Consider the following 113,266-nt stretch of genomic DNA (forward strand, 5'->3'; position numbering starts at 1 on the left):
CCATCGCCCAGTTCTACGACGACGGGCAAGCCATCGACGAGATCAATGGTGTTTGACGCGGTATCCGCGTCAAGATGACATGACCGGTCGCTTACGCAGCAATGGCTAGCCGGGCAACGACAGAGGGTGCCGGGTGGATCCGGCGCGGCCGGGGTGATCTACTACTGCCTAACGCGCTGGCGGGAGCTCACACATTACGTCGATGGCGGCGATCTGCCATCGGACAACAACTGGGTGAGAAACCACATTCGGCCAATCACCATCGGAAGATCCAACTGACTGTTCGCAGGTTTGCTACGGGCGTGCCAGCGCACAACGCCGGCCGCCGGCCGAAGGCCCGTATTTACTTCCTCTGGACTGCTCGCAAGGGCACTCGGCGATTGCGCGCTGACTGGCTCCAGCCTGCGCATCGGGGCCCAATGGAGGGGTATGCCCACTACGGCGATTACCTGCGGCGCAGGACATCTTTAAAGGCGATAGTGCCGTCCCTTGCCACAAGCTTAATATCACGCTTGCCCACGCTTACCAGGGGTGGTGACTCTCCCCGATACAAGTAAGGCGGTGGTCCCAACCGCGCCCGCAGTTCGTCTGAAGCAGACTGAATCATCGTGAGATCCAGGCCGCGCTCGAAATAGGCCTCGGTGCACGCAAACCACCACCCCCACTGCCTTTCAAGCACACGTGCGAGCCGAATCTTGCTGCATCGGTAGAGGCACTCGTCGAGCTCGGACGCGGTGATCTGCAGTTCGATCTCGAATGCTTCCGGATGCATGCGATCCTCGATTGAAGACTGGTCGGGGTTCATATCGACAAAGCCGATCGGTTGCCAGCCTTCCGCCAACTTCTGTACGACCTGCTCGTAGGAGTCGAACTCCTCTTCCCATCGAGGGCTATGGAAGTTACTGGGCGAAAGCCTACCAGCTAGGCGCAAGGCGCTCGTTGTAAGCATCACTCCCTTGTCAAGGGCTACGTCAAGCTGCCAATTAAGGTTGCTAACGAGACTACTAGTCCCCCTCACCTTCAAACGCAGGACTTCGCCCTCATCGGCGGTGTGATCATGTCGGCCGTATCCATTTCCAACCACCCGGATGGGCGATTCACACACAACCCCGGTCTGCGGATGGCGTGCCGTGATCAGTACATTCACATAATGAATGTGCCACTCGGTCCCGCTCCAATGGTGACTCTGAATGCGCTCGGCCCACGCGTCCACGATCTCTGCTGCCCTACGCCGTGTCACAGTGTGGTCGTCACCGACTGAACGGCTATGGGGATACGGGTGGGCCACAGTTCTGTTCAGGAAGGCGGGCGGGTCATCCCCGTCACTTTCGATGATTGTTTTAATCGCGCTGACCAGTGGCCTGAGTGACAGATGGCCCGGGACTGACAGGTCTCGGCTCGAGCGTTCGCACAAACGTTGCATCTCCCTCGCTGCAATTTCCTGCAAGGCTGGGCGAATCTTGTCGACCTCAAGGCTCGGTAGATTCTTCCAGAACACCTCATCGAATTCGATAGGAGAAAGATAGCAAGAAATGCCCCTTATCTGCGGGTCGCTGACCGCCATCTTCTCAGCGGCTTCGCGTACTCTTTTCATTTCGACCAGTTGGGCTGGCGAATAGTCACATTCCAGTTTGTCGACAATTTCGCCGCAACCGCCGCACGTCCAGATTCCATTCGAATGATGTGTGATCTCGTGGGGCGTCATTCCTGGTGGCGCCGGCCGTGGCCCGTTGGGCGAAGCAGCATAGATGTGCGACGCTCTTCCGAAATTGGCGGTTCCTACTGTACCGTCCCTCTTTGTTGCGACGCAGGTCGACGGTTTCAGGCACCCGCGGATGGCGCATTTATAGCCTGCTGCAGCCGCGAGGTGCCTGCGTGTGGCGGGTCTAAATTCAAGCCGATTGTTCGACTTGCCTTTGTGCTGATGTTTATTTACATCTCGTGAGGCCGGCATATTTCAAATTTAAAGTTGCATGCCCGCCACGGCACTTTTACATCTGATGTAGTTCCTAGCGCATTCAAGGACACCAGTCCGTTTTCGACGATGTCCGCTATCGGCTGGGAAGCGCGCCGCGATCATCATGAGCCTGATTCATTCAGAAAATCTCAACGGCCGTGACCCGTATTCGTATCGGAAGAACGTCCTGCAGCAATTGCCGACGCGGCCGTCTAATGACATCTACGAGCTGTTGCCACATCAGTGGGTACAACGCTAGCGACCGAACATGGGCAAGAGTGTGCATCCGCGCTCGCGAGCCGGGCATTCGCATCAGGCTTCGGCAGACCGTTCTACAGGGCATCTTCTGTGAAGAATTCGGCGTACCCACGATAGCGCGAGAGTGGCTCGCGCGAACGAAGCGCTGATCTTCACCGTACCTACATAGGCGCCAGGAGGCGGCCAAAGTCGCTCAGCCGCCGCAAACGGCTTACTGGCCCAAAGCAAGCCGTCAGCCGTCTGGGTGGCCGCTGCAGGCGACATCAAGTCACTGGACATTCCAAGGATAGGCCCTGTCGACCGCTTCCGCCACGGCGTAGCCGTGACGGGTCATGGCGTCAAACTGCGCGGGCGTGAGCTTGCACAGATCTGTGGGGAACGAACAGGTCAGCAGCGCGTCGGCGCTCTTGCCCTTTGGGATGAGCGCGTTGTCCATCTGCAGGTACGCGCCGACTTTAGTCCTTTTCAAGTGCTCCACCAACGGCCTGACTCTGAGGCTGCGAATCTGGTCGGACATGATGTCCGAGATCCGCTTGAACCGGAACGGATTTAGTGCCCACAACGAGAACCCTCGCTCCAGCGGCGCGCCAGCGTCCGAAACAATGATGACATCGTTGCCGTTCTTGGACATTCCCTTACCGGCATCGAAAAGTGACTCAAGGCCTAGATTGTCGTAAACCCCGCCATCATAGAGGTGCAGCCTCTTGAACGCAGGAGTCCAAGGCCTGTCGGCGCTCGGTAGCGCGCCGTAGGGTCGTTTCATCCATGTGTAGAGGCGCGTCTTGATGGTCAAGGGTCCGATGCCCCCCGGAAAAGCAGCCGAGACTGCCAAAGCGGTGCTAAGACGCATGCGCACTCTAGCGTAGCCGAATTCGTAGTCGCCCATCCCATCACTCTTGAATCGAAACCTCTTGCCGTCCTCAGCCACAGTGCCATTTATGGACCACGCAGGTAGCTCCGGCAACTCGTCCAAGTACTTCTGAACATTCCAGGCACTTTGGATAGCCCGTTCTACCAAGTTCGCCCTAGAAAGCAGGAAGCGCCAATTCGGTGGCCAGTAGAGGTACTTGGCGGCGGCCCACCGAAGGTCCGTGGAGCACATGATGCTCCGCACCTTGGCTAGCACTTGGTCAAACTCGGGTTGACTGGTCGGCCACTTCTCGCCATTTGCCGAGAAGATGAGCCCGGTGATGAGACTGCCGCCAGATACGCTGCTGATCCGAACGACGCGGTCTAACCAGCCCTTATCCGAGAGATAGCAGAGCACCCCCATGTGAAAGGCCATCGCGCGCACGCCCCCGCCAGAGAGTGCCAGCGAGACCTCTGATTTGCCAGCGGAAGGTAGGCTCTGACCAGAGGGTGCGGGCATTTTCCCGTTCATGTACCAGTCGCAGCCGAGACGGGCTTAGGCTTCGGCGCGGAGACCGAAAGGTATGGTCCACCTTTGACTGCTGGCACCAGCGCGACGCCGGCCAACTTCGGGACCAATTTGTGCAAGGCCGTACTACAGGCTCCGCGTCCACACCCTCCAGCAACGATCCGCGGCTGCTCACCCCACCCTACGTAGACGTGGCTTGGCCGCTGACCGGAGAAGCCCGTCGAAAGTGGCAACTTCCACTTCTTTTCGAGGTGAAAGTCAATGGTGCCCAAGCGCGGATGGCCATGTGAGTTGGTTGCCCCGACCGACAGGATGGCTGCAGCTCCTCGCTTCGGTGTGGGGTAGGCCTTGTCATGCAAGACCCCGCCGTGATGAGTCATGCTTAGGCCATCGAGACGAGTTCCCGTCATGACCGACGGGATGTGGCCGTACGAAGCATCACCAGGGATGAGGAAGCGCTTTCTCGTGCCTTCGCGACGTACCGTTACGGCGAGCCCAGAGTCGTTCGAGGTCTTACCAGTGCACTTCTCAATAACGAGAGTCTTACCTCGAAAAGCAGTTGTGGTGGTCTCAGGCCACTCGTAAAGCTTGCCTTTCTTGGCGAGCTCCATGGCGAACGCGTGCTGAATTGGCAACGGCTTTTTGAGTTGCGGCGCAAGCCACGTCATCTCCAAAGCCTCTTTCTGCCGCAGAGCCGAGGACCAATGATCCCAGTCCCAGTGGGTCAGGATGATGAGAGGCTCGGCCGTGAAGCAAAACCCTTTAAATTCTTTCGGAAACGTGCGTGTGTTCCCGGTGACGCCACCGCCGAAATCGATGTAAACCGACGGACGATAACAAGCCCCCAGGGCCCCATGAGCGGCCCCTTGTCCGACGTCATACGCGACAACCCCACCGACGGTGTCGATTTCGTTGAGGCGCGTTTTCAGATCCGACTTCGCGCTTTTTTCGATCAAGTTCGGACTGCGCTCTCGCAGCACCACTTCACGGGGTGGTTGATTCAAGCTTGGCCCGCCGACATTTGCCGACTTCAGATGCACGGGCAGGCCTTCGCTGAAAAGCCCTGGGTACAACAATCCGACCTCCTCTCCGGCTGCGGCCTGGAAGTACCTGAACTGATACCACACCACGTCTCCGGGTGAAGCGTTAGCAGGCCAATCGCGCAGCTTGAGATTCGTCGCTTCCAGGATAGCCAAGCGCGGCCAGTCGAGGCTTCCCCAGCCGCTTGGCTGAAGCATACCGTCAGCCCCAGCGACCACGCACTCGAAGACCAGTGGCTCTGTGGGAGAACCTTCAGCGGTCGGGTTGCCTTCGCCCACCACTTCGTAGGCTGCATAGAGCATGCCCTCCGATTGCTCGAACGGCGGCGAATAGCTAGGCGGGCTGAAGAAAGGATTGCGCAGTTGGCTCATGCTCTGACCTCTCGAAACAGTCTCGCCTCTATCACCTGTTGGCGCCCGATTTCTCTGAATCTAGACATCCTTGTGTTTCTCCTCCCTTAAGCATCCTATGTCCGCCACATTACGGCCTTCACAGCCGACTTCACACTGGACGCGTGCACCATACGGTCCTTCCACTTGGGTCAGCATCTAGTGGTGCCCATCGTCCGCGTCTCTCAGGTGCTTGTTAGCCACTCCTTTTGGAACGCCGCATTTCAGTGCCATTCGGTCTTTCTCTCAACTTGCCATGACTCTGCACATATTCGGTACGCCCGCCCTACGGGTGCGCGAGAGCTACTCGTCCCCCAGTTTGACCAATACCGGGCTATCACCGTCACCGGCGAGGACGCGAAATTTGTACCCCTCCGCCTTCTTGGATTCGAAGTAGGCCTCTAGTGCCATCGTCGCCGCCTTCCATGGCGTGCCGGGATGATCCTTCTCGTGAACGCGCTTGCGTTCCGCATCGATAGTTTTCAGGGGATAGGTGAGAACGATGTCGTATCGGCCAGACTTCTTTCTGGAATCGACAATCCACCTGACGGTCGGCAGATCGGGGTTGCCGTACTTGCCATTTGCGGACATCACGTAGGTGTTGGCATGAATCCGCTCAAAGAAGTCAGCGTCAACGTTTCTGTTGCTGCCATGATGCGGCACTTTTAGGACATCCACAAACATGGGCTTGTCGCCAAGCACGCCCGCTTCCTCCAGGCTCTCGAGAACCTTGTCACCTCGAGCATCGCCAGTGAGCAGAATGGTCTTTCGGTTGCCACCTTCTTCGAGGCCGACAAGAGCAACGATGCTGGAGAGATTCGGAACACTCTTGTCGGCATAAGCTGCCAGCGCCGCTTCTGCAGTCAGATTTTTGTCCTTGATGTATTTGTCGAATGCCTTCTGTAGCGCCTCGATCTCATCTGCACGTGGACCAAAGATTGCCATGTTGAGTCCTTCAATGGCGATGGCCTCCCGAGGACTCACGATGAGCGTAGGGTGGTCATTCACCTTGAAGGGTGCATTGAGCGAATACTTGATAGCGCCCCTACCTTTGAGAAAGGTGTAGGAGTCTCGAACGCTTCGCGACTCGCCGTGGCCAGCGAGTACGGCGGCAATATCCTCCGCGGTGTGCTCCGCTTCGTCAGCCTTCTCACCTTTTTCCTTCAGCTTCTTAGCAATCTCCTTCTGCGCCTTTCCCCCAAGCTTTCCGAAGTCACCACCTACACTGGCCGTCACTTCGTTCTCGTAGTACGCGTCCAGCTGGTCGCCAAGAATGTCGTTGAAGGTGTTGTGCCAGAGTCGTCCGATCCGAAGCATCCTCTCGTTGGGCGCCTTGCCATCTTCGATTTCCTTACTCATGGCACCGAGCATTTTCATCACGCCGACGATATGGTCGTTGTCGACATGGCTAATCATCACCAGATCCAGCATCAGCTTGTCGCCACCCGCAAGCTCTTCAAGCCGCGGACGAAGGCTCTTTTCATAAACCTGACCCGGTCCGCCGTCGATGACCGCGGTGTGCACTTCTGAAGTCTTGTTTTTCCACTGCAAGATGAGGCAGTCGCCCTCCTGCGCCGGCAGAACTTCAAGATTAAAAAGCATGTGAACTTCTCCCTCAAATGGATTGCAGCGCACGCAGAACGTCGACAAGGCCATTGCCTTGGAAATACCTCTCTCGCCCAAGGTCGGTTGCCGAGTCACAGAGAATCTTCTTGACCCTTTGCGGGTAACCTAGGAGTTCCTGGTGCCTGGCCAGCAGGAGCGCTGCCGCCCCACTGGCGAAGGGAGCCGCCATGCTGGTGCCATCCTTCGTTCGCTCGTCGCTACCAGGAACCGCTCCACGAATCTTTTCTCCCGGAGCGACCACATCCGGCTTGATGCGGCCATCCGCAGTGGGGCCGCGACCCGAGAAGAAGCTCACGCCGTGCAGATGTGGCTTCAGCCGATGCGTGGCGCCAACTGTGATGACTTGGTGCGCATTCCCTGGGTCCGTGACCGTGGAGAACAGTGCTTGGCCAAAAACCATTCCGGCTAGCCCGGTCGTTTGTTGACTCCAGCCACGATTTCCCGCCGCGGCCACGACCACCACCCCTGAATCGCTTAATCGGTCGCTTGCAACACAGACTGGCGTCACCCCGCAGCCGTACGTACCGGGGCTGTAGGGAATGGATAGGCTGATGTTCGCCCCCGCCACGATCGGCTCCTGATTGCTCTTGGAATTCAGGTATCGGAGGAAGTCCAGCGCCGAAATGACGGACGACTCCAGGTTCTCGAGGCCACCCTGCCCTTTGAGTACCCTCAGATCGTAGAGGTTGATGTCTGGACACACTCCGAGGAGCTTGGGCTTCTCCTCCGCCACCCCGTACTCCCGTCGCCAGTCCCCGCCGAGAATGCTTGCCACGTGCGTACCATGGTCCGAAGACAGCGAATCCAGGTCCGGCCGGTCAAGTTCGATGAGCGGCTCAATCAGCTTCCAATCGGGAGTGAGCTCGTTATCGAGCTGAACTGCGATGAGCTCCAGGTTCTCCGTAGCAAATTCCCTGAACTCAGGCGTGTCATCTCGACCGGGCACCTGAACAAGTTCATCAACAATCGCTCGGATTTCGGCTTTTCGGCCAGTTGAGCCCTCGCGCTCGGTCGTCAAGTCATAGCTCCGTATGCGCTCAATCTTTGTGAAATCGAACGTGCGGCGCACCCGCGACGGGGGCCTGCCGTCATGCCATTTCTTGGCAGGCGCGTCATGGTCGGCGAATGCCGGGTGACTGCCGTCAATTCCTGCATCAATGATTGCCCATGTGATGGATCGGCATGTCATGTCGAACAGGCGCTTTGCCGCGTCCGCCTTGATTGTGCCTAGTGCGTCGAAGTCGGCCAGTTCGGCCGGTCGGTCGCAGAAAACGCGCTGAATAACCAGTTGCTCTTCTGAGTCCTCTCTCATCAGGGCTCGACGCTTCTTGAACGTCGCCGACGGTTTGTATGCAGGTGTGCGCACCAGAAGCTCTTGGAAAACTGCTTGAGAGATGGCGTTGATGCTCTCCAGCATCCACTTCTCAAAGGCGATGCCGAAGCTCGTCTGACCGGATAAGGGAAAGCCATCCAGGCTGATGTTTCCTCGATCCACGGCAATGAACAGCCCGATGAGACCCAAAACGGGAGCAGCGTCGTACAGTTGCTTGGCCAGTTCCGTGTTCTTCGGTTCGCACGTCTGAAGAAAATCAGTGAGAAGGACTCCAGAAAGCCGCGCGTAGACCGCCTCGTGGACCACATGCCGGTCGTGATCAATCAGTGCAGCAATTTCGGTGAGCTTGTGTTGCTGCCACCACGCAGTCATTGGCAGCACTATGTGAATCAACTCCTGGAAGTTGACGTTCGCTATAGCGTACGAATCTAGTGCCGCCACTCCCGTGCGCCTAGCCTCCGGATCGTGTTGATGCCGGCGCGCCGCCGAAATGACGCTATGCAAGCGAGCGGCAAGTTGGGTAGTGCTGCCGCCCTGAGGGCCTGCCACCAAGATTCTGGCCTTATCGGTGCGGCGGTCTGCGTACGCGAGCCACACGTCCAATGCAACACTACCGTCCTGGGTAAAGCGGTCGACCGACTCAGCTCCTGCATTCGCCAGCAGGAAGTACTCCACCACAAAAGCGGGAACTGCTGACATGAACTCCTCCCTCACTCACCAGTTTGGCGGCTTATACGACGGACAGCGGACATGAGAACAGGATTAACCCCCCACGCCACCAAGCGAGTCTGAACGCTGTGGTGAAAAAGCACATCCCTAAGATTGGGGATGTTTACTCGTTCTCCGTAGCGATCATCGCCTCGTGCTCTTCGAGATCGGGGCCAGGCCCCTCTGACCTTTGCGATGTCGCAAAAGTCCTCCCTCGCTGGAATGAGAGCAGCAGGTATGCAATGAGGCGCCACGCTGATAGGGCCGTCATAGGTCTTGTATTCGTAGACGATGGCGGCCTGGAAGCGCAAGGGCGGCTGCTGCGCTACTACGACAAGATCGTCGTCGGGATGACCGACCACGGCTACGTGCCGTGGCACCGTCCTGCCCGCGCTGGCACGTCAGGCGGAGAGGGCCTGAAAACGCATCATCAAACCGGCATCAACAAACAAATTTGGGCGCCCGTACTCAGCTAGGCACGCCTCGGCGCGTCGAAGGATGACTCCTTCCGACCGACCCGTCGTACTGGAGAAGTCCTACCGGATCCTTGCAACTCGGCTCTTGCGGCGGCAAGCGGGCGGATTTGCAAGTCGCGAGAATGTTTGCATCTATTCTGAGAACCTACAGGCTTACACGTCGATATTCGCCGCCCGCAGCGCGTTCTGCTCGATGAACTCGCGGCGCGGCTCCACCTCGTCGCCCATCAGCATCGTGAACACACGATCGGCCTCGATCGCGTCGTCGATCTGCACGCGTAGCAGGCGGCGCACGGTCGGGTCCATCGTGGTTTCCCACAGCTGCTCGGGGTTCATCTCGCCCAGGCCCTTGTAGCGTTGGCGCGAGGTGGCGCGCTCGGCTTCGCCGATGAGCCACTTCATGGCCTGGCGGAAGTCGTCGACCTTTTCTTCCTTGGCGCGTTCGCCTTCGCCGCGCTTCACCAGCGCGCCTTCGGGGCTTAGCAGGCCGCGGAAGGTGTTGGCTGCTTCGGCGAGCGCGGCGTAGTCGGCGCCGTGCACGAAGTCTTGCGTGAGCACGCTGCTCTTGATGTTGCCGTGGTGGCGGCGGCTGATGCGCAGCAGCGGCTTGTCGGTGCGCGCGTCGAACTCGCTGCTCACCTCGGCCGGAATGCCGGTGGTGTTGAGCTCACGCAGCTTGGCCTGCAGCGCAACGGCCGATGCCTCGGCGGCGGGCGTGGTGTCGAGGTCGAGCGCCACGCCGTCGGCGATGGCGCGCAGCGCCTCGGCGTCCATGAAGTTGCGCAGGCGCGCGATCACGGCCTCGGCCACCTGGTGCTTGCGTGCCAGCTCGCCCAGGGTGTCGCCGCTCAGCGTGGTGGAGTTGGCGCCGCCGGTCTGCAGGCTCGCGTCTTTCAGCGCCACCTTGAGCAGGAAGGCGTCGAGCGCGGGGCCGTCCTTCAGGTACTGCTCTTCCTTGCCGACCTTCACCTTGTACAGCGGAGGCTGCGCGATGTAGATGTGGCCGCGCTCGACCAGCTCGGGCATCTGCCGGTAGAAGAACGTGAGCAGCAGCGTGCGGATGTGGGCGCCGTCGACGTCGGCGTCGGTCATGATGATGATGCGGTGGTAGCGCAGCTTGGCGACGTTGAAGTCGTCCGCGCCGCCGCCCGCGGTGGTCGCGCCGGCACGGCCGATGCCAGTGCCCAGCGCGGTGATCATCGTGAGAATTTCGTTGCTGGTGAGCAGCTTCTCGTAGCGAGCCTTCTCGACGTTCAGGATCTTGCCGCGCAGCGGCAGGATGGCCTGGAACTTCCGGTCGCGGCCCTGCTTGGCGGAGCCGCCGGCGGAGTCACCCTCCACCAGGTAGACCTCGCACAGCGCCGGATCTTTCTCCTGGCAGTCGGCCAGCTTGCCGGGCAGGCCCATGCCGTCGAGCACGCCCTTGCGGCGCGTCATTTCGCGGGCCTTGCGGGCGGCTTCGCGGGCGCGGGCGGCCTCGACGATCTTGCCGCAGATGATCTTGGCGTCGTTCGGGCGTTCCTGCAGGTAGTCGGTGAGCAGCTTGCCGACGATGTCCTCCACTGGCGCGCGCACTTCGCTGGACACCAGCTTGTCCTTGGTCTGGCTCGAGAACTTGGGCTCGGGCACCTTCACGCTCAGCACGCAGCACAGGCCTTCGCGCATGTCGTCGCCGGTGACTTCGACCTTCGCCTTCTTCGCGAACTCGTTCTCTTCGATGTACTTGTTGATGACGCGGGTCATCGCGGCGCGCAGGCCGGTGAGGTGGGTGCCGCCGTCACGCTGCGGGATGTTGTTGGTGAAGCACAGCACCTGCTCGTTGTAGCCGCTGTTCCACTGCATCGCCACTTCGACGCCGATGTGCGTGCCGGGGATGCCGCCGTAAGTGTCGGCCGGGCGCTCGCCCTCGGCGTAGAACGAGTTCGGATGCAGGACGGTCTTGCCCTTGTTGATGAACTCGACGAAGCCGCGCACGCCGCCGGCGCCGGAGAAGTCGTCTTCCTTGCCGGTGCGCTCGTCCTTCAGGCGGATGCGCACGCCGTTGTTCAGGAAGCTCAGTTCGCGCAGGCGCTTGCTGAGAATCTCGTAGTGGAAGTCCGAGTTCTCCTTGAAGATCTGGGTGTCAGGAAGAAAGTGCACCTCGGTGCCGCGCTTGTCGGTGTCGCCGATGATCTTCATGGGCGAGACTTCGACGCCGTTCACCGTCTCGAGCAGGCGGTTCTGCACGAAGCCGCGGCTGAATTCGAGTTCGTGGATCTTGCCTTCGCGGCGCACCACGAGGCGCAGCATCACGCTCAGCGCGTTCACGCAGCTCACGCCCACGCCGTGCAGGCCGCCCGACACCTTGTAGCTGTTCTGGTTGAACTTGCCGCCGGCGTGCAGTTCGGTGAGCGCAATTTCCGCAGCCGAGCGCTTGGGCTCGTGCTTGTCGTCCATCTTCACGCCGGTCGGGATGCCGCGGCCGTTGTCGGTAACGGAGATCGAGTTGTCGCTGTGGATGGTCACGACGATGTCGTCGCAATGGCCAGCCAGCGCCTCGTCGATGGAGTTGTCGACGACTTCGAACACCAGGTGGTGCAGGCCGGTGCCGTCGGAGGTGTCGCCGATGTACATGCCGGGGCGCTTGCGCACGGCTTCAAGCCCTTCGAGGATCGTGATGGAGCCTTCGCCGTAGCTGGTGTCGGGGGCCACGGTGTCGATCTCGGGGATGTAGACGGGCTCGGTGTGGGGCACGTCGGGCTTGTTTTCTTCAGCACTCATTCGGATATTCCTCTAACTCTCACGGCAACCGGGCGGTACGCTGTTCCATTCTGGAAATACCGCGGAACCGGCTCTGCCGGGCCGCTGGTATTGCCCCCTGCAGGGGGTTGGCGGCCACACGAAGTGGGCAAGCCTGGGGGTGAATCAAGCTCTTTCTAGATACGCATCGGCATCACGACGTACTTGAAAGATGCGTTCTCGGGGATGGTTAACAAGGCCGAGCTGTTGGAGTCGGCAAGGTCCAGCTTGACCATGTCCTGGTCCATGTTCGACAGCGCGTCGATCAGGTAGGTCACGTTGAAGCCGATTTCGATGGCGTCGCCGCCGTAGTCGATGTCGAGTTCGTCTTGCGCCTCTTCCTGCTCGGCGTTGTTCGACGCGATTCGCAGCGTGCCCGGCTCGATGTTCAGGCGCACGCCCTTGAACTTCTCGCTGGTCAGGATGGCGGTGCGCTGCAGGCTGGCCAGCAGTGGTGCACGGCCCAGCGTGACAGTGTTCTTGTGGTTCTTCGGGATGACGCGGTTGTAGTCGGGGAACTTGCCCTCGACCAACTTGGTGACGAACTCCATGCCGCCGAAGCTGAACTTGGCCTGGTTGTTCGCGAACTGCATCTCGATGGCGCCTTCGGCGTCGGACAGCAGGCGCTGCATTTCGAGCACGGTCTTTCGCGGCAGGATGACTTCCTGGCGCGGCACTTCGACGTCGAGCGTGGCCGACGAGAACGCCAGGCGGTGGCCGTCGGTGGCCACCAGGCTCAGCTGCTTGCCTTCGGCAACGAACAGGATGCCGTTCAGGTAGTAGCGGATGTCGTGCACGGCCATGGCGAACGACACCTGCGAGAGCAGGTCTTTCAGCGTCTTTTGCGGCACGCTGAACACGGGGCCGAAATTGGCTGCTTCCTGAACCAGCGGAAAGTCTTCGGCGGGCAGCGACTGCAGCGTGAAGCGGCTCTTGCCGCCCTTGAGCACCAGCTTGCTCGCGCTCGATTCGAGGCTCACGGTCTGGTCGGCCGGCATGGTGCGCAGGATGTCGATCAGCTTGCGCGCGCCGATGGTGGTGGTGAAGTTGCCTTCGTCGCCGCCGAGTTCGGCGGTGGTGCGGATCTGGATTTCGAGGTCGCTCGTGGTCAGCTGCAGCTGGCCGCCGGTCTTGCGGATCAGCACGTTCGCCAGGATCGGCAAGGTGTGACGCCGCTCGACGATGCCCGCCACCGACTGCAGCGCGGCGAGGACTTTGTCTTGGTTTGCCTTCAAAACGATCATGTCTTCTTCCTCTTCTCTATCTCTTTGAATCAGCCTGTAAGACGCCATTCTCCGCTGTCGCGAGGGGCACCCTTGATGACATTCGGCGGTCAGCCCTTGAGCGTCTGTTCGAGCACGTGGAGCTGCTGGTTGAGCTCGGTGAGCTGCTGGCGCTCGCCCGAGATCTTGCGCACCGCGTGCAGCACCGTCGTGTGGTCGCGCCCACCGAACAGCTCGCCGATTTCCGGCAGGCTTTTCTGCGTGAGCTCCTTGGCCAGGTACATCGCGATCTGCCGTGGCCGCGCAATGCTGGCCGGGCGTTTCTTGCTGTACATGTCGGCGACCTTGATCTTGTAGTAGTCGGCCACCGTCTTCTGGATATTCTCGACGGAGATCTGCCGATTCTGGATCGACAGCAGGTCGCGCAGCGCCTCGCGCGCCAGGGCGATCGAGATCTCCTTCTGGTTGAAGCGCGAATACGCCAGGATCTTGCGCAGCGCCCCTTCGAGCTCGCGCACATTCGAGCGCACGTTCTTGGCGACGAAGAAGGCCACTTCTTCCGGCATTTCGGCCGATTCGGCGCGCGCCTTGTTGATCAGGATGGCCACGCGCATTTCAAGCTCGGGCGGCTCGATGGCCACCGTGAGGCCCGAATCGAAGCGCGAAACCAGGCGCTCGTGGATGTCCGCCAGCCCCTTCGGATAGGTGTCGCTGGTCATCACGATGTGCGACTTCTTGGCGAGCAGGGCCTCGAACGCGTTGAAGAACTCTTCCTGCGTCCGGTCCTTGTTGGCGAAGAACTGCACATCGTCGATCAGCAACAGATCGAGCGAGTGGTAGCGCTCCTTGAACTCATCGAAAGTCTTGCGCTGATAGGCTTTGACCACATCCGACACGAATTGCTCGGCGTGGATGTAGAGAACTTTGGAATCCGGCTTGTCGGCCAGCAGCCGGTTACCCACAGCGTGCATCAGGTGGGTCTTGCCCAGGCCGACGCCGCCGTAGATGAAAAGCGGGTTGTAAAGATGGCCAGGCATGCCAGCCACGTGCATGGCCGCGGCGCGCGCCATGCGGTTGGCCGTGCCCTCGACCAAGGTGTCGAAAGTGAGGCCGGAATTCAGGCGGTTCTTGAAGCCGGCCGCGGCCGGCTCCTCGCCCGGTCCGGCCACGTCGCGCGGCACGTCCGTTTCGGTCATGACGGCCACGGGTGCAGAGCGCACGGGCACTTCGCGCGGAGCGAGCGCTAACTCGATGGCAACCGGCTGGCCGTACATCTTCTCGGCCATGGCTGCGATCTTGCCGGCGTACTGGGCCCGGATCCAGTCGAGCTTGAAGCGGTTGGCAACGAACACCGTCATGCGCGACAGGTCGTCGGCGACCTGCGCTGTCAGGGGCTTGATCCAGGTGTTGAACTGCTGCTCGGACAGCTCCTGCGCGAGCTGGTCGACGCAGGCCTGCCACAGGCTTTCGCCGATGCCGTCAGTCGACATGGGCGCTTGAAAAAGTGATGAGACCCTCGGGCATTTTTGGTATAGGTATTGTGGATATTCTCTGCTGGAAGGCGCTCGGCATTCTAACTTGTCAAAACCTTATCCACACGCTGGCCGGCATGTCGAAAGGCCCGCAAATCTGCTCGAAGATTGTTCCGGCGGCCAATGTTTGCGATAATTGCGGGTTTCCCTGAAAACCTCATTGCGTCTTTCGGGGGCCATCCGAAACACGCTCCCCAGCGCCCGCAGGTTTTTTCATGCGGAAATCAGGGAATCTGGAACCATCATGAAACGCACATACCAAGCATCCAAAGTCCGCCGCGCCCGTACCCACGGCTTCCTGGTCCGCATGAAGACCCGCGGCGGCCGTGCCGTCATCAACGCACGCCGCGCCAAGGGCCGCAAGCGCCTAGCCGTCTGACGGCAGACCACCTGCCGTTGCCAGCAGCCGACACGTCAGCGCAGGCTCCCGCAGCCAGCGCTTCCGGTCCAACCGGCAATGACGTGCACAGCCCGGCTTCCATGCAGCGGCTCAAGACCCGCGCGCAATTCCAGGCCGTCCTCGCAGGTGCCACCGTGGCGCGCACTGCTCATTTCGCATTGCATCGCTGTGCGCTCGATCTCGCATCGAGCGCACAGCCGTTGTTCGCGTCCGACGACGTCTGGCTGGGTGCCATGGTGCCCAAGCGCTGGGCGCGTCGTGCTGTCACGCGCAATGCCATCAAGCGTCAGATCTACGCCGTGAGTGCCGCTCCCGGCGTCGCCTTGCCGCGTGCTGCGCACGTGGTGCGCCTGCGCGCCGGTTTCGACCGCAAGGAATTCGTGAGCGCCACCTCGGACAAGCTCAAGGCCGCCGTGCGCGCCGAGCTCCAGCAACTGCTGGCGCGGGCTGCGCGCACCCCCGCGGCGCCTGCGGCACCTTCTTCTTCGCCATGAAACGCCTGCTGATCGGCCTCGTGAAGGCCTACCGCCTGCTGCTGAGCCCCTGGCTCGGCCAGTCGTGCCGCTTCACGCCGACCTGCTCCGTGTATTCGATCGAGGCGCTCGAGGTGCACGGCGCGCTCAAGGGCAGCTACCTGACTCTGCACCGCATCGCGCGCTGCCAGCCCTGGTGCCAGGGCGGCCACGATCCGGTTCCACCGAAATCTCAGCGTCGCACTGACAAGTCAGGATCGCTGTTTTCGTCTCTTCTCTCCTCCGACAAGAAGTCTTCGTCATGAACGATATCCGCCGCACGATACTGTGGGTGATTTTTGGGTTCTCGCTGGTGCTGCTGTGGGACCAATGGCAGGTCTTCAACGGCAACAAGCCGACCTTCCTGCCGTCGACCAAGCCGGCCGCCACGGCCGCCGCCCCAGCCAACGCACCTGCAGCCAGCAACGGCGTGCCGACCGCATCCGGCACCAGCGGCAACGCCGGCGCCGTGCCCACGCAAGCCGCCGCGGCCGCGCCGCGCGAGCAGGTCAACGTGACCACCGACCTGTTCAAGGCAACGATCGACAGCGAAGGCGCCACGGTCAACCACCTCGAGCTGCTGAAGTACGACGAAGCCGACCGCACCAAGCATGTGGTGCTGTTCGAAAACGGCTCGTCCGCCACGCGCTACGTCGCGCAGACCGGCCTGCTGAACCAGGTCGACACTGGTGAGCGCTTCCCCAACCACCTGACGCCGATGACGCCGAAGGCCGGTCCGCGCGAAATGGCCGATGGCCAGAACACGCTGGAAGTGGGCTTCGAGAGCGCCCCCGTCGGCGGCCTGAAGTACATCAAGACCTACGTGTTCCACCGCGGTGACTACACCATCGGCGTGCGCCACGAAGTCGTCAACGTGAGCGACCAGCCGCGCGACGCGCAGCTCTACATGCAGCTGCTGCGCCACGGCACGGTGGCCGCCAGCACCATGTTCGGCACCAACACCTTCACCGGTCCGGCCGCGTACACCAACGAGAAGAAGTTCCACAAGCTCGACTTCAAGGACATCGCCAAGGGCAAGATCGAGCCGCCTCCGCCGGCCAACGACGGCTGGATCGCGATGGTGCAGCATTACTTCGTGTCGGCCTGGCTGCTCAAGGGCGACCCGGCCAGCGAGCAGCTGCGCCGCGAGTTCCGCGTGAAGGACCTGGGCGACAACCTCTTCACCGTTGCCATGGTGGCCACGCTGCCGAAGATCGCCCCGGGCGCCACGCAGGTCGTGAACAGCGCGCTGTTCGCCGGCCCCGAGGAAGAAAAGAAGCTCGAGGCCATCGCCCCCGGCCTGGACCTGGTGAAGGACTACGGCATCTTCGCGATCATCTCCAAGCCGCTGTACTGGCTGCTGAACCAGCTGCACGGCATCCTGGGCAACTGGGGCTGGTCGATCGTCGCGCTGGTGGTGCTGCTGAAGGCGGCCTTCTACTGGCTCAATGCCAAGGCCTACGCCAGCATGGCCAAGATGAAGGCCATCAATCCGAAGATCATGGAAATGCGCGAGCGGCTGAAGGACAAGCCGCAGGAAATGCAGCAGGAAATGATGCGGATCTACAAGACCGAAAAGGTCAATCCGATGGGCGGCTGCTTCCCCATCGTGATCCAGATCCCGGTGTTCATCGCGCTCTACTGGGTGCTGCTGTCGTCGGTCGAAATGCGCCATGCACCGTGGATCGGCTGGATCACCGACCTGTCGGCACCGGACCCCTGGTACATCCTGCCGGTCGTGATGACGGCCACCTCGCTGTTCCAGACCTGGCTCAACCCGACGCCGCCCGATCCGATGCAGGCCAAGCTGATGTGGATCATGCCGCTCGCGTTCAGCGTGATGTTCATCTTCTTCCCGGCCGGCCTGGTGCTGTACTGGATCACGAACAACGTGCTGTCGATCGCGCAGCAGTGGTTCATCAACAAGCGACTGGGCGTGCTCGGCACCAAGTAGCGGCACACCACCCCAGCCATCCCACGAAGGGCCGCGTCAGCGGCCCTTTTTGCTGAAAGAATCTGCCCATGCTCGCCCGCACCACCGATCCCATCGTCGCCGTCGCCACAGCCTCAGGGCGCGGGGCGGTCGGCATCGTGCGGGTGTCGGGCGCGAAGCTGGCGCCGTTGATCGAAGCCCTCTGTGGCCGCGTGCTCAAGCCGCGCGAGGCCACCTACCTGCCGTTCCGCGATGCGGACGGCGAGCCTGTCGACCACGGCCTGGCCATTCACTTCCCTTCGCCGAACTCTTTCACTGGCGAGGACGTGCTCGAGCTGCAGGCCCACGGAGGCGCGGTCGTGCTGCAGCTGCTGCTGGCGCGCTGCCTCGAAGCCGCGGCCGAGCCCGACCCCGTCACCGGCCGCCCCCGCCTGCCCGGCCTGCGGGTGGCCGAGCCCGGCGAGTTCAGCCAGCGGGCATTTCTCAACGGAAAGATCGACCTGGCGCAAGCCGAGGCCATTGCCGACCTGATCGACGCCAGCACCGAGGCCGCCGCGCGCAGTGCCGGGCGTTCGCTGTCGGGTGCGTTCTCGCGCGAGATCCACACGCTGCGCGACGCGCTGATCCACCTGCGCATGCTGGTCGAGGCCACGCTCGACTTTCCGGAAGAGGAAATCGACTTCCTGCAGAAGGCCGATGCCACCGGGCAGCTGGCAAGGCTGCAGTCGCAACTCGCCGCCGTGCAGCAGCGTGCGCGCCAGGGCGCGTTGCTGCGCGAGGGCATCAAGGTCGTGATTGCGGGGCAGCCCAACGCGGGCAAGAGTTCGCTGCTCAACGCACTGGCCGGTGCCGAGCTGGCCATCGTGAGCGCGGTGGCGGGCACCACGCGCGACGTGGTCTCGCAGACCATCCAGATCCACGGCGTGCCGCTGCACGTGGCCGACACCGCCGGCCTGCGCGAGAGCAGCGACGAGGTCGAGCAGATTGGCGTGGCGCGCGCCTGGGGCCAGATCGAAAGCGCCGATGCCGTGCTGTTCCTGCACGACCTCACCCGCGCGCACCTGGACGACTACGCCGCCGCCGATGCGGAGATCCTGGCCGGCCTGCGGCAGAAGCTGCCCGCGAGCGTGCCGGTGCTCGATGTCTGGAACAAGCAGGACGCAGCGCCCGCTACCCACCCCGAGCAAGGCATCGCCCTGTCCGCCAAGACCGGCCTGGGCATCGAGGCCCTGCGCGAACAGCTGCTGGCCATGGCCGGCTGGCAGGCCGTGCCCGAGGGCGTGTACCTTGCGCGGGCGCGCCACGTGCAGGCGCTGGCCCGGGTCGAAACGCACCTGGCGCTGGCCGCCAGCCACCTGGCGGCACAGGCCCAGCTGCTCGATCTGCTGGCCGAAGAGTTGCGGCTGGCCCAGAACGCCCTGAACGAGATCACCGGCGAATTCGGCGCGGATGACCTGCTGGGGGTCATCTTTTCGCGCTTCTGCATTGGTAAATAACTACAGGCGACCTGAAAAACGTAAACAGTTGTAGCCGAACCTCGCGGCCATCGCGGATACTTCGGCTCACATCGGGGGCCGAAGAAACATGTCAATCCAGAACCTGAGCCGCGCCATCGCGGAGAACATGAGCACCGACGCGTTTGCGTTGACGTTCAATGTCCAGCAGTGGGAAACGCTGGCGGGCTATCTGCAGCCCATCGATGCCGGCGTCGGTGACATATTGATCGAGCAGGGCACGCCCGACCGCTCGGTGTTCTTCATCGAGAGCGGCGCCATCAGCGTGCACCGTGTCAGCAGCAAGGAGCAGATGCGGCTGGCCGTGCTCACGCCCGGCTCGGTGGTCGGCGAAGGCTCGTTCTTCTCGCGGCAGCCGCATTCGGCCAACGTGGTGGTCACTGGCGCGGGCCGCGTGTGGCGGCTCACGGCGATCCGCTTTGCGGAAATGTCGAACCGCCAGCCCAACATGGCGCTGGAGATCGCGATGGCGCTCGGCGCCGTGATCGCCAAGCGCATGGCGCACCGCTCCAAGCGCGTCGCCGTGACCTGACGAAACCCCCATCGCCCGCCGCCGGATAGTCGACCAGCAAGCCAGTTTCCGTTCTGGACCCCGAGAGTAGAGAGTAGTCAGCAAGTAAGCCATGGCCCTGATCTGTCCGGTCTGCAGCACGGAAAACCGTGACGGCGCGAATTTCTGCAGGAGTTGCGGCGTCAAGCTGTCCGCCGCGGGAGACCGGATTCCGCCGCCGCCGAGCCCTGAACGCGAATGGGCCACCACCGCCCCCGCCCAGTTGCGCGCGCCGACCATTCCGGCGCCGCTGTTCGACCCGGAGGAGCCGCCGCCGCCCGCGCGCTCGTCGTTCTTCAGCCGGACGCCCGCCGCGCGGCAGAGCAACGAACACTCACAGACCGTGTTGATGGTGCACGACGACGGGTTGCCGCGCTCGCCCGCGCCGCCCGCTGCGTCGCCGGGGCTGGAGTCGACTTGGGCCTTGAAGCCCGAAATGAAGAAGAGACGCCGGACCAAGGTCCGGCAGTCCGTACCGGTCGAACGGCCGCCGCGCAAGCGCGTGATCCTGCTGTGGCTCGGCCTGCTGGTGGTTGCGGTGGCGATGATCGTCGCGGGCTGGTACGGCTACGGGACGCGCAAGGCGCCTGCCGCCGCCGAAGGGGCTGCGCCGGCCGTCGAGGCCCCCGCTCCCGCGGCCCCGCCGCTGCCGCCGCCGACCGAGTCGTCACCGCCTGCAGCGCCCGCGGCGCCGGCGGACCCCCAGCCCGTCGAGCCAGCCGAGACGCCGCCTGCCGCGGAAGCCGCACCTGCACCCAAGCCCGTTGCCAAGCCGCGCAAGCAGGCGACCGCCGCCGTGCAGCCGTCGAACGCGCCTGAACCCGCTGCTGCTCCGGTCGCCGCTCCCGCTCCGCCGCCGGCACCTGCCGCCCCTGCCGAGCCTCAGGCCATGTGCGGCGACCGCAACTTCATCGCCAAGGCACAGTGCATGGCGGCGCAGTGCCTGAAGCCCGAGTTCAAGGCCCATGCGCAGTGCGAAGCAGTGCGTCGTCAGCAGCGACTCGAAGAAGAAAAGCGCAACCCGAGCCTGATCAACTGATCGGCCGGGACCGAAGCGAAGGCTGCCGGATCGTCAGCCTTTTTGCAGCCGCTCCACGGCCATGGCCAGCGCGGCAGGCTTGCCGGACAGCACCAGCGTGTCGCCGTCCGACAGCACCGGGTTGTCGGCCAGCGCGCGCGGCTGGCCGTCTTGGCGGCGCAGGCTGGCGACGCGCACGCCCAGCGTGTGCAGCGCCACCTGTTCCAGCGTCTGGCCGACCGCGCGCGCGCCGGCATTGAGGGTGAAGCTGTTGAGGCGCTCGTGGTCGATCTCGTCGGCGTTGTCGTCGTCGGCGCCGTGGAAGTAGCCGCGCAGCAGGTTGTAGCGGGCATCGCGCTGGTCCTGCACCACGCGGATCACGCGCCGCATCGGCACGCCGACCAGCGCCAGCGCATGGCTCGCGAGCATCAGCGAACCTTCGATGGCCTCGGGCACCACCTCGGTGGCGCCTGCGGCCTGCAGCTTTTCGAGATCGTGGTCGTCCTGCGTGCGCACGATCACCGGCACGTGCGGAGCATGGGCGCGCGTGTTGGCCAGCACCTTCATCGCGCCCGGCACGTCGAGATAAGTGACGACCACCGCGCTGGCACGCGCCAGGCCCGCGGCCATCAGGGCCTGCAGCCGCGCCGCGTCGCCGAACACCACCGAGTCGCCGGCGGCGGCGGCCTGGCGCACGCGGTCAGGGTCGAGGTCGAGCGCCATGTACGGAATGCCTTCGCGTTCGAGGATGCGCGCCAGGTTCTGGCCGCAGCGCCCGTAGCCGCAGATGATCACGTGCTGCGCGGTGTTGATGGTCTTGCGCGCGATGCTCGTCATCTGCAGCGACTGCTGCAGCCAATCGCTGGCCACGAGCTTTCGCACGATGGCGTTGCTGTACATGATGATGAAAGGCGTGGCCAGCATCGACAGCACCATCGACGCCAGCACCGGATTGGCCAGCCACGGCGGCAGCAGGCTGCGTTCCTGCGCCAGCGTCAACAGCACGAAACCGAATTCGCCGGCCTGCGCGAGGTAGAGGCCGGTTCGCAGCGACACGCCCGAGGTAGCCCCGAGCACCTTTGCCAGCACCGTCACCAGCCCGAGCTTGAACCCCAGCGGCACCAGCAGCAGCACGCCCACCAGCAGCCAGCGCTCGACCACGATGTGCCAGTCGAGCGACATGCCCACGGTGATGAAGAACAGCCCCAGCAGCACGTCGTGGAAGGGGCGGATGTCGGTCTCGACCTGGTGCTTGTATTCGGTCTCCGACACCAGCATGCCCGCGATGAACGCGCCCAGCGCCAGGCTCAGGCCGGCCAGTTCGGTGAGCCAGGCCAGGCCCAGCGTGATCAGCAACACGTTCAGGATGAAGAGTTCTTCGCTGCGCCGCCGCGCCACCAGCGTGAGCCACCAGCGCATGATGCGCGGGCCGCCGTAGAGCAGCACGCCGATCAAAAAGCTTGCCTTCAGCAGCGCCAGGCCCAGCGCCTTGGCCAGCGCCTCGGGCGGCGCGCCCAATGCGGGAATCAGCACCAGCAGCGGCACCACGGCCAAGTCTTGAAACAGCAGCACGCCCATCACGCGCTTGCCGTGCTCGCTCTCGAGTTCGAGCCGCTCGGCCATCAGCTTGACCACGATGGCCGTGCTGCTCATGGTGAGCGCGCCCGACAGCGCCAGCGCGGTCTGCCAGCCCAGTTGCCATGTCGGCGGCAGCAGCAGCCGGGCGATCAGCAGCGCGCCGACCGTGGCGATGGACATCGTCAGCAGCACTTGCAGCAGGCCCAGCCCGAACACGTGCTTTCGCATCGCGCGCAGCTTCGGCAGGCTGAACTCCAGCCCGATCACGAACATGAGGAACACCACGCCGAATTCGCCCAGGTGCTGGATGCCTTCGGTGTTCTGCGCCAGCGCGAAGGCGTGCGGCCCGATCAGCACGCCAGCCGACAGATAGCCGAGCATCGGCGGCAGCTTGAGGGAGCGGCACGCCACCACGCCGATCACCGCGGCCAGGAGATACAACAGCGTGAGATCGAACGAAGACATAGGCGCCGATGCTAGAGCAATGTCCGTGCCCCGGGCTTCCCCGGGCCATGTGATCCCGGGCGCCGGCCGGCCCGTAAAATCCGCAGATGAGCTCCCGCCCCGTCCCGGCCCCAGTGGTCGACCCCGAAGCCATCCTCGCTCGGGCACGCCTCACCTTCGACATCGAAGCCGAAGCCGTCACCGGTCTGAAAGACCGCGTCGGCCCGAGCTTCGTCGATGCGGTGCGCAAGATCCTCGAAGTGCGCGGCCGCGTGGTCGTGATGGGCATGGGCAAGAGCGGCCACGTCGGCCGCAAGATCGCCGCCACCCTCGCCTCCACCGGCACGCCCGCGATGTTCGTGCACCCGGCCGAAGCCAGCCACGGCGACCTCGGCATGATCAAGGCGGTCGACCTGGTGCTGGCCATTTCCAACAGCGGCGAGGTCGACGAACTCACCGTCATCCTGCCGGTCGTCAAGCGCCAGGGCGTGCCCCTGATCGCCATGACCGGCCGCCCCGAATCCACCCTCGCCCGCCATGCCGACATCGTGATCGACGCGGGCGTGTCCAAGGAAGCCTGCCCGCTCAACCTCGCTCCCACCGCGAGCACCACCGCCCAGATGGCGATGGGCGACGCGCTGGCCGTGGCGCTGCTCGACGCGCGCGGCTTCGGCTCGGAAGACTTCGCGCGCTCGCATCCGGGCGGCGCGCTCGGGCGCAAGCTGCTCACCCACGTGAGCGACGTCATGCGCTCGGGCGACGAAGTGCCGCGCGTGCCGCCGTCGGCCAACATCAGCGAGCTGATGCGCGCGATGAGCATCAAGGGCTTCGGCGCCGCCGCGGTGATCGAGCCCGACGGCCGCGCCTCGGGCATCTTCACCGACGGCGACCTGCGCCGGCTGATCGAGGCGGGCGCCGATTTGCGCAGCCCCAAGGCGGTCGACGTCATGCACCGCGACCCGCGCACCATCCGCGTCGACGCACTGGCGGTGGAGGCCGCCGAGCTGATGGAGCAATGCGGCATCACCCGCCTGTTCGTGATCGACGGCGCGGGGGTGATCGTCGGCGCGATCAACACCAACGACCTGATGCGCGCGAAGGTCATCTGATGCCGCTCGAGTTCCAGGCCGAGACCTTGCTCGCCGCGCAGGACGTGCGCATTGTTTTCTTCGACATCGACGGCGTGCTGACCGATGGCGGCGTGTACTTCACCGAGCACGGCGAAACGCTCAAGCGCTTCAGCATCCTCGACGGCTACGGCCTGAAGCTGCTGCGCAAGGCCAGCATCGTGCCGGCCGTGATCACCGGGCGCGACTCCAAGCCGCTGCGCGTGCGGCTCGAAGCGCTGGGCATCGAGCATGTGCGCTACGGCACCGAAGACAAGCTGCCCGCAGCGCAGGCCATGCTCGACCAGCTCGGCTTTACGTGGGCGCAGGCCGCCGCCATCGGCGACGACTGGCCCGACCTGCCGGTGCTCATGCGCGTCGGCTTCGCGGCGGCACCGGCCAATGCCCATGCGGAAGTGCGCAACATCGCGCGCTACGTCACCCAGGCGCGCGGCGGCGAAGGCGCGGCGCGAGAGTTCTGCGACCTGCTGCTCACGGCCTGCGGCCAATACCGCGCGATGCTCGACGCTGCCCGGGGCCCGACCACATGAACAACGTGAAACGCGCATGGGGCATGGTGCGCGAAGTCCTCGACCGCGCCACGATCTACCTGCCGATCATCCTCACGGCCGCCGTCGCGCTCGGCACCTACTGGCTGGTGCGCAACGCGCCCAAGCTGCTGGAACCCACGGCCAAGGTCGCACCCACGCATGAGCCCGATTACTTCATGCGTGAGTTCGTCATCAAGAACTTCCTGCCCAATGGCGACCTGCGCAGCGAATTGCACGGGGTCGAGGGCCGGCACTATCCCGACACCGACACCATCGAGATCGACAAGGTGCGCATGCGCAGCGTGTCGCCCGAGGGGCTGGTGACGCGCGGGTCAGCCGACCGCGGCCTGTCGAACTCCGATGGCAGCGAGGTCCAGCTGTTCGGCAATGCGATCGTCATTCGCGATCCTTCGGTGGGGCCGAACGGCAAGCCTGCGCCGCGCCTCGAGTTCCGCGGCGAGTTCCTGCACGCTTATGTCGACACAGAACGCGTCACGTCGAACAAGCCGGTCACGCTCATTCGCGGCACCGACCAGTTCACCGGCGACACGCTCGACTACGACAACCTGAGCGGCGTGGCCAACCTGAACGGCCGGGTGCGCGGCGTGCTGATTCCGTCGGCGGCTCCGGCCGCTCCTGCTCCCGCCAAGAAGCGCTGAAGAAGACATCTCCTGCATGACCACGCCTCCGCTTGTCTTCATCACCGGTGCATCGAGTGGCATCGGCCAGGCGCTGGCCGCGAGCTTCTACGACGCGGGCTACCGCCTGGCGCTGGTCGCCCGGCGCACGGGGGAAATCGAAGCGTGGGCGAATGCCCGGCAACTGAGCGCAGACCGCTACCGGATCTACAGCGCCGACGTGGCGCAGACCGACAGCATCGTCGCCGCCGGCAGCGCCTGCATCGCGCAGCAGGGGCTGCCAGACGTGGTGATCGCCAATGCCGGCATCAGCGTCGGCATCGACACCGCCGAGCGCTCCGACCTCGACGTGTTGGCGCAGACTTTTGCCACCAACAACGTCGGCCTCGCCGCCACTTTTCATCCGTTCGTGCGGGCGATGGTGCAGCGCGGCAGCGGGCGGCTGGTGGGCATCGGCAGCGTGGCGTCCATCCGCGGATTGCCAGGGCATGGCGCGTACTGCGCCAGCAAGGCCGGCGTGGTGGCGTACTGCGAGAGCCTGCGCGGCGAACTGTTCAACAGCGGCGTCAAGGTCGTCACCCTCTGCCCGGGCTACATCGACACGCCGCTCACGCAGGGCAACCGGTACGGCATGCCTTTTCTCATGAAGGCGGAAGATTTTGCGGGCCAGGCACTGCGGGCCATCGAGGCAGGTACGAGCTACCGCGTGATTCCCTGGCAGATGGGCGTGATCGCCAAGATCATGCGCATGCTGCCCAACGCCGTGCTCGACCGGGCGGTGCAAGGGCGCGAGCGCAAGAAGCGAAGCGGCGAAGCCTGAGCAACAAGCGCCGGGCGATTGCCCATTGAAAAAGGCTCCCGAGGGAGCCTTTTGTCTGTGTGCCTTAGAGCGCAGGGCTTAGTAGCCGCTGTTGCCGCCACCACCGTAGCCGCCGCCACCACCACCGCCGGAGCGGCCACCGCCGCCACCGCCACGGGGACCGGCGCCGTAGGGGCTGCGGAAACCGCCGTCGCCACCACCACCGCCGCCACCGCTGCGGCCACCACCGCCACCGCCGTAGCCGCCGCCACCGCCGGAGCGGCCACCGCCGCCACCACCGTAGCCGCCACCACCGCCGCCGTAGCCTCCGCCACCACCGCCGCCATAACCACCACCGCCGCCGCCGTAGCCGCCACCACCGCTGCGCGGGGGACGAGCTTCCATCGGACGTGCTTCGTTGACGACGACGCTGCGGCCACCAAGGGGCTGGCCGTTCATGCCGTTGATTGCTGCTTGTGCTTCCGCGTCACTGCCCATCTCGACGAAGCCGAAGCCCTTCGAGCGGCCGGTGTCACGTTCCATCATGACCTTGGCGCTGGTCACTGCGCCGAACTGCCCGAAGGCCTGTTCGAGATCTCCGTCGCGCACCGAGTAAGGCAGGTTGCCGACGTACAGTTTGTTGCCCATCAAGGGACTCCTATAAACACATCAAGAAAAGCGATGGAGTCCCGAAAGCATCACTCAAACGAGAGCCGTCGAGTCGCGCGAAACTGACCGATCACCGAACTGCCCCCCGACCAAAATGAAGAGGGAGGCTCGTGCATTATGGGTGAAATATCCGAATTGCAAGCGGGAATTTGCGTCTTGAGGTAGCACCTGTCAAAACTATTGGAAAGCTAGTGCCTACTTGCATTTTTGGGCGAGGTCCTTGGCGCTACATGTAGAATTCGCCCCGTCATTGGGGAGTAGCCGCCTTCCGATTTGCGAGAAGGGCCCGCGTCAACAGACTTGTCCTGCCCCACACAGGACATGGCGCGTGCAGTTAACACACCTGGCGAGACCTTTGACCGTGCAACTTCGGGAATATGGCCGAAGGTGTTGCACGGTCAATTGCGTCCTTCGGCCCAAGGAACCCCACATCCATCATGGAAGCTTTTCTCGTTGCAACCGGCGTAGTTGCGCTCGCCGAAATGGGCGACAAGACCCAACTCCTGGCTCTCTTGCTCGCCGCCCGTTTCAGGAAACCGTGGCCCATCGTCCTGGGCATCTTCGCCGCCACCATCATCAACCACGCGCTGGCGGGTGCCGTCGGCAACTACATCACGCGCTGGCTCGGACCGGAGGTGCTCCGCTGGATCCTGGGCGGCTCGTTCATTGCGATGGCCGTCTGGATGCTGATTCCAGACAAGCTCGACGACGACGATGCCCCGGGCGCGTCGAAGTTCGGCGTCTTCGGCACCACGGTGATCGCGTTCTTCCTCGCCGAGATGGGCGACAAGACCCAGATCGCCACCGTCATGCTTGCCGCCCGCTTCACGCACGACTACTTCTGGGTGGTCGCAGGCACCACGCTGGGCATGATGCTGGCCAACGCGCCGGTGGTGTGGCTCGGCGAGAAGATCGTGCGGCGCGTGCCGATCAAGCTAGTGCACGGCATCTCGGCCGCGATCTTCCTGGTGCTGGGCATCATCATGATCGTCGGCTGGTAATCCGACGGGGCGATATACTGCCCCTTGCGCCGATTTGCTTCAGCTTGCGGGCGCTTTATAAATTCAGCTAAAGACAGGCGCGGCAGACCCGGCTCGTTTTTGGCGAGGCCGGGTTTTTTCATTCATGTCGTCGTCACCACCTTTGGTCGTCACCTCGCAGTCGATGCAGTTCGCAGGCCCGCTGGCCCTGCGCAGCGGCGCGTCGATCAGCGACTACACGCTCGCCTACGAAACCTACGGCACCCTGAACGCCGAGCGCAGCAACGCCGTGCTGGTGTGCCATGCGCTCAATGCCTCGCACCACGTGGCGGGCGTCTACCAGGGCCAGGCCCGCTCCGAGGGCTGGTGGGACAACATGGTGGGCCCCGGCAAGCCGGTCGACACCGACCGCTTCTTCGTGATCGGCGTCAACAACCTCGGCTCCTGCTTTGGCTCGACCGGCCCGATGCACGTCAACCCCGCCACCGGCCGCGTCTACGGCGCCGACTTCCCGGTGGTCACGGTCGAAGACTGGGTCGACGCGCAGGCCGCGCTGCTCGACGCGCTCGGCATCCAGACGCTCGCGGCCGTCATGGGCGGCAGCCTCGGCGGCATGCAGGCACTGTCGTGGACGCTGCAATACCCCAGTCGCGTGCGCCACGCCGTGGTCGTGGCCAGCGCGCCCAATCTCACGGCCGAGAACATCGCCTTCAACGAAGTCGCGCGCCGCGCCATCGTGACCGACCCTGACTTCCACGGCGGCCACTTCTACGAACACGGCGTGATCCCGAAGCGCGGCCTGCGCATCGCGCGAATGATCGGCCACATCACCTACCTCAGCGACGACGTGATGAACGAGAAGTTCGGCCGCATCCTGCGCAGCGCTGTCGAGGGCGAGGTGGCGGGGCTCGACTACCGCTACTCCACGCAGGACGTCGAGTTCCAGATCGAAAGCTACCTGCGCTACCAGGGCGACAAGTTCAGCGAATACTTCGACGCCAACACCTACCTGCTGATCACCCGCGCGCTCGACTACTTCGACCCCGCGCGCAGCCACGGCGGCAAGCTCAGCACCGCACTGGCCCAGGCCACGGCCAAGTTCCTGCTCGTGAGCTTCAAGACCGACTGGCGCTTCTCGCCCGCGCGCAGCCGCGAACTCGTGAAGGCGCTGCTCGACAACCGCCGCAACGTGAGCTACGCCGAGATCGACGCGCCGCACGGCCACGATGCCTTCCTGCTCGACGACGTGCGCTACATGGGCGTGGTTCGCTCGTACTTCGAGCGCGTCGCCAAGGAATTCCAATGAGCGACCTCGAACACCAAAGATTGATCGCAGAGCTCGTGCCCCAAGGCTCGCGCGTGCTCGACCTCGGCTGCGGCGACGGCGCCTTGCTCGACCTGCTGCAGCGCGAGCGCGGCTGCACCGGCTACGGCGTGGAAATTGCCGACGGCAACGTGCTGCAGTGCATCCGCCGCGGCGTCGACGTGATCCAGCTCAACCTCGACGAAGGCCTGGCGATGTTCGACGACGCCTCCTTCGACGTGGTGCTGCAGATCGACACGCTGCAGCACCTGCGCAATGCCGAAGTGATGTTGCGCGAGACCGCGCGCGTCGGCCGCATCGGTGTTGTCGCCTTTCCCAATTTCGCGCACTGGCCCAACCGCCTGAGCGTGGCGCGCGGCCGCATGCCGGTGACGCGCCGCCTGCCCTACCAGTGGTACGACACGCCCAACATCCGCGTCGGCACCTTCAAGGACTTCGAAGTGCTGGCCGGCAAGAACAACCTGCGCGTGCTCGACGCCTTCGGCCTGCAGGACGGGCGCGACGTGCGCTGGCTGCCCAACGCGCGCGCCAGCACGGCGGTCTTCAAGTTCGAGCGCGGCGGCGGCTGAACCCTTTGGAGCGCACCACCGGATGAGCTTCACGCTTGCACAGCCGGTCCACAGCGAGCTGCTCATCAAGAAGAGCCGCTTCATCGGCTGCGTGCAGCCGGTGGCTGACCGCGCGGCCGCGCTGGCCGTGGTCGCCTCGCTGCGCGCCGAACACCCCGCGGCCGCGCATGTCTGCTGGGCCTTGATGGCCGGCGGCCAGTCGGCCGCGAACGACGATGGCGAGCCCGGCGGCACGGCCGGCCGTCCGATGCTGGAGGTGCTGCGCCACCAGCAGGTCGAAGGCGCGCTCGCGACCGTGGTGCGCTACTTCGGTGGCGTGAAGCTGGGCGCGGGCGGCCTCGTGCGGGCCTACACCGACGCGGTTGCGCAGGCCCTGCTCGGCGCCGAGCTCGTGCCGCTGGTGCGCCAGCGCAGCCTCGGTTGCTCGGTGCCCTATGCGCTCGAAGGACTCGTGCGGCGCGAACTCGTCGCTGCCGGCGCGGTGCTCGACGATGTGCAGCACGGCGACGATGTGGCCTTCGCCTTCTCGCTCCCCGAGCCCGACGCCGATGCCTTCATCGCCCGTCTCGACGATGCTGCGCAAGGGCGCGTCGTCTGGCCGAAGGCGTAACGCGCTTCGCAGGTGCTGAGGGCGCAGGCGCAGTCAGCGCGAAAATGCCGCGCGGTGCCACCGGCACCACCTCGTCGTCGGGCCCGCGCCGCGCCATCTCCGCGGTCACGATGCCGGTCGGCACCGCGAGCACGCCCCAGCCCAGCAGCATCATCACCGAGGCGATCGCACGGCCCAGGTCGGTCTTGGGCACGAGGTCGCCGAAGCCCACCGTGGCCATCGTCGAGATGGCCCAGTAGATTGCCACCGGAATGCTCGTGAAGCCGTGCACCGGCCCCTCGACCACGTACATCAGCGTGCCCATCACCAGCACCACCAGCATCACGAAGCCGACGAACACCGTGATCTTGCGCCGGCTCGACGCCACGGCAGACACCAGCGCGCGGTACTCCACCGAGTAGCGCGATAGTTTGAAGATGCGGAACACGCGCAACAGGCGCAGCACCCGCACGTCGATCAGGTACGCCATCTCGGGCGCAAAGGCCACCAGAAAAGTCGGCAGCAGCGCAAGCAGGTCGATCACGCCGTAGAAGCTCAGCGCATAGCGCAGCGGCTTGTTCACGCAGCACAGCCGCGCGATGTACTCCAGCGTGAAGAGAATGGTGAACACCCATTCGAGCGCATTGAACAGCGGCCGCCACTGCTCGCGGATCGACTGCACGCTGTCGAGGATCACCACCAGCACGCTGGTCACGATCACCGCGATCAGCGCCAGGTCGAACATCAGGCCCGCGCGCGTATCCGCCTCGAAGATCACCGTGAACAGCGTACGCCGCCAGCCGTGCGCGGGCTTGTCGAAGCGCGAGTCGGTGGCCGACGAAATGGCGCGCGAGGGGTGCGCGGCCTGCGCGGTGGAAGGAGTTTCGGAGTTCGGGAGGCTCATGACGCCGCATTGTCATGTCCACAGTCGATTTATTCAGTTACGCTTCTTGCGCAATGAAGTGCCGCAGGCCATGAGTGCGTTCTTACGATAGTCCCTTTCTTGAGGAGCTCCCCTTTGGCTACACAGTCCCCCTTCTTCGGCAAGCGTGATCGTGACACCGACTCGTTGACATCCCGCCCCGCGCCGCTCGTCGGTTCGGGCACCAATCTCTCCGGAACCCCCGTCAATCCCTCGTCGCTGACCGCACAGCAAGGCGGACTGAACGCCGCTGCTGCTACAGCATCTGCCGCCGCCAAGGAAGGCGGCAGCAAGCTCACCGTCGGCCCGAACATCAAGCTCAAGGGCGTGGAGATCACCGACTGCGACACGCTCGTCGTCGAAGGCCTCGTCGAGGCCACCATGGACTCGCGCCTGATGCAGATCGCCGAACAGGGCGAGTTCAAGGGTTCGGCCGAAATCGACATCGCCGAAATCCGCGGCGTATTCGACGGCAGCCTCACGGTGCGCGAAAAGCTCGTGATCCACTCGACCGGCAAGGTCACCGGCAAGATCCGCTACGGCAAGATCGTGATCGAGGAAGGCGGCCAGCTTTCCGGCGAAATCAGCTTCGGCGCCAAGCCGTCGCTGCACTCCGCAGCCTGAAGCCCGTCAAGCTTTCGGCGGGGTCCACCCAAAGCGCTCCAGCAAGGCACCGGCCGCGGCCGGTGCCTTTTCTTTGGCGCCATTGATGAAGTAGACAAACACGTCGCGCTTCTTCGGCGACGCGGCCCAGCCCTGCGCGCGCTCGGCCCAGGTGTCCAGCGCCTTCGGCGCGTAGCCGGTCTTGAGCTTGGCGTCGGCCATCATGAGCCGCGCATAGGCGAAATCGCCTTCGGGCTCCTCGAAGGACGGAAACTTGTCGGCGTCGGTGAACACCGTCGACACCTTGTGCTTCTTCGCGAGTGCCTTGTAGGCGGGCACCATGAAGCTCTCATGCCGCACGTCCATCACGTGCCGCAGCGCGCGGCTGCCCTCCTTCTTCGGCAGCAGCGCGAGAAAAGCCTCGAAGTCTTCCGCATCGAACTGCTTGGTCGGCATGAACTGCCACACGATCGGCCCGAGCTTGTCGCCGAGCTCGGCCACGCCGCTGTCGATGAAGCGCTTGATCGAATCGCCCGCGCCCGACAGCAGCTTGCGGTTGGTCGCGAAGCGCGAGGCCTTGAGCGAGAACATGAAGTCGGCCGGCGTGTCGTCGTGCCACTTCCTGAAGGTCTCGGGCTTGAAGGTGCTGTAGTAGGTGCCGTTGATCTCGATGGCGCTGACCTTGCGGCTCGCGTAGTTCAACTCCTTCGCGTGCGCGAGCCCCTTGGGATAGAAGTTGTCGCGCCAGGGTTCGTAGGTCCAGCCGCCTATGCCCACCTTGATGTTTGCCTTGCTCACATGGCCCTCCGGGTTGAGATCGCCCGCACTCTACGCGCGGTCGCCTCAAGGCGCAAAATGCGCCTTTTCGTCACCCGCGGAGAACCCACCGATGAACGCCCCCCTGCACCGCGAAATGCCCGCCGGCACGCTCGACGCCGAGCGCGCCCTGTCCGACGTCACCGCCCAATGGGACGGCGACATCCTCAAGCAACTCACCAACTACATCGGCATCCCGGCCAAGTCGCCCGGCTTCGACAAGGACTGGTCGGCCAACGGCTACCTCGAGACCGTGCTGCGCAACGCCGCCGCCTGGGTCGAGGCACAGAAGGTCGAGGGCCTGAAGCTGGAGATCGTGCGCCTCGAAGGCCGCACGCCGGTGCTGTTCTTCGAAGTGCCGGCCACCGGCACCGACATGGGCGAGACAGTGCTGATGTACGGCCACCTCGACAAGCAGCCCGAGTTCACCGGCTGGCGCAACGACCTCGGCCCGTGGACGCCCAAGTACGAGAACGGCCTGCTCTACGGCCGCGGCGGTGCCGATGACGGCTACGCGGTGTACGCCAGCATCGCCGCGCTGCAGGCGCTCAAGAGCCAGGGCGCGGCGCACCCGCGCATCGTCGGCCTGATCGAGACCTGCGAGGAAAGCGGCTCCTACGACCTGCTGCCCTACGTCGACGCGCTGCGTCCGCGCCTGGGCAACGTCGAACTGGTGATCTGCCTCGACTCCGGCGCCGGCAACTACGACCAGCTGTGGCTCACCACCTCGCTGCGCGGCATGGCCAGCGGCACGCTCAAGGTGGAAGTGCTGACCGAAGGCATCCACTCCGGCGATGCATCGGGCCTCGTGCCCTCGAGCTTCCGCATCATGCGGCAGGTGCTCGACCGCCTCGAAGACAGCGCCACCGGCCGCCTGCTGCCCGCGAGCTTCCACTGCGAAGTGCCGGCCGACCGGCTGGCGCAGGCCAGGGCCACCGCCGCCATCCTCGGCGAAGAGGTCTACAAGCGCTTTCCGTGGGCGCACTACGACTGCGGCGGCTCGACCATGTTCGCGCTGCCGACCACCACCGATCCGGTCGAGGCCCTGCTCAACCGCACCTGGAAGCCCACGCTGTCGGTGACCGGCGCCGAAGGCTTTCCGGCGCTGAAGGATGCGGGCAACGTGCTGCGTCCGTACACCGCCTTCAAGCTGTCTCTGCGCCTGCCCCCGCTGGTCGATGCGGCCGAGGCGGTGCAGAACCTCAAGACGCTGCTCGAAGACAACGCGCCCTACCAGGCCCGCGTGACCTTCGAAAGCAACGGCGGCGCCACCGGCTGGAACGCACCCACCATCACGCCGTGGTTCGAAGACGCGCTCAACAAGGCCTCGCAGGCGCACTTCGGCGCATCGTGCGGCTACATCGGCCAGGGCGGCACGATCCCGCTGATGAACATGCTCAGCGCCGGCTTCCCGAAGGCGCAGATGATGGTCTGCGGCGTGCTCGGCCCGAAGAGCAACGCGCACGGCCCCAATGAGTTCCTGCACGTGCCCTACGCCAAGAAGCTCACCGCGGCCGTGGCCGAAGTGATCGCCGCATTACCGGCAGCGCATCGCGCGGCCACATCGGAGCCGGTGGCCGCTTGAGCGAGGCGCTGCCTTTGCCGCAGCGCGTTTCGCTGTCGACCCCGGACGGCGAGACGCTCGCCCTGCGCCGGCTGCCGGCGCCCGGCCCGGCGCGCGCCGTGATCGTGGTGGTCCATGGGCTCGGCGAGCATGCGGGCCGCTATCACGCGCTCGCCGAATGCCTGCACGAATGGAACTTCGCCGTGTGGGCGCATGACCACTTCGGGCACGGCGAATCGACCGGTGCGCGCGGCGGCCTGCCGAGCGGACTGCGGCTGGTCGACGACCTCGCGCTGGTCATCGACGATGCACGCCGCGAGAACCCCGGCCTGCCGCTGGTGCTGCTGGGGCACAGCCTCGGCGGACTGGTCGCCGCGAGCCTGGTGGCGCGTGGCGTGCGGCAGGTCGATGGGCTGGTGCTTTCCTCGCCAGGGCTCGATCCGGGCCTGAGCGGTTTCCAGAAGGCGCTGCTCGCGGTGCTGCCGCGCATTGCGCCGAACCTGCGCGTGGGCAACGGCCTCGACGACAACTACCTCTCGCATGACCCGGCGGTGGTGCAGGCCTACCGCGACGATCCGCTCACGCACGACCGCATCGGCAGCCGGCTCGCGCGCTTTCTCGCGTACGAAGGCGAGACGGTGCAGCAGCGGGCTGCGAACTGGCCCGTGCCTACCTTGCTTCTCTATGCGGGCGACGACCGCCTCGTGATGCCTGCCGCCAGCCGCGCCTTCGTTGCGGCCGCGGCATCAGGCGGCAAGGTCGAGGCGCACTGCTTCGACACGCTGTACCACGAGATCTTCAACGAACTCGAAGCCGACGCGGTCTTCGCGGCCCTGCAAAGCTGGCTCAACCGGCGCTTTCCGCCGCTGGCCTGACGGCGCGCACGCGCGCCAGCCAGATCAGCGCCGCGCCAGTCAGCACCACCGGCACCAGCGAACCGAAGTTCAGCAGCCGCCAGCCCTGCGTGGTCACCAGCACGCCCGAGGCGAACGAGGTCAGCGCCAGCGTCGCGAACACGCAGAAGTTGAGCGCGCCCTGCGCGCGGTCGCGCTCCTCGGCGGTGTAGGCCGTGAGCGAGAGCGTGGTGCTGCCGGTGAACAGGAAATTCCAGCCCACGCCCAGCAGGAACAACGCGACGATGAAGTGATGCAGCTCCACGCCCGAGAGCGCGATGGCGATGCAGCCGAGGTTGAGCACCAGCCCCACGCCCATCACTGGCAGCGCCCCGAAGCGGCGGATCAGGTGCCCGGTGAAGAAGCCCGGCGCGAACATGCCGATCACGTGCCATTCGAGCACTAGCGCGGCATCGGAAAACGGCAGGCTGCAGATCTGCATCGCGATGGGCGTCGCGGCCATCAGCAGGTTCATAACGCCGTAGCCAAGCGCGCCCGCGGCGGCGGCCACGATGAACACCGGCTGCCGCATGATCTCGGCCAGCGGGCGCCCGCCTGCGGCCTCCTTGCGCGTGGGCGCGGCCGGGAATTCGATGAAGTGCATCACTGCCATCGACAGCAGCGCCACCAGCGCCAGCGCAACGTAGGCGCCGGCGAACGGCACCGCAAAGGCTTCGCGCGTGGCGAGGTTCGGCCCGGCGACAGCGCCGATCAGCCCGCCCGCCATCACCATCGACACCGCCTTCTCGCGCCAGGCCGGCGCCGCCAGCTCGGCAGCGGCGAAGCGGTAGAGCCCCGCGTTGGCGTTGTAGTAGCCCGCGACCACCGTGGCGAAGCACAGCAGCCAGAAGTTCTTCGTGACCGCCGCGAAGCAGCACAGCAGCGACGATGCCACCGCCACCGCCAGCCCGATCTGGAACGAGCCGCGCCGGCCGAAGCGCTGCTGCGTGCGCGCCACCAGCCCGGTGCTGAGCGCGCCGCCCACCACGTAGCTCATCACCGGCAGCGTCGCCATCCAGCCGTGCGGCGCGATGGCCAGCCCAACCAGTCCGTTGATGGCGATGAAGGTCACGTTGTTCGTCAGTAGCAGGCCCTGGCAGATGGCGAGCAGCCACAAGTTGCGGTTCATGGCGCCGTCTCCCGGATCGCGCGCTGCAGGTCGCGCTCGATTTCGCTGAAGACGATCGGCGGCAGCTCGCCCAGCGTGCCTTCGGTGCCGTCGAGTGCCACCGCGCGCACGGTCTGCAGCTCCTTGCCGTCGGGGCTGTCCTGCACGAACCAGCCTTCCTCCAGCTGCAGGCAGATGCGGCGTCCGCCGGGCACGGCCTTGTTGAAGCTGTTGACCATGCCGCCGTCACCCACCTCGCGCTGCCAGCCGCGCGTCTCCAGGCCCATGAGGGCGGCGTTCGACACGGCGCGGCCGCTCCAGTGGGGGAGTTCGCGGCGGGTGCGCAGCGCCTCGTCGAGCACGAAGGCCGGGCGCATCAGCTGCTCGAAGGGCTGCACGATTTCGTAGTCGGCCAGCACGGCGGCCCATGCGGTCGCCAGCGATGGGTCGAGTGCCGTGATTTCCAGCGGATGCGGCAGGCCGATGCGCGCTGACTCGGGCAGCTTCACCGCGTCGTCCTGCAGGTCGGCCAGTTCGCCTTCGGCGCTGACGCGGAAGGTGCCTTCGAGCTTGTCCGATGCGTCGAACAAGCCCCAGACCAGCGGCCGGCTGAAGACCCGCAGCACGGGGTGGTTGGCGAAGAAGGGCATGAACTCGTCGGGGCCCCATCGGCGCTGTGCGCACATCGCGGCTTCCAGCCGCTTGATCTGCGTGGTGGCGACGGTCTTTGCCAGCTTGCGCAGCTCCTTCAGCTGGGTGGTTGCGGCGGCGGCCTTGCCGGCGTCGTCGTTCGCGCCCGGCTTGGGCAGCGTCTTGAGTGCCTTGCCCCTGGCGTCGTGCACCACGGGCTGGAAGTTGTCGTCCATGCGCACCTCGAAGCTGCGCGGGCCGAAGTCGAGCGTCAGGCGCGCGCGGGTGTCGAGGCCGAGGTCGGGCACGGTGCGGTCGGCCAGCTGGTCGAGGCTGAGGCCGCGCTGCTCGGCCACTTCGCCGAGCATGCGGTCGGCGCGGGTGCGCAGGTCGTCGTGGCGGGTCTGGCGCGCGAGTTCGGCCAGGTGCATCAGGGCGGCGTCGCTGCCGATTTCGCCGAGCATCACCATCGCGTCGTAGGCCCGCACGCGGTCGAGCGCGGCGCGCCACTGGCGCAGCAGGCCGTAGAGCTGGCGGGCGGTTTCGCCGTCGCCGAGACGGCCCTGCAAAGCGAACATCCAGCGCTCCTTGGCCGGGCGGCCATTGCCGATCCACCAGGCCAGCAGCGCGCGGCCGAAGCGCGCGAGGGAATCGGGAGTGAGCGTGTCCAGCAGCGGGGCGAGCCCCGGATAGGGTGCGTCGGGCTTGCCGAGCATCATCGCCATCAGCACGTCGGGCACCACGTCCTGCGGCAGCGCGAGCCCGCCTTGCTTGAGGATCAGGCGGGGCAGTGACGCCAGCGGCAGGGTCTTCGGCACCACGGGCAGGCTGTCGGGCAGCAACTCTTCGGGGGCGATGGCCAGCAGCTGCGCCACCGCGTCGGCGGCTTCGGCGCCATAGGCGAGCGCCTGCCGGCGTACCGCGTCAGCGTGGCCGGCATCGTGCAGCCAGCGCAGCGCGGCTTGCGCCGCCTCGTGCGCAGGGCCGGGTTCGCCCAGCGCGATGGGAACGAGGCCGCGCGCGGCCGCATCCGGGTAACGCGCAAGCCACTCGCCCGCTTCGCGCCGGACCCAGCGGTTGGTGTGGAAGCCCTTGGCGATCCAGCCGGCGAGCGGGTCCCATTCGATGACCGATGCCAGCTCGAACATCGCGCGCGAGCCCTGCTTGAGGAAGCGCGGCAGTCCCGGCAGCGCGGCCGCGCCGAATGCATGGAGGATGGGGCGCATGCGCGAGACATCGCCCATGTAGAGCTCGGGCGCGGGCCCGAGCGTGAACACTGCGATGGCCAGCGATTCGGGCAGGTGCCAGATGTATTCGGCAACGCTCCAGTGGGTGGCCGGAGGTTCGCCGAAGTCTTCCGGCCCGATCTCGCGGCCGTTTGCCGCGACAGCCTCGATGAGCTCGGGGCGCAGGCCCAGCATCCACAGGGCCTTGTGCACCTTGCCGCCCTCGCGGATCTCCGCGGGTGCGTTGGGCTGGTTGCGCGCGAATTCGTCCATCCACTGGTCGGCGCGTTCGCGCGAGACGCGGAGCTCGCGGGTCAGCCAGTCGGACGATTCGCCCGTGGCCTGCAGGTACTGCGGCGGCGGCAGATTGCTCCAGTGCAGCAGCGCCGTCGGCGGCAGTGGCTGCAGCGCCAGCGTCGGGATGACGGGCAGCGCCTGCCGGTTCTTCCAGGGCGGGCGCCGCAGCAGCGCGGGCCAGGCGTCGGGGGCGGCATCGGTCACGCCGGCGGAGCTGTCTTCCTGCAGGCGCGCGAGCGTCTTGCGCTGGCTGTCGTCGCAGGAGGCCTCCAGCGGTTGCTGCCACTCGGGGTTCGCGGCCAGCAACTCCAGGATCAACGCGGCGCCGGCCTGGTGTCGCGCCGGGTTCGCCGACAGCAGCTCGCGCAGCACGAACAGCGGCCAGCGGGCAGCCTGCTTGACGAGGGCGTTCTTGCAGTCGATCTGCTTGACCTGGGCCACGAAGAAGCGCACCACGGCCGCGTCGTGGATGGCCAGCAGGTCGGTGACGGCTTCCTTGTGCGGGGACGGCTCGAAGAACAGCTCGGCTGCCGCGGCGCCGTGCATGTCGAGCATGCGCAGCCGTGCGGCGCGCGGCGGATAGAAGCTGGAACGGTGGCGGCGAAAGAAGTCGAGGCTGTCGGCCAGGCTGCGTTCGTCCAGCAGCGAGCCGCCGCACTGGCCGCAGGGCCGGTCGTTGAACTGTGCGAGCGCTTCGCGCATGCCCTTGGACCACCGCACGGTGCCATCGGGCTGCGCGTCCAGACCCTCTTCTTTCGACTTGCGACTGCCCGCCATGCCATTGCTCTCCATTGATGCCAGCGGGATTGTCGGCCAACACGCACGGGCCAAAAAAAAGCGCCCTCGCGGGCGCCGGAATCCTGGAGAACGCAGTCCGTCAGTTCAGGACTGCTTGCCTTGCAGCAGACCGCTGAGCGAACCCAGCAGGTCGTCGTGGTTGCCCAGGCCCTGGTCGGGGACCTTGCCGTGCGGCGTGAGCTGGTCGATGAGCGCCGGCAGCATGGTGGCGAGCATCGGCAGCAGCGTTTGCGCATTGATGCCGAGCTTGGACGCGATGCTGGCGATGGTGTCGCTGCCCAGCGCGTTCTGCAGCTGGTCGCCCGAGACCGGCTGGTTTTCTCCCTTGCCGATCCACGAGCCGATGACGTCGCCCATGCCGGCCTGCTCGAACTTCGAGACCAGACCGCCCAGGCCGCCCTGCCCGCCGTTGTTGGCGAGCAGCCCGCCCAGCGCGCCGGCCAGGCCTCCCAGATCGCCCAATCCGCCGCCTTGCGGTTGCTGCTGTTGCGCAGCGCCTCCGAGCACTTGACCGAGTACCGAATCGAGCAATCCCATGGCTGTTTCCTTGGTGTGTGACAGAACCGTCTGCATTGTTAAATGCCGCGGACCGTAAGCAGAAAGTGGCACGTCCACTTTCGAACTGGCAACGTGACAAATTACTTGGTACGCGCTGTCCGTTTGGGGAGCAATGCGGGGCTGACCCCCTGCACGCCCACCAGGCCCAGCACGGTAACCAGCGAATTCTGCGCGCCTTTCCACGCATCTGTCACGTCAATGGACTCGCTCAACGAATGGAATCCGGAGGCCTTGCCGCCACCGCCGACGATGATCGCAGGAATGCCCAGCGCGATCGGCACGTTGGCGTCGGTGCTGCCGCCGCGCAGCAGCGTCTTGTTGCCGAAGGCGGCGTTCGAGCGGATCGCGGCCTCGACGATCACCGAATCGGGCGGCGTGCGGCCGCCGGGGCGGTCGCCGATGAGCTTGGTGCTCACGCTCAGCGTGCTCACGTTCCAGCGCTTGTTTTCCTCGACCACTGCTTCGTCGATGGCGGCCAGAATCTTCTTCTCCGTTTCGAGAAGCGAGGCCATGTCGTCGGAGCGGATGTCGATGGCCATGCGCGCATCTGGCGCGATGGTGTTGACCGAAGTGCCGCCGCCCACGGTGCCGACGGTGAAGGTGGTCTTCGGGAAACTCGGCGTGCGGATATCGGCGATCTTCGCGATGGCGCGGCCCATGCCGTGGATGGCGCTGGGCACTTGGCCGAACGCGCCGAAGCTGTGGCCGCCCGGGCCCTGGAACGTGACTTCGTAGCGGTGGCTCGCGGTGCCGAGCACCAGCACCGCGCCCGGCGACGACGGCTCCAGCCCCACCATGCCGTCGATGTCGAGGTTGTCGCGAAAGATGGCCTTCATGCCGCGCAGGTTGCCGAGTTCTTCCTCGCCGACGTTGGCGACGATCATCAGGTCGCCCACGGTCTGGATCTTGTTTTCGTTCAGCACCTTGAGCCACGACAGAAGCACCGACAGGCCGCGCGTGTCGTCCGCGATGCCGGGTGCGTGCAGCCGGCCGTCGTGCTCCTTCACCTTCACGTCGGTGCCGGCGGGGAACACGGTGTCGAGGTGGGCCGAGATCAGCAGCTTCGGGCCGCCGCCGATGCCCTTGCGCAGGCCGACCACGTTGCCTTCGGCGTCGATCTTCGCGTGCGTCAGTCCCAGCGCCTTCATGCGCGCGAGAAACGCCTCGGCGCGCTTGTGCTCCTTGAAGGGCGGCGCCTCGATCTCGGTCAGCATCTTCAGGTCTTCGACCGAGTGTTCATGGTCGGCCTTGACCGCGTCGAGCAGCTTCTGGATGGCGGGCGAGGCCATCAGCTGGGTGTAGGCCTTGTCGACCTCGGGGCTGACTTGCGCGGGCGTGGGGGCGACGGCCTGGCTCTGGGCGAGCGCGCCCTGTGTGGCGCACAGCAGCGCGGCAATAACGAGAGGTGCAAGGCGCAGAACGCTTGGCAGGCGGGACATCGGCAAAAGTCCTTCTTTTGTCTTAATGAAGTAACGATTGTTTCCCAAGCTTTCCGCGTGCGCGTCGCGGAAAACACCCACCTCGCGGCCCTGCCTAGAGTCCGGCCAGGGACACCAGCGCGGCCAGCGCCGCCGTTTCAGCGCGCAACACGCGCGCGCCGAGGGTGATGGGAGCGAAGCCGCGGGCGATGGCCTGCTGTTCTTCGGTGCTGCTCAGGCCGCCTTCGGGGCCGCTCAATACAGTCACGCCTTGGTCGTTCGGGGCTTGAAGTGTGTCGGCGAGGCTGCGTGTGCCCTCGGCAAGGCTCAGCACAAGGCGCACGGCCGAGGCTTCATTGGTTTCGAGCCAGCCCGTGAAGGACTGCACCGGATGGATCACCGGCACGCGGTTGCGCCCGCACTGCTCGCAGGCCGCGACCGCGATCGCCTCCCAGTGCGCCCGCTTCTTCTCGGCGCGCTCGCCCGACAGGCGCAGCACGCCGTGGGCAGTGGCCAGCGGTTGGATGCTCGCAACGCCGAGCTCGGTGGCTTTCTCGACCAGCCAGTCCATGCGCTCGTTGGCCGGCATGCCGACCGCAAGGTGCACGGCGCGAGGCGCTTCGCGCTCCACCGGCAGGTGGGCGCCGACGGCCACAGCGACGTCGCTGCGGCCCATGCGCTCGACCGTGGCTGCATATTCGCCGCCCGCGCCGTCGAACAGCGTGATCGCATCGCCGGGCTGCATCCGCAGCACCTGCACGTGGCGCGCAGCGCCGGGCGGCAACGCCAGGCTGACGCCGGCGCTCAGCGGCACGGAACAGTGAAAACGCGGCATGCTATGAAATCGATAGCTGCGAGCGACCGTTGTACGGCCGTCACAGGGTGGTGCTTTTTCAGTTTTCCTTCAGACACGGCCGTAGGCGAAGCCCGTGATGGCCGAAGTGCCCTCGATTTCGTCGATCACGCGCAGCAGCGGCGTCAGTTCCATGTAGCGGCTGGCGGTGGCGCGGATGTAGGCAATGAAGCGCGGCGTGTCAGCCAGGTACTTGGGCTTGCCGTCGCGCAGCGTGAGGCGCGCGAAGATGCCGGCCACCTTCAGGTGGCGCTGCAGGCCCATCCACTCGACCGCGCGGTAGAAGGCGCCGAAGTCTTCGTCGACAGGCAGGCCGGCCTTGCGCGCAGCCGTCCAGTAGCGGATGGTGATGTCGAGCACGAACTCCTCGTCCCAGCTCAGGAAGGCGTCGCGCATCAGGCTGGCGATGTCGTAGGTGACGGGGCCGTACACGGCGTCCTGGAAGTCGAGCACGCCGAGCGCTGCTCCGTTGCCGATCATCAGGTTGCGCGGCATGAAGTCGCGGTGCACGTAGACGGCGGGCGACGCCAGGTTGCTGTCGACGATCAGCTTGAAGCTGCGCTCGAGCCGCTCCTTCAGCTTGCCTTCGACGGCGATGCCGCGGTGGCGGCCGATGTACCACTCGGGGAATAGCGACAGTTCGCGTTCGAGTAGCGCCCGGTCGTAGGGGGGCAGCACGCCGGGCTTGGAGGCCAACTGCCAGCGGATCAGCGCGTCGATGGCCTGGTCGTAGAGCGGGCGGCTCGCGTCGGGCTTCGCCGGATCGATCACGTCCAGCATGGTCTGGCGGCCCAGGTCGTCGAGCAGGAGAAAGCCGTTCGGCTTGTCCCATTCGAGCACCGTGGGGGCGAGCACGCCGGCGCCGGCCATCAGCTGCGCCACCTGGACGAAGGGGGCGCTGTTTTCCTTGTCCGGCGGCGCGTCCATCACGATGCGCGTGGGGGCGGCGGGGTCGGCGGTGTCGAGGCGGAAGTAGCGGCGGAAGCTCGCGTCGACCGAGGCGAGCCGCACGGTGTCGGGCAACAACCGGTGGGCAGGCGCGATGGCGGCCAGCCAGCCCCGGAACACTTCGGCCCGCTGCGGATCAGTCCAGAGGATGGTCTCGGCGGGGCTTGGGGCTAATGAGGCCGGAGGCGGGGATGCTGTCATGGATAATCGATTCTACAAATCCGCCTGGCGCGGCAATCCCCCTTGGCCGGCTTCCGGCCGATGCGGGTTGCTGCCGGCCCCTGCAACCCGCCGGCCTGCCGCGCCGTCCCCCGACGATTTTTCGTTCCGAACCGATGCCTACGACCCAAAGCCCTCACGCTTGGCACCTTGTGCGCTCGCTGCCCTTCCCGGGCGAGTCGACCGCTTTCCTCGGAACGGCTGGGCGGGAGGCCTGATGAACCGACGTCGTGTCGCCCCGCGGCGCTCGCGCCCGCCGCTACCGCTGGCTGTTTTGTCGCTGGCCCTGATGCACGCACATGGCGCCTCCGCGCAGACGGCCGGCAACTTCGACGCCCCGCTCACGCTGAAGCGCACGCCGCTGCTGACCGAAACCCTGACGCCCGCGGACCGCGGCCAGATGCCCAGCATCGTCACCGGCGACCGCATCTCCGGCCGGCCCGACCTGGAAACCGTGGTCGAGGGCAACGCCACGCTGCGGCGCGGCGCCGTGTCCATCACCGCCGACCGGCTCGAGTACTACCAGCCCGACGACCGCGCCAAGGCCACGGGCAACGTGCGCGTCAACCAGGCCGGCAACGTGTACGAAGGCCCCGAGCTGCAGCTCAAGCTGGAGACCTTCGAGGGCTTCTTCAACAACGTGCGCTACCAGTTCCTAGTGAACGAAGCGCACGGCGAGGCCAAGCGCATCGACTTCGTCGACGCCAACGTGTCGATCGCCCGCGAAGCCACCTACACCACCTGCCGCCGCGAAGACTTCCCGGGCTGGATGCCGGCCTGGTTGCTGACCGCGACCACGATGACCACGGACACCGAGGAAAACGAGGGCGTGGCCAAGAATGCGCGGCTGAGCTTCATGGGCATCACCACGCCGCCCATTCCGAGCGTGAGCTTCCCGCTGTCGAACGAGCGCAAGAGCGGCCTGCTGCCGCCCACCATCGGCATCGACAACACCAACGGCATCGAGATCGCGCAGCCGTACTACTGGAACATCGCGCCCAACCGCGACGCCACGATCACGCCGACGATCATGAGCAAGCGCGGCATCAATTTCAGCAACGAGTTCCGCTACCTCGAGAAGGGGTACAACGGAACGATCCGCTTCGACCTGATGGGCAGCGACCGCCTGATGGGCCAGCGTTACCCCGATCTCGGCAGCACCAAGCGCTGGGGCGTGTGGGGCACGCATCACCAGGACTTCGATGCCAAGGCGCTGGGCCTCGACTCGCTGTCGGCCAACATCAGCATCAACCGGGTCAGCGACAACGACTACTGGCGCGACTTCACGCGCACGCCGTCGCTCGCGCAGCGCCAGCTGCCCAACGATGCATCGCTCAACTGGAGCAAGGGCGACTGGAGCGGCATCGTCCGCACGCTGAAGTACCAGAACCTGCAGTACGACTTGTCGCCGATCGTGCCGGCGTACGACAAGATGCCGCAGATCACGGCCAACTACAACAAGTACGACTGGCACGGCTTCGACGTTTCGCTGAACCTGGACTACACGCACTTCCGCGTGAACACGATCCTGCCGTCGCAGCTCGGCTACGACGCCACCCAGCAATCGCAGCCCGACGGCGACCGTGCCATGGCCGTCGCCTCGATCAGCCGCCCGTTCATCACGCCGAGCTCGTTCGTCATCCCCAAGCTGATGCTGAACGCGGCCTCGTACAACTACTACCTGCCGCAGTCGTCCATTCCGACGGTCACGGTCAACGGTACCCAGTACGTCAACGGCCAGGTCTACAACCCGAGCTCGCTGTATTTCTTCCCGACCTCCAGCAACCGGGCGGTGCCGACCTTCAGCCTCGACAGCGGCCTGACTTTCGAGCGCGACGCCAACTACTTCGGACGCGCCTTCCGCCAGACGCTGGAGCCGCGTGCCTACTACGTCTACACGCCGTATCGCAACCAGAGCATGCTGCCGAACTACGATTCGGCGGCCAACGACTTCAGCTTCGCGACCATCTACACCGAGAACGCGTTCTCGGGCGGCGACCGCGTCTCGGACACCAATGCCCTCACGCTCGGCGTGACCTCGCGCCTGATCGATCCGGCCACCGGCGTCGAGGCCGCGCGCTTCGGCATCGCGCAGCGGCTGCGCTTCAGCGACCAGAAGGTCACGCTGCCCGGCGGCACGCCGGTGACCGACCGCGCGAGCGACCTGCTCGTGGGCGCCCAGATCAACTGGACGCCCAAGTGGAGCCTGGACACCCTCGTGCAGTACAACCCCGACACGCGCAAGTCGGAGCGCTCGGCCATCAGCGCGCGCTACAACCCCGAGCCGTATCACAACCTGAGCGCGGCCTTCCGCTACCAGGCGCCCAGCACCCCGACCGCGACCGACGGCAGCAAGTCGATCGACGTGGGCTGGCAATGGCCCATCAACGACCTGTGGGGCGACAAGGGCAAGAACCTCGGCCCCGGCAAGGGCCAGGGCGGCGGACGCTGGTATGCGGTCGGCCGGCTCAACTACAGCCTGCAGGACAAGAAACTCACGGACGGCGTGCTCGGCTTCGAGTACGACGGCTGCTGCTGGATCGGGCGCGTGGTGCTGCAGCGCATCACCACGGGCCAGGTGACGGCGAACACCCGCATCATGTTCCAGCTCGAATTCGTCGGCTTCTCCAGCATCGGCTCCAGCCCCATGCAGGCCCTGCGGCAGAACATCCAGCGCTACGAACCCCTGCGCCAACCGGGCGAAGCGCCGAGCCGCTTCACCAATTACGACTGAGACGACTGACTGAGCGACGCCATGAAATACATCCGTTCCATCATCACCCTGGGCTGCCTCGCGGCAGTGGCTGCAACGTCGGGTGCGCAGGGCTTCCGCTCCGGCACCGGCATCACGGACATCATGCGCGCCGGACCGCGCCTGGGCCCGCCGGCCGCGCGGCCGTCGACGGCGCCTGCCGCGGCGCCCGTGCAGCGCTCGGCTGAATTCATCGTCGCGCTGGTCAACTCGGAGCCCATCACCAACACCGACGTGCAGACGCGTGTGTCGCGGCTGATCAAGGAGAACCCGGACGCAGAGCGCGTTCCCCGCGGCGAGCTCACCCGGCTCGTGCTGGAGCGGCTGATCACGGAGCGTGCCCAGCTTCAGCTCGCGAAGGAAAACGGCATCAAGGTCGACGACGTAGCCATCGACCAGGCCGAGCAGACCGTGGCGCGTCAGAACGAGATCAGCCTGGTCGAGCTGCGCCGCCGCGTGGCCGCCGAAGGCATCGCGCAGCAGGACTTCCGCAACGACCTGCGCGACCAGCTGCTGCTCACGCGCCTGCGTGACCGCGAGGTCGAGTCGAAGGTCAAGATCAGCGACGCCGAGGCCGACGAATACCTGCGCGACCAGCGCAATCAATCCGTCAAGAACGCGGCGCTGGAAAACCTCAACCTCGCGCAGGTGCTGGTGGCCGTTCCCGAGAACGCCACCGACGCCCAGGTGGCCGCGGCACAGAAGAAGGCACAGGACCTCGCCCAGCGCGCTCGTGCCGGCGAAGACTTCGCCAAGCTGGTGCGCGAGAACTCCGATTCGCCGGACCGCGCCAACGGCGGCGCCATCGGCATGCGCAGCGCCGACCGTTATCCGTCGCTGTTCGTCGAGGCCACGCAATCGACCGCGGTGAACGGCATCGCCGGGCCCGTGCGCTCCAGCGCCGGCTTCCACGTGCTCAAGGTCATCGCCAAGGCCCAGATCGGGTCGGGCGACGCCACGGTCACGCAGACCCAAGTGCGCCACATCCTGCTGCTCAACGACCCCAAGCGTACCACGGCGCAGGCGGTTGCGCAGCTGGCCGAATTCAAGCGCCGCGTGCAGGCCGGCACTGCCGACTTCGCCGGCCTTGCCCGCGACAACTCGCAGGACGGCAGCGCCAAGGACGGCGGCGACCTCGGCTGGTCGCGCCCGGGCCAGTTCGTGCCGGAGTTCGAGGAAGCCATGGACCGGCTTGCGCCGGGCCAGATCAGCGATCCCGTGGTGTCGCGCTTCGGCGTGCACCTGATCCAGGTGGTCGGCCGCCGCGATTCCAAGCTCAGCCAGTCGGAGCAGCGCGAAGCTGCGCGCACCGCGCTGCGCGAACAGCGCGTAGAGGAGGCCTTCACCACCTGGGTACAGGAAGTGCGCGCACGCGCCTACGTCGAATACCGCGACCCACCGCAATCCTGATTCGATGGCACACATCGCCAGGAAGCGGTTCGGGCAGCACTTTCTGTCCGACGGGGGGATCATCGATGCGATCGTGCGCGAGATCGCGCCGCAGCCTGGCGACGCCATGGTCGAGATCGGGCCGGGGCTCGCGGCGCTGACGCAGCCGCTGGTCGAGCGGCTGGGCCGCCTTACCGTGATCGAGCTCGACCGCGACCTCGCCAAGCGCCTGCGCGAGCATGCGCAGCTCGACGTGATCGAGTCCGATGTGCTGAAGGTCGACTTTGCGGAACTGGCCGCCAGGTTCCCGGCCAAGCCGCTGCGCGTGGTGGGCAACCTGCCCTACAACATCTCCACGCCTATCCTGTTTCACCTGCTGGGTAGTGCCCATCTGGTCGCCGACCAGCACTTCATGCTGCAGAAAGAAGTGATCGACCGCATGGTGGCCAGGCCCGCCACCTCGGACTACAGCCGCCTGAGCGTGATGCTGCAGTGGCGCTACGAGATGCAGAACGTGCTGTTCGTGCCGCCCGATAGCTTCGACCCGCCGCCGCGCGTGGACAGTGCCGTGGTGCGGATGGTGCCGCTGGCGACGCCGCCGGCGGTCGATGCGGCCCGTCTGGGGGAGATCGTGCAGGTCGCCTTCAGCCAGCGCCGCAAGCTGCTGCGCCACACGCTGGGCAAGTGGCTGCAGGAGCACGGCTTCGCTGGCGAATTCGATGTCCAGCGGCGGGCCGAAGAAGTGCCAGTCGACGAATACGTCGCTCTGGCCCAAGCCATCATCCCGTGAAACCCATGAAAAAAGCCCGTCTGCGACGGGCTTTTTAACGGAGGCTGCAAACGCCTAAGCCTGCTTGCTTATGCGGCGGCGAGCCAATAACCCGCATTGAAGGGGCTGCTCATGCGCAGCGCCAGGGGCGACACGTCGACCAGTTTGTCGGTCGGCATTTTTTCGCCGGCCGGTTCGGTGGAGGCTGCCGCTGCGGTTGCGGTGGTGTTCACTTCGATGCCATCGAGGGTTTCAGCGTTCGGCTGAGCCTCGTTCGCCCGTTCTGCTTGGCTGGTAGATGCAGAACGGGCTACAGAAAAGAATAGAAGCACCGGAACGGGACCTTGCGGTCGCCCCAGTAGTCCGAGGCGTCGCGGAAGATGTCGAGCAGCTGCTCGCGCGCTTCCTTGTCGAACTTGGCGTTGGCCGGGATCTGCTCCAGCACGATGACGAAACCTGGCTGCGGGCCCGATTTATGCAACGGGTCGGTCATGCAGTCGTACAGCGCGTCGAAGTTCTTCCCGAAGTGGGCCGGGAACGTGAACTGCTGCGCGATCAGGTCGAGCACGTCCTGCTTGGTCTGGGCGTTGCCCAGGTTGGCGTACAGGAAGTGCTGGCCGGCCGCGTTGGCCGCGTCCTGCAGGTCGTTCACGCGGAACGCGCGGATCGATTGCACGATGTTCGGGCGTACGGCACGAAGGGATAAGGTCATCTCCGCTGGTCTTTCCATAGTCATCATCATTTCTTCGGGGCGCTTCGGGGCGCCGCTCAGGTCGTTTTCATCGCTCATGGCGCAATCCGTCTGAAACTCGCATAGTGGTCTGCGGTGTACCAACAGGCCTCGGGCGTCGTGCGTTGTTCACCGCCGCAGACGATTCGTTGTGCACCACGGTTGCGCGAACCGGGCGTCGTAACCGTGTACTCGCGGTAGTGGCCGCGGCGTGCGGGTGGCAAAAGACGCTCGCGATTGCCGAACACCGTGCCGTCCTTGTCATACCGGAAGGGACCGCCACTCAGGATGGCCTGGTAGGTTCGTTGACCCTGTGCCGGCAATTCGGACAGAGCGATCGTTTCCTCGGTGGACGTTTTTCCGGCGCCGAACCATCCGCGGGCCTCGGCCCCCGTCGTCAACGCCACCAGCATCAGACTGGTGAGCGCAAACTTTGTGACAGAGGACGTGATCGAGGCGTAAGCCGCCATGGGGCACCACAAGAAAAGAGCGGGGGGTTCGAATCGGCGATCAACGTCGGGTTAACCCGCAAATTCAAGCCCGCGAGTGTGCACCACGCTGGCGAAAATAGCAAGCGACTGCTCAAAGTTTGAGCAGTCGCGAGGGGATCGAGTGGCGCTTTAAGTTGGCGGCCACTCTCGCCAAATGGCTTATCTCTCGGCGTTTGCGTCAGCCACTGTCAAGGCTGTCATGTTCACGATGCGCCGAACAGTCGCACTTGCCGTGAGAATGTGCACAGGTTTGGCCGCGCCAAGCAGAACCGGGCCGATCGCGATATTGCCGCCTGCCGCCGTCTTGAGCAGGTTGTAGGAAATATTGGCCGCGTCGATGTTCGGGAAAACCAACAGGTTGGCGTCACCCGCCAGCGCGCTGTGCGGCATGACCACCGCGCGCTGCTTGCTGTCCAGCGCCACGTCGCCGTGCATTTCGCCGTCCACTTCCAGCCAGGGCGCCTGCACGCGCAGCAGGTCGAGCGTCTTGCGCATCTTGATGGCGCTGGGCTCGTTGCTGGTGCCGAAGTTGGAATGCGACAGCAGCGCCGCCTTTGGCTTCAGGCCGAAGCGCATCATTTCCTCGGCCGCCATGGTCGTGATTTCGGCCAGTTCCTCGGGCGAGGGGTCGTAGTTGACGTGCGTGTCGACCAGGAACACCTGGCGGTCGGGCAGCAGCAGGCCGTTCATGCAGGCGTACACCGGCACGTCCTGCGGCGTGCTCTCGCAGCCGCCGGGGCGCTTGCCGATCACCTGGTCAATGTAGTGCAGGTGGATCAGCGTGGTGCCCCAGGTGCCGCAGATCATGCCGTCCACCTCGTCCTTGTGCAGCAGCATCGCGCCGATCAGCGTGAGGCGGCGGCGCATCTCGATCTTGGCGACCTGGGCGGTGATGCCCTTGCGCTCGGTCATGCGGTGGTAGGTTTGCCAGAAGTCGCGGTAGCGGCGGTCCTGCTCGACGTTGACGATGTCGTAGTCGAGCTCTTCCTTCAGCCGCAGGCCGAACTTCTCGATGCGCTGGGCGATGATGGCCGGTCGGCCGATCAGCGTCGGGCGGGCCAGGCCTTCGTCGACCACGATCTGGGCGGCGCGCAGCACGCGTTCTTCCTCGCCTTCGCAGTACGCCACGCGCTTCTTCGCCGCGCGACGGGCGGTTTCGAAGATCGGCTTCATCGTGGTGCCCGAGGCATAGACGAAGCTTTGCAGCTTGTCGCGGTAGGCGTCCATGTCCTTGATCGGACGGGTAGCCACGCCGCTTTCCTCTGCCGCCTTGGCCACGGCCGGCGCGATCTTCATCATCAGGCGCGGGTCGAAGGGCTTCGGAATCAGGTATTCGGGGCCGAATGACAGCTTTTCACCGACGTAGGCAGCAGCAACGCGCTCGCTCTGCTCGGCCTGCGCCAGATCGGCAATTGCGTGCACCGCGGCGATTTCCATCTCGTCGGTGATGGTGGTCGCGCCCGAATCCAGCGCGCCGCGGAAGATGTACGGGAAGCACAGGACGTTGTTGACCTGGTTCGGGTAGTCGGTGCGGCCGGTGGCCATGATCACGTCGTCGCGCACCGCATGGGCGTCTTCGGGCGAGATCTCGGGGTTCGGGTTGGCCAGCGCGAAGATCACCGGGCGCTTGGCCATCTTGGCCACCATTGCCGGCTTCAACACGCCGCCGGCCGACAGGCCCAGGAACACGTCGGCGCCCTCGATGACCTCGGCGAGCGTGCGCGCGTCGGTCTTCTGCATGTATTGGCGCTTGTCGTCGTCCATCAGCTCGGTGCGGCCTTCGTAGACCACGCCGGCCAGGTCCGTCACGAACACGTTCTCGCGCTTCAGGCCGACCTTGAGCAGCAGGTTCAGGCAGGCCAGCGCCGCGGCGCCGGCGCCCGAGGCCACCAGCTTGACTTCGGTGATGTCCTTGCCCGCCACCTTCAGGCCGTTGACCATGGCCGCCGCTACGGTGATGGCAGTGCCGTGCTGGTCGTCGTGGAACACCGGGATCTTCATGCGCTTGCGCAGCTCGCGCTCGACATAGAAGCAGTCGGGGGCCTTGATGTCTTCCAGATTGATGGCGCCGAAGGTCGGCTCCAGCGACGCGATGATGTCGACCAGCTTGGCCGGGTCTTTCTCGTCGATTTCGATGTCGAACACGTCGACGCCGGCAAATTTCTTGAAGAGAACGCCCTTGCCTTCCATCACCGGCTTGGACGCCAGCGGGCCGATGTCGCCCAGTCCCAGCACCGCGGTGCCGTTGCTGATGACGGCCACGAGGTTGCCGCGCGAGGTGTACTTGAAGGCGTTGGCCGGGTCCTTGACGATTTCCTCGCAGGGCGCGGCCACGCCGGGCGAGTAGGCCAGCGACAGGTCGCGCTGGTTGACCATCTGCTTGGTCGCCGCGATGGCGATCTTGCCGGGAACGGGAAACTCGTGGTACTCGAGGGCGGCACGTCGCAACTCGGCGCGTTTGTCTTCGGGCGTGGGAGTCGATGAGGTCGAGGGGGTCGAATCTGACATGTGCCGTAGCTCCTGGTGGCGCTTCTTCTGGGGGCGCCGATTGTAGACCTCGGTTCGTAAAGCCATACACCGCATGGCCGGTGCCAACCATGACCAAAAGCACGGGTGCGCTGTCAAGTCGCTGTGGCAATATGCACAGTTCGGATAAAACCTGAAAAAACCTGAAGAGGAGCAACCATGGCCCTGATGGATTTCATCAAGAAACAGTTCATCGACATCATCCAGTGGACCGAGACCGGCGATGGCACGCTGGCCTGGCGCTTCCCGATGGCGGAGATGGAAATCCAGAACGGCGCCTCGCTCACCGTTCGCGAGTCGCAGGTTGCCGTCTTCGTCAACGAAGGCAAGGTGGCCGACGTGTTCGGCCCCGGCATGTACAAGCTCACGACGCAGACGCTGCCCGTGCTCACGTACCTGAAGAACTGGGACAAGCTCTTCGAGTCCCCCTTCAAGAGCGACGTCTATTTCTTCAGCACCCGCCAGCAGGTCGACCAGAAGTGGGGCACGCCCCAGCCGATCACCATCCGCGACAAGGACTTCGGTGCCGTGCGCCTGCGCGCCTTCGGCAACTACTCCTTCCGCATCGGTGACGCCAAGGCCTTCCACACCGAAATCTCCGGCACGCGCGACATCTATTCCGTGGCCGACCTCGACGGCCAGCTGCGCGGCTTGGTGCTGCAGAACATCAGCAACGCCATCGCCTCCAGCGGCGTGCCCTTCCTCGACCTTGCGGCCAACCAGATCCAGTTCGCGCAGGCGCTTGCCGCGCAGCTCGTGCCCGAGTTCGAGAAGATCGGCATCAAGCTCGAGAACATCACGGTCCAGAACGTCTCGCTGCCCGAAGAGCTGCAGAAGATCCTCGACCAGAAGATCGGCATGGGCATGGTCGGCAACGACATGGGCAAGTTCATGCAGTACCAGACGGCGCAGGCCATCCCCAAATTCGCCGAGGGCGCTGCCAATGGCGGCGGCATTGCCGGCGACGCGATGGGCCTGGGCGCTGGCGTGGCGCTCGGCCAGGTGCTCGCGCAGAACCTCGCGCAGGGCCTGAGCCCCAATGCGGCCGCGCAGGCCGCGGCAACGCAGCAGCAACCCGCCGTGGCCGTGGTGAGCCCCACCGACGTGATGACCACGCTCGAGAAGCTCGGCGAACTCAAGACCAAGGGCATCCTCACCCAGGAAGAGTTCGACGCCAAGAAGGTCGAACTACTCAAGAAGCTCGTCTGACCCGGCGCTATGTTCCCGATAGCGCCTGACGCCCGTTCGACGGGCGTCGGAAGCCTCATTGGCTTGAAAAACTCGTGGCCGTCCACGCCATGGCTGATGCGCCATGGCTGAGGAAACCGGCAACCAACGCTACTACCGCGCGCCCTGCCCCGGCTGCGGCGCGCCGGTCGAATTCCGCTCGGCGCAATCGACGCACGCGGTCTGTCCCTATTGCCAGAGCACCGTCGTGCGCCAGGGCGACACGCTCGCGCGCACCGGCAAGATGGCCGAGCTGTTCGACGACTTCAGCCCGCTGCAGCTGTTTGCCGCCGGCCGCATCCAGGACAAGCCCTTCACGCTGATCGGCCGGCTGCAGTACACCTACCCGGGCGGCCGCTGGACCGAGTGGATCGCCGCGCTCGACGGCGACCGTACCGCGATCCTCAGCGAGGACAACGGGGCCTACGTCTTTGCGTTGCCCTTCGACCTGCAGCGCGCCGCGCCGCCATGGAACGAACTGCGCGTGGGCGCCACCACCGCCTTCGCCGGCCAGAGCTACACCGTTACCTCGAACGAGCAGGTGGCGCTGACCTCCGCACAGGGCGAACTGCCGCACCTGCCCGAGCTCGGCCGGCCGTTCGCGATGGTCGAGTTGCGCAACGACAAGGGGCTGGTGCTCAGCATCGACTACGGCACCGCGACGCCCGGCGCCTACCTCGGCCGCTCGGTGCAGCTCGAAGACCTGCAACTCACCGGCCTGCGCGAGGAATCCGCCAAGGACGAAAAGGGCCGCAGCTTCAACTGCCCCAACTGCGGCTCGCCCGTCACCGTCAACCTGGCCGACAGCAAGAGCATCACCTGCCGTTCGTGCAGCAGCATCATCGACCTGTCGCAGGGCATCGGCGGAGAGCTCAGGCACGCCACGCAGGACGAGCCCGTGCGCCCGCTCATTGCGCTCGGCAGCATGGGCCAGCTGCAGGGCGCGCAATGGCAGGTGGTCGGCTTCCAGCACCGCATGGGCAGCGAGCCCGGCGACGACGAGCAGTTCGGCTGGGACGAGTACCTGCTCTACAACAAGAAGCGCGGCTTCAGCTTCCTGGTCGATGCAGAAGACGGCTGGAGCATGGTCAAGCCGACCACCGGCGCGCCGGTGATGGCAGAGAACGGCAGCACGGCCACCTACCTCAGCAAGCGCTACCAGCAGCAGTACGCCTACAACGCCGAGACCACCTACGTGGCGGGCGAGTTCTACTGGCAGGTCGAGCGCGGGCAGAAAACCTTCAACCGAGACTTCGCCAACGGCGGCGCGCTGCTGTCGATGGAGCGCTCTGCCAACGAGCTGACGTGGTCGTCGGGCAGCAAGATCGACAGCGGCGCGGTGGCCACCGCCTTCAAGCTCGACACCAAGAAGGACATGTTCAAGCGCGCCGACGCGCTGCCCGTGAGCGCCGCCTCCGGGCTGGGCTGCGGCACCATCATCCTCATCATCGTCGTGATCATCATCATGCTGATCATCCTGAGCACCTGCTCGTCCCGCTGCGATCCCCGCGTCGAGAATTGTTCGTCGCGCAGCTCGGGCGGCTCGTATGGCGGCTATTCGAGTGGCGGCGGCCACAAATGACGGCGAAGATGCACGCGATGTCTGACTCTCACCTCACTACTACGACTGGAGGTCCCCATGGGATTTGAATGGCTGAAACCGGGCGTGGTCCTCGGATCGCTCGTGTACGCGCTGATCGGCGTCGTGATCTTCTGGCTCTGCTTTTTGATCATCGACAAGATCACGCCCTATGACCTGTGGGGCGAGATCGTCGAGAAGCAGAACGTGGCGCTGGGGCTGGTGGTTGCCGCGATGAGCCTGGGCATCTGCATCATCGTCGCCGCAGCAATCCATTGAACGACGCGGCCCTGCCCGCGCGCACCCCGGATGCGCGGGGGCCGCAACCCATAGAGATCGCGCTGCTCGCCAGCGTGTTCGTGGTCGCTGCCTGCGGCCTGGTCTACGAACTGAGCGCGGCCGCGCTCAGCTCCTACCTGCTCGGCGACTCGGTGCTGCAGTTCAGCACCATCATCGGCACCTATCTGTTTGCCATGGGCGTGGGCTCCTGGCTCTCGCGCTATTTCGACCGGCAACTGCCGGCGCATTTCCTTCGCATCGAGTTGATGGTGGCGCTGATCGGCGGCGCGCTGCCGGCGATCCTGTTTCTTGCCAACGCCTACGTGCCAAGCGCCTTCCGGCTGCTGCTGTACGGCCTGGTGATGGTTGTCGGCACGCTGGTGGGGCTCGAGATTCCGCTGGTGATGCGCATCCTGAAGCGCAACATCGTGCTCAAGAACCTGGTGTCGCAGGTGCTCACCTTCGACTACCTCGGCGCGCTGGCCGTGTCGGTGGCGTTTCCGCTCATCCTCGTGCCGCAGCTCGGAATGATCCGCACCGGCCTGCTGTTCGGCTTCATGAACGCGGCCGTGGCGGTGTGGGCGCTGTGGTTGTTCCGTCATGAGTTGCGCCGCGTCGGCGCGCATGCGCTGGCCTGCTTTCTCGCACTGGCCGCGCTGGTGGCGGCCTTCGTCTGGGCCGACCACATCACCACGCTGGCAGAAGACAAGTTCTACCAGGACCGTATCGTCTTCAGCGCCACCTCGCCCTACCAGCGCATCGTGGTCACGCGCGGGCTGCTCGGGCACCGCCTGTTCCTCAACGGCAACCTGCAGTTTGCAGAGCGCGACGAGTACCGCTATCACGAAGCGCTGGTGCACCCGGTCATGGCCGCGCAGGGCGCGCCGAAGAAGGTCGCCGTGCTAGGCGGCGGCGACGGCATGGCGGTGCGCGAGATCCTGAAGTACCCCTCGGTCGAGTCGGTCACGCTCGTGGAGCTCGATCCGAACATGACCAAACTCTTCACCGATCACGAGACGCTGGCTGCGCTCAACGGCCACTCGCTTTCGTCGCCCAAGGTGAAGATCGTCAACACCGACGCCTTCCAGTGGCTGCAGCAGCCGGGCGACATGTTCGACGTGATCGTGGTCGACTTTCCGGATCCGACCAACTTCGCCATCGGCAAGCTCTACACCAACAGCTTCTATGCGCTGCTCGAAAAGCGCCTGTCGGCCAGCGGTTACGCGGTGATCCAGACGACTTCGCCGCTGGTGGCGCGCAAGAGCTACTGGACCGTGGCGACCACCATCGAGTCGGTCGGGCTGCGCGCCACGCCGTACCACGCGCACGTGCCGAGCTTCGGCGAATGGGGCTACATCATCGCGAGCCGCCGGCCGTACCGCATGCCCGATGCGCTGCCTTCGGGCCTGCGCTTCCTGTCGCCTTCCACACTGCCGCTGATGTTCGACTTTCCGCTCGACATGGCGCGCGTGCCGACCGAAGTGAACCGGCTGTCGAATCAAATCTTGGTCACCACTTACGAGCAGGAGTGGGGCAAGGTGATGGCGCACTAGCCAACCATGCAACGGCGCGAATTCCTCGGCGTGGCAGCAGGTGCGGCGGGCGCCCTCGCACTCGCGGGCTGCGAGTCGCCGACACCGCCCATCGAAGGCGGCTTCACCGGCATCGATGCCACGCGTGGCCATGCGATGCGCGATGGCGCACTGCGCAGCGCGTCGCCCGCCACGGTGAAGCGCACGCGCGTCGTCATCGCCGGCGGCGGCGTTGCGGGCCTCGCTGCCGCACGCGCCCTGCGGCTTTCAGGCATCGACGACTTCGCGCTGATCGAGCTCGAAGACACCGCCGGCGGCAACGCACGCGGCGGCATCGTCAACGGCATTGCCTGCCCGCTCGGCGCGCATTACCTGCCCGTGCCCGGCGACGACGCACGCGAGGTGCAGGACCTGCTCGAAGAACTCGGCCTGCGCCGCCGCGTGGCGGGCCGATGGGAATACGACGAGGTCACCCTCTGCCACAGCCCGCAGGAGCGCCTGTTCATCCAGGGCGAGTGGCAGGACGGCCTGCTGCCCATGCATGGCGTGGGCGAAGGCACGCTCGCGCAGTACCGCAAGTTCGCGCAGCGCATCGACGCGCTGCAGCACGCCGCGCACTTCGCCATTCCCACACTGAAGGTCGCCGTCACGCCCGAACTGCTGGCGCTCGACGCCATCAACTTCGCCAGCTGGCTCGACGGCGAAGGCTTCAGCGACGCACAACTGCGCTGGTACCTCGACTACTGCTGCCGCGACGACTACGGCGCAGGCATCGGGCAGGTGTCGGCCTGGGCCGGCATCCACTACTTCGCGAGCCGGCACGGTTTCCATGCGCCCGGTGACCCAACGGGCAGCGTCAACGACTCGAGCCCCGAGCGCGACGGCATCCTCACCTGGCCCGAAGGCAACGGCTGGCTCACGAAGCAGTTGGCCAGGCCGCTTGGTGAGCGCCTGCGCACCGGCCAGGTCGTCACGCGCATCGCCGAAGTGCGCGGTGGCGTCGAGGTCGATGCGTGGGACGCGGCGTCGAAATCGATCGTGCGCTGGCAGGCCGAGCGCTGCATCGTCGCGCTGCCCGTGTTCATCGCTGCGCGCGTGGTCGAGAATCCGCCCGAGGTGCTGAAGACCGCCGCCGCGCACGTGCGCTACGCGCCCTGGCTCGTGGCCAACGTGCACCTGAGTGGCCCGCTGGCCGACAGGCCCGGCGCCGCGCCGAGCTGGGACAACGTGATCTACGGCACCAAGGGCCTGGGCTACGTCGACGCGCGCCACCAGTCGCTCGACCCGACGCCGCGCGGCACGGTGCTCAGCTGGTACCGGCCGCTGGGCCCGAGCAGCTACGACACCGCCGACGGCCGCAAGCTGCTGCTGGAGCGTCCATGGACCGGCTGGCGCGACGACCTGCTCGCGGAGCTGTCGGCACCGCATCCTGACCTGCCATCGCTGGCGACGCGCATCGACATCACACGCTACGGGCACGCCATGTCGATTCCCCGGCCCGGCCTGCTGGCGCAGATCGGCCCGCAGCGCACCGCGCCGGATGCCGCGCATCGCGGCAGCATCGTTGCAGGCCGGCTGTCTTTCGCGCATGCCGACTGGTCGGGCTACTCGATCTTCGAGGAGGCGTTCACGCGCGGGCACGTCGCGGGCAGCGACGCGGCGGCGGCATGAAGACGCTGGTGCTCGGCGGCTACGGCAACTTCGGTGCGCGCATCTCCCGCGCGCTGGCCGGCGATCCGGGCATTGAACTGCTGGTGGCGGGGCGCGATGCGCAGCGCGCCACGGCGTTCGCAGAGTCGCTGGGCGGCGGCGCGCGCGGTGTGCGCATCGACGTGCAGGCGCCTGATCTCGCGGACGCGCTGCGCAGGCTCGGCATCGCGTTGGTGATCCACACTGCCGGACCCTTTCAGAACCAGGACTACCGCGTGCCGCAGGCCGTCGCGGCGGCGGGCGCGCACTACATCGACCTGGCCGATGGCCGGCGCTTCGTGTGCGACTTCCCGTCGGCGCAAGACGCTGCCTTCCGCGATGCGGGCCGTACAGCCGTCAGCGGGGCCAGCACAGTGCCGGCGCTTTCCTCGGCGGTGGTCGACCATCTCACGGCAGGCTGGCAAGGCATCCGCAGCATCGACATCTGCATCGCGCCCGCGCAAGGCGCGCCGCGCGGCGAGGCCACGCTGGCCGGCGTGCTCGCCTACTGCGGCGAGCCCATCCGCGTATGGCAAGGGGGCAAGTGGGTCGAGCAGCCCGGCTGGGCCGATCCCGTGAAGGTCGAGTTCGCGCGCATGAAGCCGCGCCGCGGTGCGCTCTGCGACATTCCCGATCTCGAGCTCTTTCCCGCACGCTATGCCGGCGTGCAGTCGGTGATGTTCCGCGCCGCGCTCGAAGTCGGACTGGCGCAGTACGCCTTCGCCTTCATGGCGTTCATGCACCGCATGGGCCTGCTGCCCACGCCGCAGAAGCTGGCGCCGCTGCTGCATTCGGCCGGCGGCGTGTTCGACGCGCTCGGTACCGCGCTGGGTGGCATGGTCGTGCGCGTGGAAGGCACGGATGCGCAGGGCGCGCCGGCACGCCGCGCGTGGCACGTAGCAGCCGACGACAACCACGGCCCGGAGATCCCCTGCATGGCCGCCGTCCTGCTGGCCCGGCGTCTCGCGCGGGGCGATGCGCTGCCCATCGGCGCGCATGCCTGTGCCGGCCTGCTCGCCCTGTCCGGGTTCGAGCCCGAGTTCGCGCGCTGGGGCATGGTGACCGACGTGGTCGAAGAAGCGGCAATCGCAGTGGCAGGCCATGGCGCACCAGCGCTTTGAGTTCGACATGCCGGCGCCGGCCGACGTTGTCTTCGACGCTTTCCACTACCACGTGTGGCGCGCACGCTGGGACTCGCTGGTCGGCAACGCCCGCGTGGTGGGCGGTGCGCCCTGCCCGTTCGTCGGCGCCGAGACCGAGAACGTGGGCGGCGGCTGGCTGCGCGGCTTGTCGATGCGAACGCGCTTCGTGAGCTTCGACCGACCACACGTGGCGGCCGCCTCGATGATCGGCCGCTCCTTCCCCTTCAACCGCTGGGCTGCGTCCATGCGGCACCGCGACACGCAGCCCGGCCATTCGGTACTGATCTATGTCTACACCATCGAGGCCGGGCCGAAGGCGTTGCGCTGGCTGCTGGAGCCGGTGGTCGCGCGGGTTTTCGCACGGCAGACGCAGCGGCGCTTCGCGCGCATGCGCGCATTCCTGGTCACACATGCGCATGAAGTTGTCGCGTGGCAGCGCACGCACCCCGAACAAGAGCGCCCCTAACGCCGCACCATGAATCACTGAAAAAGGCCTCGCGCGGCCTTGTGCAGTTTTCACCAAGACTTCACACACAGCGCCATTGCTTCACAGATGGTCCGCAAACTCGCGGACGCCAACAAAAACACAGTGGGAGCGTCCATGCTTCAAGTCGCCAATCGAAAACTCGCGTCGTTCAGCGACGTGCTCTTCACCGGACTGGGCCGCGTGCTCGGCTTTCTGCGTCCGGTGGCCCGTGGGCTCATCGGTTCCTGGCGACCACCGGGCTGGCTGCGCATCGCGGGCGCATTCCTGCTCTTCGGACTGCAGTGGCTGCAGCAGCGGCTGGCCTGGCTGGTGTTGCTCCTGCTGCTCGTGCTGGCCGGCTGGATGGCCAGCCCCCATGTGATCAAGTGGTGGCACGGCCTCACGCCCGATCGCGTCGAACCCGTCGTCGCCACCGCGAAGACCGAGCCGCCGCAGCGCACGCAGATCGAGCTCGACAGGGGCCCGAACCCCTTCGTCATCAATTTCTCGGCCTCGGTGGCGCCCATTGCGCGCATCGGCCAGGAGGCCACCGGCGTCACCATCGAGCCCGCCATTGCCGGCCGCTGGACGTGGACCAAGCAGAACCGGCTCGAATTCCTGCCCGCGCAAGACTGGCCTATCGGCCAGCCGTACAAGGTGCAGATCGCCGACAGCGCACTCGCACCGCACATCGAGATGGCCCTGCGCAAGTACGAGTTCACCTCGCCCGAATTCACCGCGCAGATCAACGCCGCAGAGTTCTATCAAGACCCGGTGCAGGCCAATGTGCGTCGCGCGCTCTTTCAGGTGCACTTCTCGCACCCCGTGAACACGGCCGAGTTCGAAAAGCGCCTGGTGCTGACCTACGACCAGCCCTGCAGCTCCTCTTTCTTCAGCGTGGGCAAGTGCGCGAGCGAGAAGTTCACGGTCAGCTACGACAAGCTGCGCCTCAACGCCACCCTGCAATCAGAGCCGCTGCCGATTCCCGAGAAGACTCGCCCGGCGATTCTCAGCCTCACCTCCGGCACGGTCGCGCAGAAGGGTGGCCCGGCGCTGCGTGCCGACATGTCCCGCGCGGTCGACATCCCCGGCCTCTTCAGCCTGAGCATCGCCAGCATCGAACCCACCATCGTCACCGGCGAGAACGGCGAACCCGAGCACGTGATGCACGTCAGCGCCTCGATGCCCGTGCACGAGCGCGAAATGGCGCGCGTGGTGCAAGCCTGGCTGCTGCCCGCGACTGAAGAAGCCAAGGGCGACCCCGACGAGAAGTTCGACTGGTCCGCCGATCCGTCGAAGGTCACCGATGCCGTGCTGCGCCGCGCCAAAAAGATAAACCTCCAGCCCATCGCCAGCGAGCGTGAAGTGACCGAGATGGTCAGCTTCCGCATGCCACAGGCCGAGGGCAGTCGCTACCTGCTGGTGCGCGTGGCCAAGGGCCTGAAGACGCCCGGCGGCTACCAGCTCGGCGCCGCACGGCAAGACGTGCGCCTGCTCAAGACCTTCGCGCCCGAGCTCACCATCATGAGCCAGGGCTCGCTGCTCGCACTCTCGGGTGAGCGCAAGCTGCCGATTCTCGTGCGCGACCTGCCCGGCATCCGCCTCGAAATTGGCCGCCTGTTGCCGCAGCAGTTGCAGCACCTGGTGACGCAGACCAACGGCGACTTCTCGCATCCGCAGTTCTACGGCGGCCTGCAGTCGGACAACCTCGTCGACCGCTTCCAGAAGGAGATTCCGCTCAGCATTCCCGCCGGCAAGGCGCATTACGAAACCGTCGACTTCGCCGAGTACCTGCGCAACGACGTGGCCGACCGCCGCGGCGTGTTTCTGCTCAAGGTGCAGGGCTACGACCCCAAGGCGAAGAAGAAGCCCGAGGGCGATGAGCAGCAAGCCCAGCCCGAAGACGAACAGCAGCAGGAAGAACAGTCGTCCGACGAAGAAGGCAACGGCGAAGGCGGCAGCCCCGAGCAGCAGCTCGACCAGCGCCTCGTGCTTGTCACCGACCTGGGCATCGTCGCCAAGAAGTCGCTCGACGGCACGCGCGACGTGTTCGTGCAGAGCATCGCCAACGGCCAGCCCGTGGCCGGTGCGCTGGTTGAGGTGTGGGGCCGCAACGGCATGATCGTCGCGTCGCAGGCCACGGATGCGACGGGCGCTGCCAAGCTGCCCAACCTCGCCGGCTACCAGCGTGAGAAAGCGCCCGTGGTGCTGGTCGTGCGCAAGGACGGCGACCTGAGCTTCCTGCCCTTCAACCGCAACGACCGCACGCTGGACATCTCTCGCTTCGACGTCGGCGGCCTGCGCGCGGCCGGCGTGCCGAACCAGATGACGGCCTACGTCTTCAGCGACCGCGGCATCTACCGCCCCGGCGACACCATGCACATCGCGATGATGGTCAAGGCCGGCAACTGGGGCAACTCGCTGCGCGACCTGCCGCTCGAAGCCGAGATCATCGATGCGCGCGGCCTCAGCGTGCGCCGCGAAAAGCTCAAGCTCGGCCCCGGCGGCGCGGCGGAAATCGCCCACACCACGCAAGACACATCGCCCACCGGCAACTACACCGTCAATCTCTACCTGCCGCGCGAATCGTCGCCCGGCACGCCCGAGGTCGAAGGCCTGCTGATCGGCAGCACCACCGTGAAGGTGCAGGAGTTCCTGCCCGACCGCACCAAGGTCACGGCCAAGCTCAGCAGCGAAATCGCGGAGGGCTGGGTCAAGCCCAAGGACCTGAAGGCGCTCATCGACGTGCAGAACCTCTTCGGCACACCAGCGCCCGATCGCAAGGTCGAAGGCACGCTCACGCTGAGCCCCGGCTTCCCGGTGTTCCGCGCCTTCACCGACTACGCCTTCTTCGATCCGCAGCGCGCCGCCGACAAGCAGGTCGACGACCTGGGCAGCGTTCAGACCAGCGCCGACGGCAAGGCCGAATTCGACCTGCGCTTGTCGCGCTTCGACGCCGCCACCTACCAGGTGCACGTGCTCGCCAAGGCCTTCGAGCCCGAGGGCGGGCGCAGCGTGTCGGCCGAGGCGCAGACGCTGGTGAGCGACATGCCCTACCTCGTCGGCGTGAAGGTCGACGGCGACGTTGGCTATGTGAGCAAGGGCGCCGCGCGCAACGCCACCGTGATCGCCATCGACCCGCAGGCGAAGAAGACGGCCGTGGCCGACCTGAAGATCGAGCGCGTGGAGCGCAAGGTGCTGTCGGTGCTCATCAAGCAGGACAACGGCTTGTACCGCTACGAGTCGCGCCGCAAGGAAGTCGTGCTCGACGAGAAGCCCTTCGCCATCGCCGCGGCCGGCAACAACGTGGCGCTGGACACAGGCGCGCCTGGCAACTTCGCCTATGTGGTGCGCAACGCGCAGGGGTTGGAGCTCAATCGCGTGGAGTACAGCGTGGCGGGCAATGCCAACGTATCGCGCTCGCTCGACCGCAATGCGGAGCTGCAGCTCACGCTCGACCGCAAGGACTACGAGCCGGGGCAAGAGATTGCGGTGAGCATCCGCGCGCCGTACGTGGGTGCGGGCCTCATCACCATCGAACGCGACAAGGTTTACGCGCACGCTTGGTTCAAGACCGACAAGACCGCCTCGGTGCAGAAGATCGTGCTGCCCAAGGACTTCGAGGGCACTGGCTACATCAACGTGCACTTCGTGCGCGACCCGGCTTCGGACGAGGTCTACATGAGCCCGCTGTCGTACGGCGTCGTGCCCTTCGCCACCGCGCTGACCAAGCGCACCGCCAACCTGCAGCTCACCAGCAGCGAGCTGGTGAAGCCGGGGCAGACCGTGAAGATGAAGCTCACCAGCGACAAGCCCACGCGCGCCGTGGTGTTCGCGGTGGACGAAGGCATCCTGCAGGTGGCGCGCTACAAGACGCCCGACCCGCTGAAGCACTTCTTCCAGAAGCGCGCGCTCGAAGTCGGCACGCTGCAGACGCTCGACCTGATCCTGCCGGAGTTCAAGAAGCTCATGCAGGGCGCCGCACCCGGTGGCGACGGCGAGGGCGAACTCGGCAAGCACCTGAACCCGTTCAAGCGCAAGCGCGACAAGCCGGTGGCCTACTGGTCGGGCCTGGTCGACGTGAACGGCAGCCGCGAGTTCAGCTACACCGTGCCCGAGAGCTTCAACGGCAGCCTGCGCGTGATGGCCGTGGCCGTGAACGACGAGACCACAGCCGCCAAGACCACCCGCACCGTGGTGCGCGGCGATATGGTGATATTGCCGAACGCACCGCTCGCGATGGCGCCCGGCGATACGGTCGAGGTAGGCGTGGGCCTTGCGAACAACATCGTGGGCTCGGGCAAGGAAGCGCCCATTGCACTCACGCTCACCGCCTCCGGCGGGCTCGAAGTGGTGGGCGACGCCACGCAGACGCTCAAGGTCAACGAGCGCGGCGAAGCCAGCACCAAATTCAATGTGCGCGCCAAGCCGGGAGAACAGGCGGTGCTGGGATCTTCTGCGCTGGTGTTCACATCGACGCACAAGACCTTCAGCGCGCGCCTGTCCACCGAAGTGAGTGTGCGGCCCGCGTCGCCCTTCGTCACGCTGGTGCAGGCCGGCAGCTTCCAGCGCGCGGGCGAGCTGTCGAGCCAGGCCGACCTGTACCCGAACTTCCGCCAGAGCGACGTGGCCGTGTCCGCCGCGCCGTGGGCCTTCGCGACCGGCCTCATGCAGTACCTGGAGGCGTACCCGCACGGCTGCACCGAGCAGATCACGAGCCAGACCTTCCCTGCCGTGCTGCTCGCGGGCCGCCCCGAGCTGGTGAAGGAGATGGCGCGCGGCCGCACGGCCGAGCAAGGCCCGATGCCTGAGGCGCGCAAGACCTTCGAGCGCTACCTCGTGCAGCTGCGTGCACGGCAGACGGCCGACGGCGGCTTCTCGCTGTGGCCCGGCGCCGGCACCGATGCATTCGCCACGCTGTACGCAGTGCACCTGCTGGTCGAAGCCAAGGACCACAAGCTGCCCGTGCCGCAAGACCTGCTGCAGAAGGCCAACGCCTACCTGCAAGGCTGGCTCGGCAGCGGCGACGCATCGCTCGACGGCTGGCGCCAGCGTACGCAGGCAGCCTACCTGCTGACCCGCCAGGGCATCATCGCGCCGGCCGCGCTGGCCAACCTGCGCGAAGCATGGCGCAGCAAGCAGACGCAGGGCTGGAGCGACGACCTCGGTGCCGTCTACCTTGCCGCGAGCTACCAGCTCGTGAAGCAGGAGCAGGTGGCCAACGAACTGCTGAACCCGGTGTGGTCCGACCTGCTCGCGCGCACCGAGAAGAAGCAGCGCCGCAATGTCTGGGGCGCCTACTACGACCCGCTGGTGCACGACAGCATGACGCTGCACCTGGTGGGCCGCCACTTCCCGTCGCGCCTGAAGACGCTGAAGCCCGCGGTGTGGGAAGGCATGGCGGCGATGGTGCGCGACGGCTGGTACAACAGCCTGTCGTCGGCCTCGATGCTGCTCGCGGTCGACTCGTACTTCGAGGCCGTGGGGCAGAACGTCGAGGGCAAGCTCACGGCGAGCGCCGTCAACGTGCAAGGCCAGGCCGCAGCGCTCGCGCTGGGTGCGGTGAACCCGATCACGCGAGCCGCGGTGCCGACCGGCACGGCCAAGCTGAAGCTGTCGAACGACAGCGACTTCAACCTGTACTACAGCTGGGCCGAACAGGGCTTCGAGCGCAACGTGCCCGCCACGGCGGTGAACAAGGGCCTCGAAATCTTCCATGAAGTGCTCGATGCCAAGGGCAACCCGATCACCAAGGCCAAGCTCGGTGAAGAGGTCACGGTGCGGGTGCGCGTGCGCAGCCTGGAGCGCGCGCAGCTCAACGACGTGGCGCTGGTCGACGTGCTGCCCGGTGGCCTCGAGCCGGTGCTGCAGGCCGTGGGCGATGACGACGATGCCAACGCCGACGCGCCCATCTGGAAGAAGCGCCTGGGCGGAGGCGGCTCGTGGAAGGTGCAATACGCCGACATCCGCGAAGACCGCGTCGTGTTCTACGGCAGCGTCAACAAAGACCTGCTCGAAGTGACCTACAAGGCACGCGCCACCAACGTGGGCGACTACGTGGTGCCGGCAGCGTACGGTGAGGCGATGTACGACCGGCGCGTGTTCTCGCGCTCGGCGGGTGCGCGCTTCCAGGTCGTCGGCAACTGAGGCAAGGCAGGCTCGCCATGCGCATCGGCATCGCGTCTGCACGAAGAAGGCTGCGCAAGCCCGCGCTGTGGGCGCTGGCGGCTGTCTTCGTGCTCGCGCTGCTGCGTCTGTGGCCGCATGCGGCGCTGAGCGAAACCGTCGGCAGCTCCCGCGCCGTGTATGCGCAAGGCGGCGAGCTGCTGCGCCTCACGCTCGCAGGCGACGAGCAGTACCGCCTCTGGGTGCCGCTCGATCGCATCTCGCCCACGCTGGTCGACGCGGTGCTGCTGTACGAAGACAGGCGCTTCTATGCGCACCCCGGCGTCAACCCCGCCGCGCTGGCGCGCAGCGCCTGGCGCATTGCCAGTGGCGAGCGCAGGCAGGGCGGCTCCACGCTCACGATGCAGCTCGCGCGCCGCGTCTACGGCATCGACAGCCGCACGCCCACCGGCAAGGTCGCGCAGATCTTCGCGGCGCTGTGGCTGGAGGCGCGCTTCAGCAAGCACGACATCCTGGAGGCGTATCTCAACACCGCGCCCTACGGCGGCAACATCGAAGGCGTGCAGGCCGCGAGCCTCATCTACTTCCGCAAGGACGCCGCGAAGCTCAGCCTGCCCGAAGCGCTGACGCTTGCCGTGATTCCGCAGAACCCCGTCAAGCGCATCGCCGAGCGCGGCCGCAATGCCGAGCTGCAATCTGCGCGCGAGCGCCTGTGGGCGCTGTGGGCCGAGCGCGATCCGACCGCGAAGCAGCACGCGCCCGATGCGCAGCTCGCGCTGTCGGCGCAGTCGCGCGGCAGCCTGCCCTTTCTTGCGCCGCACGCCACCGACATGCTGCTCGCGCAGGAGCGCGGCGTGCAGGAGGTGCGCACTACCATCGACCTGCGCATGCAGGCCACGCTGGAACGCGTGATGGGCCAGTACCTGCGCACGCATGCCGACGTGGGCATGACCAACGCGAGCGCGCTGCTGCTCGACGCCTCGACCATGCAGGTGCGCGCGATGATCGGCTCGGCCGACTTTCGCAACGACGCCATCTCGGGGCAGGTCAACGGCGTGCTGGCCAAGCGCTCGCCGGGGTCCACGCTCAAGCCCTTCATCTATGCGCTGGCGCTCGACCAGGGGCTGCTGCATCCGAAGACGATGCTGAAGGATGCGCCGACCTCCTTCGGCCCCTACACGCCCGAGAACTTCGACCATCGCTTCGCCGGCCCGCTGCCCGCGCAGGAGGCGCTGATCCGCAGCCGCAACGTGCCCGCGGTCGCCGTGGCCGCCAAGCTCTCGAAGCCGGGGCTCTACGACTTCATGCGGCTTGCGGGCGTGCAGAAGCTGCAGAGCGAATCGCACTACGGCCTTGCGCTGGTGCTGGGTGGTGGCGAGGTCACGCCCGAGGAGCTGGCGGGCATGTACGCGACGCTGGCCAATGGCGGCATCTCGCAGCCCATTCGCTACACGCAGCCCGCGCCCGACGAGCGACCCGTGCAGCCGCTGCGCCTGCTGAGCGAGGAGGCGTCTTTCATCACGCTCGACATGCTGCGCCACACGCCGCGCCCCGACACCACGCTGCCCGCGCGCCCCGCCATCGCATGGAAGACGGGCACGTCATGGGGCTTTCGCGATGCGTGGACGGCCGGCGTGTTCGGCCGGCACGTGCTGGTGGTGTGGGTGGGCAACTTCGACGGCACCAGCAACCCCGCGCTGGTGGGCGTCGATGCGGCAGCGCCGCTGTTCCTGCGCATGGTCGATGCGCTGCGCGCCGAGCGGCTCGACCCCGGCGAGGTCGCGTCGCGCCAGCCGCCCGACTTGCGGCAGGTCGAAGTCTGCGCTGCGACGGGCGGCCTCCCCGATGCGCTGTGCCCGGTGCGCACCATGACGTGGTTCATCGCCGGCAAGTCGCCGATCCAGGTCAGCAATCTGCACCGCGCGGTATGGGTCGACGAGACGACCGGCAAGGTGGTCTGCGGCCCGCAGCCCAACGCGCGCCAACAGGTGGTGGAGCAATGGGGCAGCGACATGCGCCGCCTGTTCCGCCAGGCCGGCCTGCCGCGCGCGAGCGCACCGGCCGATGGCTGCGAGAAAGATGGCGACGCACCGGAAAGCGCGCCACTCATCACCTCGCCCCTGCGTGGCGTGCGCCACACACTGCGCGTGAAGAAGCCCGAACCTCTGGTGCTGCGCGCCGAAGCCGCTGCGGGCACGCAGGCGATCTACTGGTTTGCCGACGACGCGCTCATCGGCCGCGCCGCGCCCGGCGAAGGCATCACGTGGATGCCTGACCTCGCGGCGTCGGGCCGGCGTTATGTACTGCGCGCGGTCGACGACCAGGGGCGCGCCGAGTCGCGCGAAGTGACGGTCGACATCGCACCTTGAAGGGATGTCATGGCGGCGTCACGCCCCCTCGGCATGGTCACGCGTTTTCGACTTGAACACTTTCCTGCTCATGACACGTCTTGCCTCCCTGTCCTTCGTTGCCCTTGCCGCTGCACTCGCATGCGGCGCCGCGGGTGCACAGACCGCCTTCCCCGCCACGCTCTCCGGCCACGCCGTGCTGCCTGCGCAAAGCTTTGTGGCCGCGCCCAAGGACGCGCCGGCCGACCTGCAGGTCAGCGGCAAGTTCACGACCGGCAAGCGCGTCGAAGCGGCCGGCACGGTCGAAGGCCTGTCGGGCGGCCGCGGCACGGGCGTGTCGGTGCCTTTCAAGGGCCAGCCCCTGCAGGGCCACTCGGGCATCAAGAAGATGGACGACGGCAGCTTCTGGATCCTCACTGACAACGGTGCGGGCGCCAAGGCCAACTCGCCCGACTTCATGCTCTACCTGAACCACTACAAGGTGGACTTCAAGGGCGGCAAGCTCAATCGCATCAACACCATCTTCCTGCACGACCCCGACAAGAAGGTGCCCTTCCGAATCGTCCACGAAGGCACCAAGCAGCGCTACCTGACCGGTTCCGACTTCGACCCCGAGAGCTTTCAGTTCGCCGGCGGCGCGCTGTGGATCGGTGAAGAATTCGGCCCCTTCCTCATCAAGGCCGACCTGAAGGGCAAGGTGCTCGCGGTGTTCGACACGCAGGTCGACGGCAAGGCCGTGCGCTCGCCCGACCATCCGGCCGTGACCACGCCGGGCGCCCCGGGTGGCGCGGTCGACTTCCAGATCAAGCGCTCCAAGGGTTTCGAAGGCATGGCCTCGTCGAAGGATGGCAGCAAGCTCTATGCGCTGCTCGAAGGCCCGGTGTGGAACGCCGAGGCCAAGGACTACGAAAAGGTCGAAGGCAAGGAAGCGCTGCGCGTGCTGGAGTTCGACGTGGCCACCGAGAAGTGGACCGGCCGTCACTGGAAGTACGTGCTCGAAGCCAATGGCAACGCCATCGGCGACTTCAACATGATCGACGGCACCACGGGCCTCATCATCGAGCGCGACAACGGCGAAGGCACGAGCGACAAGGCCTGCCCCGAAGGCCAGAAGCGCACCGACTGCTTCCACGACATCGCCAAGTTCAAGCGCGTCTACAAGGTCGAGCTGAACGACGCGAACGTGGGCGGCCCGGTGCGCAAGATCGGCTACATCGACCTGCTGAACATCGCCGACCCCGACAAGCTCGCGCGCAAGCCGCTGAACGACGGCGTGCTCAAGTTCCCGTTCTTCACGATCGAGAACGTCGACGTGGTCGATGCCACGCACATCGTGGTCGGCAACGACAACAACCTGCCCTTCTCGAGCAGCCGCGAGCCGAACAAGGCGGATGACAACGAGCTGGTGCTGCTGGAAGTCGGGGCGCTGCTGCAGGCGAAGTAAGTTGCCATAGCCGGAGCGAAAGCCCCGGCTCGCAGGTTGGGTGGCGGGGGAAAGTTTTCTTCAGATGAGTATCATTCTCATCTTCGCCAGTCCTTTTCCCTCTTCATGAATCTCCGAACGACCCCGCCCGCCGTCCGGCGCGCGCCGTGACCATCGGCGTTCGTTATCGCCTAGGCGTGGTCTCTCGCGCAGTAGCAGCCATCTTCGGCGGCTACGGCATCGCCGCCCTGTCCGCCGCCGTGCTCGCGCTCTGCCTGCCCGCCGCCTTCGGCATGGCCCGCAGCGAAGCCGCGATGACCGGCACGCTCGCTTCCTTCGCCATCTTCGCGTTCGCAGTGATGTGGGTTTTTGCCGCGCGCACTGCGCTGCGGGCCTGGTCCGGCCTCGTCATCGTCGCGGCGCCGCTGGCCGCGCTGTTGTTGCTGCTCATGCGCACCACCGGAGGCGCCGCATGAAAGAGGGCTTCCGCCAGTCGATGGCATGGCTGCACACCTGGTCGGGCCTGCTGGTCGGCTGGGTGCTGTTCATGGTGTTCGCGGCCGGCACGGCTTCGTATTTCAAGGACGAGATCACGTTCTGGATGAAGCCGGAGCTGCATGCAGTCGCGCAGAACGCAGTGCCGCCCGTCAAGGCCGTCGAGAGCGCCGTGGCCTATCTGCAGCAACGTGCCGCGGACAGCCCGCGCTGGTTCATCAACCTGCCGAATGAGCGCCAGCCGTCGACCGACGTGCTGTACCTCGCGCCGCCCGCACCGGCCGGCGCAGCAGCAGCTACTGGTGCCAAGCCAGGCGAGAAACCCCGCCGCCGCTTCGACCGCGCCTCGCTCGACCCCGCCACCGGCGAAGCCGTCAGCGCACCGCGCGTCACGCGCGGCGGCGAATTCTTCTACCGGCTGCACTTCGACCTGCACTACATGCCCGCGCTGTGGGCACGCTGGATCGTCGGCTTCTGCGCGATGTTCATGCTGGTGGCGATCTTCAGCGGCATCGTCACGCACAAGCGCATCTTCAAGGACTTCTTCACCTTCCGCCCGAAGAAGGGCCAGCGCTCGTGGCTCGATGCGCACAACGTGACGGCCGTGCTCGCGCTGCCCTATCACCTGATGATCACGTACACGGGCCTCGTCACGCTGATGTTCATGTACATGCCCTGGGGCCCGCAGGTGGCCTACAAGGACCGCGGCGGCGAGCAGGCCTTTTTCTCCGAGGCCTTCCCGGGCGGTGGCCGGGACCAGATCAAGGCCTCGGGCAACAGGGTGCCGCTCGCGCCCATCGCGCCGATGATGGCGCAGGCCTCCGCGCACTGGGGCGGCGCGGCGGTGGGCCGCGTCACGGTGCATCAGCCCAACGACGCCAACGCGGTGGTCTCGCTCACGCGCGCCGAGGGGCCGCAGCTGTCGTACGACCAGCCGTCGATGCAGTTCAACGGCGCGACCGGCGCGCTGATCGGCGCGTTCGGCGACGTGCCCAAGCCGGCGGCCGAGACGCGCGGCGTGCTCTACGGCCTGCACATCGGCCGCTTCGGCGATCCGCTGCTGCGCGCGCTGTTCTTCCTCTCGGGGCTTGCGGGCTGCCTGATGGTTGCGACGGGGCTTCTGATGTGGGCCGTGAAGGAGCGGCAGAAGTTCGCGAAGACGCTCAAGCAGGGCGGGCGCGTCAGCTTCGGGCTGCGGCTGGTCGACGGACTGAATCTCGGCGCCATCGCCGGCCTGCCCGTCGCGATGGCCGCCTTCTTCTGGGCCAACCGCCTGCTGCCGGTCGACGTGGCCGAGCGTGGCGAGGCGGAGATCCGTTGGTTCTTCATCGTCTGGGGCGCGACTGCCGTGCTGGGCCTGCTGCGTCCCACCTTGCGCATGTGGCAGGCGCAGCTTGCGCTGGGCGCGCTGCTGTTCGCGGGGCTGCCGGTGCTCAATGCGTTCACCGGCCCCGCGCCGCTGACGGTGAGCCTGCGCACCGGCCCGACCTCGGTGGCGGGCTTCGACCTGGTCGTGATCGCGCTGGGCCTGGGGCTCGCGGGCGCGGCATGGATCGTGGAGCGCAAGCGGCGCAAGTCGATTGCGAAGCAGGCGGCAGCGAAGACGCAACCACCACCATCGACGCTCGCCACTTCGGGCCAGGGCTCATGACGACGGACTCGCTGCTCCTCGGCCTCGTGTTCGCCGCATCGCTCGCGGGCTTCTGCGCGCTGAGCCTCGCGATGGACCGCCACAGCGAAGACGTCTTCGGCCGCGGCAGCACGCCGGGCCCGTGGCGGCGCTGGCTGCAACTGGGTGGCGCCGCGCTGCTGTGCCTGTCGCTGGTCGCAAGCCTGAGGGCGGCGGGCAGCACGATCGGCTGGGTGCTCTGGCTGGGCGCGCTCACGGCAGCCGCGCTGGCCACGGTGGGGCTGCTCAGCTATGCGCCGCGGCGCTTTCACTGGATCGCATTTGCCGCTGCGTCGGTCACGCTGTGCAGCTCGCTGCTGGCGGCGTCGGTCACGTGATGCGCAGCGCGCCGTGGCGCGAGGCCGGGATCACCTCATGCCGATCTCCCAGCGTCGCCACCACCGCGACCTTCAGCCGCTGCTTCATGCTGCGCGCCGCACCGAGCTGCCGCCCGAGAGCACGCCCTGCGTCATCGGCAACGCCATGAAGTCGTGCGGGAAACCCATCGCCACGGCGCTGGCCGCATCGAGGCGCTGCAGCACGGAGCCGTCGAGCTCCACATCGAGCGCGCCGAGGTTGTCCTCGAACTGCGCGAAAGTGCGCGCGCCGATGATCGGCATCACCGTCGGTGCACTACGGTGCAGCAGCCACGCCAGCGCGATCTGCGCGGGCGAGCGGCCCAGCTCCTTCGCAACCTGCGCGACCACGCCGGCGATGTCGAGCGAGCGAGTGGTCAGCGCGCCGTTGCCTGCGGCCACGTCCTTGCGCGAACCCGTCACGCCTGAATCGGGGTCCTTGCGATAGTCCAGGTCGGCGCGCGTGTACTTGCCCGACAGCACACCGCTGCCCAGCGGCGACCACGCCATCACGCCCAGCCCGAGTTCGTGTGCCATCGGCAGCAGTTCGCGCTCCACGGTGCGCTCGATCAGGCTGTATTCGATCTGCAGCGCCACCAGCGGCGCCCAGCCACGCAGCCCGGCCAGCGTCTGCATGCGCGCGACCTGCCAGGCCGGCGTGTCGGAGATGCCCGCGTACAGCACCTTGCCCGAGCGCACGAGGTCGTCGAAGGCGCGCATCACTTCGTCGAAGGGCGTCAGGTTGTCCCAGATGTGCAGGTACAGCAGGTCGATGTAGTCGGTGCCCAGGCGCTTCAGGCTGGCCTCCACCGAGCGGACCATGTTGCGGCGATGGTTGCCGCCCGCGTTCGGGTTGCCCGGCTGCATGTTGAGCGAGTATTTGGTGGCCACGACCACCGACTCGCGCCTGTCGGCGATGAACTGGCCCAGCAGCCGTTCAGAACTGCCGTTGGTATAGAAGTTGGCGGTGTCGATGAAGTTGCCGCCGCGGTCCACGTACGCATCGAACATGCGGCGCGATTCGCCCGCGTCCGCCCCCCAGCCCCATTCCTGGCCGAAGGTCATCGTGCCCAGCGACACGGGGCTGACGCGAAGGCCGGAGCGGCCGAGGGTGAGGTAGTTGTCGAGCTTCATGGCGAATGTCCTTTCGAGGTGAGATGGCAGCGTTGGCCTGCGACAAAGTTACCTGCCGGGCGTCGTGGAACAAAGGCGTGCCACCTTCAAGCTTTATGAAGCGCCGCTTCAAGAATGGCCGCACTGCGGCGCAATCTGCCCTTTGCCCTGCTCGGCGTCATGCTCACAGTGGCGCTGGTCATCGCAGCGCTGTACCGCGTTGTGCCGCATGCGCAGCTGGCCACTTGGGCCGCAGCCAACGCAGTGCTGACGGCCGCTCGTGGCTGGGGTGCGTGGCGCTACCGCGTTGCAGAAGACGGCGCGGCCCTGCATCGCTGGCGCCGCTGCACGCTGGCAGGCACGGTGCTGCTCGACCGCATCCTGCGCAACCTGGTCGACAACGCCATCCGTCACACGAAGCACGGTGGCGTGCTGGTCGGCTGCCGGCGCGCGGGCAATGCCCTTCGCGTCGAGGTGTGGGACACCGGCCCCGGCATTCCTCCCGAGGCCTGATCAGCGGACCCAGGGCCGCGGTGGCACCGGTGGCGGGATGCGCGGCGGCTGCCCGCCGATGGGCGCCACGGCATTGCCGAGTGAACGGCCGACAGGCACGGCGGGATTGGAAGAAGACACCAGCGTGGGCGTCGAAATTTCGAAGGCGTCGTAGTTGCCCAGCGCCAGCGCGTAGGCGACCAGGTTGGCCAGCTGCGTGGCGCCGCCCTCGTTCGCCGACGGCGGCTTGAGCACCGGCTTGCTGACGGGCTGGTACGGCTTGCCCTTGGGGTTCATGCCTGTCAGCACCTGTCGCGCATCCGCGCGGGCCGTGTGATACGCATTGAACACCACGTCCTTGGCGATATCGACCATGCGTTCCGAGATCTGGTCGGTGTCCTTGTGCATCAGCTCGGCAACGCGCTCGGCACGCACCTGCATGCCTTCCACGTAGGCGTTGATCTTGATGAGCTGCTGGCGCAGGTCGGACGCGGCCATGCGCACCTTGGCCGCCACGCCCGGATAGAGCACGGCGTCGTTCAGGCCGGTGATCTGGTCCGGCATGGAATTGATCAGATTGGCGATGTGCTTGTACTGCGACATGGCCGCTTCCGCGGCGGCCATCGCATCGCGGTCGTCGCGAAAGAGCGCTGCGGCGTCCTCGTTGCCGCGCTTTGCGATCACGCCGTCGGCCTCACGGATGCTCTTGCCGTGCAGGTAGCGGTCGAGGCCGCCTTCGGCCTCGCCGACGATCAGGCCCCCGAGCTTGACTGTGCCAGTCACCACCTGCTTGAGGTACTTGGCGCCGGGCACCGGAATGGCGCCCAGCCCCGCCTTGGCCACGGCGGCAACGCCCTTGAGCACCAGCTTCTGCATGTCGGCGGTGTTGCCGCAGTACTCGCCCAGCAGCATGGTGAGCTTCTTCTTGAACGGCACGCTGAAGCTGTCGTTCGACTTGGCGCGGAAGGCATCCCAGGTCCGCTCGACCAGGTCGGTCTTCTGGACGACGGCCGCGCTCACCACGCCCCAGTCCTTGGTGCGCATCCGGTCAAGGAGCATGCGCACACCTGCCGACATTTCTTTCTCGTAGTACTCGGAGAGGCTCTTTCCGAGTTCGTCGAATCTGGTTTGCGGAATATCAAGCATGTAGAAATCTGGGTGTGTGTTGTGGTGGCGGAACAATCGGCCTCGATGCTAGGCCGGGCTCTTGTGCGGCGCATTGGACCAAAGGCCAATGGCAAGCGCCATAACACAAACTAGCGAGGGCGGCCCAGGAGCCCGGCACGGCGGGCCACGATCACGGCCTGGGTGCGGCTGTTCACCTCGAGCCCGGCGAAGATGGCCGAGATATGCGCCTTCACGGTTCGCTCGGTGGTGCTCAGCCGTTGCGCGATGTCGGCGTTGCGCAGGCCCTCGCGGAACATGGCGTGATCATCGATCAGCAGGATGGTGGGCATGGGCTGGGAAATGACCCGGGCGGGCTCTTGTTAACTGGCTCAGGACCCTACCTGTGCCCTCGGCCAGATGATTATTAATAAAAACGACTTGTTGCGTGGATAGATTGCGCGGGCTGCATCGGACGACCGGTCCGGTTCGTTTGCGTTTTCAATCTTTCCATCCATTTCGCCATGTCGCCCCTTCTGTCTTTCAGCCGGCCCTTCGCCATCACTCTTGTCGCGGCACTCTGCCTCTCGGCATGCGGAGGAGGCAGCGACGGCGGCGCCTCGTTTCCCATCACCGGCACACCGCCGGCAACCACGAATCCGCCCGCCGTCGTGGTGGCTGGCCCGCCAAAGGACCTGGGCTTCACCGACACCGCGCCCGTGCCCGATGCGGTCGCCATCCCACCCTTCGTCGACAACGTCACGACCAACCAGCGCGGCGATGCGCGCTACGCGACCAAGGAAACCAACGCCGGCGTGCGCGTGGTGGCCGGCTTCCTCGACTTCTGGCAGCCCAGCACCCTGCTGGTCGATGCAGGCGTGTCGGCTCCTGCACAGGGCAGCTTTCCGGCAGTCGTTGCATCCACGTGGAGCGGCATTCCGGGCGACGCGACCGACGGCAAGATCCTCAACAGCGGGGTGTTGAACAGCAATATCCAGTACGTCGTCGACGCCACCAATGCGCGCACCAGCGCGCAGGAGCTGGCCGCCTACCTGGACGACCGCCGCGGCAAGGGCTACAGCATCAGTGACGGCATGGGCCCGCTCACGAACGCCTGGCGCGCGGCCACGCAGCAGGTCACCACCATCACCGGCATCGCACCGGACGCCACCACGGTGCTCTATAACGACGGCGGCAACGATGTGGGCGTGGCCGGTGCCGCGAACCCGGCCTTCGGCACGGTGGTCGACCTGCTCAAGAACATCGGCGAGAACGGCTCCACCGAGCCCGCCAAGCGCTTCTACAAATACGCGCGTCCCTGGCGCTGGAGCAGCAGCGTGAAGGTGGTGCCCGCGCTGGAGCCCGCCAAGAGCGGCACGCCCGCCACCGACGGCGGCTTCGTGAGCGGTCACACGGCCGAGGCGGTGCGCGATGCCATCGCCTCCGCCTACGTCGTGCCGCAGCGCTTCCAGGAAATGGTGGCGCGCGGCCTCGAACTCGGAGAGAACCGGATTCTTGCGGGCATGCATTCGCCGCTGGACGTGGTCGGTGGGCGACTGCACGGGCAGGCCGTGGCGACAGCGAGTCTTTCCACCGGCGCCAACGTCGCGCGCAAGAGCGCGGCCTACGCACAGGCGCAGACCGTGCTGATGGCCGCGGTGGGCGCGAGCGATGCAACCGCCTTCAACAATTTCGCCCATTCGCAAGGCACAGCGGCCGACCGCTTCGCCGACCACGCCGCGAGCAAGGCCGACTACCTGCGCCGCCTGACCTTCGGCTTCAAGCAGGTGGCCGATGCGACCAAGCCCGCCGTGGTGCCCAAGGGCGCCGAAGTGCTGCTCGAAACGCGCCTGCCGTACCTCGACGCCACCCAGCGCCGCGTGGTGCTCAAGACCACGGCCGTAGCCTCGGGCTACCCGGTGATGGACGACCCTGAAGGCTGGGGCCGCCTCAACCTGTTCGACGCAGCCGACGGCTATGGCGTCTTCAACGGCGACGTGGTCGTGACCATGGACGCCAGCCTTGGCGGCTTCAATGCGCTGGACAGCTGGCGCAACAACATCTCCGGCGCCGGCAAGCTCACCAAGAAGGGCAGCGGCACGCTCGCGCTCGGCGGCAGCAACAGCTACGCAGGCGGCACGCAACTCGCAGAAGGCACGCTGCAGGCGGATGCCGCAGCGGCCTTCGGCAAGGGCAATGTCTACGTCGGTGGCGGCACGCTGGTCTGCAATGCGCCTTCGGCGGTCACGATGGCGGGCGCCTACACGCAGCTGGCAGGCACGACGCTGCAGCTGAATCTCGGCGGCAATGGTGCCGGCCGCCTGAGCGTGGCCGGCGTGGCCGCGCTGGACGGAACGCTGACCCTGAGCTTCAAGCCCGGCTTTGCGCCCAGCGCAGGCGACACGCTCACGGTCATCAGCAGCGGCGCGCTGACCGGCCGGTTCTCGGCCATCAACGCGCCGGGTTTCAAGGTCACGCCGACCTATACGGGAACGCAACTCGTCGTGCGCTTCGACGCATGAGCTAGCAGCGCGGCGGCCATGGCTTCTTTGTGAAGCCCGTCTTCATAATGGCCGCCATGTCCCCCGAGCTCCTGCCCGCCATTGCCGCCTTCGCCCGCGTGGCGCACCACGCCAGCTTCACGCGCGCCGCGCAGGAGCTGGGCGTGTCGCCCTCGGCCCTCTCGCAGACCATGCGCACGCTCGAACAGAAGCTCGGCGTGCGCCTGCTCGACCGCACCACGCGCCGCGTCGGCGTGACCGAGCTGGGCCAGCAGTTTCTCGAAGGTGCGCAGCCCGCGCTGGCCGCGCTCGCGCAGGCGGTCGAAGGCATCGACGAGGCGCGCGACAAGCCGGCCGGCCTGCTGCGCCTGAATGTCTCGCGCGTGGCGGCCGAGCTGCTCTTCTTTCCGCACTTCGGCGCGTTCGCCGCCGCCTACCCGGACATCACGCTCGAGTTCGTCTGCGACAACCGCATGGTCGATCTCGTGGAAGGTGGCTTCGATGCCGGCATCCGCCTCGGCGAAAGCCTGGCGCAGGACGTGATCGCCGTGCCGGTGGGCGGGCCGGTGCGCATGGTCACCTACGCGGCGCCCAGCTACCTGAAGGGACGCAAGCTGCCGCGCACGCCCGAAGACCTGCGCGAGCACCAGTGCCTGAACTACCGCCTGACCACGGGCGGCATCTATCGCTGGGAATACGCGCAGGACGGGCGCGTGCTGGACGTCGAACTCGCCGGCCCGCTGGTCAGCAACGACAGCGACCTGCTGCTGGCCGCCGCACGCTCGGGCGCAGGCATTGCGACGTCTTTCGAGGGCGCGGTGCGCGAAGACTTTGCAAGCGGCAAGCTGGTGCCGCTGCTGGAGCCCTGGTGGCCGACCTTTCCGGGCTTCTACCTGTATTACCCAAGCCGCGCCCAGATGCCGCGCAAGCTGCGGGTGTTCATCGACTTCCTGCAGGCGAGGCATGCGCCGCCGCCGGTGTCGCAGCGGGCCGTCAAGAACGCGTCGGCACCGCGATCGCGCCAGCCCGCTACAGCTCGCGCACAGCGCGCGGCAACCGCTCGGCCAAAATCGTGACCAGCGAACGGGCTTCGGCCTCGTCGAGCGAAGGCGCGATCCTGAAGGTGCGCTGTCCGTAGTCGAACGCGATCGGTCCCATGCCCGCGCCGAACAGCGGCGGCATCGCGGCGCGTTGATTGCGGAAGACATCGAACGAGAACTCGACGACCCGCAGGCGCGAAATCGCATGGACCGCATAGGCGCGCGTGCGCCCCAGGCCCCAGATTTCGACGCGATGAACCAGCGACCCTTCTTCGACCGAAATCAGTTCGCGGCCGAAGACCTGCCACAACACGCAGAAGAATGCCCATGCACCACCGAGGGTCCAACCCGTGAGCCAGAGCGTGAGGAACCACCGGTCGGTGTCGTGGCGGGTCGGGTGCAGCAGCTGGTTCGCGGCCGTGAACTCGCCGAAGCACCAGCCAGTCAGCCACACGCACATGAAGAGCAGAAGCAGCCAGTGCTTGCGCGCGGGCACCACGGCCCGAAGCCCGCCGCCGGGCGTCGTTTCGATGGCGTAGCGGGCGGCCAGCGGCTGGACGTTCATGGCGTCCGGGCGTCAGGCCCGCATCAGCGCCTCGATCTCGTCCGCCTTCACGGGCACGCCGCGCGAAATGAGCTCGCAGCCGGTGGCCGTGACGATCGCGTCGTCCTCGATGCGGATGCCGATGTTGTGGAACTGCTCCGGCACGCCGTCGGCGGGCCGCACGTAGATGCCGGGTTCCAGCGTCAGCACCATGCCGGGATGCAGGATGCGGCTGGGCCGGTTCTTGATGACCTCGTTGGACAGAGGATCTTTCCGCTCGCTCACCTCGCCGACCTGGGTGGGCTCGACGTAGCTGCCGCAGTCGTGCACGTCCATGCCGAGCCAGTGGCCGGTGCGGTGCATGTAGAACTGGAAGTAGGCGCGCGAGTCGATCACGTCCTGCACGCCGCCGACCTTGTTGGCATCGAGCAGGCCGAAGTCGAGCATGCCCTGCGCCAGCACCTTCACCGCGGCGTCGTGCGGGTCGGTGAAGCGGTTGCCGGCCTTGGTGGCGGCGGCCGCGGCGTCCTGGCTGGCCAGCACCAGGTCGTACAGCGCGCGCTGCGGGCCGCTGAACTTGCCGTCGCCCGGAAAGGTGCGCGTGATGTCGCTGGCATAGCCGTCGAGTTCGCAGCCCGCGTCGATCAGCACCAGCTCACCCTTGCGCACCGGCGCCGCGTCGGCGCGGTAGTGCAGCACGCAGGCATTGGCGCCGGCCGCGACGATGGAGTAGTAGGCCGGGTACTGCGAGCCGCCGAGGCGGAATTCATGCAGCAGCTCGGCGTCGAGGTGGTACTCGCGCGCATCCTTGCCCTCGCGCAGCATGCGGGCCGACAGCTGCATCGCGCGGACGTGCGCACGGGCGCTGATCTGCGCGGCGCGGCGCATGATGTCCTGCTCGTGCGCGTCCTTGATCAGGCGCATTTCGTCGAGCGGGCCGCACAGGTCGCGCTGTTCCTCGGGGCACAGCGCGCCGTAGCGCACGCGGGCGCGCACCGACTGCAGCCAGCCGTCAATGCGGGTCTCCAGGCCCTTGTGGATGGCGAACGGGAACCACACGGTCGAGCGGTTCTCGAGCAGCTTGGGCAGCTTCGCGTCGAGGTCGGTAACCGAGAAGGCCTCGTCGACGCCGAGTGCCGCAGGCGCCGCGTCGGGGCCGAGGCGGTAGCCGTCCCAGATCTCGCGCTCCAGGTCCTTCGGCGCGCAGAACAGCGTGGCCCGGCCGTCGCCCGCCAGCACCAGCCAGGCGTTGGGCTCGGTGAAGCCGGTCAGGTAATAGAAGTAGCTGTCGTGGCGATACAGGAAGTCGGTGTCGCGGTTGCGCGGGCGCTCGGGCGCGGTCGGGATGATCGCGATGCCGTCCTTGCCCAGTTGCGAGGCGAGGCGCGCGCGGCGCTCTGCGTAGATCGTCGTCGTGGAGGCTGCTGCTGAAGTCATCTTGGCGTGGTGTTCAGTTGGGCGAGTCGTTCGGGGGTGCCCACATCGGTCCAGGGGCCGGTGTAGAGCTCGGCGCTCACGAGTTCATTGTCCATCGCGGCGCGCAGGATCGGCGCCAATGGGGCTTTGCGGCCGGCCGGGTTGCCGGGGGGGATGTCGCAGTACGGCGGTGCGAAGAGCGCGGCGCGGTAGAGGCCGATGGTCGAGAAGGTGAACTTCTCGGGCGCGGTGTTGAGCGCGAGGCCGTCCGCCGACAGACCGAAATCGCCCTTGAGGTTGTGCGCCGGGTTCGGCACCAGCCACAGGTGCGCGAGCTTGCCGCTGGCGATGAAACGGTCGACCGAGGCCTGCGAGAAGGCGAAATCCGGCGCGAACACGTCGCCGGCCGCGACCCAGAACACGTCGCCGAACAGAGGCAGCGCACGGATGATGCCGCCGGCCGTTTCGAGTGCGCCGCCGAAGTCGCGGCCCTCGTCGGAGTATGAAATTGATAGCGCAACACGCCCATCCAGCAGGGGAGTCAGGCCGAATCGGTCAGAAATCTGCGCGCCGAGCCAGTCGGTGTTGACCACCAGCTCGGTGAACCCGCCAGCGGCCAGCGCCTCCATCGGCCACTGCATCAGGGGCTTGCCGCGCACTTCGAGCAGGGGCTTGGGCGTGGCGTCGGTCAGCGGCCGCATGCGCTCGCCGCGCCCGGCGGCCAGGATCATCGCCCGCACCGAGGTCACCGCGTTCACGCCGAGACCCGGCCGCGCTGCAGCTCGTTGCGTTCGCTATGAAGGGGCTGGAACAGCGACACCAGGCACTCCATCAGCGCATGTGCCTTGGCCGAATGGTCGCCGCCGAAGTTGCAGACGTACACGTCGAGCGTCACGCCGCGCTGCTCGGGCCAGGTGTGGATGCACAGGTGCGATTCGGCCAGCAGCACCGTGGCCGTGACCCCGCCCGGCCCCTGCGGCGTGGCAGGAAAGGAGTGGACCAGCTTGCCCACCGCCTGCAGCCCCGCGGCCGACACCGCCTTGATGCAGACCGCCCCCAAGGCGGGGCCGTCGGTGAGCCATTGAAGGCCGCATTGGCAGTCGTGAAGGTCGGCGGTGAGGTGCAGCCCATGCATGGGTGGCAACTCTAGCAGTCCGCCCGCCGCACAAGAACATCGGAAGGGTGTTCAGGCCGTATCGGGGCCGGTCTGGGCTCGCCCGGTAAAATCGCGGGTTCTCCCGACCCCAATCCTCCCTTTTCCCTCCGAAAGTCCACCGCACATGGCAAACCACGCCCTGATGGCCAACGCAATCCGCGCTCTGGCTATGGATGCCGTCCAACAAGCAAATTCCGGACATCCGGGCGCACCGATGGGCATGGCCGACATGGCCGTCGCACTCTGGGGCGAACACCTGCGCTACAACCCCGCCAACCCGCACTGGTTCGACCGCGACCGCTTCGTGCTCTCGAACGGCCACGCCTCGATGCTGCTGTACTCGGTGCTGCATCTCACCGGCTACGACCTGCCCATCGGCGAACTCAAGAACTTCCGCCAGCTGCACAGCAAGACCGCCGGCCACCCCGAAGTCGACGTGACCCCGGGCGTGGAAACCACCACCGGCCCGCTGGGCCAGGGCATCACCAACGCCGTGGGCTTCGCGCTGGCCGAGAAGCTGCTCGCCGCCGAGTTCAACCGCAAGGACCACGACGTGGTCGACCATCACACCTACGCCTTCCTGGGCGACGGCTGCATGATGGAAGGCATCAGCCACGAAGCCTGCGCGCTCGCCGGCGCCTGGCACCTGAACAAGCTGATTGCGCTGTACGACGACAACGGCATCAGCATCGACGGCCAGGTCAAGCCCTGGTACATCGACAACGTCGCCGAACGCTTCCACGCCTATGGCTGGCACGTGATCGGCCCGATCGACGGCAACGACGCCGCCGAAGTGTCCAAGGCCATCGCCAAGGCCAAGCAGTCGACCGACAAGCCCACGCTGATCAACTGCAAGACCGTCATCGGCAAGGGTAGCCCGAACCGCGCCGGCACCGCCAAGGCCCACGGCGAGGCGCTCGGCGCCGAAGAAATCAAGCTCACGCGCGACGCCATCGACTGGCACTACCCGGCCTTCGAGATCCCGGCCGAGGTGTACGCCGACTGGGACCACAAGGAAGCCGGCGCCAAGACCGAAGCCGCCTGGAACGACAAGTTCGCCGCCTACGCCACCGCGTTCCCCGAACTCGCCGCCGAGTTCACCCGCCGCATGAAGGGCGAGCTGCCCAAGGACTTCCACCAGGTCGCCTTCGACACCGTGGTTGCCGCCCACACCAAGGCAGAGACCGTGGCCAGCCGCAAGGCCAGCCAGCTCGCGCTCGAAGCCTTCACGGCCGCGCTGCCCGAAATGCTCGGCGGCAGCGCCGACCTGACCGGCTCGAACCTCACCAACACCAAGAGCACGCCCGCGCTGCGCTTCGACGCCAAGACCGGCGCCGTGGTCCGCACCGAGCCCACCGAACAGCACCCCGAAGGCCAGATCGGCCGCCACATCAACTACGGCGTGCGCGAATTCGGCATGGCCGCCATCATGAACGGCGTGTCGCTGCACGGCGGCTACATCCCCTACGGCGGCACCTTCCTCACCTTCAGCGACTACAGCCGCAACGCCATCCGCATGGCCGCGCTGATGAAGCGCCGCGTGGTGCACGTGTTCACGCACGACTCCATCGGCCTGGGCGAAGACGGCCCGACGCACCAGTCGATCGAGCACGCCGCCTCGCTGCGCCTCATTCCGAACCTCGACGTCTGGCGTCCGGGCGACACGGCGGAAACGGCCGTGGCCTGGGCCGTGGCGCTGCAGAACCAGTCGCGCCCCACGGCGCTGCTGCTGAGCCGCCAGAACATCGCCTACGCGGCGAAGTCGGAGCTGGGCGACATCAGCCGTGGCGCCTACGTGCTGTCCGAGCCGGAAGCCGTCGGCCTGAAGAACAAGAAGACCGTGGCCGTGATCATCGCCACCGGTTCGGAAGTGCAGCTCGCGATTGCCGCGCAGAAGCTGCTGGCCGACAAGAAGATCGCCGTGCGCGTGGTGTCGATGCCCTCGACCACCACCTTCGACCGCCAGGACCTCGCCTACAAGAAGGCCGTGCTGCCGAAGAAGCTGCCGCGCATCGCCGTCGAAATGGGCTGCACCGGCGGCTGGTGGAAGTACGGCTGCGCCGCCGTCGTCGGCATCGACACGTACGGCGAATCGGCGCCCGCGCCGGAGCTGTTCAAGTACTTCGGATTCACGGCGGAGAACGTGGCCGCTACGGTGGAAGCCGCATTGCGCGACTGATCGCGCCGGTTCACGACAAACAAGTTTTTCAACCTTAGGAGCAAGTCAGATGGCTATCAAACTCGGTATCAACGGCTTCGGCCGCATCGGTCGCAACGTGCTGCGCGCAGCAGTGCAGAACTTCAAGAACGACATCGAGATCGTTGCCATCAACGACTTGCTCGAGCCCGACTACCTCGCCTACATGCTCCAGTACGACTCGGTGCATGGCCGCTTCAAGGGCGAAGTCACGGTTGAAGGCAACACGCTGATCGTGAACGGCAAGAAGATCCGCCTGACGCAGGAGCGCGACCCTGCGCAACTGAAGTGGAACGAAGTCGGCGCCGACGTCGTGCTCGAATCGACCGGCCTCTTCCTCACCAAGGAAACGGCGCAGAAGCACATCGACGCGGGCGCGAAGAAGGTCATTCTGTCGGCACCGTCGAAGGACGACACCCCCATGTTCGTCTACGGCGTGAACGACAAGAAGTACGCCGGCGAAGCCATCGTCAGCAACGCAAGCTGCACCACCAACTGCCTGGCCCCGCTGGCCAAGGTGCTGAACGACAAGTGGGGCATCAAGCGCGGCCTGATGACCACCGTGCACGCTGCCACCGCCACGCAGAAGACCGTGGACGGCCCGAGCAACAAGGACTGGCGCGGCGGCCGCGGCATCCTGGAAAACATCATTCCTTCGAGCACCGGCGCAGCCAAGGCCGTGGGCGTGGTGATCCCCGAGCTCAACAAGAAGCTCACGGGCATGAGCTTCCGCGTGCCGACCTCCGACGTGTCGGTGGTCGACCTCACGGTCGAGCTGGTGAAGGAAGCCACGTACAAGGAAATCTGCGCCGAAATGAAGGCACAGAGCGAAGGCGCGCTCAAGGGCGTGCTGGGCTACACCGAAGACAAGGTCGTGGCCACCGATTTCCGCGGCGACCCGCGCACCTCGATCTTCGACGCCGAAGCCGGCATCGCGCTGGACGCCACCTTCGTGAAGCTCGTGAGCTGGTACGACAACGAATGGGGCTACTCGAACAAGTGCCTGGAGATGGTGAAGGTCGTTTCGAAGTAAGGCTTCGCGGCTTCAACAAAAAACGCGCCTTCGGGCGCGTTTTTTGTTGGGCTCTTGCCCACCGTTATCGCAGCTTCTCGTTCCTGCGAATTTCGCTGCTCAGCTGCGAGGTCAATCGCGTTGCAGCCCTTCGAGCCGCCAATCCGAAGTCGCCCTTGAACTCGCCGAACTCCGCAGTGCCGTTGCCCGTCGCACGCACGTGCGTGACCTCGGCGCCGGCAGCATCGGTCACCACGCACGACACCTCGGCCGTGAACGAGGTCGGCGGCCAGCTGATGAAGGACGACGAGCTGGAGTCGGTCTTGATGCGCGGCGCGAACACCAGCGACACGCCGGCCGCCTCGTTCGCCTTCGCGTCACCGGCGGTGCGCAGCACCACCACGTCGCGGTACACCGCGCGCAGCGCATCGCGGATCGACTTCTCCAGGTCGCGGTACGGGTAGTAGCTCACGCGGTCGCCGCTGCCGCCGGGGGTGATCACTTCCAGGTCGCGATCCGCATCGGTCATCACGTAGGCGACCTTCTTCTGAATCAGGTGCGCCTGCGAACGCTGCGGCGCGGTCTCGGTGATCATCGTGATCGGATGCACGCAGCCAGCGAGCATGGATGACATCAGTGCCACGAGTGCCGCGCCCGCGACACGTCGAATCGCGGTCATCGGAAGTAAGAAGAACATCATCATCGAAGCGCCTCCAGGCCTGTGACGTCAGCGGCCGATGGCGGCCACGAACTGCGGATCGGCATACACCTGCCGCAGCAAGGCGCGCACGAGGCGCGGGTACGCGGCCTGTCCGGCCGGCACGGCGACGATGCTCGCGTAGCTCGAATCGAAGGCGGTCTCCGCGCGGTAGGTCTTGCGCAGGCGCTGCGTGCCGTCGCGCGTGACGGTGACTTCGACGTCCATGCGGCCGGTGCCGTTGATCACGCCGAGGTCGATCTCGTTGACCAGGATGCGCGCCGCGATGCGCGTGGGCGCCTTCGGGTCGTAGACGAAGATTTCGCTGAGGTCGCGCATCAGTGCGTCCTGCAGGTATTGCGCGAAGCTGCCGCTGGGCGACAGCAGCCTGGCGCTGCGAAGGCGCACGGTGTTGACCTTTTCTTCCGCTTCGATGGGCTGTGCCTTCGTGAGCGCCACGGGGCCGGGGCGCGTGGCCTCGAGGCGGTCGAGCGTCTCGTAGTCGGCCGCGTAGGGCGGCGCCAGCAACGGCGCGCAGCCGGTCGTCAGAACAAGGGCGGCCAGTAGTGCGCCGGGCGCGAGCCAGGCGCGCAAGCGGAAACCTCGCGAACGAAAGATCGCCATGCCTGCAGTCCCTCTCTCCATGCGGCCGTGCGATGCATACATGGTGCATCCGCGATGCCTGCTCCCCGGCGCGACGGTAGCACGCATCGCGCCGCGCGCGAAGGCGGGAAACTCAGGCCGGCTTCAGACCGGTTCGAGCACGTGGATCAGCTTGCTCTCGGTGAACTCTTTCGTCTTCTCGCTGTGGGCCTTCATGTGGGGGGCGACCGCATGCGCCTGCAGATGTGCCAGCGTTTGCCATTTCTCGACGACCACGAAAGTGTCTGGGCCGAAGCTGGCCTTCGAAGTCGGGATGCCCTGCGCATCGACCGTGGCGCCGTATTCGATGCAGCCCTCTTCGGCCAGCACGGCCGCGCGATTGGCGGCAAAGGCTTCGAGCAATTTGGCGCGCTGGCCCGGCTTGGCGGTGATGACGGCGACGACGTGAATCATTGAAAGAGTCTCCAGTAGCTAAGGTAGTAGGACGGTCGAATCTAAGAGATTCGGCGCCGTCGCGCTGGTCCGGTCCGCGACAACACCACGGCCTTGTCCCTATCATCGCCCGCATGTTCTTCCCGCTGCCCCGCACGGCCACTGCGCCCTTCTGCCCTTCCGAAGTGAAAGGCAGCGTGGCCGTCCCGCAAGACCTGCCTTTCTTCAAGAAGCTGATGCGCTACGCGGGCCCCGGCCTGCTGGTGTCGGTCGGCTACATGGACCCGGGCAACTGGGCGACCGACATCGAGGCCGGCTCGCGCTTCGGCTACGGCCTGCTGTTCGTGGTGCTGCTCGCGAGCCTCGCGGCGATGCTGCTGCAGACGCTGTGCGTGCGGCTGGGGCTCGTGGCGCAGAAGGACCTGGCGCGTGCCTGCCGCGAGCACTACTCGCCGCGTGTCAATCGCCTGCTGTGGCTCGGCGCCGAGCTGGCCATCGTGGCCTGCGACCTCGCCGAGGTGCTGGGCAGTGCGCTCGCGCTGCATCTGCTGTTCGGCGTATCGATTCCGGTGGGCATCGCCATCACGGCCTTCGACACGCTGCTGGTGCTGGGCCTGCAGGGCGCGGGCTTCCGCCGTGTCGAGGCCATCGTGCTCGGGCTGGTCGGCACCATTGCGGGCTGCTTCGTCGTCGAGCTGGCGATGTCGCCGCCCAACTGGTTCGGCGTGGCGATGGGCTTCGGCCCGAGCCTGGAGCGGCTGCACCAGCCGGGCGCGCTGTACCTAGCCATCGGCGTCGTCGGTGCCACGGTGATGCCGCACAACCTGTACCTGCATTCGTCCATCGTGCAGACCCGGCTGATTGCCGACACCGATTCGGCGCGCCGCGAGGCGGTGCGCTTCTGCACGCTCGACGCGGTGGTGTCGCTGTCGCTCGCGCTGCTGGTCAACGCGGCCATCATGGTGCTCGCGGCCAGCGCCTTCCATGCCACGGGACACCGCGAAGTGACCGAGATCGACGACGCCTACCGGCTGCTCGAACCCATCGTCGGCAGCGCGTTCGCGGCCACGCTGTTCGGCATTGCGCTGCTGGCGTCGGGGCAAAGCTCGACCTTCACCGGCACCATCGCGGGCCAGATCATCATGGAAGGTTTTCTCGACCTGAAGATCCCGTGCTGGCAGCGCCGGCTGATCACGCGCGGGCTGGCGCTCGGCCCGGCCTGGCTTGGCGTCTGGTGGTTCGGCGATGGTGGCGTGGGCAAGATGCTGGTGCTCAGCCAGGTGGTGCTGAGCTTCCAGCTGCCCTTTGCGATGTGGCCGCTGATCCGCTTCACGAGCAGCCGCGCGATGATGGGCGGCTTTGCCAACGGGCCGGTGGTGAAGTCGCTGGCCTGGCTGTTGTTCGGCGTGATCAGCGCGGCCAACGTGTGGCTGGTCGCCACGGTGGTCTCGGGCAACTAGCGCTTGCCCGCGTCCTTCCACAGGTGCACCAGCGCCTCGGGCGCCTCGGCTTCCGGCACCTCGAAGCTCACGGAAATCTTCTGGTCTTCTCCGGCGCTTTCAACGAGCACCTCGACACGGTAGTAGCGCTGGTCGCCGCTGGACAACGTGGCACCTGCCTGCCCCGCATGCGGTACCGCGCTTTGCAGCGCATCGCCTATCTGCTGGCGCAGTTCGGCGGTGCAGTCGCCGAGCTGGAAGCTGCGCGGCTGCGACAGGCCGGGCATGTAGGCCAGCCCGCCCTCGCGCGTCACGCGCACGATGGTCGCTTTGTCCAGTGGCGGCAGGCGGATCATGGTGAGATCACTCCCACGGCCAGCCACGCGTCGGCCACCGCCTTGTGCACCGCGCTGCCAGCGCCGAAGCGTCGCGAGGCGATGTCGGTGCTGAGCGTTGCGAAGGCTTCGAAATCGGCATCCTGGCGCAGGCGCTTGTCGCATACCGCGTCGTACCAGACACGGCCTGCGGTTTCCCACGCCTGCCCGCCGATGGCCATGGCCGCCAGGTAGAAGGCGCGGTTCGGAATGCCTGAGTTGATGTGCACGCCCCCGTTGTCCTGCGAGGTGGTGACGAAGTCCTTCATGTGCGCCGGCTGCGGGTCCTTGCCGATCACCGGGTCGTCGTAGGCGGTGCCGGGCTCGGCCATCGAACGCAGGGCCTTGGCCTTCACGCTCGGCATGAAGAGGCCCGCGCCAATCAGCCAGTCGGCCTGTTGCGCCGTCTGCCGCAGCGAGTGCTGCTTGACGAGCACGCCGAACACGTCGCAGATCGATTCGTTGAGCGCGCCGGGCTGCCCCTGGTAGACGAGGCCGGCCTCGTGGTCGATCACGCCGTGCGTGAGCTCGTGGCCGATGATGTCCACCGCGATGGTGAAGCGGTTCATGACCTCGCCGTCGCCATCGCCGAACACCATCTGCTCGCCGTTCCAGAAGGCGTTGTCGTAGTCCTTGCCGTAGTGCACGCTGCCGGTCAGCGGCATGCTCGCGCCGTCGATGGAGTCGCGCTCGTACACGTCGTGGTACAGACGCCAGGTTGCGCCCAGGTAGTCGTAGGCCTCGTCGGCCGCGATGTCGCCGGTGGCGGGCTTGCCCTCGGTGCGCACCAGCTTTCCTGGCAGCGTGGTCGTGCGGGCCGCGTCGTGGATGGCGCGCTCGGGCGAATTCGGCCGCGCCGGGCGTGGCCGCGCGGCTGTCGTGCTCGCTGTGCCCGAGGCAAGCTTTGGCGGCACGAAGCCGCGCAGCGCGCGGTGCTCGCGATCGATCGTCAGGGTGTTCACTGCACGCGCGCTGATGGACGCGCTGGCGTGCTCGGCAAGGCGGCTCAGCAGGTACGGCGGTATGAAGCCGGGCGGCAGGATCTGCAGCGTGCGCGACGGCATGGGCGGGCCTTTCGTCGGGTGTCGATTGATTCAAAACACCGTAGCAGAAACACCTGTCCGCGCTTGTCGGATCGAAGCTCAAGCCCTCGGCGGCATGTCGTCTTTTCCGAGCGCGGCGGCCATGAAGTCGACGAAAGTTCGCACGCGTGCCGACAGCTGGTGGCGCTGCGGGTACACCGCGTAGATGTCGGCGTCGGGCGTGCGGTAGTTGGCCAGCACCTGAACCAGCCGGCCGCTGCGCAGGTAGCGCGCGATGTCCCACTCGGCGCGCATCAGGATGCCGTGGCCGTCCAGGGCCCAGTTGACCGCGATTTCGCCGTCGTTGGTGCTGAGCGCACCGCGCGTCTTCACGGCCTCGGTGCGCTGCGCCGTGCCGCGTCCGGTGCTCAGCCGCCAGATGCCATAGGCCTCGTCGCCCTGGCGGATGCCGATGCAGCGGTGGTGCGTGAGGTCGTTGGGCACCTTGGGCTGCCCGGCGCGCGCCAGGTAGGCGGGCGAAGCGCACAGCAGCCGCCGGTTCGACGCGATGCGCCGCGCGATCACGCGAGCCTCGGGCGGCGCGCCGAAGCGGATGCAGACGTCGAAGGCGTCGTCGGTCAGCGGCGGTGGATTGACCGAGAGCTGCAGCTGCACCTCCACCTGTGGATGCCTGCGTGCGAACTTCGAGATCAGCGGCGCCACGTGGCTGCGGCCGAAACCCAGCGTGGCGTTCACGCGCAGCAGGCCCTGCGCCTCGCCCTTCGCGCCGCCCAGCAGCTGCGCCATGTCGTCGATCTCGCCGAGGATGCGGCGCGCGTGCGCCACGTACAGCTCGCCCTCGGGCGTGAGGCTCATGCGCCGCGTGGTGCGGTTCACCAGCGTCACGCCCAGGCGCGTCTCCATCTGCGCGAGCCGCTTGCTCACCGCGGGCGTGCTGATGCCGAGTTCGCGCGCCGCCGCGCTCAGGCTGCCGCAGGCCGCGAGCGAGGAGAAAAAGCCGAGGTCGGCGGGCTGGACCGGAGCAACCATGAGCGATCCGATTGTTGAATTGAGGTTAATGATGGATTCACTTCTGGCGTGAATCATTCGGCGCATCGGATCCTACAGTGGGCCACCACCACTACAGCGCACACAAGGACATCGATGAGCAGCTACAGCATTGCCACCATTCCCGGCGACGGCATCGGCAAGGAAGTGATCCCGGCGGGGCGCCAGGTGATGGAGGCGCTGGCCGCGGCCTCCGGCGGCGCCCTGCATTTCAGCTTCGAAGACTTCGGCTGGGGCGGCGACTGGTACCGCGCGCACGGCGAGATGATGCCGGCCGACGGTCTCGACGCGCTGCGCAAGAAAGACGCGATTCTTTTCGGCTCCGCGGGCGACCCGCACATTCCCGACCACATCACGCTGTGGGGCCTGCGCCTGAAGATCTGCCAGGGCTTCGACCAGTACGCCAACGTGCGGCCCACGCGCATCCTGCCGGGCATCGACGGCCCGCTCAAGCGATGCGCGCCGGGCCAGCTCGACTGGGTGATCGTGCGCGAGAACTCCGAGGGCGAGTACGCCGGCGTCGGCGGCCGCGTGCACCAGGGCCACCCCATCGAAGCCGCCACCGACGTGAGCATGATGACCCGCGCGGGCGTCGAACGCATCATGCGTTTCGCTTTCAAGCTCGCTCGTTCGCGGCCGCGCAAGCTGCTCACCGTGGTCACCAAGAGCAATGCGCAGCGACACGCGATGGTGATGTGGGACGAGATCGCGCTGCAGATCTCGAAGGAGTTCCCCGACGTGAGCTGGGACAAGGAACTGGTCGACGCCTGCACCGCGCGCATGGTCAACCGCCCGGCCTCGCTCGACACCATCGTCGCCACCAACCTGCATGCCGACATCCTCAGCGACCTCGCGGCGGCGCTGGCGGGCAGCCTGGGCATTGCGCCCACCGGCAACATCGACCCGGAGCGGCGCTATCCGTCGATGTTCGAGCCCATCCACGGTTCGGCCTTCGACATCATGGGCAAGGGGCTGGCCAACCCGGTCGGCACCTTCTGGTCGGTGGTGATGCTGCTCGAGCACCTGGGCGAGGCCGAGGCCGCGCGCCGCGTGATGGCTGCGGTGGAGCACGTCACGGCCAACCCGTCGCTGCACACGCGCGACCTGGGCGGCAGCGCGACCACCGAGCAGGTGACGCGCGCGGTGTGCGCGCACATTGCCGGCGAGCCCGTGCGGCTTGCGGCCTGACCGATTCGAGCGACACGACGGTATCCGCGCGCCTCGATGCGCGCATCACAACAACGAGCCGGAGACAACACCATGACAGCAGCTTCTTTCCCCCAGCGCCACCGGCGCACGGTGCTTCGGGCCGCGGCGCTCGCGCTCGGCCTCGGCGCCTCTGCCCTCGCCTTTGCGCAGCAGGCACCAGCCAACTGGCCGACCCGGCCCATCAGCCTCGTCGTGCCCTTCCCGGCCGGCGGCACCACCGACGTGCTGGCGCGCGCGCTGGCCGACAAGCTTTCGCAGTCACTCGGCCAGCCGGTGGTGGTCGAGAGCAAGCCCGGCGCCGGCGCCACGCTTGGCGCCGACTACGTGGCCAAGGCCAAGCCCGACGGCTACACGCTGCTGATGGGGGCGGTGCACCACACCATCGCGACCAGCGTCTACAAGAAGCTGCCCTACGACTTTCAGAAAGACCTGGCGCCGATCACCGTCGTGGCCATGGTGCCCAACGTGCTGGTCATCAACGCCGCGAACACGCCCGCGAAGAACGTGGCCGAACTGGTTGCGCTCGCCAAGGCCGAGTCCGGCAAGCTGGCCTACGGCTCCAATGGCAACGGCACGGCGCAGCACCTGATCGGCACGCAGTTCCAGTCCAGCACCGGCACCACGCTGCTGCACGTGCCCTACAAGGGCAGCGGCCCGCTCACCACCGACCTGCTCGGCGGCCAGGTGGCGATGTCCTTCGACACCATCACGCCGGTGCTTCAGCACATCAAGAGCGGCAAGCTGCGCGCGCTTGCCGTGACCACGGCGCGCCGCTCGTCGGTGCTGCCCGACGTGCCGACGCTGGAGGAAGCGGGGCTCAAGGGCTTCGACATCGGCACCTGGTTCGGCGTGCTTGCGCCGGCCGCCACGCCGAAGGAGATCGTCGCGCGCCTCAACGCCGAGATGGTGAAGATCATCCACTCGCCCGATTTCGCGCAGCGCATGCAGGCCATCGGCGCCGAGCCGCTGGGCGGCACGCAGGAAGAGATGGCGCGGCAGATCCGGGAAGAGACAGCCCGATTCGCGAAACTCGTCAAAGAGGGCGGAGTGGCGATCGACTAGCGAGCAGTCTGTTACGGGTGTGCACACCTCGCCCGGGCGGGCGTCTTGCCAAGGTCATAGGATCGGGGCTTCCGAATTCACCGCAGCCCTGCCCATGTTCATCGTCACCCTCACCTACATCCGCCCGCTCGAAGAAGTCGACGCGCTGATGGACCCGCACATGGTCTGGTTGAGGAAGCACTACGAAAGTGGGCTGTTCGTGGCTTCGGGCCGCCAGGTGCCGCGCACGGGTGGCGTGATCCTCGCCCGGTCGGGCGACCGTGAAGGGCTGGAGGCCGTGCTGGCGCGCGATCCGTTCGTGCAGGGCGGCGTGGCGCGCGCCGACGTGACCGAGTTCGTGCCCAGCATGACGGCCCCCAGCATCGAGGTGATCAAGACGTTCTGACGAAGAACGTCTTTTTTCGCTCAGGCTCCCGGCACTTCTTCGTGGCCGCCGGGGTGCCGCGCAAAGCGCGCGGCCTCGCGGTCGTGCACCGGCGCCGGATCGTCCCACGGCCAGCCACCGAACTGCGTGCGGCGGTAGTCGGCCATGGTCTGGCTGATCTCGGCCTGCGTGTTCATCACGAAGGGGCCGTACTGCGCCACCGGCTCGGCGATCGGGCGGCCCTGCAACACCAGGAACTCGCTCGTCTCGTCGTTGCCGTTGACGATCTCGACGGCCGCATCCGCGCGTAGCTCGACAGCGGCCGGGCCTTCCACGCGCTCGCCGGCAATGTGCGCCACCGCCCCCTTGAAGAAGTACAGCATGCGCCGCGTGCCTTCGCCCGTGGCGGCCGGCAGCGTCCATTGCGCGCCGGGCGTCATCTTCAGCGTCCAGATCGCCACGTCGGCATCGGCCTGGGCAGCCCATGAATCGGGCGGCGGCGCCAGCGGCTGGATCGGGTCCTGTCCGCTGGCGGCGTCGCCGAGCCGGCCCGCGATGACTGCAACCTCGGTGCGGCCGCCCTTCGCATCGTCGGAGGCGAAGCGCGGAATGGCGTCGGACCAGAACATCGTGAAGTGCGGCTCGGCCATCTTGCTCCTGGCTGGCAGGTTGAGCCAGATCTGGAACAGCTCCAGCGGGTTCGGCGCGCCGGCGTCGAGCAGCGGGAACATTTCAGAGTGCACGATGCCCTTGCCGGCCGTGAGCCACTGCACGTCGCCGCCGCCGAAGCGCGCGGTGGCGCCCAGCGAGTCGGAATGATCGACGAGGCCCTTGCGCACGATGGTCACGGTTTCGAAGCCGCGGTGCGGGTGCGAGGGAAAGCCCGGCACCGTGTCGCCGTGGTACATGCTCCAGCCGTCCTTGCGGCTGAAGTCCTGGCCGATCTGGCGGCCGGCCAGCGAGGCCTCGGGGCCCATCTGGCCGTTGGCCTTCGGGTAGGCGTCGTCGTGGTAGACGCAGAACAGGAACGGGTCGATCGTCTGCCACGGGAAGCCGAGTGGCTTGACCTGGACGACGGGGCCCTTGTTGTTGTCGGACATTTCGATATTCCTTTCCATGTGGGGCGCGGCCGATGATGCCGTGCCAGTGGATGGAATATCGGGGCGCCGCCGCCTTCCGGTAGAGGCCTTCCGTGCAACAGTGAAGAGCGCGTATGGAACGATGGGCATCGCTCTGGTTCTTCAGCGGCGTGGCGTTACATCACGGGTTCTGGTGCGCCACGGCGGCGTTCGGGTCCATGTACACCAGCTCCCACAGGTGGCCGTCGATGTCCTGGAAGCCATGGCCGTACATGAAGCCGTAGTCCTTCGGCTCGCCCGGGATGGTGCCTCCGGCCGCCTTTGCCTTGGCCACCAGCTCGTCGACTTCGGCGCGGCTCTCGCACGAGAGGCACAGCAGCACTTCGGTGCTCTTCGACGTGTCGGTGAGGCTCTTGGTGGTGAAGGTCTTGAAGAACTCCTCGACCAGCAGCATGACGTGGATGCTGTCCTTCTGGACGACCATGCATGCGGCATTGGCGTCGGTGAACTGCGCGTTGAAGGTGTAGCCCAGCGCGGCGAAGAAGGTCTTGGTCTTCTCGAGGTTCTTGACGGGGAGGTTCACGAAGATCTGCTTGGTGGCCATGGTGTCGTCCTGTATCGGTGGATGGATGGATGTGGAGGCGTTTCGCGGCGTTTTGTGTACGCCGTCCACAAAAGATACCAAAGAAAATGGACGGCGTCCACATATTCTTTCAAACGAGTGAATTGGCCTGGGGCCGGTGGGCGGCGAATGGATGGAGAGACGCGTGCGGGCGGCATGCCCTCTTGGTGCTTGACGTTGCCGGCGCCGGCATTGCATCCGGCAAAAAAGACGGGGCATCATGGCCGCCATGGAAATCGAGTTCAAGTTCTGTATTCCCGCCGACCGCCTGAAGGCCGTCGAAGCCGCCCTGAAGCGTGGCGCCGTCGTGCGCACGCGCCTGCAGGCCCGCTACTTCGACACCGCCGACCAGCGGCTCGCCGCCGACGGCATGGTGCTGCGGCTGCGCAAGGAAGGCCGGCGCTGGGTGCAGACCGTGAAGGCCACCGGCGACAACGCGCTGCACCGGCTGGAGCACAACGTCGACCTGGGTACGGCGGCCGCGGCGCCGCAGATCGATCCGCAGCGCCATCAGGGCACGCCGGTGGGCGACCGGCTTTCGAAGCTGCTGGCCGAAGGGGGCGGCGCGCCGCTGGTCGAGCGGCAATCGACCGACATCGTGCGGCTCACACGCGACGTGCGCGTCACCGGGCCCGGCGGCGCTGTGGTGGAGATGGCGCTGGACATCGGCAAGGTCGTCGCGCACGCGGGCACGCCCGAGCAGCGTGAATCACCGGTGTGCGAGCTGGAGCTCGAACTCAAGCGCGGCGACGTGCAGGGCCTTGTGTCGCTCGCGCGGCGCTGGTCGCAGCAGCATGGGCTGTGGTTCAGCACCGTGTCGAAGGCGGAGCGCGGCGCGCGCCTGCTCGCGGCGCAGGAGACCGTCGAAGCGGCGAAGGCCGAAGCGCCACGCTTCGCCACGCAGCACCCCGACGGGCGAGCCGTGCAGCAGGCCGTGGTGGCATCGTGCCTGGCGCAGATGCTGCCCAATGCCAGCGAGATCGCGGCGGGGAGTACCGATGAAGAGCAGATCCACCAGCTGCGCATCGGCATCCGCCGGCTGCGCACGGCGTTGCGCGAGCTGCCGGAGCTGGGCCAGTTCGACACGGCCGAATGGGAGCCGCCGCTGGTCGACGCCTTCCGCGCGCTGGGCGCATTGCGTGATCGCGAACAGGTCGTGAAGCTCGCGCAGCCCCGGCTGCGCGAGGCGGGCGCGCCGGACTTCGATCCGCTGGCCGGCGGCGATACAGCGGCCAGCACGCTATCGCCCGGTGACATCGTGCGCGCCCCGGCGTTCCAGAACGTGCTCGTTTCGCTGATCGGCTTTACCGCTACGGTGCCCGCAGAAGCAGCACCGGCGACCGTCGCCACCGAAGACAACCCGGCAGTTCCTTCGGCACCCGCGCCCATCAACGCCAATGCCGTGCGCCGCCTGCTGCGCAAACGCCTGCAGCGCCTGCACAAACAGGTGCTGCGCGACGGCGAGCGCTTCGAGTCGCTCGATACCGAAAGCCAGCACCGCGTGCGCAAGCGACTCAAGCGCCTGCGCTACCTCGCCGAGTTCGTGGCGCCGCTGTTCGAGAAGGAAGACGGCAGCGCCGCCGCGCGCTACCTGAAAGCACTGCGCCCCGCGCAGGATGCGCTGGGCGAGTTCAACGACGAGGCTGTCGCGCTCGCGCTGTACCGTGAGGCCACCGCGCGCGATGCGCGTGCGTGGTTTGCGGTGGGATGGTTCACCGCGCGGCATGCAGCCGGCGCGAAGGCCTGCCACAAGGCGCTGGCGAAGATCGAGGATGCGCCGCGGTTCTGGAAGAAGAACTGACCGGGCGGCCTAACGAACCGCCATCGCGTCAGTGATGGTGCCCGTGCGCCCCATGAACATGCCGGTGCTCGATCTCCACCGGCAGCGCCGCACGCACATCCGTCACCTGCAGGCTGAAGCGCAGCGCCTTGCCGGCCCATGGATGGTTGCCGTCGAGCAGCACGACCGGGCCCTTGATCTTCATGACGGTGAAGACATGCTCGGTGCCGTCGTCGAGCCGGCCCTGCAGCTGGCCGCCGACCTTCACGCCCGGCGGAAAGTCGGTCTTGGGGATGCTGCGCACCAGCGTCTCGTCGCGCTGGCCGAAGGCGTCTTCGGGCGCGAGGTTCAGCACGGTCTGGTAGCCCTTTTCCTTGCCATCGAGGGCTTCCTCGATCTTGGGCAGCGTGTTCTCGTAGCCGCCATGCAGGTAGGCCATCGGCTCGGGGCTCGCTTCGATGAGCTTGCCCTGGGCGTCGGAGACCTTGTACTTGATGGTGACGACGGTGTCTTTTTCGATTTTCATGGGGTGGCATTTTCAGTGGAAACGAAAAGGCCCTGGGCCTTCCCGGAAGACGGCAGCTCCTGCAGCATGTCCATGTGGTCGAGCTTGCTCATCACCAGGTCGATGAAGGCCGACACCGCCAGCGGCAGGTGCTTGCGGCTCGGGTAGACCACACTGAGCCCTCGGCCGGTGTACTCGTACTGCGGCAGCACCCGCACCAGCCGCCCTTCCTGTTCGTCGCGCGTCGCCATCGCCGGCGGCAGCTGCGCAATGCCCAGCCCGGCCAGCACCGCCTTGCGCAGTGCCTGGGCGGTGTTGCCGGTGAACCGGCCGGTGACCTGCACTTCTTCTTCCACCCCCTCGGGACCCGTGAGGCGCCAGATCGTGTGGCCGCTGGGGTGCGGTGGCGTCACGCAGTCGTGGTCCGCCAGCTCCTGCAATGTTGTGGGCTCCCCGCGTTGCGCGATGTAGGCGGGGCTTGCCAGCAGGCCGCCGCTGCGGGTGGCCAGCCGCCGGCCGATGTAGCCCGAATCGCGCAGCACGCCGCCGCGGAAGGCCACGTCGATCTGCTCCGCGATGAGGTCGGCGGCCGCGTCGCTGAGCACGAAGTCGAGCTTCACCAGCGGATGCGCGGCCAGGAAGTCGGACACCCATTCCATCGGGAAGAAATCGAAAAAATCCGCCGGCGCCGCCACTCGCACGAGGCCGCTGGGCTCCTGGCCTCCGGCCACCAGCGCCTGCCCGGCCGCAGCCAGCCCGTCGACCAGCCCCGCGCACCGGTCATGAAAATCCTGCCCGGCGCTGGTCAGCGTCAGCTTGCGTGTCGAGCGCTGCATCAGCCGCGTGCCAAGTTGCGATTCGAGCTGCTGGATGCGCCGGCTCACGGTGTTGGGCGGCAGGCCCAGCCGCCGGGCCGCCTCGGCAAAGCTGCCGTGGCGCACCACCTGCACGAACATGGCGACGTCGTTGAGGTCGAACATGGCGGGTTGATTCCTTCAATTTTTGGACGAGTGCAATCCGACTCTACCGTCTAGTCGATCAATGGGTGCGTGCCTAACCTTATGCCCATGACTTCTTCATCTACTTCCTCTCCCATGCAGCGCCGCATCGTCTGGGGCGTTCGCATCCTGCTCGCGCTGGCTTTCGGCGCCGCCGGCGCTTCCAAGCTGGCTGGCGTGCCGCAGATGGTCCAGGTGTTCGACGCGATCGGCTTCGGCCAATGGTTCCGCTACGTGACGGGCCTGGTCGAGGTCGGCGGTGCGCTGCTGCTGCTCGTGCCCGCAACCGGCTTCTTCGGTGGCCTGCTGCTGGCCGCGACCATGGTCTGCGGCGTGGCCACGCACCTGGTGCTGATTGGCGGCAACCCTGCGCCGGCAATGGTGCTGGCGCTGCTGTCGGGCTTTGTCGCCTGGCGCCTGCGGCCCGTGTCCCGGCCGGCCGTCACGGCGGCCTGACCTCCTCTTCATCTTCTTCAACTTTATTTGGAGTACCCCATGACCCAGCAACAACCCCGCATCGGCATCATCCTCGGCTCGACCCGCGAAGGCCGCTTCGGAGAGAAGCCCGCGCAATGGATCCACGAGATCGCCAAGCAGCGCACCGACCTCGCCTTCGAGCTGGTCGACCTGCGCGACCATCCGCTGCCCTTCTTCAACGAGGCGGGCGCGCCAGCCTGGGGGCCGGTGAAGAATGAAGCCGCGCAGCGCTGGCAGGCCAAGCTGGCCACCTTCGACGGCCTGGTCGTCGTCACGCCCGAATACAACCACGGCCCGAGCGCGGTGCTGAAGAACGCGATCGACTGGGCCTACAAGGAATTCATCCGCAAGCCGATCGGCTTCGTAGGCTACGGCGGCGTGGGCGCGGCGCGGGCCGTGGAGCAACTGCGGCTGGTGGCGGTCGAGATGCAGATGGCGCCGGTGCGCAACGCCGTGCACATCGGCATGGTCGAGTTCCTCGGCATCTGGCAGCAGGGCAAGAGCTTCGACGACTTCCCGCACCTCGCGCAGTCGGCCACCGGCATGCTCGACGACATCGCCTGGTGGGCCAAGGCGCTGAAGACGGCGAGGGAGGCTGTATGACCACCGCTGCTGTCGAAACGCTGGCCCGCGCCATCGTCTACCGCACGCGCGGTTCGCAGCACGGCGGCATCGTGCGGCTGATGAGCCCCGGCGACCTGGGCGAGTTTCTCAAGCCCTTCGTGTTCCTCGACCTCTTCGGCTTCGACACCACGGGCGGCCACAAGGGCTTCGGCCTGCACCCGCACTCGGGCATTGCCACGCTCACTTACCTGATCGAGGGCGACACGCTCTACGAGGACACGACCGGCGAGCAAGGCACGCTGCTCGGCGGCGGCGTGGAGTGGATGCGCGCCGGCAACGGCGTGTGGCACACCGGCGGACCCGCGCCGGACGTGAAGCGCGTGCGCGGCTTCCAGCTGTGGGTGGCGCTGCCGGCTTCGGAAGAGAACGCGCCGGCGCAAAGCATGTACCTCGCGCCCTCGCAGGTGCCGCAGGAGGGCCCGGCGCGTGTGCTGCTCGGGCGCTACGGCGCGGCGCAGAGCGCCATCGCGGCACCGGCTCCGATCAACTACCTGGCCGTGCAGCTGAAAGACGGCGAGCGCTGGAGCTACGTGCCGCCCGCCGGCCACACGGTGGGCTGGGTTGCGGTCAACGAAGGCGCGCTCGAAACGGGCGACGACAGAGGCGGCCCGATCGGCAGCGGCGAGCTCGCGGTGTTCGAGGAGTCGAGCGCGGTCATCGACTTCGTGGCCCGTGGCGACACGTCCTTCGTGCTGGGCTCGGCGGTGAAGCACCCCCACGAGCTGGTGATGGGCCACTACTCGGTGCACACCAGCCGGGCGACGCTCGACCAGGGCGAGGCCGAAATCCGGCGCATCGGCGCACGGCTGCGCCAGGAAGGGCGCCTGCCCTAGCACCCCATCGGTGCGCTTGAGCGCACGAACGACAGCCTCCAACCACGCCGGCGGCGCGCATTTTCGGGTGCGCGCCGCCGGCTTTTTTGTGTTCCGCCCTCTGAACGGCGCCGGTCTGGAGGGCCACCCAAGGGCTTACCCCCTAACGCGGGCCCGCATATTGCTTAAAACTGTCGCTGGTTGACTGTCGACAGCTCGCAGTCAATCAATCCGACGAACCCATCAACAAGGCAAGGCCCGCCCGGCCGGGCCTGTGGAAAGGAACGCGATATGCAACTGCACGCAGTGGACCGCAAGGCCCCGCCCGTCTCAGACGCCGAGCGCCAGGTCCGACAAGACCTGGCCGCGGCCTACCGGCTGGTGGCGCACTACGGCATGGACGACAGCATCTACACGCACATCTCCGCGCGTGTGCCGGGAACCGAAGACCAGTTCCTGATCAACCCCTTCGGGATGCTGTTCCGCGACATCACCGCCTCGTCGCTGGTCAAGATCGACCTGGAAGGCCGCATCCTCGACGACTCGCCCTACGACGTGAATCCGGCCGGCTTCACCATTCACAGCGCGGTGCACGCGGCGCGCCACGACGCAGCCTGCGTGCTGCACACCCACACGGTGGCGGGCGTGGCGGTGTCGTCGCTGGCCGGCGGGCTGCAGCCTTGCAACCAGTGGGCGCTGCAGTTCTATCAGCGCGTGGTCTATCACGACTTCGAGGGCATCGCGCTCGACCCAGAGGAGCGCGAGCGCCTCGTAGCCGACCTGGGCCCCACGGCGCGCGCGCTCATCCTGCGCAACCACGGCCTGGTGACGCTGGGCCGCACGGTGTCGGAAGCCTTCATCCTGATGCTGAACCTGGAGCGTGCCTGCCGCGTGCAGGTGGCCATCCAGTCGAGCGGCCTGCCGGTGTACCCGGTGCCGGCCGAGGTCTGCGAAAAGACCGCGCAGCAGTACGAGGCCGGCGGCGGCAGCTACCTGCCCGGCCAATCCGACCCGAACGCGCGCGAATGGCGCGCGATGCTGCAGCGCATCGAGCCCGCACCGGCCACGTCGTTCCGCGACTGAGCCGCCGCCCCGCTTTTCTTTCCCATCCCGTCCCCCTGACCCTGTCCACCACCTCGAAAGAGCCAGAAGGAGTTCGCCCTCATGAAACGTCGCAACCTCATCCAGATGGGTGCCGCTGCCACCGCCGGCCTGACGCTGGCCGGCGTTCCCCTGCACCTCCTGGCCGCGGGCAGGAAGGGCGGCGTGATCAACGCCGTCGTCCAGCCGGAGCCGCCGGGGCTGATGCTGGGCATCACGCAGAACGGCCCCACGCAGATGATCTCCGGCAACATCTACGAAGGCCTGCTGCGCTACGACGAGAAGATCACCCCGCTGCCCTCGCTGGCCACCGCGTGGACCGTCAACAAGGAAGGCACGCTCTACACCTTCAAGCTCAAGCCCGGCGTCACCTGGCATGACGGCAAGCCCTTCACCTCGGCCGACGTGGTGTTCTCGGCCGACGTGTTCCTGCGCAAGACGCATGCGCGCCTGCGGGCCAACCTGGCTGCGGTGGAAAGCATCCGCGCGGTCGATCCGCTCACCGTCGAGTTCAAGCTCAAGTACCCCTTCGGCCCCTTCATCGGCATCTTCGAGGTCGGCAGCATGCCGATGATCCCGAAGCACATCTACGAAGGCACCGACTTCGCGACCAACCCCGCCAACGCCACGCCCATCGGCACCGGGCCGTTCAAGTTCAAGGAGTGGGTCAAGGGCTCGTACATCCAGCTCGTGGCCAACGACAAGTACCACGTGAAAGACGTGCCGCTGGTCGACAGCGTCTACTTCCACGTCATTCCCGACGCGGCCTCGCGCGCCGCGGCCTTCGAATCGGGCAAGGTCGACCTGGTGCCCGGCGGCGCGGTCGAGTACTTCGACGTGCAGCGGCTGTCCAAGCTGCCGGGCGTCGCGGTCACCACCAAGGGCTGGGAGTTCTTCGCGCCGCATTCGTGGCTGTGGCTGAACAACCGCAAGGCGCCGATGGACAACGTCAAGTTCCGCCAGGCCGTGATGTTCGCCATCGACCGCGAGGCCATGGCCAAGATCGCATGGCAGGGCTTCGCCAAGCCCGCCACCGGCCCCTTCAACAGCAACATCAAGTTCTACAGCACCGACGTCGCCAAGTACCCGCGCAACGTGGAAACGGCCAAGAAGCTGCTGGCCGAATCGGGCTACAAGGGCGAGACGCTGCGGCTGCTGCCGCTGCCCTACGGCGAGACCTGGTCGCGGCAGGCCGAGATCCTGAAGCAGAACCTGGCACAGGCCGGCATCAAGGTCGAGATGACCGCCACCGACGTTGCCGGCTGGAACCAGCGCCTGAACGACTGGGACTACGACCTCGCCTTCACCTACGTCTACCAGTACGGCGACCCGGCACTGGGCGTGGCGCGCAACTACACCACCGCCAACATCGCCAAGGGCTCGCCCTTCAACAACGTCGAGGGCTACTCCAACCCGAAGGTCGACGAGCTGTTCGATTCCGGTGCGCGCGAGACCGACCCCGAGAAGCGCAAGGCCATCTACCTGCAGGCGCAGAAGATCCTGCTCGACGAGGTGCCCGTGGCCTGGCTGCTGGAGCTCAACTTCCCCACGCTCTACCGCACCAAGCTCAGCAACATCGTGAGCTCGGGCATCGGCCTCAACGACAGCCTCGGCAACGCAAGCGTCGGCTGACGCGCGGAGTGACGACCGAATGAAACGTACGCAGTTCATGTTGACCCGCGTGCTGCAGGGCCTGGTGGCGATCCTGCTGATTGCGACGGTCAACTTCATGCTGGTGCGCGCCGCGCCGGGCGATCCGGTGTCGGTGCTGGCCGGCGAGGCCGGCGCGTCCGATCCGCAGTTCGTGGCGCAGCTGCGCGCGCAGTTCGGGCTCGACCAGCCGCTGTCGACGCAGCTCGCCACCTACGTCGGCAAGGTGGTGCGGCTCGACCTCGGCTATTCGTACCGCCAGCAGCAGCCGGTGCTGAAGCTCATCATGGACCGGCTGCCCGCCACGCTGCTGCTCACCGGCACGGCCTTCGCGCTCTCGCTGCTCTTCGGCATCACGCTGGGGGCGCTGTCGGCGCGGCGCGCGGGCACGTGGGTCGACAGCGCCATCACCGTGGTGGCGCTGCTGTTCTATGCCACGCCGCTGTACTGGCTGGCGCTGATGGCCGTGCTGGTGTTCACGGTGCAGCTCGAATGGCTGCCGGGCTTCGGCCTCATGACCGTGGGTTCGGGCGACACCGGCTTCGCGCTGGCGCTCGACGTCGCCAAGCACCTGGTGCTGCCGGCGCTCACGCTCGCGCTGTTCTACATGGCCGTCTACGCACGCATGACGCGCGCCGCGATGCTCGAGGTGGCGCAGATGGACTTCGTGAAGACCGCGCGCGCCAAGGGTGTGAAGCCCGGCCGCATCCTGCGCGCGCACGTGCTGCGCAACGCGCTGCTGCCGGTGGTCACGCTGGCGGGCATCCAGGCCGGCGGGATGATCGGCGGCGCCGTGCTCACCGAGACCGTGTTCGCCTGGCCCGGCATCGGCCGCCTGATGTTCGACGCGCTGCTGCAGCGCGACTACAGCCTGCTGCTCGGCGCCTTCCTGGTGACGGCGGCGATGGCAGTGCTCTTCAATCTCATCACCGACCTGGTCTACACCCTGGTCGATCCGCGGATCGAGCTGACATGACGACGACGATGCAAAGCGATTTCTGGCGGCGCTTTCGCCGCAACAAGGGCGCCGTGGCCGGCATGGTCGTGCTGCTGATCGTGGCAGCCGTTGCATTGCTCGGGCCGTGGCTCGCCACCAACGACCCGTGGGCCATGGTCGAGCAACCCTTCGTGCGCCCCTGGACCGAACCCGGCTTCCTGCTGGGCACAGACACGCTCGGGCGCGACATCCTTGCGGGCCTGGTCTACGGCGCGCGCATTTCGCTCTTGATCGGCGTGGTGTCCACCATCGTGGCGCTGCTGATCGGCGTCACCTTCGGTGCTGTGGCCGGCTACTTCGGCGGCTGGATCGATGCGGCGCTGATGCGCTTCACCGAGCTGTTCCAGGCGGTGCCCAGCTTCGCGCTGGCCATCGTGCTGGTGGCGATCTTCGAGCCTTCGATCAAGTCCATCGTCGTGGCCATTGCCATCGTTTCTTGGCCGCCGGTGGCGCGCCTCGTGCGCAGCGAGTTCCTCACGCTGCGCCAGCGCGACTTCGTGCAGGCCGCGCTGCTCGCGGGCCAGTCGACGCCGCGCATCATCCTCACGCAGATATTGCCCAACGCCATGTCGCCCATCATCGTGATGGCCTCGCTGATGGTGGCCACGGCCATCCTGCTCGAAAGCAGCCTCAGCTTTCTGGGCCTGGGCGATCCGAACCAGATGAGCTGGGGCTACATGGTCGGCGCCGCGCGCACCGTGCTGCGCCAGGCCTGGTGGATGGCGTTGTTCCCGGGGCTTGCCATCGTGCTGACGGTGCTTGCGCTCAACCTCGTGGGCGAAGGCCTGAGCGACGGCCTCAACACCCGGCTGCACGGAAGGGGCAAGTAAGAAATGAACGCCACCGTGACGCCCATGAAACCCCTGCACCCCGTACTCGACATCGTCGACCTGAGCATCTCGCTGCCCTCGGGCGCCGACCGCGCGCTGGCCGTCGAGGGCGCCGCGCTCTCCGTGCTGCCGGGCCAGACGCTGTGCGTGGTCGGCGAGTCCGGCTCGGGCAAGTCGATGATCGCCAACGCCGTCATGGGCCTGCTGCCGCGCCCGCACGTGGCGCCGGTGGCGGGCCGCATCATGTTCGAGGGCCACGACCTGCTGCAGCTCACCGAGCCGCAGATGCGCGAGCTGCGCGGCCGGCGCATCGGCATGGTGTTCCAGGAGCCGATGACCGCGCTGAACCCTGTGATGCGCATCGGCGAGCAGATCGGCGAGGTGTTCGACGCGCACGGCAGCGTGCCCGCGGCCGAGAAGCGACGCCGCATCCTCGCGGCGCTGGCCGACGTGGGCCTGCCCGACCCCGAGCTGCTGATCGACGCCTATCCCTTCCGCCTCTCGGGCGGCCAGCGCCAGCGCGTGATGATCGCCTGCGCGCTGGTGCTGGAGCCCGTGCTGCTGATCGCCGACGAGCCCACCACCGCGCTCGACGTCACCACCCAGGCGCAAATCCTCGCGCTGATACGCGAGCTGCAGCAGCGCCGCGGCACGGCGGTGCTTTTCATCACGCACGACTTCGGCGTGGTCAGCGAAATCGCCGACCACGTGGTGGTCATGCAGACCGGCCACGTGGTCGAGAGCGGCCCGGCCGCGCAGGTGCTCGGCGCGCCGCAGCATCCCTACACGCGCAAGCTCATCGCCGCCATTCCAGACGGCCAGGCGCAGACCGTGCCGCACGACGACCTCACGCGCGTGCTGCAGGTGCAGGACCTGTGCAAGACCTACCGTTCGAGCGGCGGCCTGTTCAAGCGCGGCCGTGCGGTGCAGGCGGCAAAGGACATCAGCTTCGAGCTGCACCGCGGCGAAACCTTGGGTCTCGTGGGTGAGTCGGGCTCGGGCAAGTCGAGCGTCGGGCGCTGCCTGGTGGGGCTCGCGCCTTTCGACAGCGGCCGCATCATCTTCAAGGGCCGTAATCTCGCGCAGGGCCGCAACTTCCGCAGCGCGGCGGCCGGCAAGATCCAGATGGTGTTCCAGGATCCGTACGCATCGCTCAACCCGCGCCACCGCGTGGGCGCAGCCATTGCGGGCGGGCCCATCGCGCAGGGCGTGGGCAAGGCCGAGGCAATGGCGCGGGCCATGGAGCTGCTGCAGCTCGTGGGCCTGGGCGCCGATGCGGCGCAGCGCTATCCGCACGAGTTCTCGGGCGGGCAGCGCCAGCGCATCGGCATTGCCCGCGCGCTCGCGATGCAGCCCGAGCTGCTGGTGGCCGACGAACCCGTGTCGGCGCTCGACGTGTCGGTGCAGGCGCAGGTGCTGGAGCTCTTCGCGCAGGTGCGCGCGCAGTTCCAGCTCGCGATGGTGTTCATCACGCACGACCTTCGCGTGGCCGGGCAGATGTGCGACCGCATCGCGGTGATGCAGCGCGGCGAAGTCGTGGAGTACGGCGAGACGCAGAAGGTGCTCAACGATCCGCAGCACGCCTACACGCGCAAGCTGATCGACGCCGTGCCGCGCCTCGCGCCGCAGGCCGACATGTCCGCGAAGGTGGCCTGATGCCTTGCGTTGCGCTCCTGAGCGATGTGCTCGACATGCACTACCTGGCGCCCGCTTTTCGCGAGCATTGCCCCGACATCGATTTGCGCCTTGGGGCCGACCTTGGCCCGCTCGACCAGATCGATGCGGCCGTCTGCTGGTTTCCGCCGCATGGCCTGCTCGCGAGCCTGCCGCAGCTGCAGCTGGTGCAGTCGCTGGCAGCGGGCGTCGACCACATCACGGCCGACCCCCGGCTGCCGCGCGCGCTGCCGCTGTGCCGCATCGTCGATCCGGAGATGGCCACGGGCATGAAGGCATACGTGTGCTGGGCCGTGATCCAGCACCAGCGGCAGATGCCCGCGTACCTTGCGAGCGCGGCCCGGCGCGTGTGGGAAGAGCAACCGATGAGCCCGCCCGGGCGCCATCGTGTCGGCATCGCGGGGCTCGGCACCCTGGGGCTCGCCTGTGCCGAGGCGCTGGCCGCCATCGGCTATGCGGTGCGCGGCTGGAGCCGCAGCGCCAAGGCCGAACTGCCGGCCGGTGTCACGGGCTTTCACGGCGATGCGCAGCTCGACGAATTCCTCTCGGGCTGCGACACGCTGGTGTGCCTGCTGCCGCTCACGCCGCAGACGCAGGGCTTTCTGGACGCAGACCTGTTCGCGCGGCTGCCGCGTGGCGCGCACCTGGTCAACGTAGGGCGTGGCGCGCATCTGGTCGAAGCCGACCTGCTGCGCGCGCTGGACCTCGGCCAGCTCTCTGCCGCCACACTCGACGCCTTCACACAGGAGCCGCTGCCGGCCGACCACCCCTTCTGGGGCGACCCGCGCATCCTGGTCACGCCGCACATCGCCACCCGCACCGACACCTCTGTGATCGCGCGGCAGACACTTCACAACCTCGCGCTCGTGCAGCGCGGCGAGCGGCCCCACACGGCCGTCGACCTCGACCGGGGCTACTGAGCCGCGAGGTTTTCTTCTCTATCGCAATTCAAGCAAGAAAAACGGAGCAGGCCCCATGAACGCATCGATTCCCAACGCCGCCCTGCAATCGGCACACGCCGAGCGCGCGGCGAACGACATCGCGGCCCATCTGCACCCCTTCACCAACCTCGCGGCGCATCCGCAGGTCGATCCGCTCGTGATCGAGCGCGGCGACGGCATCTACGTGCAGGACGACCAGGGCCGCCGCTACCTGGAAGCCATGTCGGGCCTGTGGTGCGTCTCGCTGGGCTTCAGCAACGCGCGCCTGGCCAAGGCCGGCAGCGAGGCGCTGCACACGCTGCCCTGCTATCACACCTTCAACCACCGCTCGAACGCAGCCGCCATCGCGCTGGCCGAGAAGCTGATTGCGATGGCGCCGGTGCCCATGTCCAAGGTGTTCTTCGCCAACTCGGGTTCGGAGGCGAACGACACGGCCGTCAAGCTGGTCTGGTACTACCACAACGCCATCGGCAAGCCGGCCAAGAAGAAGATCATCGCGCGCCGCAATGCGTACCACGGCGTCACCGTGGCGGCGGCCAGTCTGAGCGGGCTTGTTCCCAACCACCGCGACTTCGACCTGCCGATCGACCGCATCCTGCATGTCGACTGCCCGCACCACTACCGCTATGCCGAGCCCGGCGAAACCGAAGAAGCCTTCGCCACGCGGCTGGCCGGTGCACTGGAGCAGCGCATCCTGGCCGAAGGGCCCGACACCGTGGGCGCCTTCATCGCCGAGCCTGTGATGGGCGCGGGTGGCGTGCTGGTGCCGCCGGCCACCTACTTCGAGAAGGTGCAGGCCGTGCTGCGCAAGTACGAGGTGCTGCTGATCGCCGACGAGGTGATCTGCGGCTTCTGCCGCACCGGCGAGATGTTCGGCTCCACCACCTTCGGCCTGCGGCCCGACATCCTCACGGCCGCCAAGGCGCTGTCGTCGGGCTATGTGCCGATCTCGGCCGTCATGGTGTCCGAGCAGGTGCATGCGGCCGTGGCCGCCAACAGCGGAAAGATCGGCACCTTCGGCCACGGCTTCACCTACTCGGGCCATCCGGTGACCGCCGCGGTGGCGCTCGAAACACTGCGCATCTACGAAGAGGAAAAGGTGCTCGCGCATGTGCAGTCGCTGGCGCCACAGTTCCAGGCTGGCCTGCGCCGCTACGCCGGCCATCCGCATGTGGGCGAGGTGCGCGGCGTGGGGTTGATCGGCGCGATCGAACTCGCAGCCGACCCGGCCACGCGCACGCCGTTCGATCCGGCGATGAAGGCCGGCGCGCGGCTGGCCGAGCTTGCGTTGCAGGAAGGCCTGATCGTGCGCGCCATGGGCGATGCCGTTGCCTTCTGCCCGCCGCTGATCATCACGCCCGCGCAGATCGACGAGATGCTCGAACGCTTCGACCGCGCGATGGCCCACTTCGAGGCTTCGCTGGCGTGAACACAGCGAACGCCGCAGTGCTGCTGCGACCGCCGGGCTCCAGGAGCACCGGCGTTGCGCTGTTCTTCTGTGCGCTGATGGCCTTTGCGAGCTACGACGCTTTCTGCAAGCACATGCTGCAGTTCTACCCGGCGCCGTTCATCAACCTGATGCGCTACCTGTCGGTGATCTGCATCGCCTTTGCCATGCTGCTGCGCCACGGCGACCTGCGCATCTGGCGCGCGCCGCAGAAAAAGCTGCTCCTGTTGCGCGGCTCGATGCTCGCGACGGTGGCCACCTGCTTCATGACGGCGCTGATCTGGATGCCGCTAGCCGAGGCCACCGCGATCTACTTCACCGCGCCGCTGCTCATGGTGGCGCTGTCGCCCTGGCTGGTCGGCGAACAGGTGCAGCGCAGCCGATGGGTGGCGGTGAGCGTGGGCTTCGCCGGCATGCTGCTGATCGTGCGACCCGGCGGCAATCTGCCCTGGGTGGGCACGGTGCTGATGGCGGTGTCGGCCGTCTGCTATGCGATCTTCCAGCTGCTCACGCGCCGCCTCGCGGGGCTCGTTGAAAGCCCGGTGCAGTACGCGTACACGGCGATCGTGTGCCTGGTGGTGACGGCCGTGCCGGCGCCCTTCTTCCTGCCGGCCGAGCGGCCCGCCGCCGGTGCGGTGTTGCTGCTGCTTGCGGGCGGCGCGTGCAGCGGGCTCGCGCAATGGCTGCTGCTGGCCGCCTTCGAGCGCGTCGAGGCCGCGACGCTGGCGCCGCTCAACTACTTTCAGCTGCTGCTGGCGGTGGCCTTCAGCACCTTCTGGTTCCACAGGCCGCCCGATGCGCTGGCGATGGCGGGCATTGCGCTGATCATGGCGGCGGGCGTGTACCTGGCGCGGCGGCCGATCAAGAATAAGAACCCGATCCCTCTCACATGACGAGACAAACACCATGGCTTTTTCTTCTTCCACTGCCGACAGCGCCGGCTTCGAGTCCGTCGAGGCGCAAGACCTCGTCGGGCTGGTCGAAGCGCAGCTGACTCGCGCGATCGTCGAGGGGCGCCTGGCGCCCGGCAGCCGCATCGTCGAGGCCGAGATCGCACGCCGCATGGGCGTGAGCCGTGCCCCGGTGCGCGAGGCCGCGCGCCGGCTCGAACGGCAGGGCGTGCTGGTCGCGCGGCCGCGCCACGGCTTCGCGGTGCGCACCATCAGCGTCCAGGAGATCGACGACCTGTTCGAAGTGCGCCTGAGCCTGGAGATGACCTCGGTCGAACTGGCCTGCCGCAAGGCCGACGACGCGGGGCTGCAGCGCCTGCGCGCGCTGGTCGACGGCATGGTGCGCGAGGCGCCCACGCAGCCGCAGCACGTGCGCATCGCGACCGACCTGGCCTTTCACACGCTGATCTGCGAGCTCTCGGGCAACGCGCACCTGCACCGCATCTTCTCGAACACGCAGACCGAGATGCAGATGATCATCGCGCTCATCGACGCGGTCTACCACGACCCCGAGACCATGGCCAACACGCACTACCCGATCGTCGATGCGCTGATGAGCCGCGACGTCGATGCATCGCGCCTGGCCATGCGCGAGCACCTCGACGACGCCTGGCAGCAGGTGCGCGCGCTGTTCGTGAAGCAGCACGGCACGGTTTCTCCACCTACCCCGACGCAAGGACCCGCGCGATGAAGATCGTCTACAGCGACGCCCACAAGGACCACGACCCGCAGCTCTTCATGGTGCGCGGGCGCCTGAAGCGCAGCAACGAGCAGCCCGAGCGCGCCTTCCGCCTGCTGTCGGCGGTCGAACATGACGGCCACGAGGTCATCGCGGGCGAAGACTTCGGTGCCGGCCCGCGCGCCGCGATCCACACGCCCGAGTACCTGCGGTTCCTCGAGACGGCCTATGCGCGCTGGCGCCTGCTGGACGACCCCTCCGACGAGGTCATGCCCAACATCCATCCCTTTCCGGGAGAGCCCTGTACCTACCCGGAGAGCGTGGTCGGGCAGGCCGGCTACCACATGGGCGACAACGCCTGCTCCATCGGCCCGCACACCTGGGCTGCGGCCGTGGGCTCGGCCCACGTGGCCACGCATGCGGCACAACTGGTGCTGCAGGGCGAGCGCGCGGCCTATGCGCTGTGCCGCCCGCCGGGCCATCACGCGTATGCAGACCGTGCCAATGGCTTCTGCTACCTGAACAACACCGCCATCGCCGCGCAGCAGCTGCGCGCGGCGCACGAGCGCGTGGCGATCCTCGACATCGACGTGCACCATGGCAACGGCACGCAGGGCATCTTCTACCGTCGCGCCGACGTGCTGACGATTTCGCTGCACGGCGATCCGCGCAACTTCACGCCCTTCTTCACCGGCTACGCGCATGAGCGCGGCGAAGGCGCGGGCCTGGGCTACAACATCAACAAGCCGCTAGCGTTGGGCACCGACATCGATGGCTACCTGCCTGCGTTGCGCGATGCCTGCGAGAGCATTCGCGCCTTCGCGCCCGGCGCGCTGGTGGTGGCACTGGGCCTGGACACGCACGAGCGCGATCCCTACAAGGGCATGAAGATCACCACGCCGGGCTTCGCGCAGCTGCTCGCCGAGATCGCGCGCCTCGGTTTGCCGACCGTGCTGGTGCAGGAGGGCGGCTACCTCTCCGACGACCTGGGCCCCAACCTCGCCAGCGCGCTGCGCGGCTTCGCGGGCGCCGCATGACGGCAGCGGACGGGTTCGACGATGCGGAAGTCCTGAGCGAAGGCTCGCCCGAACTCGACGCCGAATGGGTGCGCGTGTTCGCGCTGCGCCATTACGGCATCGAGGGCGAGATGCGGCCCCTGACCGGCGAGCGCGACCGCAACTACCGCCTTGAATCGGCGCTGACCGGCGAGCGCTTCATGCTGAAGATCTCCCACCCGAGCGAAACACCGCTGGTGGCGGACTTCCAGACCCAGGCGCTGCTGCACATCGCGGCTGCCGACGCGGGGCTGCCGGTGCAGCGCATCGTGCCCACGCGCGAGGGCCAGCCTTCGCTGCTGTGCGATCCGGGCGACGGCCTGCCGCGCGTGGCACGGCTCTTCAGCTATCTGCCGGGCCTGCCCTTGCCCGAAGCGCCGCGCACAGCCGCGCAGCAACTGAACCTGGCGCGCACGCTGGCCCGGCTCGACCTCGCGCTGCGCGACTTCGACCATCCGGCCGGCGCGCTCGCGCTGCCCTGGGACATCCAGCGCGCCGACAGCGTGCGCGGCCTGCTCGCGCACATCGGCGATCCGCAGCGGCGCGCGCTGGCCGGGCGCTCGCTCGACCGCTTCGAGCGCGATGCAAAGCCCGTGCTGGCGGGCCTGCGCACGCAGCCCATTCACAACGACTTCAACATCTACAACGTGCTGGTCGACCCCGCCGACACCGACCGCATTGCCGGCATCCTCGATTTCGGCGACATGGTGCGCGCGCCGCTGATCGACGACCTCGCAGTGGCCGCGGCCTACCAGCTCGATCCGGCGGGCGATGCGCTGGCCGGCATCGTGCCCTTCATCGCCGCGTACCACGCCGTGCTGCCGCTGACGCGCGAGGAGGTCGACGTGTTGTTCACGCTGATCACCGCGCGGCTCGTGATGGTGGTGGCCATCAGCGGCTGGCGCGCTGCGCGCCACCCCGACAACGCGGCCTACCTGCTGCGCAACAACGCACTTTCGTGGGCCCGCCTGCAGGCCTGCGACCGCATCGGCAACGACGCCGCGAGCGCCGCCTTCCGGCGCGCCTGCGGCATGAACCAGAGTCACGCAAATGCCTGAAGAATCGCTCCTGGAGCGCCGCGCGCGGCTGCTCGGCCCGGCCTACCGCCTGTTCTACGAAGCACCGCTGCATCCGGTGCGCGGCGAGGGCGTGTGGCTCGACGACGCCGACGGCAAGCGCTATCTCGATGCGTACAACAACGTCGCGTCGGTGGGGCATTGCCATCCACACGTGGTGGAGGCCATCGCGCGGCAGGCCGGCGTGCTCAACACCCACACGCGCTACCTGCACGAGGGCGTGCTCGACTATGCCGAGCGGCTGCTCGCCACCATGCCGCGCGAGCTCGGCCATGCGATGTTCACCTGCACCGGCAGCGAGGCCAACGACCTCGCGATGCGCATCGCCAAGGCCCACACCAAGGCCGAAGGGCTGATCGTCACGCGCTTCGCGTACCACGGCGTGACCGAATCGATCGCGCAGGCCTCTCCCTCGCTCGGGCGCTTCGTACAGCTTGGCCGCGCGGTGCGCACCGTGCCGGCGCCGGACAGCTATCGCGTGCCGGCCGGGGAGCAGGGCGCGGCGTTTGCGGCCGGTGTGCGTGCAGCGATTGCCGACCTGCAGGCTCATGGCGTTCGGCCTGCCGCGTTGATGGTCGACACGGTGTTCTCGAGCGACGGCATCTTCACCGACCAGGCGGGCTTTCTCACTGAAGCGGTGGCGGCGATACGCGAAGCCGGCGGCATCTTCATTGCCGACGAAGTGCAGCCGGGCCTGGGCCGCACCGGCGACGCCTTCTGGGGCTTCATGCGCCATGAGGGCCTGGTGCCCGACATCGTGACCATGGGCAAGCCGCTGGGCAACGGCCACCCGCTGGCCGGACTGGCGGTGCGCCCCGAGGTGCTGGCCGCGTTCGGCCGCGAGTGCCGCTACTTCAACACCTTCGGCGGCAATCCGGTGTCGATGGCCGCCGGCATGGCCGTGCTCGACGTGATCGAGCGCGAGGGCCTGATGGCCAATGCGCAGCGCGTCGGCCGCCATCTGCGCGCGGGGCTCTCGAAGCTTGCCGAGCGCCACGAGTTGATCGGCGACGTGCGTGGCGCGGGCCTGTTCGTGGGCCTGGAGCTCGTGACGGACCGTCGCGCGCGCACGCCTGCCACAGCCGAGACCGTGCGCGTCGTCAACGGCCTGCGCGAGCGGCAGGTGCTGCTGAGCGCCACCGGAGAGCATGCCAACACGCTGAAGATCCGTCCGCCGCTGGTGTTCTCCGAAGCCAATGCCGATCTGCTGATCGGCACGCTGGACGAAGTGCTGGCCGGGCTTTGACCCGCTGCCATGGCGGCAAACGCCGCCTTGCGCCAGAATCGTCCGCCTCCCACGACAGCGCCCTTGCCGCCATGAACATCGCCGACTCCTTCCTCGCCAACGCCGCCCGTTTCGTCGAGATCCGACGCGACATCCACGCCCACCCCGAACTCGGTTTCGAAGAG

100 protein-coding genes, 2 pseudogenes and 1 riboswitch (1 of these 103 cut by a window edge) are annotated in these 113,266 nt (G+C 66.7%); of the genes and pseudogenes, 63 read left to right on the plus strand and 39 right to left on the minus strand.

Annotated features, from left to right (window positions below):
* Positions 1–108: 108 nt before the first annotated feature.
* Positions 109–279 (plus strand): annotated as a pseudogene (locus tag BLV60_RS12760) (transposase); the annotation flags it as partial.
* Between the two features lie 166 nt (positions 280–445).
* Here the strand turns inward: BLV60_RS12760 and BLV60_RS12765 are convergent.
* Positions 446–1,705 (minus strand): hypothetical protein, encoded by a 1,260-nt coding sequence (locus BLV60_RS12765; RefSeq protein ID WP_143042584.1) that lies wholly within the window; start codon positions 1,703–1,705, stop codon positions 446–448.
* Positions 1,706–2,051: 346 nt separating this feature from the next.
* Between BLV60_RS12765 and BLV60_RS12770 the strand changes: the two are divergent.
* Positions 2,052–2,216: pseudogene (locus BLV60_RS12770) on the plus strand (transposase domain-containing protein); the annotation flags it as partial.
* 267 nt (positions 2,217–2,483) lie between these two features.
* Here BLV60_RS12770 and BLV60_RS12775 read toward each other — a convergent pair.
* The 4 genes from BLV60_RS12775 to BLV60_RS12790 form a co-directional block, all read right to left on the minus strand.
* Complete coding sequence (locus BLV60_RS12775; protein ID WP_093055478.1) at positions 2,484–3,584, minus strand: patatin-like phospholipase family protein; 1,101 nt, start codon at positions 3,582–3,584, stop codon at positions 2,484–2,486.
* A gap of 8 nt (positions 3,585–3,592) precedes the next feature.
* A complete protein-coding gene (locus tag BLV60_RS12780) occupies positions 3,593–5,005 on the minus strand; it encodes a ComEC/Rec2 family competence protein (protein WP_093054964.1) in 1,413 nt (470 codons plus the stop codon).
* A 321-nt stretch (positions 5,006–5,326) separates the two neighbouring features.
* Entirely contained in the window at positions 5,327–6,679 is a 1,353-nt protein-coding gene (locus BLV60_RS12785) for a ComEC/Rec2 family competence protein (RefSeq protein WP_176928789.1), read from the minus strand.
* Positions 6,639–8,681, minus strand: a complete 2,043-nt coding sequence (locus tag BLV60_RS12790; protein WP_143042585.1) for a S8 family serine peptidase — start codon at positions 8,679–8,681, stop codon at positions 6,639–6,641. Before BLV60_RS12790 ends, BLV60_RS12785 begins: the two co-directional genes overlap by 41 nt.
* A gap of 251 nt (positions 8,682–8,932) precedes the next feature.
* On the opposite strand from BLV60_RS12790, the gene BLV60_RS34070 reads away from it, so the two are divergent.
* Entirely contained in the window at positions 8,933–9,166 is a 234-nt protein-coding gene (locus BLV60_RS34070) for a hypothetical protein (protein ID WP_143042586.1), read from the plus strand.
* 153 nt (positions 9,167–9,319) lie between these two features.
* On the opposite strand, the gene gyrB is transcribed toward BLV60_RS34070, so the two are convergent.
* The 3 genes from gyrB to dnaA form a co-directional block, all read right to left on the minus strand.
* Complete coding sequence (gyrB, locus tag BLV60_RS12795) at positions 9,320–11,926, minus strand: DNA topoisomerase (ATP-hydrolyzing) subunit B (RefSeq protein ID WP_093054970.1); 2,607 nt, start codon at positions 11,924–11,926, stop codon at positions 9,320–9,322.
* A 155-nt stretch (positions 11,927–12,081) separates the two neighbouring features.
* The gene (dnaN, locus tag BLV60_RS12800) at positions 12,082–13,188 is read right to left on the minus strand and encodes a DNA polymerase III subunit beta (protein WP_093054972.1); all 1,107 of its coding nucleotides are present in this window, start codon (positions 13,186–13,188) and stop codon (positions 12,082–12,084) included.
* Between the two features lie 89 nt (positions 13,189–13,277).
* Positions 13,278–14,657, minus strand: a complete 1,380-nt coding sequence (gene dnaA / locus BLV60_RS12805; protein WP_019653666.1) for a chromosomal replication initiator protein DnaA — start codon at positions 14,655–14,657, stop codon at positions 13,278–13,280.
* A gap of 286 nt (positions 14,658–14,943) precedes the next feature.
* Between dnaA and rpmH the strand changes: the two genes are divergently transcribed.
* The 7 genes from rpmH (at position 14,944) to BLV60_RS12840 (ending at position 20,647) form a co-directional block, all read left to right on the plus strand.
* Positions 14,944–15,078 (plus strand): 50S ribosomal protein L34, encoded by a 135-nt coding sequence (rpmH, locus tag BLV60_RS12810; RefSeq protein ID WP_007834827.1) that lies wholly within the window; start codon positions 14,944–14,946, stop codon positions 15,076–15,078.
* Between the two features lie 101 nt (positions 15,079–15,179).
* Positions 15,180–15,593, plus strand: a complete 414-nt coding sequence (locus tag BLV60_RS12815; protein ID WP_093054974.1) for a ribonuclease P protein component — start codon at positions 15,180–15,182, stop codon at positions 15,591–15,593.
* Positions 15,590–15,877, plus strand: coding sequence for a membrane protein insertion efficiency factor YidD (gene yidD / locus BLV60_RS12820; RefSeq protein WP_093054976.1), 288 nt, complete (start codon positions 15,590–15,592; stop codon positions 15,875–15,877). The genes BLV60_RS12815 and yidD overlap by 4 nt, the downstream gene beginning before the upstream one ends.
* A complete protein-coding gene (yidC, locus tag BLV60_RS12825) occupies positions 15,874–17,565 on the plus strand; it encodes a membrane protein insertase YidC (protein WP_093054978.1) in 1,692 nt (563 codons plus the stop codon). The genes yidD and yidC overlap by 4 nt, the downstream gene beginning before the upstream one ends.
* Before the next feature lie 68 nt (positions 17,566–17,633).
* Positions 17,634–19,040 carry a tRNA uridine-5-carboxymethylaminomethyl(34) synthesis GTPase MnmE gene (gene mnmE, locus BLV60_RS12830; RefSeq protein ID WP_093054980.1) on the plus strand — a complete coding sequence of 469 codons (1,407 nt, stop codon included), beginning with the start codon at positions 17,634–17,636 and terminating at the stop codon, positions 19,038–19,040.
* An 88-nt stretch (positions 19,041–19,128) separates the two neighbouring features.
* A complete protein-coding gene (locus BLV60_RS12835; RefSeq protein WP_093054982.1) occupies positions 19,129–19,590 on the plus strand; it encodes a Crp/Fnr family transcriptional regulator in 462 nt (153 codons plus the stop codon).
* A gap of 91 nt (positions 19,591–19,681) precedes the next feature.
* Entirely contained in the window at positions 19,682–20,647 is a 966-nt protein-coding gene (locus BLV60_RS12840; protein ID WP_093054984.1) for a zinc ribbon domain-containing protein, read from the plus strand.
* A 33-nt stretch (positions 20,648–20,680) separates the two neighbouring features.
* Here BLV60_RS12840 and BLV60_RS12845 read toward each other — a convergent pair whose 3' ends face one another.
* Entirely contained in the window at positions 20,681–22,669 is a 1,989-nt protein-coding gene (locus BLV60_RS12845) for a monovalent cation:proton antiporter family protein (protein WP_093054986.1), read from the minus strand.
* A gap of 86 nt (positions 22,670–22,755) precedes the next feature.
* Between BLV60_RS12845 and BLV60_RS12850 the strand changes: the two genes are divergently transcribed.
* From BLV60_RS12850 to BLV60_RS12865, 4 genes are read left to right on the plus strand one after another with little or no spacing between them, the layout of a single operon-like run.
* Entirely contained in the window at positions 22,756–23,757 is a 1,002-nt protein-coding gene (locus BLV60_RS12850; RefSeq protein ID WP_093054988.1) for a KpsF/GutQ family sugar-phosphate isomerase, read from the plus strand.
* Entirely contained in the window at positions 23,757–24,305 is a 549-nt protein-coding gene (locus BLV60_RS12855; RefSeq protein WP_093054990.1) for a KdsC family phosphatase, read from the plus strand. The genes BLV60_RS12850 and BLV60_RS12855 overlap by 1 nt, the downstream gene beginning before the upstream one ends.
* Positions 24,302–24,964 (plus strand): LPS export ABC transporter periplasmic protein LptC, encoded by a 663-nt coding sequence (gene lptC / locus BLV60_RS12860; protein ID WP_176928790.1) that lies wholly within the window; start codon positions 24,302–24,304, stop codon positions 24,962–24,964. Before BLV60_RS12855 ends, lptC begins: the two co-directional genes overlap by 4 nt.
* 16 nt (positions 24,965–24,980) lie before the next feature.
* The gene (locus BLV60_RS12865) at positions 24,981–25,763 is read left to right on the plus strand and encodes an SDR family oxidoreductase (protein WP_093054992.1); all 783 of its coding nucleotides are present in this window, start codon (positions 24,981–24,983) and stop codon (positions 25,761–25,763) included.
* A 78-nt stretch (positions 25,764–25,841) separates the two neighbouring features.
* Here the strand turns inward: BLV60_RS12865 and BLV60_RS12870 are convergent, their stop codons facing one another.
* The gene (locus tag BLV60_RS12870) at positions 25,842–26,390 is read right to left on the minus strand and encodes an RNA recognition motif domain-containing protein (protein WP_093054994.1); all 549 of its coding nucleotides are present in this window, start codon (positions 26,388–26,390) and stop codon (positions 25,842–25,844) included.
* Positions 26,391–26,651: 261 nt separating this feature from the next.
* Positions 26,652–26,837, plus strand: a riboswitch (yybP-ykoY riboswitch).
* An 11-nt stretch (positions 26,838–26,848) separates the two neighbouring features.
* Between BLV60_RS12870 and BLV60_RS12875 the strand changes: the two genes are divergently transcribed.
* The 4 genes from BLV60_RS12875 (at position 26,849) to BLV60_RS12890 (ending at position 29,894) form a co-directional block, all read left to right on the plus strand.
* A complete protein-coding gene (locus BLV60_RS12875; protein WP_093054996.1) occupies positions 26,849–27,412 on the plus strand; it encodes a TMEM165/GDT1 family protein in 564 nt (187 codons plus the stop codon).
* Between the two features lie 124 nt (positions 27,413–27,536).
* Positions 27,537–28,697, plus strand: coding sequence for a homoserine O-succinyltransferase MetX (locus BLV60_RS12880; protein ID WP_093054998.1), 1,161 nt, complete (start codon positions 27,537–27,539; stop codon positions 28,695–28,697).
* Positions 28,694–29,284, plus strand: coding sequence for a methionine biosynthesis protein MetW (gene metW, locus BLV60_RS12885; protein WP_093055000.1), 591 nt, complete (start codon positions 28,694–28,696; stop codon positions 29,282–29,284). The genes BLV60_RS12880 and metW overlap by 4 nt, the downstream gene beginning before the upstream one ends.
* A 22-nt stretch (positions 29,285–29,306) precedes the next feature.
* Positions 29,307–29,894 carry an IMPACT family protein gene (locus tag BLV60_RS12890; protein WP_093055002.1) on the plus strand — a complete coding sequence of 196 codons (588 nt, stop codon included), beginning with the start codon at positions 29,307–29,309 and terminating at the stop codon, positions 29,892–29,894.
* Here BLV60_RS12890 and BLV60_RS12895 read toward each other — a convergent pair.
* Entirely contained in the window at positions 29,839–30,777 is a 939-nt protein-coding gene (locus tag BLV60_RS12895) for an ion transporter (protein WP_093055004.1), read from the minus strand. The two genes, BLV60_RS12890 and BLV60_RS12895, sit on opposite strands and share 56 nt — an antisense overlap.
* Positions 30,778–30,891: 114 nt before the next feature.
* Between BLV60_RS12895 and BLV60_RS12900 the strand changes: the two genes are divergently transcribed.
* Positions 30,892–31,419 (plus strand): bactofilin family protein, encoded by a 528-nt coding sequence (locus BLV60_RS12900; protein WP_093055006.1) that lies wholly within the window; start codon positions 30,892–30,894, stop codon positions 31,417–31,419.
* A gap of 6 nt (positions 31,420–31,425) precedes the next feature.
* Here the strand turns inward: BLV60_RS12900 and BLV60_RS12905 are convergent, their stop codons facing one another.
* A complete protein-coding gene (locus BLV60_RS12905; protein ID WP_093055008.1) occupies positions 31,426–32,196 on the minus strand; it encodes a DUF72 domain-containing protein in 771 nt (256 codons plus the stop codon).
* 91 nt (positions 32,197–32,287) lie between these two features.
* Between BLV60_RS12905 and BLV60_RS12910 the strand changes: the two genes are divergently transcribed.
* Positions 32,288–33,799: a M20 family metallopeptidase gene (locus tag BLV60_RS12910; RefSeq protein WP_093055010.1), complete on the plus strand. Its 1,512-nt coding sequence runs from the start codon at positions 32,288–32,290 to the stop codon at positions 33,797–33,799.
* The gene (locus BLV60_RS12915; protein ID WP_093055012.1) at positions 33,796–34,653 is read left to right on the plus strand and encodes an alpha/beta hydrolase; all 858 of its coding nucleotides are present in this window, start codon (positions 33,796–33,798) and stop codon (positions 34,651–34,653) included. The genes BLV60_RS12910 and BLV60_RS12915 overlap by 4 nt, the downstream gene beginning before the upstream one ends.
* Here the strand turns inward: BLV60_RS12915 and BLV60_RS12920 are convergent.
* The 6 genes from BLV60_RS12920 to BLV60_RS12945 all read right to left on the minus strand — a co-directional run bounded on the left by BLV60_RS12920 (position 34,625) and on the right by BLV60_RS12945 (position 42,708).
* On the minus strand, positions 34,625–35,800 hold the full coding sequence (locus tag BLV60_RS12920) for an MFS transporter (RefSeq protein WP_093055014.1): 1,176 nt from the start codon (positions 35,798–35,800) through the stop codon (positions 34,625–34,627). The two genes, BLV60_RS12915 and BLV60_RS12920, sit on opposite strands and share 29 nt — an antisense overlap.
* On the minus strand, positions 35,797–38,709 hold the full coding sequence (locus tag BLV60_RS12925) for a DUF4132 domain-containing protein (protein WP_093055482.1): 2,913 nt from the start codon (positions 38,707–38,709) through the stop codon (positions 35,797–35,799). The genes BLV60_RS12920 and BLV60_RS12925 overlap by 4 nt, the downstream gene beginning before the upstream one ends.
* Positions 38,710–38,814: 105 nt before the next feature.
* Positions 38,815–39,267, minus strand: coding sequence for a YidB family protein (locus BLV60_RS12930; RefSeq protein ID WP_218132223.1), 453 nt, complete (start codon positions 39,265–39,267; stop codon positions 38,815–38,817).
* Between the two features lie 101 nt (positions 39,268–39,368).
* A complete protein-coding gene (locus BLV60_RS12935; protein ID WP_093055018.1) occupies positions 39,369–40,727 on the minus strand; it encodes a M20/M25/M40 family metallo-hydrolase in 1,359 nt (452 codons plus the stop codon).
* 94 nt (positions 40,728–40,821) lie between these two features.
* Positions 40,822–41,541, minus strand: a complete 720-nt coding sequence (locus tag BLV60_RS12940) for a 16S rRNA (uracil(1498)-N(3))-methyltransferase (protein ID WP_093055020.1) — start codon at positions 41,539–41,541, stop codon at positions 40,822–40,824.
* A gap of 69 nt (positions 41,542–41,610) precedes the next feature.
* Positions 41,611–42,708, minus strand: coding sequence for an aminoglycoside phosphotransferase family protein (locus BLV60_RS12945; protein ID WP_093055022.1), 1,098 nt, complete (start codon positions 42,706–42,708; stop codon positions 41,611–41,613).
* A 235-nt stretch (positions 42,709–42,943) separates the two neighbouring features.
* Between BLV60_RS12945 and BLV60_RS12950 the strand changes: the two genes are divergently transcribed.
* Genes BLV60_RS12950 through rsmA form a run of 3 tightly spaced genes read left to right on the plus strand, consistent with a single transcriptional unit; the run spans position 42,944 to position 47,657 of the window.
* Entirely contained in the window at positions 42,944–45,460 is a 2,517-nt protein-coding gene (locus BLV60_RS12950; protein WP_093055024.1) for an LPS-assembly protein LptD, read from the plus strand.
* 21 nt (positions 45,461–45,481) lie between these two features.
* Positions 45,482–46,888: a peptidylprolyl isomerase gene (locus BLV60_RS12955; RefSeq protein WP_093055026.1), complete on the plus strand. Its 1,407-nt coding sequence runs from the start codon at positions 45,482–45,484 to the stop codon at positions 46,886–46,888.
* 4 nt (positions 46,889–46,892) lie between these two features.
* On the plus strand, positions 46,893–47,657 hold the full coding sequence (gene rsmA / locus BLV60_RS12960) for a 16S rRNA (adenine(1518)-N(6)/adenine(1519)-N(6))-dimethyltransferase RsmA (RefSeq protein ID WP_093055028.1): 765 nt from the start codon (positions 46,893–46,895) through the stop codon (positions 47,655–47,657).
* Between the two features lie 68 nt (positions 47,658–47,725).
* On the opposite strand, the gene BLV60_RS34655 is transcribed toward rsmA, so the two are convergent.
* From BLV60_RS34655 to BLV60_RS12975, 4 genes are all read right to left on the minus strand, one after another.
* Positions 47,726–47,869, minus strand: a complete 144-nt coding sequence (locus BLV60_RS34655; RefSeq protein WP_176928788.1) for a hypothetical protein — start codon at positions 47,867–47,869, stop codon at positions 47,726–47,728.
* A gap of 77 nt (positions 47,870–47,946) precedes the next feature.
* Positions 47,947–48,372, minus strand: coding sequence for a barstar family protein (locus BLV60_RS12965; RefSeq protein WP_086011111.1), 426 nt, complete (start codon positions 48,370–48,372; stop codon positions 47,947–47,949).
* Positions 48,373–48,422: 50 nt separating this feature from the next.
* On the minus strand, positions 48,423–48,836 hold the full coding sequence (locus BLV60_RS12970) for a guanyl-specific ribonuclease (protein ID WP_093055030.1): 414 nt from the start codon (positions 48,834–48,836) through the stop codon (positions 48,423–48,425).
* Positions 48,837–49,016: 180 nt separating this feature from the next.
* Entirely contained in the window at positions 49,017–51,365 is a 2,349-nt protein-coding gene (locus tag BLV60_RS12975; protein ID WP_093055032.1) for an NADP-dependent malic enzyme, read from the minus strand.
* 177 nt (positions 51,366–51,542) lie between these two features.
* On the opposite strand from BLV60_RS12975, the gene BLV60_RS12980 reads away from it, so the two are divergent.
* From BLV60_RS12980 to BLV60_RS13040, 13 genes are all read left to right on the plus strand, one after another.
* Entirely contained in the window at positions 51,543–52,592 is a 1,050-nt protein-coding gene (locus BLV60_RS12980; RefSeq protein ID WP_093055034.1) for an SPFH domain-containing protein, read from the plus strand.
* 103 nt (positions 52,593–52,695) lie between these two features.
* Entirely contained in the window at positions 52,696–54,192 is a 1,497-nt protein-coding gene (locus BLV60_RS12985; RefSeq protein WP_093055036.1) for a DUF4178 domain-containing protein, read from the plus strand.
* A gap of 57 nt (positions 54,193–54,249) precedes the next feature.
* Positions 54,250–54,468 (plus strand): DUF350 domain-containing protein, encoded by a 219-nt coding sequence (locus tag BLV60_RS12990; protein ID WP_093055038.1) that lies wholly within the window; start codon positions 54,250–54,252, stop codon positions 54,466–54,468.
* A complete protein-coding gene (locus tag BLV60_RS12995; RefSeq protein ID WP_256329035.1) occupies positions 54,465–56,021 on the plus strand; it encodes a polyamine aminopropyltransferase in 1,557 nt (518 codons plus the stop codon). Before BLV60_RS12990 ends, BLV60_RS12995 begins: the two co-directional genes overlap by 4 nt.
* Before the next feature lie 6 nt (positions 56,022–56,027).
* The gene (locus tag BLV60_RS13000; RefSeq protein ID WP_093055040.1) at positions 56,028–57,671 is read left to right on the plus strand and encodes an FAD-dependent oxidoreductase; all 1,644 of its coding nucleotides are present in this window, start codon (positions 56,028–56,030) and stop codon (positions 57,669–57,671) included.
* A complete protein-coding gene (locus tag BLV60_RS13005) occupies positions 57,668–58,810 on the plus strand; it encodes a saccharopine dehydrogenase family protein (protein ID WP_093055042.1) in 1,143 nt (380 codons plus the stop codon). Before BLV60_RS13000 ends, BLV60_RS13005 begins: the two co-directional genes overlap by 4 nt.
* On the plus strand, positions 58,791–59,297 hold the full coding sequence (locus tag BLV60_RS13010) for an SRPBCC family protein (RefSeq protein WP_093055044.1): 507 nt from the start codon (positions 58,791–58,793) through the stop codon (positions 59,295–59,297). The genes BLV60_RS13005 and BLV60_RS13010 overlap by 20 nt, the downstream gene beginning before the upstream one ends.
* Positions 59,298–59,432: 135 nt before the next feature.
* Positions 59,433–65,444, plus strand: a complete 6,012-nt coding sequence (locus BLV60_RS13015) for an alpha-2-macroglobulin family protein (RefSeq protein ID WP_093055486.1) — start codon at positions 59,433–59,435, stop codon at positions 65,442–65,444.
* Between the two features lie 17 nt (positions 65,445–65,461).
* Positions 65,462–67,792, plus strand: a complete 2,331-nt coding sequence (pbpC, locus tag BLV60_RS13020) for a penicillin-binding protein 1C (protein WP_176928791.1) — start codon at positions 65,462–65,464, stop codon at positions 67,790–67,792.
* Positions 67,793–67,862: 70 nt separating this feature from the next.
* Entirely contained in the window at positions 67,863–69,215 is a 1,353-nt protein-coding gene (locus BLV60_RS13025) for an esterase-like activity of phytase family protein (protein ID WP_093055490.1), read from the plus strand.
* A gap of 146 nt (positions 69,216–69,361) precedes the next feature.
* Positions 69,362–69,670 (plus strand): DUF3649 domain-containing protein, encoded by a 309-nt coding sequence (locus BLV60_RS13030; protein ID WP_093055046.1) that lies wholly within the window; start codon positions 69,362–69,364, stop codon positions 69,668–69,670.
* A complete protein-coding gene (locus tag BLV60_RS13035; protein ID WP_093055047.1) occupies positions 69,667–71,340 on the plus strand; it encodes a PepSY-associated TM helix domain-containing protein in 1,674 nt (557 codons plus the stop codon). Before BLV60_RS13030 ends, BLV60_RS13035 begins: the two co-directional genes overlap by 4 nt.
* A complete protein-coding gene (locus BLV60_RS13040; RefSeq protein ID WP_093055049.1) occupies positions 71,337–71,696 on the plus strand; it encodes a DUF3325 domain-containing protein in 360 nt (119 codons plus the stop codon). Before BLV60_RS13035 ends, BLV60_RS13040 begins: the two co-directional genes overlap by 4 nt.
* 84 nt (positions 71,697–71,780) lie before the next feature.
* Here the strand turns inward: BLV60_RS13040 and BLV60_RS13045 are convergent, their stop codons facing one another.
* Positions 71,781–72,848 (minus strand): aldo/keto reductase, encoded by a 1,068-nt coding sequence (locus tag BLV60_RS13045; protein ID WP_093055051.1) that lies wholly within the window; start codon positions 72,846–72,848, stop codon positions 71,781–71,783.
* Between the two features lie 114 nt (positions 72,849–72,962).
* On the opposite strand from BLV60_RS13045, the gene BLV60_RS34850 reads away from it, so the two are divergent.
* Complete coding sequence (locus BLV60_RS34850) at positions 72,963–73,340, plus strand: ATP-binding protein (RefSeq protein WP_093055053.1); 378 nt, start codon at positions 72,963–72,965, stop codon at positions 73,338–73,340.
* Here the strand turns inward: BLV60_RS34850 and BLV60_RS13055 are convergent, their stop codons facing one another.
* Positions 73,341–74,378 carry a hypothetical protein gene (locus tag BLV60_RS13055; RefSeq protein WP_143062575.1) on the minus strand — a complete coding sequence of 346 codons (1,038 nt, stop codon included), beginning with the start codon at positions 74,376–74,378 and terminating at the stop codon, positions 73,341–73,343.
* A gap of 197 nt (positions 74,379–74,575) precedes the next feature.
* Positions 74,576–74,776, minus strand: coding sequence for a response regulator transcription factor (locus BLV60_RS13060; protein ID WP_093055057.1), 201 nt, complete (start codon positions 74,774–74,776; stop codon positions 74,576–74,578).
* 171 nt (positions 74,777–74,947) lie between these two features.
* Here BLV60_RS13060 and BLV60_RS13065 point away from each other — a divergent pair, with 171 nt between their 5' ends.
* Positions 74,948–76,945 carry a phosphatase PAP2 family protein gene (locus BLV60_RS13065; protein ID WP_093055059.1) on the plus strand — a complete coding sequence of 666 codons (1,998 nt, stop codon included), beginning with the start codon at positions 74,948–74,950 and terminating at the stop codon, positions 76,943–76,945.
* Positions 76,946–77,001: 56 nt separating this feature from the next.
* A complete protein-coding gene (locus BLV60_RS13070) occupies positions 77,002–78,000 on the plus strand; it encodes a LysR family transcriptional regulator (protein WP_093055492.1) in 999 nt (332 codons plus the stop codon).
* Here BLV60_RS13070 and BLV60_RS13075 read toward each other — a convergent pair.
* The 4 genes from BLV60_RS13075 to BLV60_RS13090 are packed head-to-tail and all read right to left on the minus strand — an operon-like array spanning position 77,954 to position 81,059.
* Complete coding sequence (locus BLV60_RS13075) at positions 77,954–78,529, minus strand: hypothetical protein (RefSeq protein WP_093055061.1); 576 nt, start codon at positions 78,527–78,529, stop codon at positions 77,954–77,956. The two genes, BLV60_RS13070 and BLV60_RS13075, sit on opposite strands and share 47 nt — an antisense overlap.
* Before the next feature lie 12 nt (positions 78,530–78,541).
* A complete protein-coding gene (locus BLV60_RS13080; protein WP_093055063.1) occupies positions 78,542–79,945 on the minus strand; it encodes an aminopeptidase P N-terminal domain-containing protein in 1,404 nt (467 codons plus the stop codon).
* Positions 79,942–80,655 (minus strand): nucleotidyltransferase family protein, encoded by a 714-nt coding sequence (locus BLV60_RS13085; protein ID WP_093055494.1) that lies wholly within the window; start codon positions 80,653–80,655, stop codon positions 79,942–79,944. Before BLV60_RS13085 ends, BLV60_RS13080 begins: the two co-directional genes overlap by 4 nt.
* Positions 80,656–80,678: 23 nt before the next feature.
* Positions 80,679–81,059, minus strand: coding sequence for an S-adenosylmethionine decarboxylase family protein (locus BLV60_RS13090; RefSeq protein ID WP_093055064.1), 381 nt, complete (start codon positions 81,057–81,059; stop codon positions 80,679–80,681).
* A 145-nt stretch (positions 81,060–81,204) separates the two neighbouring features.
* Between BLV60_RS13090 and tkt the strand changes: the two genes are divergently transcribed.
* Together tkt and gap are read left to right on the plus strand one after the other, a co-directional pair.
* Positions 81,205–83,259 carry a transketolase gene (tkt, locus tag BLV60_RS13095; RefSeq protein WP_093055066.1) on the plus strand — a complete coding sequence of 685 codons (2,055 nt, stop codon included), beginning with the start codon at positions 81,205–81,207 and terminating at the stop codon, positions 83,257–83,259.
* A 49-nt stretch (positions 83,260–83,308) separates the two neighbouring features.
* A complete protein-coding gene (gene gap / locus BLV60_RS13100) occupies positions 83,309–84,310 on the plus strand; it encodes a type I glyceraldehyde-3-phosphate dehydrogenase (RefSeq protein ID WP_093055068.1) in 1,002 nt (333 codons plus the stop codon).
* Positions 84,311–84,374: 64 nt separating this feature from the next.
* Here the strand turns inward: gap and BLV60_RS13105 are convergent, their stop codons facing one another.
* The 3 genes from BLV60_RS13105 to BLV60_RS13115 form a co-directional block, all read right to left on the minus strand.
* Positions 84,375–84,923 carry a hypothetical protein gene (locus tag BLV60_RS13105; RefSeq protein WP_256329039.1) on the minus strand — a complete coding sequence of 183 codons (549 nt, stop codon included), beginning with the start codon at positions 84,921–84,923 and terminating at the stop codon, positions 84,375–84,377.
* A 93-nt stretch (positions 84,924–85,016) separates the two neighbouring features.
* The gene (locus BLV60_RS13110) at positions 85,017–85,610 is read right to left on the minus strand and encodes a YajG family lipoprotein (protein ID WP_093055070.1); all 594 of its coding nucleotides are present in this window, start codon (positions 85,608–85,610) and stop codon (positions 85,017–85,019) included.
* Between the two features lie 123 nt (positions 85,611–85,733).
* On the minus strand, positions 85,734–86,042 hold the full coding sequence (locus tag BLV60_RS13115) for a putative quinol monooxygenase (RefSeq protein ID WP_093055072.1): 309 nt from the start codon (positions 86,040–86,042) through the stop codon (positions 85,734–85,736).
* A gap of 113 nt (positions 86,043–86,155) precedes the next feature.
* On the opposite strand from BLV60_RS13115, the gene BLV60_RS13120 reads away from it, so the two are divergent.
* Positions 86,156–87,481 (plus strand): Nramp family divalent metal transporter, encoded by a 1,326-nt coding sequence (locus BLV60_RS13120; RefSeq protein WP_093055074.1) that lies wholly within the window; start codon positions 86,156–86,158, stop codon positions 87,479–87,481.
* Here the strand turns inward: BLV60_RS13120 and BLV60_RS13125 are convergent.
* From BLV60_RS13125 to BLV60_RS13135, 3 genes are all read right to left on the minus strand, one after another.
* Positions 87,478–87,816, minus strand: coding sequence for a protealysin inhibitor emfourin (locus BLV60_RS13125; protein WP_093055076.1), 339 nt, complete (start codon positions 87,814–87,816; stop codon positions 87,478–87,480). The two genes, BLV60_RS13120 and BLV60_RS13125, sit on opposite strands and share 4 nt — an antisense overlap.
* On the minus strand, positions 87,813–88,898 hold the full coding sequence (locus BLV60_RS13130) for a M4 family metallopeptidase (protein WP_093055078.1): 1,086 nt from the start codon (positions 88,896–88,898) through the stop codon (positions 87,813–87,815). Before BLV60_RS13130 ends, BLV60_RS13125 begins: the two co-directional genes overlap by 4 nt.
* A gap of 78 nt (positions 88,899–88,976) precedes the next feature.
* Entirely contained in the window at positions 88,977–89,906 is a 930-nt protein-coding gene (locus BLV60_RS13135) for a LysR family transcriptional regulator (RefSeq protein ID WP_093055080.1), read from the minus strand.
* 114 nt (positions 89,907–90,020) lie between these two features.
* On the opposite strand from BLV60_RS13135, the gene BLV60_RS13140 reads away from it, so the two are divergent.
* The 3 genes from BLV60_RS13140 (at position 90,021) to BLV60_RS13150 (ending at position 92,580) form a co-directional block, all read left to right on the plus strand.
* A complete protein-coding gene (locus BLV60_RS13140; RefSeq protein ID WP_093055082.1) occupies positions 90,021–91,112 on the plus strand; it encodes a tartrate dehydrogenase in 1,092 nt (363 codons plus the stop codon).
* A gap of 72 nt (positions 91,113–91,184) precedes the next feature.
* Positions 91,185–92,195: a tripartite tricarboxylate transporter substrate binding protein gene (locus BLV60_RS13145; protein ID WP_093055084.1), complete on the plus strand. Its 1,011-nt coding sequence runs from the start codon at positions 91,185–91,187 to the stop codon at positions 92,193–92,195.
* A gap of 94 nt (positions 92,196–92,289) precedes the next feature.
* A complete protein-coding gene (locus BLV60_RS13150; RefSeq protein WP_093055086.1) occupies positions 92,290–92,580 on the plus strand; it encodes a YciI family protein in 291 nt (96 codons plus the stop codon).
* A 20-nt stretch (positions 92,581–92,600) separates the two neighbouring features.
* Here the strand turns inward: BLV60_RS13150 and BLV60_RS13155 are convergent, their stop codons facing one another.
* Both BLV60_RS13155 and BLV60_RS13160 read right to left on the minus strand, forming a co-directional pair.
* Positions 92,601–93,659: a pirin family protein gene (locus tag BLV60_RS13155; RefSeq protein ID WP_218132224.1), complete on the minus strand. Its 1,059-nt coding sequence runs from the start codon at positions 93,657–93,659 to the stop codon at positions 92,601–92,603.
* Positions 93,660–93,819: 160 nt separating this feature from the next.
* Positions 93,820–94,242: a VOC family protein gene (locus tag BLV60_RS13160; protein WP_093055090.1), complete on the minus strand. Its 423-nt coding sequence runs from the start codon at positions 94,240–94,242 to the stop codon at positions 93,820–93,822.
* A gap of 238 nt (positions 94,243–94,480) precedes the next feature.
* Between BLV60_RS13160 and BLV60_RS13165 the strand changes: the two genes are divergently transcribed.
* Positions 94,481–96,061 carry a CYTH and CHAD domain-containing protein gene (locus BLV60_RS13165; protein ID WP_093055092.1) on the plus strand — a complete coding sequence of 527 codons (1,581 nt, stop codon included), beginning with the start codon at positions 94,481–94,483 and terminating at the stop codon, positions 96,059–96,061.
* Positions 96,062–96,089: 28 nt separating this feature from the next.
* Here BLV60_RS13165 and BLV60_RS13170 read toward each other — a convergent pair whose 3' ends face one another.
* Complete coding sequence (locus BLV60_RS13170; protein ID WP_093055094.1) at positions 96,090–96,566, minus strand: FKBP-type peptidyl-prolyl cis-trans isomerase; 477 nt, start codon at positions 96,564–96,566, stop codon at positions 96,090–96,092.
* Positions 96,563–97,525 carry a LysR family transcriptional regulator gene (locus BLV60_RS13175; protein ID WP_093055096.1) on the minus strand — a complete coding sequence of 321 codons (963 nt, stop codon included), beginning with the start codon at positions 97,523–97,525 and terminating at the stop codon, positions 96,563–96,565. Before BLV60_RS13175 ends, BLV60_RS13170 begins: the two co-directional genes overlap by 4 nt.
* A gap of 114 nt (positions 97,526–97,639) precedes the next feature.
* On the opposite strand from BLV60_RS13175, the gene BLV60_RS13180 reads away from it, so the two are divergent.
* The 16 genes from BLV60_RS13180 to BLV60_RS13255 all read left to right on the plus strand — a co-directional run.
* Positions 97,640–97,999, plus strand: a complete 360-nt coding sequence (locus BLV60_RS13180) for a DoxX family protein (protein ID WP_256329041.1) — start codon at positions 97,640–97,642, stop codon at positions 97,997–97,999.
* Between the two features lie 39 nt (positions 98,000–98,038).
* Positions 98,039–98,623, plus strand: coding sequence for an NADPH-dependent FMN reductase (locus tag BLV60_RS13185; RefSeq protein WP_093055098.1), 585 nt, complete (start codon positions 98,039–98,041; stop codon positions 98,621–98,623).
* Positions 98,620–99,477: a pirin family protein gene (locus BLV60_RS13190; protein ID WP_093055100.1), complete on the plus strand. Its 858-nt coding sequence runs from the start codon at positions 98,620–98,622 to the stop codon at positions 99,475–99,477. Before BLV60_RS13185 ends, BLV60_RS13190 begins: the two co-directional genes overlap by 4 nt.
* Before the next feature lie 270 nt (positions 99,478–99,747).
* A complete protein-coding gene (locus tag BLV60_RS13195) occupies positions 99,748–100,539 on the plus strand; it encodes a class II aldolase/adducin family protein (RefSeq protein ID WP_093055102.1) in 792 nt (263 codons plus the stop codon).
* 81 nt (positions 100,540–100,620) lie between these two features.
* Entirely contained in the window at positions 100,621–102,189 is a 1,569-nt protein-coding gene (locus BLV60_RS13200; RefSeq protein WP_093055104.1) for an ABC transporter substrate-binding protein, read from the plus strand.
* 19 nt (positions 102,190–102,208) lie between these two features.
* Positions 102,209–103,183: an ABC transporter permease gene (locus tag BLV60_RS13205; protein WP_093055106.1), complete on the plus strand. Its 975-nt coding sequence runs from the start codon at positions 102,209–102,211 to the stop codon at positions 103,181–103,183.
* Positions 103,180–104,034, plus strand: a complete 855-nt coding sequence (locus tag BLV60_RS13210) for an ABC transporter permease (protein ID WP_093055108.1) — start codon at positions 103,180–103,182, stop codon at positions 104,032–104,034. The genes BLV60_RS13205 and BLV60_RS13210 overlap by 4 nt, the downstream gene beginning before the upstream one ends.
* Positions 104,035–104,037: 3 nt before the next feature.
* A complete protein-coding gene (locus tag BLV60_RS13215; protein ID WP_093055110.1) occupies positions 104,038–105,690 on the plus strand; it encodes an ABC transporter ATP-binding protein in 1,653 nt (550 codons plus the stop codon).
* Positions 105,690–106,628, plus strand: a complete 939-nt coding sequence (locus tag BLV60_RS13220) for a 2-hydroxyacid dehydrogenase (RefSeq protein ID WP_093055112.1) — start codon at positions 105,690–105,692, stop codon at positions 106,626–106,628. The genes BLV60_RS13215 and BLV60_RS13220 overlap by 1 nt, the downstream gene beginning before the upstream one ends.
* Positions 106,629–106,683: 55 nt before the next feature.
* The gene (locus BLV60_RS13225; RefSeq protein WP_093055114.1) at positions 106,684–108,078 is read left to right on the plus strand and encodes an aspartate aminotransferase family protein; all 1,395 of its coding nucleotides are present in this window, start codon (positions 106,684–106,686) and stop codon (positions 108,076–108,078) included.
* Positions 108,075–108,989: a DMT family transporter gene (locus tag BLV60_RS13230; protein WP_093055116.1), complete on the plus strand. Its 915-nt coding sequence runs from the start codon at positions 108,075–108,077 to the stop codon at positions 108,987–108,989. The genes BLV60_RS13225 and BLV60_RS13230 overlap by 4 nt, the downstream gene beginning before the upstream one ends.
* 13 nt (positions 108,990–109,002) lie before the next feature.
* A complete protein-coding gene (locus BLV60_RS13235; RefSeq protein WP_093055118.1) occupies positions 109,003–109,737 on the plus strand; it encodes a GntR family transcriptional regulator in 735 nt (244 codons plus the stop codon).
* Positions 109,734–110,762 (plus strand): histone deacetylase family protein, encoded by a 1,029-nt coding sequence (locus tag BLV60_RS13240; RefSeq protein WP_093055120.1) that lies wholly within the window; start codon positions 109,734–109,736, stop codon positions 110,760–110,762. Before BLV60_RS13235 ends, BLV60_RS13240 begins: the two co-directional genes overlap by 4 nt.
* Complete coding sequence (locus BLV60_RS13245; protein ID WP_093055122.1) at positions 110,759–111,838, plus strand: phosphotransferase; 1,080 nt, start codon at positions 110,759–110,761, stop codon at positions 111,836–111,838. The genes BLV60_RS13240 and BLV60_RS13245 overlap by 4 nt, the downstream gene beginning before the upstream one ends.
* Positions 111,831–113,102, plus strand: a complete 1,272-nt coding sequence (locus BLV60_RS13250) for an aspartate aminotransferase family protein (protein ID WP_093055124.1) — start codon at positions 111,831–111,833, stop codon at positions 113,100–113,102. The genes BLV60_RS13245 and BLV60_RS13250 overlap by 8 nt, the downstream gene beginning before the upstream one ends.
* 71 nt (positions 113,103–113,173) lie before the next feature.
* Positions 113,174–113,266, plus strand: the 5' portion of a protein-coding gene (locus BLV60_RS13255; RefSeq protein ID WP_093055126.1) for a M20 aminoacylase family protein. The gene runs 1,113 nt beyond the window's last position; only the first 93 of its 1,206 coding nucleotides appear in the window; the start codon lies at positions 113,174–113,176; its stop codon lies off the right edge, out of view.

The organism is Variovorax sp. YR634, from assembly GCF_900106655.1.
GTDB lineage: Bacteria > Pseudomonadota > Gammaproteobacteria > Burkholderiales > Burkholderiaceae_C > Variovorax.

Excerpts from the sequence above, each read along its gene's own strand:
- BLV60_RS12835 (WP_093054982.1), top strand. The coding sequence starts at position 19,129 with ATGTCAATCCAGAACCTGAGCCGCGCCATCGCGGAGAACATGAGCACC.
- BLV60_RS12940 (WP_093055020.1), bottom strand. The coding sequence starts at position 41,541 with ATGCCGCGTTTTCACTGTTCCGTGCCGCTGAGCGCCGGCGTCAGCCTG.
- dnaN (WP_093054972.1), bottom strand. The coding sequence starts at position 13,188 with ATGATCGTTTTGAAGGCAAACCAAGACAAAGTCCTCGCCGCGCTGCAG.
- BLV60_RS12965 (WP_086011111.1), bottom strand. The coding sequence starts at position 48,372 with ATGACTATGGAAAGACCAGCGGAGATGACCTTATCCCTTCGTGCCGTA.
- BLV60_RS13105 (WP_256329039.1), bottom strand. The coding sequence starts at position 84,923 with ATGTCATCCATGCTCGCTGGCTGCGTGCATCCGATCACGATGATCACC.
- BLV60_RS13170 (WP_093055094.1), bottom strand. The coding sequence starts at position 96,566 with ATGAAAATCGAAAAAGACACCGTCGTCACCATCAAGTACAAGGTCTCC.
- BLV60_RS13010 (WP_093055044.1), top strand. The coding sequence starts at position 58,791 with ATGGCGCACCAGCGCTTTGAGTTCGACATGCCGGCGCCGGCCGACGTT.
- BLV60_RS12920 (WP_093055014.1), bottom strand. The coding sequence starts at position 35,800 with ATGAACCGCAACTTGTGGCTGCTCGCCATCTGCCAGGGCCTGCTACTG.
- BLV60_RS12845 (WP_093054986.1), bottom strand. The coding sequence starts at position 22,669 with ATGTCTTCGTTCGATCTCACGCTGTTGTATCTCCTGGCCGCGGTGATC.
- BLV60_RS13240 (WP_093055120.1), top strand. The coding sequence starts at position 109,734 with ATGAAGATCGTCTACAGCGACGCCCACAAGGACCACGACCCGCAGCTC.
- rsmA (WP_093055028.1), top strand. The coding sequence starts at position 46,893 with ATGGCACACATCGCCAGGAAGCGGTTCGGGCAGCACTTTCTGTCCGAC.
- BLV60_RS12930 (WP_218132223.1), bottom strand. The coding sequence starts at position 39,267 with ATGGGATTGCTCGATTCGGTACTCGGTCAAGTGCTCGGAGGCGCTGCG.
- BLV60_RS13210 (WP_093055108.1), top strand. The coding sequence starts at position 103,180 with ATGACGACGACGATGCAAAGCGATTTCTGGCGGCGCTTTCGCCGCAAC.
- BLV60_RS13205 (WP_093055106.1), top strand. The coding sequence starts at position 102,209 with ATGAAACGTACGCAGTTCATGTTGACCCGCGTGCTGCAGGGCCTGGTG.
- BLV60_RS12865 (WP_093054992.1), top strand. The coding sequence starts at position 24,981 with ATGACCACGCCTCCGCTTGTCTTCATCACCGGTGCATCGAGTGGCATC.
- BLV60_RS13160 (WP_093055090.1), bottom strand. The coding sequence starts at position 94,242 with ATGGCCACCAAGCAGATCTTCGTGAACCTCCCCGTCAAGAACCTCGAG.
- BLV60_RS13120 (WP_093055074.1), top strand. The coding sequence starts at position 86,156 with ATGTTCTTCCCGCTGCCCCGCACGGCCACTGCGCCCTTCTGCCCTTCC.
- BLV60_RS12945 (WP_093055022.1), bottom strand. The coding sequence starts at position 42,708 with ATGACAGCATCCCCGCCTCCGGCCTCATTAGCCCCAAGCCCCGCCGAG.
- BLV60_RS13055 (WP_143062575.1), bottom strand. The coding sequence starts at position 74,378 with ATGCTCCTTGACCGGATGCGCACCAAGGACTGGGGCGTGGTGAGCGCG.
- BLV60_RS13035 (WP_093055047.1), top strand. The coding sequence starts at position 69,667 with ATGAAAGAGGGCTTCCGCCAGTCGATGGCATGGCTGCACACCTGGTCG.
- BLV60_RS12875 (WP_093054996.1), top strand. The coding sequence starts at position 26,849 with ATGGAAGCTTTTCTCGTTGCAACCGGCGTAGTTGCGCTCGCCGAAATG.
- BLV60_RS34850 (WP_093055053.1), top strand. The coding sequence starts at position 72,963 with ATGGCCGCACTGCGGCGCAATCTGCCCTTTGCCCTGCTCGGCGTCATG.
- BLV60_RS13060 (WP_093055057.1), bottom strand. The coding sequence starts at position 74,776 with ATGCCCACCATCCTGCTGATCGATGATCACGCCATGTTCCGCGAGGGC.
- rpmH (WP_007834827.1), top strand. The coding sequence starts at position 14,944 with ATGAAACGCACATACCAAGCATCCAAAGTCCGCCGCGCCCGTACCCAC.
- BLV60_RS13000 (WP_093055040.1), top strand. The coding sequence starts at position 56,028 with ATGCAACGGCGCGAATTCCTCGGCGTGGCAGCAGGTGCGGCGGGCGCC.
- yidC (WP_093054978.1), top strand. The coding sequence starts at position 15,874 with ATGAACGATATCCGCCGCACGATACTGTGGGTGATTTTTGGGTTCTCG.
- BLV60_RS13185 (WP_093055098.1), top strand. The coding sequence starts at position 98,039 with ATGACCCAGCAACAACCCCGCATCGGCATCATCCTCGGCTCGACCCGC.
- metW (WP_093055000.1), top strand. The coding sequence starts at position 28,694 with ATGAGCGACCTCGAACACCAAAGATTGATCGCAGAGCTCGTGCCCCAA.
- BLV60_RS12880 (WP_093054998.1), top strand. The coding sequence starts at position 27,537 with ATGTCGTCGTCACCACCTTTGGTCGTCACCTCGCAGTCGATGCAGTTC.
- lptC (WP_176928790.1), top strand. The coding sequence starts at position 24,302 with ATGAACAACGTGAAACGCGCATGGGGCATGGTGCGCGAAGTCCTCGAC.
- BLV60_RS12910 (WP_093055010.1), top strand. The coding sequence starts at position 32,288 with ATGAACGCCCCCCTGCACCGCGAAATGCCCGCCGGCACGCTCGACGCC.
- BLV60_RS12790 (WP_143042585.1), bottom strand. The coding sequence starts at position 8,681 with ATGTCAGCAGTTCCCGCTTTTGTGGTGGAGTACTTCCTGCTGGCGAAT.
- BLV60_RS12990 (WP_093055038.1), top strand. The coding sequence starts at position 54,250 with ATGGGATTTGAATGGCTGAAACCGGGCGTGGTCCTCGGATCGCTCGTG.
- BLV60_RS13125 (WP_093055076.1), bottom strand. The coding sequence starts at position 87,816 with ATGATCCGCCTGCCGCCACTGGACAAAGCGACCATCGTGCGCGTGACG.
- BLV60_RS13165 (WP_093055092.1), top strand. The coding sequence starts at position 94,481 with ATGGCCGCCATGGAAATCGAGTTCAAGTTCTGTATTCCCGCCGACCGC.
- BLV60_RS13235 (WP_093055118.1), top strand. The coding sequence starts at position 109,003 with ATGGCTTTTTCTTCTTCCACTGCCGACAGCGCCGGCTTCGAGTCCGTC.
- dnaA (WP_019653666.1), bottom strand. The coding sequence starts at position 14,657 with ATGTCGACTGACGGCATCGGCGAAAGCCTGTGGCAGGCCTGCGTCGAC.
- BLV60_RS12970 (WP_093055030.1), bottom strand. The coding sequence starts at position 48,836 with ATGGCGGCTTACGCCTCGATCACGTCCTCTGTCACAAAGTTTGCGCTC.
- BLV60_RS12895 (WP_093055004.1), bottom strand. The coding sequence starts at position 30,777 with ATGAGCCTCCCGAACTCCGAAACTCCTTCCACCGCGCAGGCCGCGCAC.
- BLV60_RS13155 (WP_218132224.1), bottom strand. The coding sequence starts at position 93,659 with ATGTCCGACAACAACAAGGGCCCCGTCGTCCAGGTCAAGCCACTCGGC.
- BLV60_RS12980 (WP_093055034.1), top strand. The coding sequence starts at position 51,543 with ATGGCCCTGATGGATTTCATCAAGAAACAGTTCATCGACATCATCCAG.
- BLV60_RS34070 (WP_143042586.1), top strand. The coding sequence starts at position 8,933 with ATGAGGCGCCACGCTGATAGGGCCGTCATAGGTCTTGTATTCGTAGAC.
- BLV60_RS13150 (WP_093055086.1), top strand. The coding sequence starts at position 92,290 with ATGTTCATCGTCACCCTCACCTACATCCGCCCGCTCGAAGAAGTCGAC.
- BLV60_RS13065 (WP_093055059.1), top strand. The coding sequence starts at position 74,948 with ATGTCGCCCCTTCTGTCTTTCAGCCGGCCCTTCGCCATCACTCTTGTC.
- BLV60_RS13085 (WP_093055494.1), bottom strand. The coding sequence starts at position 80,655 with ATGATCCTGGCCGCCGGGCGCGGCGAGCGCATGCGGCCGCTGACCGAC.
- BLV60_RS13200 (WP_093055104.1), top strand. The coding sequence starts at position 100,621 with ATGAAACGTCGCAACCTCATCCAGATGGGTGCCGCTGCCACCGCCGGC.
- BLV60_RS12765 (WP_143042584.1), bottom strand. The coding sequence starts at position 1,705 with ATGACGCCCCACGAGATCACACATCATTCGAATGGAATCTGGACGTGC.
- BLV60_RS12780 (WP_093054964.1), bottom strand. The coding sequence starts at position 5,005 with ATGAGCCAACTGCGCAATCCTTTCTTCAGCCCGCCTAGCTATTCGCCG.
- BLV60_RS13080 (WP_093055063.1), bottom strand. The coding sequence starts at position 79,945 with ATGACTTCAGCAGCAGCCTCCACGACGACGATCTACGCAGAGCGCCGC.
- BLV60_RS12985 (WP_093055036.1), top strand. The coding sequence starts at position 52,696 with ATGGCTGAGGAAACCGGCAACCAACGCTACTACCGCGCGCCCTGCCCC.
- BLV60_RS13075 (WP_093055061.1), bottom strand. The coding sequence starts at position 78,529 with ATGAACGTCCAGCCGCTGGCCGCCCGCTACGCCATCGAAACGACGCCC.
- BLV60_RS12815 (WP_093054974.1), top strand. The coding sequence starts at position 15,180 with ATGCAGCGGCTCAAGACCCGCGCGCAATTCCAGGCCGTCCTCGCAGGT.
- BLV60_RS13215 (WP_093055110.1), top strand. The coding sequence starts at position 104,038 with ATGAACGCCACCGTGACGCCCATGAAACCCCTGCACCCCGTACTCGAC.
- tkt (WP_093055066.1), top strand. The coding sequence starts at position 81,205 with ATGGCAAACCACGCCCTGATGGCCAACGCAATCCGCGCTCTGGCTATG.
- BLV60_RS13015 (WP_093055486.1), top strand. The coding sequence starts at position 59,433 with ATGCTTCAAGTCGCCAATCGAAAACTCGCGTCGTTCAGCGACGTGCTC.
- BLV60_RS13130 (WP_093055078.1), bottom strand. The coding sequence starts at position 88,898 with ATGCCGTCGCGCACGCTGCAGATCCTGCCGCCCGGCTTCATACCGCCG.
- BLV60_RS12950 (WP_093055024.1), top strand. The coding sequence starts at position 42,944 with ATGAACCGACGTCGTGTCGCCCCGCGGCGCTCGCGCCCGCCGCTACCG.
- BLV60_RS13025 (WP_093055490.1), top strand. The coding sequence starts at position 67,863 with ATGACACGTCTTGCCTCCCTGTCCTTCGTTGCCCTTGCCGCTGCACTC.
- BLV60_RS13225 (WP_093055114.1), top strand. The coding sequence starts at position 106,684 with ATGAACGCATCGATTCCCAACGCCGCCCTGCAATCGGCACACGCCGAG.
- gap (WP_093055068.1), top strand. The coding sequence starts at position 83,309 with ATGGCTATCAAACTCGGTATCAACGGCTTCGGCCGCATCGGTCGCAAC.
- pbpC (WP_176928791.1), top strand. The coding sequence starts at position 65,462 with ATGCGCATCGGCATCGCGTCTGCACGAAGAAGGCTGCGCAAGCCCGCG.
- BLV60_RS12850 (WP_093054988.1), top strand. The coding sequence starts at position 22,756 with ATGAGCTCCCGCCCCGTCCCGGCCCCAGTGGTCGACCCCGAAGCCATC.
- BLV60_RS13140 (WP_093055082.1), top strand. The coding sequence starts at position 90,021 with ATGAGCAGCTACAGCATTGCCACCATTCCCGGCGACGGCATCGGCAAG.
- BLV60_RS12890 (WP_093055002.1), top strand. The coding sequence starts at position 29,307 with ATGAGCTTCACGCTTGCACAGCCGGTCCACAGCGAGCTGCTCATCAAG.
- BLV60_RS13245 (WP_093055122.1), top strand. The coding sequence starts at position 110,759 with ATGACGGCAGCGGACGGGTTCGACGATGCGGAAGTCCTGAGCGAAGGC.
- BLV60_RS13195 (WP_093055102.1), top strand. The coding sequence starts at position 99,748 with ATGCAACTGCACGCAGTGGACCGCAAGGCCCCGCCCGTCTCAGACGCC.
- BLV60_RS12955 (WP_093055026.1), top strand. The coding sequence starts at position 45,482 with ATGAAATACATCCGTTCCATCATCACCCTGGGCTGCCTCGCGGCAGTG.
- BLV60_RS12775 (WP_093055478.1), bottom strand. The coding sequence starts at position 3,584 with ATGCCCGCACCCTCTGGTCAGAGCCTACCTTCCGCTGGCAAATCAGAG.
- BLV60_RS13175 (WP_093055096.1), bottom strand. The coding sequence starts at position 97,525 with ATGTTCGACCTCAACGACGTCGCCATGTTCGTGCAGGTGGTGCGCCAC.
- BLV60_RS13250 (WP_093055124.1), top strand. The coding sequence starts at position 111,831 with ATGCCTGAAGAATCGCTCCTGGAGCGCCGCGCGCGGCTGCTCGGCCCG.
- BLV60_RS12925 (WP_093055482.1), bottom strand. The coding sequence starts at position 38,709 with ATGGCGGGCAGTCGCAAGTCGAAAGAAGAGGGTCTGGACGCGCAGCCC.
- BLV60_RS13220 (WP_093055112.1), top strand. The coding sequence starts at position 105,690 with ATGCCTTGCGTTGCGCTCCTGAGCGATGTGCTCGACATGCACTACCTG.
- BLV60_RS13005 (WP_093055042.1), top strand. The coding sequence starts at position 57,668 with ATGAAGACGCTGGTGCTCGGCGGCTACGGCAACTTCGGTGCGCGCATC.
- BLV60_RS13045 (WP_093055051.1), bottom strand. The coding sequence starts at position 72,848 with ATGAAGCTCGACAACTACCTCACCCTCGGCCGCTCCGGCCTTCGCGTC.
- yidD (WP_093054976.1), top strand. The coding sequence starts at position 15,590 with ATGAAACGCCTGCTGATCGGCCTCGTGAAGGCCTACCGCCTGCTGCTG.
- BLV60_RS12870 (WP_093054994.1), bottom strand. The coding sequence starts at position 26,390 with ATGGGCAACAAACTGTACGTCGGCAACCTGCCTTACTCGGTGCGCGAC.
- BLV60_RS12855 (WP_093054990.1), top strand. The coding sequence starts at position 23,757 with ATGCCGCTCGAGTTCCAGGCCGAGACCTTGCTCGCCGCGCAGGACGTG.
- BLV60_RS13070 (WP_093055492.1), top strand. The coding sequence starts at position 77,002 with ATGTCCCCCGAGCTCCTGCCCGCCATTGCCGCCTTCGCCCGCGTGGCG.
- BLV60_RS13110 (WP_093055070.1), bottom strand. The coding sequence starts at position 85,610 with ATGGCGATCTTTCGTTCGCGAGGTTTCCGCTTGCGCGCCTGGCTCGCG.
- BLV60_RS13180 (WP_256329041.1), top strand. The coding sequence starts at position 97,640 with ATGCAGCGCCGCATCGTCTGGGGCGTTCGCATCCTGCTCGCGCTGGCT.
- BLV60_RS13145 (WP_093055084.1), top strand. The coding sequence starts at position 91,185 with ATGACAGCAGCTTCTTTCCCCCAGCGCCACCGGCGCACGGTGCTTCGG.
- BLV60_RS13135 (WP_093055080.1), bottom strand. The coding sequence starts at position 89,906 with ATGGTTGCTCCGGTCCAGCCCGCCGACCTCGGCTTTTTCTCCTCGCTC.
- BLV60_RS13115 (WP_093055072.1), bottom strand. The coding sequence starts at position 86,042 with ATGATTCACGTCGTCGCCGTCATCACCGCCAAGCCGGGCCAGCGCGCC.
- gyrB (WP_093054970.1), bottom strand. The coding sequence starts at position 11,926 with ATGAGTGCTGAAGAAAACAAGCCCGACGTGCCCCACACCGAGCCCGTC.
- mnmE (WP_093054980.1), top strand. The coding sequence starts at position 17,634 with ATGCTCGCCCGCACCACCGATCCCATCGTCGCCGTCGCCACAGCCTCA.
- BLV60_RS12975 (WP_093055032.1), bottom strand. The coding sequence starts at position 51,365 with ATGTCAGATTCGACCCCCTCGACCTCATCGACTCCCACGCCCGAAGAC.
- BLV60_RS13040 (WP_093055049.1), top strand. The coding sequence starts at position 71,337 with ATGACGACGGACTCGCTGCTCCTCGGCCTCGTGTTCGCCGCATCGCTC.
- BLV60_RS12935 (WP_093055018.1), bottom strand. The coding sequence starts at position 40,727 with ATGTCCCGCCTGCCAAGCGTTCTGCGCCTTGCACCTCTCGTTATTGCC.
- BLV60_RS13190 (WP_093055100.1), top strand. The coding sequence starts at position 98,620 with ATGACCACCGCTGCTGTCGAAACGCTGGCCCGCGCCATCGTCTACCGC.
- BLV60_RS13090 (WP_093055064.1), bottom strand. The coding sequence starts at position 81,059 with ATGCATGGGCTGCACCTCACCGCCGACCTTCACGACTGCCAATGCGGC.
- BLV60_RS12840 (WP_093054984.1), top strand. The coding sequence starts at position 19,682 with ATGGCCCTGATCTGTCCGGTCTGCAGCACGGAAAACCGTGACGGCGCG.
- BLV60_RS12785 (WP_176928789.1), bottom strand. The coding sequence starts at position 6,679 with ATGGCCTTGTCGACGTTCTGCGTGCGCTGCAATCCATTTGAGGGAGAA.